99 protein-coding genes and 8 pseudogenes (1 of these 107 running past the window's edge) are annotated in these 115,343 nt (G+C 59.8%); 69 read left to right on the top strand and 38 right to left on the bottom strand.

The window, feature by feature from the left end; genetic code table 11:
• Nucleotides 1-209, bottom strand: the beginning of a protein-coding gene (locus HB376_RS20785) for an MFS transporter (RefSeq protein WP_213765554.1). 1,024 nt of this gene lie to the left of the window's left edge; only the first 209 of its 1,233 coding nucleotides appear in the window; it begins with the start codon at nt 207-209; the stop codon falls past the left edge of the window.
• Between the two features lie 332 nt (nt 210-541).
• Here HB376_RS20785 and HB376_RS20780 point away from each other — a divergent pair, with 332 nt between their 5' ends.
• A complete protein-coding gene (locus tag HB376_RS20780; protein ID WP_213765553.1) occupies nt 542-1,270 on the top strand; it encodes an FCD domain-containing protein in 729 nt (242 codons plus the stop codon).
• A 160-nt stretch (nt 1,271-1,430) separates the two neighbouring features.
• Here HB376_RS20780 and HB376_RS20775 read toward each other — a convergent pair whose 3' ends face one another.
• From HB376_RS20775 to HB376_RS20765, 3 genes are all read right to left on the bottom strand, one after another.
• Nucleotides 1,431-2,360: a creatininase family protein gene (locus HB376_RS20775; protein WP_213765552.1), complete on the bottom strand. Its 930-nt coding sequence runs from the start codon at nt 2,358-2,360 to the stop codon at nt 1,431-1,433.
• An 806-nt stretch (nt 2,361-3,166) separates the two neighbouring features.
• Nucleotides 3,167-3,451 (bottom strand): hypothetical protein, encoded by a 285-nt coding sequence (locus tag HB376_RS20770; protein WP_213765551.1) that lies wholly within the window; start codon nt 3,449-3,451, stop codon nt 3,167-3,169.
• 685 nt (nt 3,452-4,136) lie between these two features.
• Nucleotides 4,137-4,784: a peroxiredoxin-like family protein gene (locus HB376_RS20765; protein ID WP_213765550.1), complete on the bottom strand. Its 648-nt coding sequence runs from the start codon at nt 4,782-4,784 to the stop codon at nt 4,137-4,139.
• A gap of 95 nt (nt 4,785-4,879) precedes the next feature.
• Between HB376_RS20765 and poxB the strand changes: the two are divergent.
• From poxB to HB376_RS20730, 7 genes and pseudogenes are all read left to right on the top strand, one after another.
• A pseudogene (poxB, locus tag HB376_RS20760) lies at nt 4,880-6,433 on the top strand (ubiquinone-dependent pyruvate dehydrogenase); the annotation flags it as partial.
• A gap of 205 nt (nt 6,434-6,638) precedes the next feature.
• The gene (locus tag HB376_RS20755; RefSeq protein ID WP_346730537.1) at nt 6,639-7,457 is read left to right on the top strand and encodes a MipA/OmpV family protein; all 819 of its coding nucleotides are present in this window, start codon (nt 6,639-6,641) and stop codon (nt 7,455-7,457) included.
• Nucleotides 7,458-7,467: 10 nt separating this feature from the next.
• Nucleotides 7,468-8,145, top strand: a complete 678-nt coding sequence (locus tag HB376_RS20750; protein WP_213765548.1) for a response regulator transcription factor — start codon at nt 7,468-7,470, stop codon at nt 8,143-8,145.
• Nucleotides 8,146-8,170: 25 nt separating this feature from the next.
• Nucleotides 8,171-8,887 (top strand): response regulator transcription factor, encoded by a 717-nt coding sequence (locus HB376_RS20745; protein WP_213765547.1) that lies wholly within the window; start codon nt 8,171-8,173, stop codon nt 8,885-8,887.
• The gene (locus HB376_RS20740; RefSeq protein ID WP_213765546.1) at nt 8,880-10,241 is read left to right on the top strand and encodes an ATP-binding protein; all 1,362 of its coding nucleotides are present in this window, start codon (nt 8,880-8,882) and stop codon (nt 10,239-10,241) included. The genes HB376_RS20745 and HB376_RS20740 overlap by 8 nt, the downstream gene beginning before the upstream one ends.
• A gap of 2 nt (nt 10,242-10,243) precedes the next feature.
• Entirely contained in the window at nt 10,244-10,594 is a 351-nt protein-coding gene (locus HB376_RS20735; protein WP_213765545.1) for a hypothetical protein, read from the top strand.
• A gap of 459 nt (nt 10,595-11,053) precedes the next feature.
• Nucleotides 11,054-12,141 (top strand): annotated as a pseudogene (locus HB376_RS20730) (IS1182 family transposase); the annotation flags it as partial.
• 174 nt (nt 12,142-12,315) lie between these two features.
• Here the strand turns inward: HB376_RS20730 and HB376_RS20725 are convergent.
• Nucleotides 12,316-12,438, bottom strand: a pseudogene (locus tag HB376_RS20725) (sigma factor-like helix-turn-helix DNA-binding protein); the annotation flags it as partial.
• Nucleotides 12,439-12,637: 199 nt separating this feature from the next.
• Between HB376_RS20725 and HB376_RS20720 the strand changes: the two are divergent.
• The gene (locus tag HB376_RS20720; RefSeq protein WP_346730536.1) at nt 12,638-14,944 is read left to right on the top strand and encodes a PAS domain S-box protein; all 2,307 of its coding nucleotides are present in this window, start codon (nt 12,638-12,640) and stop codon (nt 14,942-14,944) included.
• Between the two features lie 95 nt (nt 14,945-15,039).
• Here HB376_RS20720 and HB376_RS41110 read toward each other — a convergent pair.
• From HB376_RS41110 to HB376_RS20705, 4 genes and pseudogenes are all read right to left on the bottom strand, one after another.
• Nucleotides 15,040-15,185, bottom strand: a pseudogene (locus HB376_RS41110) (LysR family transcriptional regulator); the annotation flags it as partial.
• Nucleotides 15,186-15,403: 218 nt separating this feature from the next.
• Nucleotides 15,404-16,963, bottom strand: a complete 1,560-nt coding sequence (locus tag HB376_RS20715; RefSeq protein WP_213765544.1) for an efflux transporter outer membrane subunit — start codon at nt 16,961-16,963, stop codon at nt 15,404-15,406.
• The gene (locus HB376_RS20710; protein ID WP_213765543.1) at nt 16,953-18,491 is read right to left on the bottom strand and encodes a DHA2 family efflux MFS transporter permease subunit; all 1,539 of its coding nucleotides are present in this window, start codon (nt 18,489-18,491) and stop codon (nt 16,953-16,955) included. The genes HB376_RS20715 and HB376_RS20710 overlap by 11 nt, the downstream gene beginning before the upstream one ends.
• 2 nt (nt 18,492-18,493) lie before the next feature.
• The gene (locus HB376_RS20705; RefSeq protein ID WP_213765542.1) at nt 18,494-19,621 is read right to left on the bottom strand and encodes an HlyD family secretion protein; all 1,128 of its coding nucleotides are present in this window, start codon (nt 19,619-19,621) and stop codon (nt 18,494-18,496) included.
• Nucleotides 19,622-19,732: 111 nt separating this feature from the next.
• Between HB376_RS20705 and HB376_RS20700 the strand changes: the two genes are divergently transcribed.
• From HB376_RS20700 to HB376_RS20675, 6 genes and pseudogenes are all read left to right on the top strand, one after another.
• Nucleotides 19,733-20,446, top strand: coding sequence for a TetR/AcrR family transcriptional regulator (locus tag HB376_RS20700; RefSeq protein ID WP_213765541.1), 714 nt, complete (start codon nt 19,733-19,735; stop codon nt 20,444-20,446).
• Between the two features lie 176 nt (nt 20,447-20,622).
• Entirely contained in the window at nt 20,623-20,862 is a 240-nt protein-coding gene (locus HB376_RS20695) for a hypothetical protein (RefSeq protein ID WP_213765540.1), read from the top strand.
• A 6-nt stretch (nt 20,863-20,868) separates the two neighbouring features.
• Nucleotides 20,869-20,960: pseudogene (locus HB376_RS41745) on the top strand (lipid A biosynthesis lauroyl acyltransferase); the annotation flags it as partial.
• Nucleotides 20,961-21,024: 64 nt separating this feature from the next.
• A pseudogene (locus tag HB376_RS20685) lies at nt 21,025-21,237 on the top strand (aspartate 1-decarboxylase); the annotation flags it as partial.
• Nucleotides 21,238-22,676: 1,439 nt separating this feature from the next.
• Nucleotides 22,677-22,919 carry a hypothetical protein gene (locus tag HB376_RS20680; RefSeq protein ID WP_213765539.1) on the top strand — a complete coding sequence of 81 codons (243 nt, stop codon included), beginning with the start codon at nt 22,677-22,679 and terminating at the stop codon, nt 22,917-22,919.
• A gap of 50 nt (nt 22,920-22,969) precedes the next feature.
• Nucleotides 22,970-23,161, top strand: coding sequence for a hypothetical protein (locus HB376_RS20675; protein WP_213765538.1), 192 nt, complete (start codon nt 22,970-22,972; stop codon nt 23,159-23,161).
• 103 nt (nt 23,162-23,264) lie between these two features.
• Here the strand turns inward: HB376_RS20675 and HB376_RS20670 are convergent, their stop codons facing one another.
• From HB376_RS20670 to HB376_RS41740, 4 genes are all read right to left on the bottom strand, one after another.
• On the bottom strand, nt 23,265-24,995 hold the full coding sequence (locus tag HB376_RS20670) for a M28 family peptidase (protein WP_213765537.1): 1,731 nt from the start codon (nt 24,993-24,995) through the stop codon (nt 23,265-23,267).
• A gap of 12 nt (nt 24,996-25,007) precedes the next feature.
• Complete coding sequence (locus tag HB376_RS20665) at nt 25,008-26,042, bottom strand: ABC transporter substrate-binding protein (RefSeq protein ID WP_213765536.1); 1,035 nt, start codon at nt 26,040-26,042, stop codon at nt 25,008-25,010.
• 113 nt (nt 26,043-26,155) lie between these two features.
• On the bottom strand, nt 26,156-26,980 hold the full coding sequence (locus HB376_RS20660) for an ABC transporter ATP-binding protein (protein ID WP_213765535.1): 825 nt from the start codon (nt 26,978-26,980) through the stop codon (nt 26,156-26,158).
• Nucleotides 26,977-27,864 (bottom strand): ABC transporter permease, encoded by an 888-nt coding sequence (locus tag HB376_RS41740; RefSeq protein WP_213765534.1) that lies wholly within the window; start codon nt 27,862-27,864, stop codon nt 26,977-26,979. Before HB376_RS41740 ends, HB376_RS20660 begins: the two co-directional genes overlap by 4 nt.
• A 424-nt stretch (nt 27,865-28,288) precedes the next feature.
• Between HB376_RS41740 and HB376_RS20650 the strand changes: the two genes are divergently transcribed.
• The 17 genes from HB376_RS20650 to HB376_RS20570 all read left to right on the top strand — a co-directional run bounded on the left by HB376_RS20650 (nt 28,289) and on the right by HB376_RS20570 (nt 48,201).
• Nucleotides 28,289-29,671, top strand: coding sequence for an aminotransferase class I/II-fold pyridoxal phosphate-dependent enzyme (locus HB376_RS20650; RefSeq protein ID WP_213765533.1), 1,383 nt, complete (start codon nt 28,289-28,291; stop codon nt 29,669-29,671).
• Nucleotides 29,672-29,676: 5 nt separating this feature from the next.
• Nucleotides 29,677-30,648: a 2-hydroxyacid dehydrogenase gene (locus HB376_RS20645; RefSeq protein ID WP_213765532.1), complete on the top strand. Its 972-nt coding sequence runs from the start codon at nt 29,677-29,679 to the stop codon at nt 30,646-30,648.
• A 46-nt stretch (nt 30,649-30,694) separates the two neighbouring features.
• Nucleotides 30,695-31,909, top strand: a complete 1,215-nt coding sequence (locus HB376_RS20640) for an alpha-hydroxy acid oxidase (protein WP_213765531.1) — start codon at nt 30,695-30,697, stop codon at nt 31,907-31,909.
• Nucleotides 31,910-32,111: 202 nt separating this feature from the next.
• Nucleotides 32,112-33,032, top strand: a complete 921-nt coding sequence (locus HB376_RS20635; RefSeq protein WP_213765530.1) for an ABC transporter permease — start codon at nt 32,112-32,114, stop codon at nt 33,030-33,032.
• Complete coding sequence (locus tag HB376_RS20630) at nt 33,022-33,834, top strand: ABC transporter permease (RefSeq protein ID WP_213765529.1); 813 nt, start codon at nt 33,022-33,024, stop codon at nt 33,832-33,834. The genes HB376_RS20635 and HB376_RS20630 overlap by 11 nt, the downstream gene beginning before the upstream one ends.
• On the top strand, nt 33,827-34,885 hold the full coding sequence (locus tag HB376_RS20625; RefSeq protein ID WP_213765528.1) for an ABC transporter ATP-binding protein: 1,059 nt from the start codon (nt 33,827-33,829) through the stop codon (nt 34,883-34,885). The genes HB376_RS20630 and HB376_RS20625 overlap by 8 nt, the downstream gene beginning before the upstream one ends.
• Complete coding sequence (locus tag HB376_RS20620; RefSeq protein ID WP_213765527.1) at nt 34,882-35,832, top strand: oligopeptide/dipeptide ABC transporter ATP-binding protein; 951 nt, start codon at nt 34,882-34,884, stop codon at nt 35,830-35,832. Before HB376_RS20625 ends, HB376_RS20620 begins: the two co-directional genes overlap by 4 nt.
• A 57-nt stretch (nt 35,833-35,889) precedes the next feature.
• Nucleotides 35,890-37,461 (top strand): ABC transporter substrate-binding protein, encoded by a 1,572-nt coding sequence (locus HB376_RS20615; RefSeq protein WP_213765526.1) that lies wholly within the window; start codon nt 35,890-35,892, stop codon nt 37,459-37,461.
• 4 nt (nt 37,462-37,465) lie between these two features.
• Nucleotides 37,466-39,187 carry a rhodanese-like domain-containing protein gene (locus HB376_RS20610; RefSeq protein ID WP_213765525.1) on the top strand — a complete coding sequence of 574 codons (1,722 nt, stop codon included), beginning with the start codon at nt 37,466-37,468 and terminating at the stop codon, nt 39,185-39,187.
• The gene (locus HB376_RS20605) at nt 39,184-40,614 is read left to right on the top strand and encodes a SidA/IucD/PvdA family monooxygenase (protein ID WP_213765524.1); all 1,431 of its coding nucleotides are present in this window, start codon (nt 39,184-39,186) and stop codon (nt 40,612-40,614) included. Before HB376_RS20610 ends, HB376_RS20605 begins: the two co-directional genes overlap by 4 nt.
• Before the next feature lie 38 nt (nt 40,615-40,652).
• Entirely contained in the window at nt 40,653-41,570 is a 918-nt protein-coding gene (locus HB376_RS20600; RefSeq protein WP_213765523.1) for a TauD/TfdA family dioxygenase, read from the top strand.
• On the top strand, nt 41,567-42,760 hold the full coding sequence (locus tag HB376_RS20595) for an acyl-CoA dehydrogenase family protein (protein ID WP_213765522.1): 1,194 nt from the start codon (nt 41,567-41,569) through the stop codon (nt 42,758-42,760). The genes HB376_RS20600 and HB376_RS20595 overlap by 4 nt, the downstream gene beginning before the upstream one ends.
• The gene (locus HB376_RS20590) at nt 42,750-43,628 is read left to right on the top strand and encodes a TauD/TfdA family dioxygenase (protein ID WP_213765521.1); all 879 of its coding nucleotides are present in this window, start codon (nt 42,750-42,752) and stop codon (nt 43,626-43,628) included. Before HB376_RS20595 ends, HB376_RS20590 begins: the two co-directional genes overlap by 11 nt.
• Nucleotides 43,629-43,650: 22 nt before the next feature.
• Nucleotides 43,651-44,418: a class II aldolase/adducin family protein gene (locus HB376_RS20585; RefSeq protein ID WP_213765520.1), complete on the top strand. Its 768-nt coding sequence runs from the start codon at nt 43,651-43,653 to the stop codon at nt 44,416-44,418.
• 265 nt (nt 44,419-44,683) lie between these two features.
• Nucleotides 44,684-45,892, top strand: a complete 1,209-nt coding sequence (locus HB376_RS20580) for a porin (protein ID WP_213765614.1) — start codon at nt 44,684-44,686, stop codon at nt 45,890-45,892.
• A 104-nt stretch (nt 45,893-45,996) separates the two neighbouring features.
• The gene (locus HB376_RS20575; RefSeq protein ID WP_213765519.1) at nt 45,997-46,923 is read left to right on the top strand and encodes an SMP-30/gluconolactonase/LRE family protein; all 927 of its coding nucleotides are present in this window, start codon (nt 45,997-45,999) and stop codon (nt 46,921-46,923) included.
• 237 nt (nt 46,924-47,160) lie between these two features.
• Nucleotides 47,161-48,201, top strand: a complete 1,041-nt coding sequence (locus HB376_RS20570) for an ABC transporter substrate-binding protein (RefSeq protein WP_213765518.1) — start codon at nt 47,161-47,163, stop codon at nt 48,199-48,201.
• Between the two features lie 42 nt (nt 48,202-48,243).
• Here the strand turns inward: HB376_RS20570 and HB376_RS20565 are convergent, their stop codons facing one another.
• Both HB376_RS20565 and HB376_RS20560 read right to left on the bottom strand, forming a co-directional pair.
• Nucleotides 48,244-49,242, bottom strand: a complete 999-nt coding sequence (locus HB376_RS20565) for an amidohydrolase family protein (protein WP_213765517.1) — start codon at nt 49,240-49,242, stop codon at nt 48,244-48,246.
• Nucleotides 49,243-49,370: 128 nt separating this feature from the next.
• Complete coding sequence (locus HB376_RS20560; protein ID WP_213765516.1) at nt 49,371-49,730, bottom strand: hypothetical protein; 360 nt, start codon at nt 49,728-49,730, stop codon at nt 49,371-49,373.
• On the opposite strand from HB376_RS20560, the gene HB376_RS20555 reads away from it, so the two are divergent.
• From HB376_RS20555 to HB376_RS20505, 11 genes are all read left to right on the top strand, one after another.
• Nucleotides 49,729-50,808, top strand: a complete 1,080-nt coding sequence (locus tag HB376_RS20555; protein ID WP_346730539.1) for a flavin reductase family protein — start codon at nt 49,729-49,731, stop codon at nt 50,806-50,808. The genes HB376_RS20560 and HB376_RS20555 overlap by 2 nt on opposite strands.
• 5 nt (nt 50,809-50,813) lie before the next feature.
• Nucleotides 50,814-51,107 carry a hypothetical protein gene (locus tag HB376_RS20550; protein WP_213765514.1) on the top strand — a complete coding sequence of 98 codons (294 nt, stop codon included), beginning with the start codon at nt 50,814-50,816 and terminating at the stop codon, nt 51,105-51,107.
• 33 nt (nt 51,108-51,140) lie between these two features.
• On the top strand, nt 51,141-51,617 hold the full coding sequence (locus HB376_RS20545; protein ID WP_213765513.1) for a hypothetical protein: 477 nt from the start codon (nt 51,141-51,143) through the stop codon (nt 51,615-51,617).
• 201 nt (nt 51,618-51,818) lie between these two features.
• Nucleotides 51,819-52,571 (top strand): response regulator, encoded by a 753-nt coding sequence (locus HB376_RS20540; protein ID WP_213765512.1) that lies wholly within the window; start codon nt 51,819-51,821, stop codon nt 52,569-52,571.
• Nucleotides 52,564-53,877 carry an ATP-binding protein gene (locus HB376_RS20535; protein ID WP_255631464.1) on the top strand — a complete coding sequence of 438 codons (1,314 nt, stop codon included), beginning with the start codon at nt 52,564-52,566 and terminating at the stop codon, nt 53,875-53,877. The genes HB376_RS20540 and HB376_RS20535 overlap by 8 nt, the downstream gene beginning before the upstream one ends.
• A gap of 270 nt (nt 53,878-54,147) precedes the next feature.
• On the top strand, nt 54,148-55,392 hold the full coding sequence (locus HB376_RS20530) for an efflux RND transporter periplasmic adaptor subunit (protein WP_213765511.1): 1,245 nt from the start codon (nt 54,148-54,150) through the stop codon (nt 55,390-55,392).
• A 12-nt stretch (nt 55,393-55,404) separates the two neighbouring features.
• The gene (locus HB376_RS20525; RefSeq protein ID WP_213765510.1) at nt 55,405-58,602 is read left to right on the top strand and encodes an efflux RND transporter permease subunit; all 3,198 of its coding nucleotides are present in this window, start codon (nt 55,405-55,407) and stop codon (nt 58,600-58,602) included.
• Entirely contained in the window at nt 58,599-60,038 is a 1,440-nt protein-coding gene (locus HB376_RS20520) for an efflux transporter outer membrane subunit (protein ID WP_213765509.1), read from the top strand. The genes HB376_RS20525 and HB376_RS20520 overlap by 4 nt, the downstream gene beginning before the upstream one ends.
• 338 nt (nt 60,039-60,376) lie before the next feature.
• On the top strand, nt 60,377-60,766 hold the full coding sequence (locus tag HB376_RS20515) for an RcnB family protein (protein ID WP_213765508.1): 390 nt from the start codon (nt 60,377-60,379) through the stop codon (nt 60,764-60,766).
• A gap of 226 nt (nt 60,767-60,992) precedes the next feature.
• Nucleotides 60,993-61,181, top strand: coding sequence for a DUF3732 domain-containing protein (locus HB376_RS20510; protein ID WP_346730535.1), 189 nt, complete (start codon nt 60,993-60,995; stop codon nt 61,179-61,181).
• A 19-nt stretch (nt 61,182-61,200) separates the two neighbouring features.
• Nucleotides 61,201-61,953 carry a hypothetical protein gene (locus tag HB376_RS20505; protein ID WP_213765507.1) on the top strand — a complete coding sequence of 251 codons (753 nt, stop codon included), beginning with the start codon at nt 61,201-61,203 and terminating at the stop codon, nt 61,951-61,953.
• On the opposite strand, the pseudogene HB376_RS41095 reads toward HB376_RS20505, so the two are convergent.
• From HB376_RS41095 to HB376_RS20485, 5 genes and pseudogenes are all read right to left on the bottom strand, one after another.
• Nucleotides 61,863-62,183 (bottom strand): annotated as a pseudogene (locus HB376_RS41095) (recombinase family protein); the annotation flags it as partial. The gene HB376_RS20505 and the pseudogene HB376_RS41095 overlap by 91 nt on opposite strands.
• 905 nt (nt 62,184-63,088) lie before the next feature.
• Entirely contained in the window at nt 63,089-64,384 is a 1,296-nt protein-coding gene (locus HB376_RS20500; protein WP_213765506.1) for a hypothetical protein, read from the bottom strand.
• Nucleotides 64,385-64,388: 4 nt separating this feature from the next.
• Nucleotides 64,389-65,366 carry a MoxR family ATPase gene (locus HB376_RS20495; RefSeq protein ID WP_213765505.1) on the bottom strand — a complete coding sequence of 326 codons (978 nt, stop codon included), beginning with the start codon at nt 65,364-65,366 and terminating at the stop codon, nt 64,389-64,391.
• A gap of 5 nt (nt 65,367-65,371) precedes the next feature.
• A complete protein-coding gene (locus HB376_RS20490; protein WP_213765504.1) occupies nt 65,372-66,154 on the bottom strand; it encodes a hypothetical protein in 783 nt (260 codons plus the stop codon).
• Nucleotides 66,155-66,348: 194 nt separating this feature from the next.
• Nucleotides 66,349-66,717 carry a hypothetical protein gene (locus tag HB376_RS20485; RefSeq protein ID WP_213765503.1) on the bottom strand — a complete coding sequence of 123 codons (369 nt, stop codon included), beginning with the start codon at nt 66,715-66,717 and terminating at the stop codon, nt 66,349-66,351.
• 151 nt (nt 66,718-66,868) lie between these two features.
• On the opposite strand from HB376_RS20485, the gene HB376_RS20480 reads away from it, so the two are divergent.
• Both HB376_RS20480 and HB376_RS20475 read left to right on the top strand, forming a co-directional pair.
• Nucleotides 66,869-68,398, top strand: coding sequence for a hypothetical protein (locus tag HB376_RS20480; RefSeq protein WP_213765502.1), 1,530 nt, complete (start codon nt 66,869-66,871; stop codon nt 68,396-68,398).
• Between the two features lie 393 nt (nt 68,399-68,791).
• Nucleotides 68,792-69,136, top strand: a complete 345-nt coding sequence (locus HB376_RS20475; protein ID WP_213765501.1) for a hypothetical protein — start codon at nt 68,792-68,794, stop codon at nt 69,134-69,136.
• 38 nt (nt 69,137-69,174) lie between these two features.
• Here HB376_RS20475 and HB376_RS20470 read toward each other — a convergent pair whose 3' ends face one another.
• The 5 genes from HB376_RS20470 to HB376_RS20455 form a co-directional block, all read right to left on the bottom strand.
• A complete protein-coding gene (locus HB376_RS20470) occupies nt 69,175-69,339 on the bottom strand; it encodes a hypothetical protein (protein ID WP_213765500.1) in 165 nt (54 codons plus the stop codon).
• A 273-nt stretch (nt 69,340-69,612) separates the two neighbouring features.
• Nucleotides 69,613-69,831, bottom strand: a complete 219-nt coding sequence (locus HB376_RS20465; RefSeq protein WP_213765499.1) for a hypothetical protein — start codon at nt 69,829-69,831, stop codon at nt 69,613-69,615.
• 51 nt (nt 69,832-69,882) lie between these two features.
• On the bottom strand, nt 69,883-70,251 hold the full coding sequence (locus HB376_RS41090; RefSeq protein WP_255631463.1) for a hypothetical protein: 369 nt from the start codon (nt 70,249-70,251) through the stop codon (nt 69,883-69,885).
• Nucleotides 70,252-70,321: 70 nt separating this feature from the next.
• On the bottom strand, nt 70,322-70,756 hold the full coding sequence (locus HB376_RS41085; RefSeq protein ID WP_255631462.1) for a hypothetical protein: 435 nt from the start codon (nt 70,754-70,756) through the stop codon (nt 70,322-70,324).
• A 161-nt stretch (nt 70,757-70,917) separates the two neighbouring features.
• Complete coding sequence (locus tag HB376_RS20455) at nt 70,918-71,976, bottom strand: DNA-binding protein (RefSeq protein ID WP_213765498.1); 1,059 nt, start codon at nt 71,974-71,976, stop codon at nt 70,918-70,920.
• A gap of 143 nt (nt 71,977-72,119) precedes the next feature.
• Here HB376_RS20455 and HB376_RS20450 point away from each other — a divergent pair, with 143 nt between their 5' ends.
• From HB376_RS20450 to HB376_RS20420, 7 genes are all read left to right on the top strand, one after another.
• Nucleotides 72,120-73,313 (top strand): tyrosine-type recombinase/integrase, encoded by a 1,194-nt coding sequence (locus HB376_RS20450; RefSeq protein ID WP_213765497.1) that lies wholly within the window; start codon nt 72,120-72,122, stop codon nt 73,311-73,313.
• Between the two features lie 624 nt (nt 73,314-73,937).
• Nucleotides 73,938-75,581: an ABC transporter substrate-binding protein gene (locus HB376_RS20445; RefSeq protein ID WP_213765496.1), complete on the top strand. Its 1,644-nt coding sequence runs from the start codon at nt 73,938-73,940 to the stop codon at nt 75,579-75,581.
• A gap of 207 nt (nt 75,582-75,788) precedes the next feature.
• Entirely contained in the window at nt 75,789-77,147 is a 1,359-nt protein-coding gene (locus HB376_RS20440; RefSeq protein WP_213765495.1) for an LLM class flavin-dependent oxidoreductase, read from the top strand.
• A 312-nt stretch (nt 77,148-77,459) separates the two neighbouring features.
• Nucleotides 77,460-77,753, top strand: a complete 294-nt coding sequence (locus tag HB376_RS20435; RefSeq protein WP_213765494.1) for a co-chaperone GroES — start codon at nt 77,460-77,462, stop codon at nt 77,751-77,753.
• A gap of 13 nt (nt 77,754-77,766) precedes the next feature.
• Nucleotides 77,767-79,407, top strand: a complete 1,641-nt coding sequence (gene groL / locus HB376_RS20430) for a chaperonin GroEL (RefSeq protein WP_213765493.1) — start codon at nt 77,767-77,769, stop codon at nt 79,405-79,407.
• A gap of 193 nt (nt 79,408-79,600) precedes the next feature.
• Nucleotides 79,601-80,548, top strand: coding sequence for a D-isomer specific 2-hydroxyacid dehydrogenase family protein (locus HB376_RS20425; RefSeq protein ID WP_213765492.1), 948 nt, complete (start codon nt 79,601-79,603; stop codon nt 80,546-80,548).
• 186 nt (nt 80,549-80,734) lie between these two features.
• Nucleotides 80,735-81,727, top strand: coding sequence for an aliphatic sulfonate ABC transporter substrate-binding protein (locus HB376_RS20420; protein WP_346730534.1), 993 nt, complete (start codon nt 80,735-80,737; stop codon nt 81,725-81,727).
• 9 nt (nt 81,728-81,736) lie between these two features.
• Here the strand turns inward: HB376_RS20420 and HB376_RS20415 are convergent, their stop codons facing one another.
• The 6 genes from HB376_RS20415 to HB376_RS20390 form a co-directional block, all read right to left on the bottom strand.
• Entirely contained in the window at nt 81,737-82,318 is a 582-nt protein-coding gene (locus HB376_RS20415; RefSeq protein ID WP_213765490.1) for a DUF4865 family protein, read from the bottom strand.
• A gap of 40 nt (nt 82,319-82,358) precedes the next feature.
• Complete coding sequence (locus tag HB376_RS20410) at nt 82,359-82,802, bottom strand: VOC family protein (RefSeq protein ID WP_213765489.1); 444 nt, start codon at nt 82,800-82,802, stop codon at nt 82,359-82,361.
• 70 nt (nt 82,803-82,872) lie between these two features.
• Nucleotides 82,873-83,214 carry a hypothetical protein gene (locus tag HB376_RS20405; RefSeq protein WP_213765488.1) on the bottom strand — a complete coding sequence of 114 codons (342 nt, stop codon included), beginning with the start codon at nt 83,212-83,214 and terminating at the stop codon, nt 82,873-82,875.
• 138 nt (nt 83,215-83,352) lie between these two features.
• Nucleotides 83,353-84,009, bottom strand: coding sequence for a methionine ABC transporter permease (locus tag HB376_RS20400; RefSeq protein ID WP_213765487.1), 657 nt, complete (start codon nt 84,007-84,009; stop codon nt 83,353-83,355).
• Nucleotides 83,990-85,165, bottom strand: coding sequence for an ATP-binding cassette domain-containing protein (locus HB376_RS20395; protein WP_213765486.1), 1,176 nt, complete (start codon nt 85,163-85,165; stop codon nt 83,990-83,992). The genes HB376_RS20400 and HB376_RS20395 overlap by 20 nt, the downstream gene beginning before the upstream one ends.
• A gap of 23 nt (nt 85,166-85,188) precedes the next feature.
• Nucleotides 85,189-86,001, bottom strand: a complete 813-nt coding sequence (locus HB376_RS20390; RefSeq protein WP_213765485.1) for a MetQ/NlpA family ABC transporter substrate-binding protein — start codon at nt 85,999-86,001, stop codon at nt 85,189-85,191.
• Between the two features lie 676 nt (nt 86,002-86,677).
• On the opposite strand from HB376_RS20390, the gene HB376_RS20385 reads away from it, so the two are divergent.
• From HB376_RS20385 to HB376_RS20325, 13 genes are all read left to right on the top strand, one after another.
• On the top strand, nt 86,678-87,985 hold the full coding sequence (locus HB376_RS20385; RefSeq protein WP_213765484.1) for an acyl-CoA dehydrogenase family protein: 1,308 nt from the start codon (nt 86,678-86,680) through the stop codon (nt 87,983-87,985).
• 341 nt (nt 87,986-88,326) lie between these two features.
• Nucleotides 88,327-90,855 (top strand): TonB-dependent receptor, encoded by a 2,529-nt coding sequence (locus tag HB376_RS20380; protein ID WP_213765483.1) that lies wholly within the window; start codon nt 88,327-88,329, stop codon nt 90,853-90,855.
• Between the two features lie 56 nt (nt 90,856-90,911).
• Entirely contained in the window at nt 90,912-92,039 is a 1,128-nt protein-coding gene (locus tag HB376_RS20375) for an LLM class flavin-dependent oxidoreductase (protein WP_213765482.1), read from the top strand.
• 52 nt (nt 92,040-92,091) lie between these two features.
• Nucleotides 92,092-93,126, top strand: coding sequence for an aldo/keto reductase (locus HB376_RS20370; protein ID WP_213765481.1), 1,035 nt, complete (start codon nt 92,092-92,094; stop codon nt 93,124-93,126).
• Nucleotides 93,127-93,321: 195 nt separating this feature from the next.
• Nucleotides 93,322-94,413 carry an ABC transporter substrate-binding protein gene (locus HB376_RS20365; protein ID WP_213765480.1) on the top strand — a complete coding sequence of 364 codons (1,092 nt, stop codon included), beginning with the start codon at nt 93,322-93,324 and terminating at the stop codon, nt 94,411-94,413.
• A 63-nt stretch (nt 94,414-94,476) separates the two neighbouring features.
• A complete protein-coding gene (locus HB376_RS20360; RefSeq protein ID WP_255631461.1) occupies nt 94,477-96,090 on the top strand; it encodes an ABC transporter substrate-binding protein in 1,614 nt (537 codons plus the stop codon).
• Between the two features lie 15 nt (nt 96,091-96,105).
• Complete coding sequence (locus HB376_RS20355) at nt 96,106-97,098, top strand: ABC transporter permease (RefSeq protein WP_213765479.1); 993 nt, start codon at nt 96,106-96,108, stop codon at nt 97,096-97,098.
• A 10-nt stretch (nt 97,099-97,108) separates the two neighbouring features.
• Nucleotides 97,109-98,164, top strand: coding sequence for an ABC transporter permease (locus tag HB376_RS20350; protein WP_213765478.1), 1,056 nt, complete (start codon nt 97,109-97,111; stop codon nt 98,162-98,164).
• Nucleotides 98,164-99,933, top strand: a complete 1,770-nt coding sequence (locus tag HB376_RS20345; RefSeq protein ID WP_213765611.1) for an ABC transporter ATP-binding protein — start codon at nt 98,164-98,166, stop codon at nt 99,931-99,933. The genes HB376_RS20350 and HB376_RS20345 overlap by 1 nt, the downstream gene beginning before the upstream one ends.
• Nucleotides 99,934-100,181: 248 nt before the next feature.
• Nucleotides 100,182-100,883: a TonB family protein gene (locus HB376_RS20340; RefSeq protein WP_213765477.1), complete on the top strand. Its 702-nt coding sequence runs from the start codon at nt 100,182-100,184 to the stop codon at nt 100,881-100,883.
• A 78-nt stretch (nt 100,884-100,961) separates the two neighbouring features.
• Entirely contained in the window at nt 100,962-101,765 is an 804-nt protein-coding gene (gene tolQ, locus HB376_RS20335) for a protein TolQ (protein ID WP_213765476.1), read from the top strand.
• Between the two features lie 2 nt (nt 101,766-101,767).
• Nucleotides 101,768-102,199, top strand: coding sequence for a protein TolR (tolR, locus tag HB376_RS20330; protein WP_213765475.1), 432 nt, complete (start codon nt 101,768-101,770; stop codon nt 102,197-102,199).
• Nucleotides 102,200-102,202: 3 nt separating this feature from the next.
• Nucleotides 102,203-103,819, top strand: a complete 1,617-nt coding sequence (locus HB376_RS20325; RefSeq protein ID WP_213765474.1) for an ABC transporter substrate-binding protein — start codon at nt 102,203-102,205, stop codon at nt 103,817-103,819.
• Between the two features lie 44 nt (nt 103,820-103,863).
• On the opposite strand, the gene HB376_RS20320 is transcribed toward HB376_RS20325, so the two are convergent.
• The 5 genes from HB376_RS20320 to HB376_RS20300 form a co-directional block, all read right to left on the bottom strand.
• Nucleotides 103,864-104,904, bottom strand: coding sequence for an ABC transporter substrate-binding protein (locus HB376_RS20320; RefSeq protein WP_213765473.1), 1,041 nt, complete (start codon nt 104,902-104,904; stop codon nt 103,864-103,866).
• Between the two features lie 58 nt (nt 104,905-104,962).
• Nucleotides 104,963-106,576: an ABC transporter substrate-binding protein gene (locus tag HB376_RS20315; protein WP_213765472.1), complete on the bottom strand. Its 1,614-nt coding sequence runs from the start codon at nt 106,574-106,576 to the stop codon at nt 104,963-104,965.
• A gap of 149 nt (nt 106,577-106,725) precedes the next feature.
• Nucleotides 106,726-107,949: a cupin domain-containing protein gene (locus HB376_RS20310; protein ID WP_213765471.1), complete on the bottom strand. Its 1,224-nt coding sequence runs from the start codon at nt 107,947-107,949 to the stop codon at nt 106,726-106,728.
• Nucleotides 107,942-108,343 (bottom strand): 2Fe-2S iron-sulfur cluster-binding protein, encoded by a 402-nt coding sequence (locus tag HB376_RS20305; protein WP_200908650.1) that lies wholly within the window; start codon nt 108,341-108,343, stop codon nt 107,942-107,944. Before HB376_RS20305 ends, HB376_RS20310 begins: the two co-directional genes overlap by 8 nt.
• Nucleotides 108,340-110,070, bottom strand: a complete 1,731-nt coding sequence (locus HB376_RS20300; RefSeq protein ID WP_213765470.1) for an FAD-dependent oxidoreductase — start codon at nt 110,068-110,070, stop codon at nt 108,340-108,342. The genes HB376_RS20305 and HB376_RS20300 overlap by 4 nt, the downstream gene beginning before the upstream one ends.
• Nucleotides 110,071-110,323: 253 nt before the next feature.
• Here HB376_RS20300 and HB376_RS20295 point away from each other — a divergent pair, with 253 nt between their 5' ends.
• Both HB376_RS20295 and HB376_RS20290 read left to right on the top strand, forming a co-directional pair.
• Entirely contained in the window at nt 110,324-111,451 is a 1,128-nt protein-coding gene (locus HB376_RS20295; RefSeq protein WP_213765469.1) for an LLM class flavin-dependent oxidoreductase, read from the top strand.
• A 261-nt stretch (nt 111,452-111,712) separates the two neighbouring features.
• Complete coding sequence (locus tag HB376_RS20290) at nt 111,713-112,852, top strand: rhodanese-like domain-containing protein (protein ID WP_213765468.1); 1,140 nt, start codon at nt 111,713-111,715, stop codon at nt 112,850-112,852.
• 57 nt (nt 112,853-112,909) lie between these two features.
• Here HB376_RS20290 and HB376_RS20285 read toward each other — a convergent pair whose 3' ends face one another.
• Nucleotides 112,910-113,125, bottom strand: a complete 216-nt coding sequence (locus HB376_RS20285; protein WP_047847573.1) for a molybdopterin-binding protein — start codon at nt 113,123-113,125, stop codon at nt 112,910-112,912.
• Between the two features lie 437 nt (nt 113,126-113,562).
• Between HB376_RS20285 and HB376_RS20280 the strand changes: the two genes are divergently transcribed.
• Complete coding sequence (locus tag HB376_RS20280) at nt 113,563-114,621, top strand: rhodanese-like domain-containing protein (protein ID WP_213765467.1); 1,059 nt, start codon at nt 113,563-113,565, stop codon at nt 114,619-114,621.
• Nucleotides 114,622-114,747: 126 nt separating this feature from the next.
• Here the strand turns inward: HB376_RS20280 and phaP are convergent, their stop codons facing one another.
• A complete protein-coding gene (gene phaP, locus HB376_RS20275; protein WP_213765466.1) occupies nt 114,748-115,275 on the bottom strand; it encodes a TIGR01841 family phasin in 528 nt (175 codons plus the stop codon).
• Between phaP and HB376_RS20270 the strand changes: the two are divergent.
• A pseudogene (locus HB376_RS20270) lies at nt 115,232-115,343 on the top strand (IS6 family transposase); the annotation flags it as partial. The gene phaP and the pseudogene HB376_RS20270 overlap by 44 nt on opposite strands.

The following is a 115,343-nucleotide window of genomic DNA, read 5'->3' as shown; positions in this document are numbered from 1 at the left end:
AAGGCCGTTGCGAACACGCCCAGGGCCGACAACGGCATCGCAAGTGCGGAGCTTACCGTCGGGGCCACGTTAGCCCAGGCGAGCCGGTCAACGAAAGTTATAACGAGCGCTAGCCACGCGAGAGCTAAGATCATCCAACGTGCGGCATGCTGCTCCTCATGCGTGCCACTTGAACCGGTAATTGTCGGGTTATCGACTTGGGATGACATTTATTCGTTCTCCGAAATATATACGATATAAACCAGTCGATTTGTCTTCGGTGGACGCCGCGAACGGGCCAACCGATAGTCGCGCTCGAAGACGAAAGTTCAAGCTCCCACGAGGCGACGGAAGGTCGTGCAATGCCATGACTACCGACGCATGGGCCCGGCTCGAAATCACCAGTAAAGTTTGATCCTTCTCTGCCGCGTTTGATGTATCATCGGTCGCATAATTTCCACTGTCAACGAAATTTGGAAATTACATTTACTTGCGAATACCTGTCGTTCATCGTTCGCGCGTCAATCGGGCGTGCGTGGGCGGCTGGTTTGGAGACAGAAACATGAGCGAACCGATGTACACCTGGGGCCCCGCTCTTCGTCACGAGCAATCCGGTGAACCTAAGACGATGACCGATGCGGTGGTCGCACGGCTTAGAAAGGACATCATCAGTGGCCGATTCAAGCCAGGGCAAAAAATCAAATCCAACGACCTACGCGAGCATTATTCGGTCGGCATCAGCCCGCTGCGTGAAGCGCTGTTCCAGCTTGTCAGCGAGGGCTTGGTCAGAGCGGACAGCCAGCGCGGCTTTCGCGTTGCGGAAATTTCCGTCGAGGAACTGCGGGACATCACCCAATGGCGCCTTCAACTCGAGGGCGAGGCCCTTCGCTTGGCGATCGAGCATGGCGACGTCGAATGGGAAACGAGTTGCTTATCCGCTTATCACCGGCTCGCCCGGGCAGAAACCGATACGGCTGGCGACGCGCAATCGCGGGCGGACAACTGGGAGGAAAGACACCTCCAATTTCATTTCGCGCTTTATTCCGCCTGCGGCTCCCCGTGGCTACTTCGGTTCTGCGAGATTCTGATCGAGCAAGGACAACGGTATCGGCGAAACTACGTGGTCTACACGGATATAGCCGCTCATATCTCCGACGAGCATCGTCAGATGATCGATGCCGTCATCGCCCGGCGAGCCGACGATGCTGTTGCATTACTTCACCTGCACATCAAAGGTGTCGAAAGCGTGGCCATGAGTCATTTCGGGGTCACCGAGGCTCCGCCTGCCTAGCGCTTTCAAAGTGAGACAGTCTTAACGGACGTCTTTGCGGACCTGCAGTGAGCCTAACCTTGGGCGTTGACGAGCGCACTGCGAAGTTCGATACGTTTCCTTACCGGAACTGATCGTGTTCTTCACAGCGATATAGGCCGCCAGCCAGTCGACGATGGGCCTAGCGGTCATCGGCGACAGCGGGCTTCAATGCTGACGATAGCCGCGCTTCAATTGCACCGGCCGCCCGTTGCGCTGCCTCTGCAAACAGTGCCTCGCCGTGCGCTTTGGTGCCGGCGGCCGGGTCTCCAAAATAACCTTGGGGCGTTTTGCGACGCGCATTGTCGAAACCCTTACGCCACTCCTCAAGATCAGAAAGACCAAGGTTGGTCGGTTTCAGTGTTCGTCGGATCTCTTCGTGAAGTAGACCGGGGCACGTGCAAAGCATCATCGACGTTTCGTCACAGCCCGCGTGGACATCGATGTATCGGCCATCCGGTGAATTTGTGTCCTCCGTACTTGCGTTCGGAGAGGGAAATCGCACACCGATCGCACGTTGAATTGTCAAAAGAGGGTCGTCCAGCTTTAGGCCCAGCCGCAGCGCAAGTGCGGGCTCCAATAAAAAGCTGATATCTAGCGACGTCCGATCAACTCCCGTCTTAATGCCGTTATAGATCGTCTGGTTATGACGGTGATCGCCATGACCGGTTACGCAAAAGACTTGTTTGAACCCGTCGCCCGCCAAGCTGGCAAACACGTCGGCCATCATTTCGACCATGATTTCCGGCCGCACCCGATAGGATGCTGGAAAACTTCCGGAAACGACGTTGACTCCCCAATAATAGGGCGGGACGATAAGCGCTTGGATACCCCGCTTTCCGAGCGCGGCTCGAACGTTGCGCAGGTGCATGGACGGTATGTACACGTCTGTGCCTGTGGGCATGTGCGGTCCATGCTGCTCAATCACACCAAATGCCCATAGAAGAATTGCCCCATCTCGCGCAGCATTCTCCACTTGATACCACGTCATTTCCGCAATGGTGTCTGCGAAAATATCAAAGGGTTCATCCCGCGATAGTGGCAACGACGCTTCCTTCAAATGCTGACTCATATAATTCTTCTCCTTTGAACTTGTTACTGCTTGATTGCGACTACTTCCGACTCCTTGCGCGGCACAAGCCTCTGACATAGGACAGCTTGCAGCAAAGCCAAGTAGACAGACGCAAAAAACGACCCCATGAAGTATTTAAAGCACACCAATAAAACCCGTGCCACCGACAACATTCAGGCCGACGAGTCCATCGCAGCGCGCCGACATGCCAAGCGCGGTACGTCCCCTTTCGCCCATGAAACATCTTGGATCGCGAGGACGTTGCCCTTCAATCACAATCGCGATATTACGATTTATCCGGCTTGATCCATGCACTGGCGATTGCTTACTGCGGGTTCTTGGCTGCTTCGTATTGCCGGCGGTGTCGTCGGCCCGGCTGGCCGCATGATGATCGGGCTCGGCGGGTCCCGGCACTGTGCCTACGCTGTGGTGCACGTCGCGTAGGCTCGACGAGGACCTGCAGAGGGCTGTTATCCAGCGATGCAGGCACGATGGGTATCTACGCGGGCCGGCGCATAGCCATGGGGGACATGCCGCCGATATTTGGCATCGCGGATGCCCGCCATGCTGACCCTTACGCTCCTCGGCGTGAGGCTCTCTGTCTGCATCAGCAAGGGCGACCTTCCGGAAAATCGTCCGGTGCTTATTGACGGCCTCCGGTGTCACGCTTTTGACGTCGGCACTACCCCATCTGCTTGTATGCATTACATAAGAACAGCCCTGCCGGATGGAGCAATCCACGGGATGACATCTGACTGCGCTGCAAAGCGCCCGGAGATAAAGCTAAAACTGAATAGGACAGATCGTCAGGGGCAAAGACTGAGAGCCCCCATGATGAAATTGTCTATTGGGCCCACGAACCGTGAACTATCATCGAGCGGCGCGACGAACTGAGCAACCTGCTTTCCATCACCGAGATACCCGAGTTGGGTAGTTTCGAAACCGCGTTCGAGCGATTTCGCGATTTCGCTCCATCGCTCGTCGCAAAGCGCGGGCAAATCTGCCAAACGTCGAAAAATTTGGGTCGCCTCGCGACGCCCCGGCACGTCAACCTTCGCCTTTGCACATGCAAAATTCTCACGAGAGTCCATTGCATGTCGGCTAGCGCACGCCGCTCTCAAGCCGGAATGTTGCCGTCGACACAGATATAGCCTCCTCACGCTTTGCACGTGCAAAGGACAGGGAAGAAATATCCAGTTCGGTTTGCCAGTTAACTTCAGCCACAGCCGCGCCGCGGTCGTCAATGGTACGACACAATCAACCATGAAAGGTGACGCCATATGACGACGCGCTCAATGCGGACTATGGGAGAGAAGTAGAAAACAAAGGTAATGGAAGTGAGCGCAGGATAGGCTACCGCCGGTTATGGGCACCATCTATCCTAGAAAATAGGCGCCTAAGGCGATCGTGATCGCGAGCGGCAATCTTCACGGAGAGCGGCAAGCAATCGCGGTCCTTGAAGACCGCGCCGATATAATCAGCTTCGGCAGAGCCGCCCTCGCAAGCCCTGATCTTCCCCGCAGCGTTGCAGCAGGTTCCTCATCGAAAGCGCTCGACTCCAAAGATGCTCGCGCCGACCGCGAATATCAAAGAGGAAGAACTATTGGGATGACCCGGAGGCAGTGTGTAGATCGCGCTTCCGCGAAGTGCGATCTACACACTGCCTCCCGTAGTGATCGTTGGGACCTCGATCCTCGTCCCCGCAGGCGTGGTACATTCGATTTCTCGATAGGGCTACGCGACATGCGCATCAGGGAAACTTCCGGTCCTTGCCACTCAAAGTTTCTTTGTGATGTCGAACACTTCTGAAGGCTCAGGACGATAACGATAATCCGGGTCCGCCTTCGCATCACGAATAACACCGCTGCCGTCGATGACGAAACGGGCTGGGATCGGAAGTTGCCATCCACTCGCATCATTCAAAGCCTGAATGTCCAACTTGAATACGTTGCGGTACACGTTCTTCAGGTCCTCAGGGAACGTGTAGACCAATCCAAAGGCCTTGCCGATCTCGTTATCCTTGTCCACGAGCAAATTGAATTTCAGCTTCTCGGCCGTCGCCTGCTTTTGGGTGCTGTCAGGGCTTTGCGGAGAAAGCACGACGAGCTCTATGCCAGCCTGCCGAAACTGCTCATACACTTCGTTAAGAGCACGTACCTCTGCCGCACAAAAAGGGCACCAGCTACCGCGCGTGAAGCTTACGACAAGCGGACCGTGCTTGATCAAGTCAACAGACGATATGTCCTCGCCGCGCCGGTTCTTCAGCATGAATGCCGGCGCTTTCGTGCCAGGTTTGAGGATCTGGTCAACCGCTCCGTTTTTGCGGAGGGATTCGATATGACTTTCCATAATGGCGCTAGCGCCGTCCGGAATAATTTTCACGAACTTGTCCCGTAGTGCGGCAAGCGTTTGTTCGAGTTGCATAAACAATCCCCCTTGTGGTTTCGTGTTGATGCGCGACGCGCTAATTGGTCTGCGCAAGCATCATCCGATTACACAGCAGCAAGCCCATCACTGGTGCCGCCGGCGCCGACGCGGCTACCACCGGACAACTGGCGGTATGCGCGGGAAGTTGCGGACCGGCCAACCTGCATCTGATCAACGGCCTTTTCGACTGTCACCGGAATCATGTGCCCGTGCTGGCCATCGCGGCGCACATTCCATCGACTGAAATCGGTTTGGGCTATTTCCAGGAAACCCATCCCACGGAGTTGTTCAAGGAATGCAGTCATTATGTTGAGCTCGTGACCAGCCGCGAGCAGTTCCCGCGAGTGCTTGAACGTGCAATGCGCACTGCGATCAATGAACGCGGCGTGGCAGTGATCGTGTTGCCCGGTGATGTCGCGCTGGGCGACGCATCCGCTGAATCGCCCGCCTGGGTCGATGTCCAGCCACCCACAGTCATTCCGGCCGCAACCGACCTGGACCGCCTCGCTGCATTGCTGAACGAATCGAGCGCGGTTACCTTGCTCTGCGGTAGTGGTTGCGCCAACGCGCACGATGAAGTCGTGGCGCTTGCCGACACACTCGGCGCGCCCGTGGTCCACGCATTGCGCGGCAAGCAATTTGTCGAGCACGACAATCCATTCGATGTCGGCATGACCGGTTTCATTGGGTTCAGTTCAGGCTATCACGCCATGATGTCGTGCGATACGCTGGTGATGCTGGGCACTGACTTTCCGTATCGAAATTTCTACCCGCCGAAAGCGAAGATCATCCAGGTCGATATTCGTGGGAGTGCGCTTGGCAAGCGCGCACCGCTTGCGCTTGGACTGGTGGGCGGCGTGCGCGAGACGCTTACTGCGCTGCTGCCCCGGCTTGAGAACAAGAGCGACCGTCGGTTCCTTGATACCGCGAAGAAGCACTACGCTGCAGCGCGCAAGGACCTCGACGAGTACGCCCGTCCTTCACCTCCGGGACGGCCGATTCACCCGCAATACCTCACGCGCCTGATCGACGAACTTGCGGACAAGGACGCTATTTTCACCGCTGATGTCGGCACGCCCACGCTTTGGGCGGCGCGCTATCTCACTATGAACGGCAAGCGGGCGCTCCACGGGTCGTTCAATCACGGCTCGATGGCAAACGCGATGCCGCAGGCACTCGGTGCGCAGGCGGCACAACCGGATCGTCAAGTCATTTCACTGTCAGGCGATGGCGGCTTGTCCATGCTACTCGGCGATCTGCTGAGCGCGCGTCAACTCGACCTGCCGATCAAGGTGGTCGTATTCAATAACAGCTCACTGGGCTTCGTCGCTATGGAAATGAAGGCGGGCGGTTACCTCGATACCGGGACTGACCTGAGCGCTACCAACTTCGCAGCCATTGCCGAAGGCGCTGGGATCTACAGCATTCGCGTGGAGCGTTCAGAGGATCTGCCGGACGCATTGGAACGCGGGTTTGCCCGCCCCGGGCCTGTTCTTATCGATGTAGTCACGGCGAAGCACGAGATTGCATTGCCTCCGAAGATCCAGTGGGCGCATGCGAAGGGCTTCAGCTTGTACATGTTACGGGCGGTGCTGAACGGCCGCGCGGATGAAGTTGTCGAGCTGGCGAATACGCATTTTCGCTGAATGCCTGTATAGGCGTTGCCGTATCCGCGCGGAGAAAGGCGTTGCCGCACTAGATGGATGCGCGCTGCGGGCGCTCTAGCGCTGCGCCGGTGCGGCTTCGTGTCATCAAATCCGAAATTTTCGGTAATACAAAAATCCGGTTGGCGAGTAAGTCAGTGAGCCTTAAAGTCGGGTCCGTCATCCCTTCTCTTTAAAGGCACAAGTGGTGAGAAAACTCTTTCGGCGTAGGAACCAACTTCTGCTCATCGTCGCATCGGGCATGCTGCATGGGGGGGCGGTTTGGGCAGCAGACGGCATCACACAAGATCCGTCCGACACAGACGACGAAGGTTTCACGGTCCTCAGCAATGCAACCAACGTTACGCATTGGGGCCTGGGCGCCGGTGTTGGCCTTGGGGAGTCTCCCTATAAGGGGTACGGGTCGAAGGTCACTCCCATTCCGCTGATCTACTTCGATGACAAGTGGGTACACGCGCTTGGCACGACGCTCGACTTGAAAATAGGCAAGTGGAGCAGCGTGCTGTTCACATTGCGCGCCCAATACTCGCTGGATGGATACACGGGTGCGGATGCGCCGATCCTGAATGGCATGCAGAACCGTAAGGGCGCATTCTGGCTCGGCCCGGCGCTTGCCTGGCACACAGGCTACGGAACGCTGTCAGGCGACGTCCTGACGGGCGGAAATAAGGGGCAGAAGGCAAATATAGGGTTTGCAAAGGCCCTGGAATACGGCAGTTTTTCGTTTGAACCGCATATAGGCGCCGAATGGCTCAGCAGCAAGTACGTCGACTACTACTATGGCGTGAGGTCGTCGGAAGTCAGAGCGGATCGGCCCGCTTATACGGGAAAAGCATCCTACAATGTGTCGGTTGGAGCCAAGCTGGACTATCGCTTCACGCGCAAGCAGCTAGTGACGTTCGACGTTGGCGTCAAGCACCTGAGCAGTGGGATCACAGATAGCCCGTTAGTTGGAAAGCGGTATATTCCCGAAGTCCGGCTCGCCTATATCTACGAATTCAAGTGAGCATCGCTTAATGTCGCGAGTCGCACTAATCGAGGATCATGCACGTCTGGCGGACATGGTCCGGCAAGCGTTGTCGGGCGCAGGAATCGAGACCGATATCTTTGGCACTTTATCGGAGGCCCACTATGGCATCAGCCAGGCGAACTACGCGGTCCTGATCATCGACCGTGGATTGCCCGACGGCGACGGGCTCGAGTTCCTGCGCAAGTTGCGCGAAGCCGGGCGGATGATGCCGTGCATGATGCTGACGGCGCGGGACGCGTTGCATGACCGTATCGACGGCTTGGAGACCGGCGCGGACGACTACGTGACCAAGCCGTTTGCGATGAGCGAGCTGGTCGCGCGGATTCGCACGCTGATGCGGCGGCCCCAGGAGCTCACTGCGCTCGTCCAGGCGTTTGCCGACATCTCCATCGATCCGGAGCAGCAAGCCATGCGATGCTGCGGGCAGTCGATCATGCTCGCCCCAGCCGAACTCCAGATTATGCTGACGTTGATGAAAGTAGCCGGCCGGACCGTGCGGCATTCGGCGCTCGAGCATGCAGCGTGGGGACTCGCGGGCGCGGTCACACCGAACGCACTGGAAGTCACCGTGCACAGGCTGCGCAAGAAGCTTTCCGCGATCGGCGCGACGACTCTTCTTGCCAACGTTCGCGGCGCGGGCTTCTTGCTGCAGGCGCCGACCTAAGGCGGACGTTTTTCAAGGAGATTCCATGAAGCGCCTGATTCTCGTAGTCGATGCCGACGCTGAGTGCCGCGACGTATTGCGCAACCGTTTTCACGCGGCGGGCTCCGACGTATCCGCTCTCGACAATACAGCGAAGATCGCGCATCGGCTGACACTGGAGCGGCCCGCATTGGCGCTCGTTGCAAGCGGCCCCCACATGGATGGCGGGCTGGCCGCGATCACGAGCCTGTGCAACTGCGACGACGGCTTGCCTGTCATCAGGCTCGGTGAAGAGGACGACGCCACGGAGCGCATCGTCGCGCTTGAATGGGGCGCGGACAATGTCGTGTCGAAGCCATTTAATGTCGATGAAGTGCTGGTTCGGATTCGCGATGTGCTGCGCCGCGTCGGGCATCGGCCGATTAAGGAACCGGCGCGCAAGCCGCCGTATCTGTTCGATGGTTTCAAGTTCGATTTCCTCGTCAGCAGTCTGACCTTCCAGGAACGGCCTGTCGCCCTCTGGAAGACCGAATATTCGCTCCTGAAATTCCTTGTTGCCGCGCCCGGCAAGGTGTTTTCGCTCCATGCGATCGCACAAGGCATCGATTCGCGCGCGCCTGACGAGAGCGTACGCACACGGGTTCGCAGGCTGCGATCGAGAATCAGGCGGGCAGCGGGCGCGCAGATACTCCCGATTCACAGCAAGGGATATGCGTTTTACCCTCGTGAGAACGCGCATTCGAAAGGCGTCGGGCGTGTTTAGGTACTGGATCCGCAGTCTTTCCGCGCAGTTATGGCTTACTAGCGTGACGGCGCTGGTGATCTGCCTCGGCGTCATCGCTGCAATCACCGTGTACACGTTCAATCATTCGCCTCCGCAGATGTTGCAGCGTCATGCCGACATCCGGGCCACGCAGCGCATCGTCGATGGATTGCGTTTCGACAGTCACGGCCAGCTAGTGGCTGTAACGCTCGATGAGCAAAGCGCCTGGCTGTTCAGCGTCGCGACGAACGACCTGATGTACCGCGTGCTCGACGAGCGCGGTCATTTGCTTCTGGCGTCTAGCAAAGCCGCCGGTGACGAACCGTGGGAAACCGGCAATCCCGCAGTGGATAGTCGTGAGGAGCACGAAGTGTCTATTGACGGGCGGCCTTTCGATCTGGCGACGCGGGAAACGCAGCGCGGCAACGCGCGTTTCATTATCCAGGTTGCAACAAGCAGTGCTTTCAACAAAGCAGTGCTGAGCTTGAAAGTCAAACCGATTCCCGGCATAGTCGGGTGGACGATTGTGCTCGCCACGATCGTTTTCGGACTGACGCTGACCTTTACCGTGCACCGGTTGCTTCGTCCGCTCAGGCTCGCGTCTCGCGCCGCTGCATCGATCACGCCGTCGAGTCTCACCATGCGTCTTTCTGACAAAGGCGTGCCGAGCGAGATCAAGCCGTTGATCACGGCGTTCAACGACGCATTGTCGAGGTTGGAGAACGGCTTCGTTGTCCAGCAGGCTTTTTTGGCATCGGCCGCTCACGAGTTGCAAACGCCATTGACGCTGATCCGGGGGCAAATCGAGTTGCAACCGGGCATTGAAAAGAAGGAACTGATCTATCGCGAGATCGACCTGATGGCGCGGCAAGTGCGCCAGTTGCTGCATCTGGCGGAAGTCAGCGAGTCGCAAAACTTCGCATTCGGCGACGTCAACCGCGCCGATGTAGCCGACGATGTAGTGAGCTACTTCGCCCGCAAGGCGAGCGCGGAGAGCGTGTCGCTCGAACTTGACGTGCCCATGGTTCCCGGAGTCATCAAGGCCGATCGAAGCGCGTTGTTCATTCTGCTGAAGAACCTGGTCGAGAACGCGATCAATGTCACGCCGGCTGGAGGCAGGGTGACGGTATCGGTGGACGAGGGTTCAATCAGGGTCAGCGATGAAGGTCGAGGCATCGACCCGGAACATCTGCCCTTCCTGTTCCAGCGCTTCTGGCGCGCGCCCGATGCCCCGCACGACGGCGCAGGGCTCGGACTCGCGATCTGCAAGGAGATCGCCGCCGCCCACGACTGGCATATCAACGTAAGGCGTTTGCCAGTCGGGACAGCTTTCAGCGTATTGTTTAACCCTTAAATATGGCAATCGCTACCGGAGTTTCCGCAGCGGTTTTCCATCCACGGATAGCGCTCGATCTGCTCAAGCAAAACCGTCTTGGTCTCCGGCATGAAGCGGAACATCTGCAGCAGGAAGATCATCCCGAGCACGAAAGCAAACGAACCCAATTGACGACGTGGCTCGCCTCGAATGAGCTGCGCGATGGACGATTGCAGGCGGTGCTGAGTCCGTCGATCATCGACAGTGTTCCCATCCACGCGCTGTGCCCCCCAACGCGCGATCTCGCGCCCAAGGTTCGGGTCGCTGTGGATGCACTGGCCGACGCATTCCTGCCCGTGGCCCCTTGGGATCAGGGCGTAATTTCAAAGTAGGCTCGAACCGGGCTGGTCGCTTTGCCGCTGTCGGGGGCCTAGACTTCCCGGCGCCCCCATATTTGCATACGTGATTTCGCCCGGCACGCCGAGCAACTGATGGCACCGATCGAGAACTTCGGACCAAGCGTCGCGAGCAATTAACAGTGAGGCCGGGCGGCGTGTCGGTGAACCGTCCTTCGTGATGTACAGGCGGCGAACCGCCAGCGTCCAGGACGGCACGCTTTGGCACAACCTGCCGCAGCAAGCCGGGGCGTAGCCCCACACAAGCCCCGCCCATTGCATCGATCCGTTGAACACGCCGAGCGAAGCAGTCGCACCAATGTCCATGCGGCAGTCTTGCCGAATGACGCTTCATGGCCGGCTTTTGCCTGTCAGCTATCGGCAGAAGTCGACCCAGAGTGTGTGAAAACGCATTGATCGCCTAAACTGAATCAACGCACTGAGACCCGGTGACTCATGAAGCGATTCGTTGAAGGCGATGACCGCAAGCAGGTCGCACTACTTCCCGAATGTGTCGATGACTACATCGGACAGGACAACCCGGTCAGGGTCATAGATGCCTTCGTCGACGAGTTGGACCTTGCGGATCTTGGTTTCAACGGTACCGCGCCAGCGATCACGGGCCGCCCCTCCTACCACCCGGGTGTGATGCTCAGGATCTATATCTACGGATACCTGAACCGGATACCTTCCAGCAGGCGTCTCGAGAGTGAATGTCAGCGTAACGTCGAGTTGATGTGGCTAACAGGACGTCTCGCTCCGGACTTCAAGACGATCGCCGACTTTCGCCGTGAGAGCGGCGCGGCCATTCGCAACGTATGCCGGCGTTTCGTCGAACTGTGTCGCGGGCTGAAACTGTTATCCAGTGACATGGTGGCCATCGACGGTAGCAAGTTCAAGGCGTCGAACAGTCGCGACAGGAACTACACCGCGAGCAAGATCGACAAGCGTCAGCAGCAGATCGAGGAAAGCGTGCGCGATATCTCGACCTGATTGAAACCGCAGACCGGACCAGTCCAACAGGTTTCGATGTGAAGACCGTTCGGCTGTACGAGAAGATCGCCCGCTTGCGCCAGCAGATGCGTGAGCTCGCACAGGTCAGGAAGCAGTTAGAAAAGCAACCGGACAAACAGCTGTCGATGACGGATCCCGACGCACGCTCCATGGCAACAAGCGGAAGAGGCTCCGGCATAGTGGGCTACAACGTCCAGGCAGCCGTAGACACGAAACATCACCTGATCGTTGAGCACGAGGTAACCAATGTCGGAAACGATCACGGACAACTCAGCAGAATGGCGCTGGCTGCGAAGGATGCGATGGGCAGATCGAAGCTGAAGGTTGTTGCTGATCGGGGTTACTTCAGCGGCCCGGAGATACGGGCATGCGATCTGAACGAGATCAGTGCGTACGTTCCCAAGCCACTCACCTCCGCATCGCGGAAGAAAGGTCTCTTCACCAAGGCCGACTTTGTCTACGAATCAAAAAACGATGTGTATCGATGCCCTGCAGACGAGCGCGCCATCCATCGATTTACGACCGTTGAGCATGACATGCCCGCATGGGCCTGCCTCATAGCAAAACGAGAGATGCGCCTCTCCTTTTCTCAACTGCCGAACTAGCTTTTCGATCGCCTCCGGTGTATTGGCGATCTCCCCGATATAACGAACTTCGCCTCTCCCCGCATCGGCCACAGAAACCGCAATCGTCGCCTTGTGAACATAGCGTTTGCGCGCGAGCAGCGTATTGATCGCGACACCGCTTTCTGCAGCCATGTCCTTAAAAGTCCAACCTTCCAACTCGTGCGCGATAAACACGTCGCGCTGTTGATGCGGCAACTGGTTCGTCGTCCACCAGCATCACCCTGATCATTTTCCGCCATCCATTGGTTCCAGCAACGTCCCGCAAGTTTCGATCCATATCCGAACAACTTCGGCGCTGTTAAAATCGACCGGTAGACGGGCAGTCGGATCAAGCCTGCGCAATAACGGCATGCCTGAGCGTACGGCTCGAAAATAGACACGCACGGACAGGCAGGTACCGATGACGACACACGAACCGGAAAACGCGCAATCCCACGCCGACGACTGGACCCGCCAATGGGTTACGTCGACTGCGGACTACTCGATTTTCCTGATCACGCCCGCAGGCAAGGTTGCCAGCTGGAACCCGGGCGGCACCGCCATAGAGGGATACCGGCCCGACGAAATCATGGGCGAGCATTTTTCCGTCCTCTACACCGAGGATGACCGCCGCAACCGGGTACCCGATGCGCTGATGGAAAGTGTCCGGCGACTGGGACGTCATGATACGGAAGGATGGCGCCGACGAATGGACGGCAGCACCTTCTGGGCAAGCGTGGTCACGACCGCCCTGCGCAGCCCGCAGGGTGAGTTCCTCGGAGCGGTTCAGGTGGTGCGCGATGTGAGCGAGAACCGCAGGGCACACGAGGCCGTGATTGAAAGCGAACGGCGCTTTCGGCTGCTGGTTCAAGGGGTGACGGACTACGCCATCTTCATGCTCTCCCCTGACGGCTATGTGACGAACTGGAACAACGGCGCCCGGCGCATCAAGGGTTACAGCGAGCAGGAGATCGTCGGCTCGCATTTTTCTCGCTTCTACACACCCGAGGACGTCGCTGCCGGTCTACCGCAACGCGGCCTGGAGACCGCGGTCCGCGAGGGCCGTTTCGAGGCGGAAGGCCGGCGGGTGCGCCACGATGGGACGACCTTCTGGGCGCACGTGGTGATCGACGCAATCCGCGAAGACGATGGAACGCTCGTCGGATTTGCGAAGATCACGAGGGACGTCACCGAGCGGCGTCAGGCCAATGAGCTCCTCGAACAGACTCAGGCGGCGCTGCTTCAGGCACAGAAAATGGAAGCGATCGGCAAGCTGACAGGCGGCGTCGCGCACGACTTCAACAACGTGCTCCAGGTGCTACGGGGTAATCTCGAGTTGCTGGAGAACCGGCATCGCCGGGATGTCTGGAGCGGGGAGCGACTCGCCCACGCCATCGATGCCGTTGAGCGCGGTGCCAAGCTCGCCTCACAGCTCCTCGCATTCGGTCGCCGGCAAGCTTTGCGTCCCGTCGTGGTCAATCTGGCGGCGATGGTGCGCGGGATGGACAGCATGCTCGCCCGCGCGCTGGGCGAAACGATCAGTGTGGAGACGGTCGTTGCTGCCGGCCTATGGAACACGCTGGCAGACACCCACCAGATGGAAAATGTGCTGTTGAACCTGGCCATCAACGCACGCGATGCGATGCCTACGGGCGGGCGCCTCACGCTTGAACTGGCCAACGCGATGCTCGACGACCGTTACGTGCGGCCCCTATCTGACGTTCCACCAGGCCAGTACGTGATGCTTGGTGTGACGGACACGGGGACGGGAATGACACCCGATGTTGTCGAGCGCGCCTTCGATCCGTTTTTTACTACTAAACCCGAGGGACAAGGCACGGGCCTCGGCCTGAGCATGGCATACGGCTTCGTCAAGCAGAGCGGCGGACACATCCGGATTTACAGCGAAGTGGGACATGGCACGACGGTCCGAATCTATCTGCCCAGATCCATGGAGGTCGCAGTAGAACCGCTAACGAGACACGACCACGCGGTGATGATAGGCGGCAAGGAGACGATCCTGGTCGTGGAGGATGACGCGAGAGTCCAGTCAACGGTCGTCGACATGCTGACAAACCTAGGTTATTCCGTTCTCAAAGCCGACGATGCGCAACAGGCGCTCACCGTGATCCGCAGCGGGGTTCACATCGACGTCCTGTTCACGGACGTGGTGATGCCTGGCACCCTACGCAGCCCTGAAATGGCCCGCCAGGCAGCGCTGCTGCTGCCGCACCTGAAGATTCTGTTCACCTCCGGTTACACGCAGAACGCGATCGTGCATGGAGGACGGCTGGATCCGGGCGTCGAACTTCTCAGCAAGCCCTATAGTCAGGAAGAACTGGCGTATAAGCTGCGTTACATCATTGGCACGCCGGGAGATACAGTCTCCACAGCCCCTGGCAGGTCGGACACAGCGCAAGCCGACGCTGCCCCGCGAATGGCAAGGGCGTTGCGTGTGCTCGTGGTCGAGGACGACGTGGCTTCTTTGGACGCGGTTTGTGAAATTCTCCAGATGCTGGGTCACGATGCGGCAAAGGCCGGGAATGCGACCCAGGCGATGGAGCGTCTACGCCATGACAGATTCGATGTGCTGCTGACCGATCTGAACCTGCCGGGCACCTCTGGAATCGAGCTCGCACAACAGGCCGTCGCAGCGCATCCCGATCTGCATGTGGTATTTGCGTCAGGAGATGAATTGCCAGACGACCTGCCGCTCGGCTTTCCATGAAGGGGCTGCGCAAGCCTTATGCGGTAGAACAACTTAACGATGCGCTTCAATGAAATTCACCGCCGGGTAAGGTGAGCACCTCGTTGCCATCGGAAAGCGATGCGGAGTTGGCCGAGAAAGGCCGCCGCCGCGGCCTGCACGCTGGCACGGGCTTAGCGAGCGCCGCGAAGACACGCGGGACATGTTCGAGAAGTAGCATGCCAGCACGGGTCGGTCGCGTATTGCGCGTGTTGCGAAGGAACGGCGGCGGATCGCCGCTGCACTTATTTTCTGGTCCGGCCGTCGGCCAGATCATCTCTTTGCGGCGATCGAACTTGAGAAAGCGTGGGTCAATGCCCATAGATACCCTATCGCGGGCCGACAACGTTGCGCAACATCGAGCGATCGCCGTTCTCCGATCGACGGAACTCGACCCCAAGCCATCGTATGCTTTGCACGCGAACTAGCGATGGCCCAGCTTCATTCCCGCCCGGCCGTGGACGCTGCCTCGCGACTGGCGTACGGCCCAGCCTCCGCATCCCACCCGCCACCGAGCGCCTTGTACAGCGCGACGAGGTTCGTCCATACCGTCGCCGTGCTGTCGACCCACTGCTGCTCGCTTGTCAGCAGAGCTTTTTGCGCCGTCAACACATCCAGGTAATTCGACAGACCACGGACATAGCGCTTGTTTGCGAGGTCCAACGCGCGTTTTGACGCTTGCACGCTTGCATCCAACCGGTCTCGGCGACGCTGTTCGGCGGTAAAGCCTGTCAGCGCGTCATCGACTTCCTGAAATGCCGAGAGCACCGTCTTGCGGTACGTGATCGCCGCCTCCTGCTGCTGTGCCTCCCTCAATGCGAGTGTGGAGCGCAGGCGACCGCCCTCGAAAATGGGAATCGAAAGGCTTGGCCCCGCACTATAGCTGCGCGCGCCCCAGCTACCGAGATTCGTGAATTGCGTTGCCTGAATAGCGAAGCTTCCCGACAGCGTGATCTTGGGGAAAAAATCCGCCTTCGCCGCGCCGATGTTCGCCGTCGCTGCATGAAGCTGCGCTTCCGCTTCGCGGATATCCGGCCTGCGCCTCGCGAGTTCCGATGACAGCCCGATCGGCACGCGTGGCGGCACCACGGGCGCGTCCGGCGTCGCCTTCAGCTTCGCCGCGAGCGCTTGCGGATACTCGCCAAGCAACACCCCAATGGCATTGATCAGCTTCGCCTCCTGCTGCTCTTCCTGCGGAATATCCGCGGCGTTCGATTCAGCCTGGCTTTGCGCATTGGCAACATCGAGATCAGTAGCGAGTCCATGTTTGGCGCGCTCGTTCGTCAACTGCACGGTGCGCTCGGCAAAGGCTAAGTTCTCGCGCGTGATGCGCAGCTTTTGCTGCGTTCCACGCAGATTGAGATAGTCGCGGGCGACTTCCGCAGCCGTCGAGACAATCACGTCGTGCTGCGCTTCATTTTGAGCATCGACGGTGGCGCTCGCATTTTCTGCCGTGCGCCTCACGCGGCCCCAGAGATCGAGTTCCCACGATGCATCGAAGCCATATTGATACAAGTTGAACGGCGGCAATGCGCTCGATGTGGCGCTTTGTGTCGGCACCCCGCCCTGCCGTCCGCCCAGCCCGTTGGTATCGGTTGCCGACGGCGAGCCACTGCCCCCGAGCAGGCCGATGACGCCATCGGCGCTCTCAAGCTCACGCGTGTACGACGCGTTGCCGTTCAGCGTAGGGAACTCGTCGGCTTTCGCTTGGCCGAACTGCGCCCGCGACTCGGCGAGCCGCGCCGCCGCGACCTTGAGATCGAGGTTGCTGTCCATCGCGCGTGTGACCAGCTCGGTCAGAAGCGGATCGCCGAAACTGTTCCACCACAGCGGATCAACGGGCTCAGGCACCGTGACCGAACGAACGGCATCGGTAGTGGTAGCAGCCGGTGCGTCAGGCCATTGCGCCGGCGTCTGCAAGGCAGGAAGCTGGAAGTCGGGGCCCATCGTGCAGGCTGACAAGAAGACTACGAACGGAATCCATCGATAATCAATGCGCATTGACCTGTGCCCCCTTCGGCAGCTTCGGCAATAAGAAACAAATAGGAGCTAGCACCAGCGAGATCACGCCCAGCATGATGAAGACGTCGAGGTAACTCATGACCGACGCCTGCTGCTCGACCGTCGAGGCGATCGATCCAAGCGAGCTGACAAAGCCGTTGTACGGCGTGATGTGCTCAGCGAGCCTCGCATGGTGAAACTGCTCCCGCCATGCGAGCTGTGTTGTCACCAGCGATACGCCGAAACTGCCGCCGAGATTGCGCGTCATGTTGATGAGCGCCGACGCATTGTTGTTCTCTTTCGGCGGGATGCCGATGAACTGCACGGTCGAAAGAGGAATGAAGAGGAACGGCAGCCAGATGACCTGATAAAGCCGCGACAACGATACATCCCAGAAGCCGATGTTCAGGTCGAGACCCGACGTATGAAGCAACGCGATTCCGGTCCCGACAAGCGACATCATGACGAGCCATTTTGGCTGGAAAATCCGCCCGGTCACAATGCCCGCTATCGGCATGATGAAGAGCGTGACGAGGCCGCCCAGACCGAGCGTCAAGCCGGCATTGGTTGCGTCGTAGCCAAGCAGCTCTTGCGTGAATTGCGGCAGCATCTGCGTCGTGCTGTTGATGATGAAACCGAACGCAAACATCACGCTGCAACTGATGGCGAACGCGCTCGACTTGAACAGCCGCAGATTCACGATCGGCTGTGCGGTGGTCAGTTCACGAATCACCAGCGCCACGAGCGCCATGCCCGAGATCACCGTGAACAGGCAAATGAAATTCGATGAAAACCCGTCCTCGCGTTCGAACTTGTCGAGCACGATCTGCAGGCAACCGAAACCAACCGCAACGAGGAAGAAACCCAGGTAGTCGATCCGCAGCCCTTTATCGAGCAGGGCACGCCGTTCCTGTTGCACCAGCTTGCTGTCACTCACGAACATCCACGTCAGCACCAGCGACACTATGCCAACGGGCAGGTTGATCAGGAACACCCAGTGCCACGAATAGTTCTCGGTGATCCAGCCACCCAGCATCGGTCCAATGGCGGGCGCCGTGACGACCGTGAAGCCGTACAACGCGAACGCCATCGCGCGTTTTTCGGGCGTGAACGTATCGGCGAAAATGCTTTGCTCAACGGGCGCCAGACCGCCGCCACCCAGGCCCTGGAGCACGCGAAAGACGATCATCATCGGCAGCGATGTCGCGAACCCGCATGCCACCGAACTGATCGTGAACAGCAAGACGCAGAGCATGTAGAAACGCTTGCGGCCAATCACGTTCGCGAGCCATCCGCTGATCGGCAGGACGATTGCGTTGCTCACGAGATAGCTGGTCGTGATGTACGTGCTCTGGTCGAGGCTCGCGCCCAGGCCGCCGGCAATATGCCGGAGCGCCACGTTCGCGATGGTGGTGTCGAGCACTTCCATGAAGGTCGCGATAGACACAATGACGGCGATCAGCCACGGGTTGAACGGCCCCGCCGCCGACCTTGGCAAGGCTGCGGGACCTGCATAGGTAGAGGCCATGGTTACCGCACCGTCACGCGCGGGCTGACCGAGAGGCCGGGCGCGAGCGGCAGGTGGCGCCAGTCGTCGCCGTCGAAGACGATCTTCACGGGCAGGCGCTGCACGACCTTCACATAGTTGCCCGTTGCGTTTTCCGCGGGCAAGCTGCTGAAAACGGAGCCGGTCCCACGCTGCAGGCTCTGTATGTGCGCATGCAGGACGTTGTCAGGATAGGCGTCGACGGTGACATCGACCCGTTGTCCCACGCTCATATGAACAAGCTGCGTTTCCTTGAAGTTGGCGGTGACCCACATTTCGTCGGGAACCACCGCGACCAAAGCCTGCCCAGGCGTGACGTAGTTGCCGAGGTTTACGGTGCGGCGCGTCACCTTCCCTGCTTGCGGCGCTAGCACTTCGGTGTAACTCAGTTGCAGCTTCGCGTTGTCGACATCGGCATGGCTCTGGCGCGCCGACGCCTGCGCGGCGTCGATCTTTGTTCGTTGCGACGCAACCTGGGCTTCGCCCGCCTGCACCGCCTGTTTCGCGCTATCGAGCTTGGCGAACGCGCTCTTGGTCGTCGCCTGGCTTTGTTCCAGTTGCTGGCGCGTGATGGCGGCAGGATCGGTTCCCGTGTACCGGGCGAGATCCTGTTTTGCCTGCGTCAGGTCGGCTTCCGCGACCCGCACTTGCGAAGTCTGCTGCGCGAGGCTGGCCGTCTGATACAGCAAGTCAGCGCGCGCCTGCGCGACTTGCGCGACAGCGTTCGCTTCCTGCGCTTCAGCTTGTTCGAGCTTCACTTCAAAGTCGCGCCGGTCGATCCGCAGCAGCGGCTGGTTCTTCTCGACGTGCTGGTTATCGGTGACCAGCAGTTCGACCACCCGCCCGCTCACCTGCGACGCAATCTGGCTCTGATTGCTGTCGATAAATGCGTCGTCCGTGCTTTCGTAGTGCCGGCTATGCAGCCAGTAGCCAACGCCCGCCGCGACGCAGAGCAGCAACACCGCGCCGCCGATCACCGTGTTCAGGCGCTTGCGCCCCGGGCTCGTCGGCTTGGACGTTTCCTGTTCTTGCCCGTTGGCTGCATCGGCCTGATCGCCATCGGCCTTGCTTTCGCCGGAGGGCGTGCTGTTTTCGCTTTCACTACCGGCCATTGCATTCTCCAAAATAATATTGAGATGCATTCTACAATAGAACGGAACGGTTCCGTTCTATTCAAAAAGCCTGCGATAATTCCCCCATGTGATTTCTTGCAAGGAACAGTGGTGAGCCGGATCCCGAAAAATCCTGATGCAGAGATGGCCTTCTGCCCGATCAGGTCGATGTTTTCGCGCAAGAAAGGCCGTCCGTCCAGCGCGATGGCGGGAGACGTCGAAGAGCGGATTCTCGATGCCGCCACGGCCATGTTCCTTCAATACGGCTTTGGCGGAGCGTCCCTCGAGCGCATCGCCGAGGCGGCAGGCGCTGGCAAGGCAACGCTCTACAGCCGGTACAACGGCAAGGAAGCGCTGTTTTCGGCCGTAGTCACACGAAACTGCGAGCGCAGCCTGCGTATCGTGTTTGACGCTCCGCAATCAGCGGCGCTTGCTCAACGGCTGGTATCGGTGACACAGACGCTCGTTACGCGATTGCTCAGCGACGAGGTGATTGGACTGATCAGAATGGTAGTTGCGGATGCGCCGCGGTTTCCATCGCTGGCGAAACTGACGAGCGACGCTGGCAGGTCGCGCGCAATAGAAGCGGTCGCGACGATGATCGCGGAACACTCCAGACGCCCCCTCGAGCCCCAGGCGCGCGCTGCAAGCAAGCGGCATTCGCTCACTCTCGCGACCCAACTTCTCGACGCGGTCATCTCGCCGATGCTCATGAGAGCCTTGATGGGCGAAAATCTGGATGATGTCCGCGGCGACATCCGCTCGCATGTGAAGCAAACGATTGCCATCTTTGTGGCGGCCAATGCACTGGACGCTTTCTTGTAAGCGACGCTGAGCGAACCGCATTGTCCTGCGCGCCTCGTTTCTTCAAACGCTTCGACCGTAAATGATCGGCGGCGATCCCAAGCCCATTCGCGAGGTGTTGCCAAGACTCCCGGTGCCTTACCGCCAAGCGGTGCAGCAGGCGTTGCAATCAGATTCTTCATTGTAGCGGCGCGGGTTTGAAAGCAGTCTTGCTCGCACTCGACACCAGCTCGCGCTTCTCACACGACCGTCTTGATCCAAACGGCTTTCGCATTGCTGAACTCGCGCAAACCGAAGTGCAACAGCTCACGGCCATAGCCACTTTTCTTCACCCGCCAGTGGGGATGCGCGGCGGTCAGGGAGAAGATCGCCATGTCACCATGGTGTCGCGCAATGCCTTATCCGCGCGATTCATCACGCAGATCGGTGCGCGCTAACGGAGTAAGATGAACGCATTCCTCGAAAAGCAGATATTGCGCTTTCCCGACCAATATTATTGGGTACATAGGCGATTCAAACATCGTCCTGTGGATAGCCAGCGGTCTATTGAAGACCTGGAGACATCACCGTGAAATTTTCGATATGCGTGACAGCGGGTCGCAATCAAGGGCGAGCGCGGCAGCGGGATGATTTCGCTGAATGGCTCGACGGCGCGCCGGGCGCAACTCGGCGATCTCGTGATCATCGCCGCGTTCGCGCAGGTCGACGAGGCGGAGCTGAAGGCGGGATGGAAGCCGGACCTCGTGTTTGTCGATGAAAAGAATCTCATCAAAGGCAGTCGTGACCACGTTCCGACCCAGAACTGGACTTGAGTGCTGCAGCGACGTGGGGTCAGCACATCCGCGCCCTGCCTCAAGTCGGATCCATAGCTTTCGCCCAGCGAAAACGGTTGCTCGAATTGCGTGGAATACCCGAATTGGTTGTTTCGGGTAACAACGAGGCCGCGAGCGAGTGTGGTCCAACAGCGTAGCAACGCTGATCTGGTTCTGGTATCGCGCGGCGACGCGACCCAACCAGCTTGCGAGGTTCCGGTAATCATATACGCAAGCGCATCAAAGTGGACTGGATCCTGATGTATTTGAAGCGTAACGTCGTGCCGTCACGAAGCTTCACCGGAACGTCCCAGTCGGCATGAACACCGGCGGCCATCTTGCACATATTCACCTGCGGGTGAATAGCGTTTCTCATGCGCCGAAACGCTAGGGTCACCGGTCCGACGCTTCGTCACGCACTATGCATAGTCGTCATGCTCGCAGTTACTGCAACGTTATCGATGAGGCGCGCTCACGGAGAAAGTAGAAAACGCCCGTACGCTGCGTCGTGCTTTGCGATCTGAACCTCATCGCTGTAGAGCGGACGCCCACCTATTATTGACGTGCGTCATCGCGCTCGTCTCCAGTACGCGGAAATCACGGTGACCGCATTAAATCAGACATAGGTTCCTCTGGGATAGATGCCACTTACGAGCGCCCCTATTCGGGGATGTTGGGCGGCGTTTAATACTTGATCGGTCGTAAGTTGTGCGGATGCAACTAGAGCCGCCAAATACACGCGTGCAACGGCTTATCGGTCTTGGGTATCTGAATTCTGGAGCGCACCATAACCCGCTGCGCTGGCGCCTCGGCTTAAGTCGTCGCATGTACTACAACTCGATAAATGATACCCATCTGTCCACTAGCAATATCATCGCCAGGGGTCATGACAAGCGGTTCACGTACTACGCAGCCCGAGCGCACGCACAACTGACTGCTCCGTAACGACCGACTAGAGGACCGGCACAATTTGCAGTGCAGTGGAATTCAGTCATATTCGCATTGGGTGCCGATGACTTTGAATGTTTCAAGGCCCACGTCGAAGCACTCCACGAAGAGCAGACGAAACAAATTGTTACATATTACATAGGTAATAACCCTATTTAACGGTTTTGCTGATGTAATCTGATTTCAATCTTTCCGGCAATCAAGACGGGAGTTAGTTCGAGCATCAGCCAAAAGTAATTAGTAATCTTAATAAATTAGCGAAAGATGGATGGCCGACGATAAATTTCAGTATCGATCGATCCAATGAAAGAAGGTGACGACGTTTTCGCTAAGTAACTTGGCCGAAACAAGCATGGATTGTTGGAGCCCTCTAAGTCTTGCTGAACGAAGCCAAGAGCACTGCTACAGCCTGCAGATTATCGAATTTTCAATCCGCCGCACTTGTCCGCTCTTTACCCGGACAGACGCCCGCTTATTAACGGAGAAACCTCATGACGGCCAGCGAACTGATTGAGCACCTTAAAAACGTGATGATGGCGCTTGGCGATCCGAAGGTTGTACTTGCGAGCGACCACCAGAGCGGGTTTGACGGCCTGAATTCGGTCGGATTAGCCGTGGTGCAGGAGCGGCCCCAAATAAATGTAGCTGTACACGACAAACGTTCACTTCTCGGCGCATCGAGTGTCGACACTCATCTTACGGTAGTCGTTCTCAGCGTCGACGTTGGGCCGTAGCCTAGAGCTTTTCGACTGTCAGCTTGAACCAATGAAACCGAGAAGCCACCATGCGCCAACTGAGCGGGATCGTTGAAAAGCTCCGCGAACGGGCGGGCAATACGGTGGTGGTTGGTAGCGGTGAGATGAACGAGGAATATCGGCTGCTCGACGAACTGTGCGAAGCCGCAGATCGTATCGAGGAGCTTGAGAATAAGCTTGCCGACTGGATGAAGAATCAACGGGTATCCGAGCGCGCCTAGACCACCGTGCACTCAGCCCGACACCCTTATAACAGGACCGGTCAACCAACGATCGTGCAATCGCGCCTAGCAAAATGTCCGGCGGCTCGCCTCGAACCAACTGTCACGTCGACAGAACGATTTCACTCTGAATGAGTTCAGTCGCGTCACTTAATGCCTGACCAATCCGGTTGGCCTTGCGACGCAAGGCAACCTTAGCCATCTTGTAGTCGTCCTCGTTCAGTTGATCGAGTGACAGTGCAGCCTGCAACCCGGGAAGAAGCCGGCTTTGCCGGCTGATGTCGTATTCGTAGTCACTGAGCGCGTGATGCAGAACCGGGTTCAACGCCTTTGCGACGCGCAACAGTAGTGTGTTTCGCATCCCTGAGGCGGCGTCCCCGCTAGCGATCGGACAACACTCGAGCGCCCTCGCAACATCTAAAAACGTCTCGGACAAGTCACGGAGCCGCACGAGCTCAGCCAACTGCGGAGCCGCTTCCGCATACTCTCTCAGGCTCGCCAGGAAATCATGCGCCACGACGACAAGGTTCAACGGAAGAACCTGCGGATTGATTAACCCGGAAAGCAGATTCCAATGCAGCAATGTGTCGACCGACAACACATCGGCGCCCGCACACCCGGGTAGGTCGTCCGCGGTATGCCACCACCATCCCATGCCGCTGCCTGGAATCTGTTCGGGGTTCGAAGGCGGCAGGTAGGATGAGATCTGAACGCCCGGCAAGCCGATCCCACTGAAGCTTTGATCACCGTTGCGTCCGCAACGACTGTTTTCAACATACTTGTCGCGTCGCCGCAGCCAGCCTTTGAAAGCGCGATCTTCCGCCGATGGCTCGCCCACCGTCGCGCGCAGGACATCGGTTGCATAGGCCGACAATTCGCCCGTCGTGTTCTGCAATACCTTGGTCGTCGCCCCACGCGTGCCCAGGTTATCGACGTTGATATAAGCGATCGCGTTGCGGCGCAGTTCGCTCCAGTGATGATCGGCGTACCATGCGGAGCCGGCATAGCCGCCCTGTTCGTGTCCCGTCCACCAGCAAAATCGAACACCGTAGCGAGGCCGCTTACCCGCGGCCAGTAACCGCGCGAGTTCGATCATGAGGGCGTTGCCTGTCGCGTTGTCTGTCGCGCCAGGCCCCCAGCTGCAAAAGTGTCCACCGACCAGAACGAAGTATGGCTCCTCTCCGGCGATCTCCGCGACCGGCATCTGCACCTTGCGCCACGCCGCATGTATCGGCGCGGACAACGCCACCGTGGCGCGTGAACGGGCCAGCTTGCGCAGCAACGCGCCGTCCTGCGCATTGACCTGAACGGCCGGCAGCGGCGCAAAGCGAGCCGTGTCGGCCTCGCCGGTCGGAGGGCCCCATAGCGGAGAGATCTGCCAGTTGTGCCGTTGTGAGCCCGTCGATATACCAACGATTGCGATCGCACCAGCTTCGAATGCCTTTACGCACGCATCATAGTGAGTCAACCCGTCGATCAACGCAATCCGGCCGCGAGGCGCGTCCCCGGCGCTCACATCCGCGAGCTGTCCCACCAACGCCCCGGATCCCGTGCTCTTGGCAAATGACACACCAGCGGCTGCGATGTGAATCGATTCCGGCGCGTCGACCGTAATGCCCGCTTCCTCCGGCCAATGGATGAATGCGTCAAATTCGATAATTTCATTGGCAACGCCCAAGGCGCCAAGCCTGTCCGCGATATATTGCGCGGTCGCGGCCTCTGCCGTCGACCCGGCGAGCCGCGTCCCGAACGATGCGATATCGGCCACCGTTGCCATCAGGCCGTCGGCCGAAATTCCGACCGACGCCGGGTCCACCGCGACAGAAGAAGTCATGAGCACAACGCCTTACGGATAAGAGGATTTGAGATTCGCGAAGAAGTTGGTCTGCTTCACCGTCTCATCGATTACCTTCGCATACCGGTTGTCCAGCAGGGCGGCTGCATCGACTCGTTGCCTGATCAAACCAGTTTTAAGCGCGAAATCTGAGAGTTGCTGCGAATACGAGGCGATCTCGCCCGGCGCGATCGGCACCAGACGCGTGTACCGATAGACCTGTGCGGCCTGCGCGGTACTGAGATGGAGACCCTCGACAAGTGCTGCCTGCTGCTCCTTTGGATGTAGCACCAGCCAGTTCTGGTAGAGAACCAGTCGGCGAACGAAATCCTCGATCGCCCGGCCTTTCAGCGGATCGTCAATGGCCCGGCTGTTCGCCTGGAACCCTGTATAGATCGTCAGACCGTAATCCTGTGCCGAACCGATAATCCTGGCACCGTGCTGCACGGCCCCCGCGACGTTGTCGGTGACATTGAAGAGAAGGTCGACCTGACCGGTTTCGAGCGCCAGCGACTGGTTGGTCGAGTCGAGATTGACAATCTGCACGTCTTCTTTCGACCAACCGAGCTTGTTCAGCACCACATACGCAAATAGATTGAGTGACGAGCCGGGGATGATGCCCCAGCGCTTCCCCTTTGCCTGTTTGATGTCGGTGATCCCCGACGCCTTCGAGGCGGCAATCACAAAGCGGTCAAGGGCGACGGTTTTGTCGAGCCCCGTGACGAGCACCGTCCTATACGGCGCCGTTTTGATCGTCCACGGCGGGGACGCGGCGGCCGCGCCCTGCGTGAGCGTCCATTGCGACAGGTTATTGGCAATGTCAACATTGCCCGACGCCAGCGCCGTCAGCGTTGCTGCGGGGCTCTGGAATGTCGCATATTTGATCCGATACGGCGTGTCATCAAAGAGATGGGATGCGATGAAACCGAACTGCGTATCTGAGCCCTGCTGCCCAACCGTGATCGTCACGCCGTTCAGATCGGCGGCGGCTCTCGCGCAACCAGGAAATACCAGTCCAAGTATCGCGGGGGCGACCAGTGCGGCCATCGTGAACCAACGCCGGGAGAAATCAAGGCGGTTTTTATTCTTCGATAGCATAACTTAGTTATATTAAATATATGAACGATACAACCAACGTGTCACGTCGTTCGACTCGGGCACTACGCTTCGGAAACGCCCAGGTGCCCAAGCAGAAGGCTGCGCATGTCGCGGAACATCGCCGAGCTTCGATCCCTTGGGCGATCCGCCTCCAGAGCTATGTCCACCGCCAGCTCGCCGTGCTTGAGTACCAGCACGCGATCCGCGAGCACGATGGCTTCCTCGACATCGTGGGTGATGAACAGCACACCTGGACGATGCTCGGCCCATAGCCTGAGCACGAGGTTCTGCATCTTGATGCGGGTGAGCGCGTCGAGAGCGGCAAACGGTTCGTCGAGCAGCAACAGATCCGGAGCACGAACCAGCGCGCGAGCCAGCGCTACACGTTGCGCTTCGCCTCCGGACAGGTTTTTCGGCCATGCGTTCGTACGTTGCTCTAGCCCGACCTCGGCCAGTGCAGCGTGGACATCGACCCGACTCAGTTCGTCCCTGGACAGCCCGAAAGCGACATTGCTGTGTACCCGTCGAAACGGCATCAGGCGAGGTTCCTGGAAAACCACGGACCGGTTTTGTGCGACCTCCAACGTGCCTGCCGTGGCGAGCTCAAGTGAGCTCAATATCCTCAACAACGTCGTCTTTCCCGAACCCGATGCACCCAGCAACACAACGAACTCGCCACGCTGCAAGCGCAGATTGATGTCTTTGAGCACCATGCGATCGCCAAACCCCTTTTGCACATTGCTCAGCGATATCACATCCGTACCGCCGACGTCGGCTCCTACTTCTGCCGATTCAATGCCAATGCCATCGCCACGCGCCGTCACGACAGGCGGGGTGACGACGACGTCTCCAGCACGCGCAAGCAATTTCGTAGCCGCTTGTGTCATTGCGCGCCCCTTGCAAGCCATGGCATTGAAAAGCGCTCCACGGCCCGCATGAAAATATCGACCAGAATTCCCAACACCGCATACACAACGATGCCCACCATGATCAGATCGATACGCAGCGCGTTAGACGCCAGGTAAATGATGTGCCCGATTCCAGCGTTGCTGTTGACCTGCTCGGCGACGATGAGTGCCAGCAGTGACGTGCTCATCGCATAGCGCACGCCGACGAGAATAGTCGGAAGCGCTGCAGGCAGGATGATCTGCAACACAATGCGCAGTCGGCTGATGTTGAACGTCTGGCCCACCTCTACAAGCTTGTGATCGACCAGCCTGACGGCAGCATACGTATTGATGTACACGGGAAACACGCATGCGAGGCTGATTAATACCAGCTTCAACGTCTCGCCGATGCCGAACCACACGAGAAACAACGGCACCACGGCGATGAACGGGATCACTCGCACGATCTGCAGTGTGGAATCGAACAATTCCTCGGACAGCTTCAGTAGCCCGTTGGTCAGGCCGAACGTGAGCCCAATGACGAGCCCGAGCGCCAAGCCCGCACCGGCCCGAGCGAGCGACGCTGGGATGGCCGATTGAATGTCCCCGCTATGCCAAAGCTCCTGAAAGCCGGCTAGTACATCGAGTGGAGAGGGTAGCTGAAAGCCCGTGTGACCGGCCAGCGACGACGTGAATTGCCAGACGATGATGATCAGTAGAGGCAGCAGCACGCGAAGGACAGGCCGCAAGGCACCGAGCCACGCCACCGCTAACGCCGCGCCGTCATCAACAGGCAACTTGCACAGTGCGACCGGCGACCTCCCGAATTCTTCGGCCTGACTCACGATCGATACCTTGTCAACGATATGCAGGCGACCACGCACAAGACCATCTCCACCTCTCACTGAATAAGATGCCCGATTGAAGCGACACCGACTTGAGACACCCACCGCCAACGAGGGTCACGGCGAAAAGGAGAGACAATTATGAATGTCGCCCACAAATCATTACAAACATTCTTTTTGTATTAGATAAGCATGCTTCCTTTATAAGTAAATCGTGAAGAAATATATATGCCATTGACCGGTATGGTGTCATCCACCAGTCCTCGCGCACGTGGCAGCCACGGATATGTACCGAATTAATTCCACCGCGACGTGATTTATGTAACAATTCCGGCCGTGGCGCAGCTTGCGCCCTGGCGGTTGGGCGGATGACCACCGATGCAGCGCGTGTCGCTTATGCAGTGATGGTCTCCGGTTTCGCCGCCCGCTAATCCAGGCAAATTCCAGGTGAAAGGGAGACGGCTTGAAACAGGTAATTGACGCGCAGTGGCTCGCGAGCCGGGTCGACTCACCCCGAACCGAGGGGATCGTCGCCAGCTTGTCCCGGCTGATCTCGTCGGGCAATCTGGACCCGGGTGCACAGTTGCCAACCGTGCGCGATCTCGCGCAAAAGATGCGCGTGAGTCCAAGCACGGTGATGAATGCGTGGCAGAAATTGCGGGCCCATGGATTGATCGAAACGCATCGACGCGGTGGCACGGTGGTTCGGCATGACGTGGCCGCGCCACTGTCGAACTCCCCCACGATGACGGGCAGAGCCGCGCCGCGCGATACGGCCAGTTGGTCGACGACCGATTTCTCACGCGGCACCGCGGACCCGGCACTTCAACCGGATCTCGGCCGCGCACTGGCCGCCGGACTACGCGTTGGTAATCTGCACGAGGCCGAGCGGGAGGAAATGATCGATGCGCTGGTCGAGGCGGTTGCGTCAACCTGGCCCGTGAGTCCGCAGGCATGGACCACTGCAGGCGGCGGCACCGAAGGCATGCTGCTCGCGTTGCAGGCCGCGACGCGTCCCGGCGACAAGGTAGCCATCGAGAACCCGACCAGTCCGCGGTTACTAGGCGTGCTGTCGACGCTTGAACTGGTGCCGGTAGCGGTGGACTGTGACGACGCAGGGCCTTTGCCGGACGCGTTGAGTGATGCGCTGCGTCAGGGTCCGACTGCATTCGTCTATCAGCTTCGTGCGCATATGCCCACCGGGCACGCGCTCAGCGAAAAGCGGCGTGACGAACTGGCTGCGATCCTGGAGAAGCATCCGGACATCAACGTGCTCGAAGACGACCACCTGGGCTCAGTGACCAGTACACCGGCGCACAGTATGGCCCTTCGTTTGCCGGCGCGTTGTCTGCTCGTACGCGCGTATTGCCGTGCATTTGGCGTCGACCTGAGAACCTCCGTGATTGGCGGCTCGCGCGCGTTGATCGACCGTATCGACGAATATCGCAACAACCGCGTTGCGATGACGAGCCGGATTCTCCAGGGAGCGCTCGCATTCCTGCTGACCGACCCAGAGTCGGTCGCCACCCTCGAGCACGCGAGGCAGTGCTATGCGAATCGCCGCCATCTTCTCGCCTCCAGCCTTCGCGCGCTCGGACTGGACGTGCCGGAAGGCTCCGGCCTGATCGTCTGGGTACGGGTTCCGAACGAGAGCAAGGCAATCGTCAGCCTCGCCACGCATGGCGTGATTGTCGCGGGCGGCGCGCAATGCTTCGTGGACAGGCGCAACGACCCCCACATCCGTATCTCGATCAGCCGGCTTCCTGACGACGCTTCGACGATTGAGCGTTTCGCACAAACGGTCGCCGCCGCGATCAGCGGTCCATCCCGCCAAGAATATGACTGATCTGCATGCACCCTCACCTGCTGGTTCTAATCCCGCTCACCGTCGGTAGCCGCGAGACGTTGTCAGGGTCGTTCGAACTGGTCGACGCCTCCGACACAAAGACCCGGGCGCAGGTATTACGGCGTCATGCGCAGCTCATCCGTCTCGTATTGACGAATGGCGCGATTGGACTGGATGCGAACGAAATTCGCGCGTTGCCGAAGCTTGAACTGATTGGCACGATCGGCACCGGATATGAGCGCATTGCATGCGATGCCGCCCGTGACGCGGGCGTCGCGATCGTCAACGGAACTGGCACCAACGATGACTGCGTCGCCGATCACGCGTTCGCGCTGCTGCTCTCGCTGGTACGCGCCATTCCCCGTTTCGACAAAGCGTGCCGCGACGGCATCTGGCGCGAAGCGCAGCCTATGCGCCCCACTTTTTCCGGTAAGCGCCTTGGCATCGTCGGCCTCGGGCGCATTGGCCGCAAAGTCGCCGCGCGCGCCATCGGCTTCGATCTCGAGATTGGCTACCACAATCGACAGCCTGCAGCCGACGCGAGCTACGCTTACTTTGCGTCAGCGGCATCGCTCGCCACCTGGGCCGACTATCTGGTGGTCTCGACACCTGGCGGCCCGCGCACGCATCACCTTATCGATTGTGCGGTGCTCGACGCGCTCGGACCTGGTGGTTATCTCGTCAATGTCGCGCGCGGCACCGTCGTCGATACGGGAGCGCTCGCGAACGCGCTCGCCGGCAGCCGTATTGCTGGCGCCGGCCTCGACGTCTTCGAGGACGAGCCATCGATCCCGCCGCCGCTGGCGCAGTCGCCACAGGTCGTCCTGACGCCGCATGTGGCCGGCATATCGCCGGAAACGCTGACGGCCGCAATCGATTTGTTCGTCGAAAACGCGCGGCGTCATTTTGCAGGACAGCCACTGCTGACGCCAGTTCCTGGGTGCGGCGCGCCGGCCGGCCCGCGCATACCGGCGTGACGACGAAGACGCCGTGCCAGGGCAGACGCGCGACCGGCAGCAGCCCATGAGGCGTCGACGCCCGCCCGCGGCCTCGCTCCAGCGCTACCTCAACGTATCCGACATACGCGTCGGCGCTAAAAAGCGCCTGCCCCGCGCCATCTTCGAGTTCATTGACAGGGGTACCGAGGACGACATCGCAGTAGCCCACAACCGCCAGGCCTTCGATCAGCTAAAACTGCGGCATCGCGCATTCGTCGATGTGTCGGAACGCACGTTCGCCACCACACTCTTTGAGGCGCCGCTCGCGATGCCTGTGGCGATCGCGCCCACCGGCTTTGCCGGACTCTGCTGGTACGACGGCGAGATCGAACTGGCGCGGGCGGCCGCCGGCGCGAACATCCCTTTCACGCTCGCCACCGGTTCGATCGCGTCGATCGAGCGTGTGGCCGACGCGGTGGGTGGGCTGGCCGGTGCACGGCTGTGGTTCCAGCTCAATGTATGGCACCAGCGCGCCCTGTCGCACCAACTCGTCGAGCGCGCGGCACGCACGGGCTTTGAGACCCTGATCGTGACGGTCGATACACCTGTGAGCGCAAACCGCGAATACAACGTACGCAACGGCTTCCAGCAGCCGTTTGCGGCTTCGCCTCGCTTCGTGCTGGATCTGCTCGGCCATCCCCGATGGTGCGCCGGCGTACTGCTGCCGTACTTGCTCAGGGCCGGGATGCCCCGCAATGCGCACCACCCCGCCGCCAACGACGCCAACGACGCCAACGGACTCGGGAGCCCCGTCGATCGCGAAGCGGCGATGCGATGCGACTCGCTGGGCTGGGACGACCTCAAGACGATTCGCCGGCTGTGGCACGGCCCCCTGCTGATCAAAGGCGTCAATCGTCGGGATGATGCGATTCGCGCAATCGCCTGTGGCGTCGACGGCGTCGTGGTGTCTAACCACGGCGGCCGCAACATGGACAGCGCCGCAGCCGCTATCGACCTGCTGCCGGAAATCGTCGACGCGGTGGGGACGCGCGCTACCGTGATCGTCGACAGCGGCGTGCGCCGCGGCTCCGACATCGTCAAGGCGCTGGCGCTGGGCGCGCAACTCGTGCTGATCGGCCGGGCGGCGCTGTACGGCACTGCACTCGGTGGCTCCGATGGCGCAACACGCGTATTGGAAATCCTGCGCCGGGAACTGGACAGGACGATGGCCTACACCGGCTGCCGCAATGTCTCGGACATCGATACCGACATCCTCTATCGCAACGTCAACAACACGTAAAGGCATGGTTGGTGGCTGCGCGGCAAAAGTGTGATAATTTTCAGTACAAAACATAACAATATGAATATTATGATTCAATATATTGATATCAAATCCACACTATTTAACTAATACAAAGATAGTGTTTGTACCGAATCATCGGCGCTTTCATACTGCAAGCCTTAGTGTGGCGATCCGCCGCTAACCGATCGATTCCGGATAGATGAAAAAATACCTCGCTCACCGACTGGTAGCCGCCCTGGCCACGATCTGGCTGATGTCAGTGATCGTGTTCGTCGGCGTGCGCTTCATCGGTGACCCCGTGCATTTGCTGCTGCCACCTGAGGCGACGGTCCAGGACCGGGCGGTCCTGAGCCGCGAACTCGGCCTGTCTGAGCCGCTCCCGTTGCAATACGTATCGTATGCTTCCCATCTGCTACGCGGTGACGTCGGCCGCTCCTTCGTGACCGGGCAGCCCGCCTTCGAAGTGCTGAGCGCGCGCGCCGTGCCGAGCGCACTGCTCGCCGGCACGGCATTGCTGATCAGTCTCGTCATCGGCGTTCCGGCGGGAATTGCGGCTGCCACCCGACATGATACCGTCGCGACTCGTATTTCGAATATCGTCGCGGGCTTCGGACTCGCCGCGCCGTCGTTCTTCATCGCGCTGTTGCTGATTCGCTGGCTCGCGGTCGATCTTCAACTGCTCCCAACGAGCGGCTACGGCACCGCGCGACACCTCGTGATTCCAGCCCTGTCGCTAAGCCTTTACACCAGTGCTGCGTTGTTCAGGCTCACGCAGGCGGCAATGACCGACGTGCTGCAGACCGAATTCATCCGTTTTGCCCGAATCAAGGGGATATCCCGACGCTCGGTGATCTACCGCCATGCGCTGAAGAACTGTTCGCTAGTCATCCTGACCTTCTCCGCATCGCAGTTCGGCATGCTTCTGACCGGCGCTGTTTCCGTGGAAGTGATCTTCGGCTGGCCGGGCATTGGCGGCGCAATGGTCGACGCGATTTCGCAGTTCGACTACACAGTCATCCAGGCAGCGGCGCTGCTGGTACTGGGCCTTTTCGTGCTGATCAATCTTGTGCTCGACATCGCCTATGGTTGGCTCGACCCGAGGATCCGCCTTGCGAGTTGACCGATACATCGGCCCGTTGACGCTGTTCGTGATCGTCGCGAGCGCTACGTGTGCACCGGCGCTTGGGCACGTCAGTGCGAACGCGATCAACCTCGGTGCCGCACTGCTGCCGCCGTCGCACGAGCACTGGCTCGGCACCGATCAACTCGGCCGTGATACTTTCGCGAGGGTGCTCGCGGGCGGCCGTGTGTCGCTGTTCATCGTATTCGCAGCTGTGCTGGTTGGGGGCGGCTCCGGCTGCCTGCTGGGCACCCTCGCGGGCTATCGGCGCGGATGGATTGACACGTTGATCATGCAAGCGGCTGATTTGCAATACAGCCTGCCACCGGTGATCGTCGCGCTGGTTGCCGCATTGACGCTCGGTACCGGTGCGACGAACCTGATACTGGCGATCGCGCTGGCAACGTGGCCGCGTTTCGCGCGGATCGTGCGTGCCGAAACATTACATCTGCGCGAGCGCGATTTCGTTCTGCTCGCCGAACTGGCCGGCGTATCGACGGCACGCATCCTGATTCGCCATCTATTGCCAAACATGGCCACCACGTTGATTGTACTGGTCACCGTGGACGTCGGTCTGGTGATTACGCTCGAAGCAACGCTGAGCTTCCTCGGCCTTGGCATCCAGCCGCCAGATCCATCATGGGGAACCATGATTGCCGACGGCCGCGCCTACCTCAGTCAAGCGTGGTGGTTATCGATAGCGCCCGGCTGCGCACTGGTGCTCACCATCGTGGGCGCGAACGCGACAGGCAACCTGCTCAGCTCGCGTAAACATGCGAGTCTGGGGACGACCCATGTTTAGCCTCGACGTGTCCACACCGTTCGATGCCACGCTCGTGGATCCGCCGCCGGCTTCCCGTTTGCGCACACTCGACGTCCGCGATCTGAGCGTCGAGATCAGCACGCCCTCCGGCACCATCCGGCCGGTCGACGGCGTTAGCTTCTCGGTCGAGGCGGGGCGCACCCTCGCTCTCGTCGGCGAGTCGGGATCAGGCAAATCGCTGACCTGTCTATCGCTGCTGAGGGTGCTGCCCGCCGGCGCGCGCATTGTATCGGGCAGCGCTCACTTCGAAGAGCGAGATATGTTCCAGTTGTCCGATGACGACATGCAGACGCTGCGCGGTCGTCGTATCGGTACCGTGCTGCAAGATCCTCACGCCGCGCTCGATCCCCTGTTCCCGATCGGTGAGCAGATTCGAGAGATCATCGCGTTCCAGCGGCGCTGCGGGCGCGCCGAAAGCCGGCGCAAAAGCATCGAGGCAATGCGCGAAGTACACATTCCAGCGCCCGAGCAACGCTTCGGCACGTATCCACATCAATTCAGTGGCGGCATGCGACAGCGCGCGGCAATCGCGATGGCGATTGCCTGTGGACCGTCGCTGCTGATCGCCGACGAGCCCACCACCGCGCTCGACGTCACGATCCGCCAACAGGTGTTGCGCCTGCTCGCACAACTTCAGTCGCGCAACGGCATGGCGATGGTGTTCGTCACGCACGATCTGCATCTAGTGCGCTACTTCTGTGACGACGTCGCCGTCATGTACGCGGGCCGCATCGTCGAGCAAGGGCCGGTCGAGCGCGTGTTCGCGGCACCGGCGCATCCGTACACCGCATCGCTGATCGAGGCGATACCCCGCTTGACGCAGCGACGCGCGAGGCTGACGGCGATCGATGGTCAGCCGCCGTCGTTTCACGCACTGCCCGCCGGCTGCCGGTTCGCACCGCGTTGCCCGCTCGCCGATGCGCGTTGCACGAACCATTATCCGGAATGGACGGCCTTCGAGCAGCGCACGCGGGCAGCCGCATGCTGGCGGGCGCCCGAATTGCTCGACGCAACAGTGAGCATCGAATGACGACACCCTTCATCCAGTTGCGCGATGTGACCAAGGTCTACCGCATCGGCGCGGGTCTGGTGCGCCGTGGTCAGCCGCTGCGCGCGCTCGCCGGCGTATCGCTGGACGTTACGACCGGCACCACATACGGGCTGGTCGGTGAATCGGGCTCGGGCAAGAGCACCGTCGCGCGCATCGTGATGGGAGCGGACAGTGCCTCCAGCGGGCACACACAGGTGGCCGGACGTGCACTGGCGGGCTCGGGAGCGAGGCAGAAATGGCTGCGCGACCTGCTGCAGCCCGTGCTGCAGGACCCGTCCGCTGCGCTTGACCCGACCATGCAGGTGCAGGATCTGATAGGCGAGCCGCTCCACGCACGTCGCGACTGGTCAGCGCCACGCATCGCTTTGCGCATCGGCGAGCTGTTGACCCAGGTCGGACTGTCTTCGGAGTTTGCAAAACGGCATCCCGCAGAACTGAGCGGAGGCCAGAAGCAGCGGGTGGCGATCGCTCGTGCGTTGGCACCCTCTCCGCAATGTCTGGTGCTCGACGAGCCGGTGTCGGCGCTTGACGTGTCGGTGCAAGCGCAGGTACTGAACCTACTGCGTGACATCCAGCAACACAACCGCCTGACGTATCTGCTGATCTCGCACGATCTCGGCGTAATCGCACACATGAGCGATCACATTGGCGTGATGTACCTCGGCCAGATACGGGAACAGGCATCGGTCGACGACCTCGTCACATCGGCGCGACATCCCTACACGCGCGCACTGATCGCCGCGGCCGACCCGCGTCGGGGCGACGCCATAGCGCCGCTATCAGGCGACGTACCGTCGCCGCTTGCGCCACCGCCTGGGTGCGCGTTTCACCCGCGTTGTCCGCATGCAGCCGAACGCTGCCGCAACGATGCACCTGTGCTGCGGGAGGTCGCACGTGAGCACTGGGTAGCGTGTCATTTCGCATGATGTCCCTGGTTGTCCCTGTTAACGCCATTCCGACCTCGTCCAAGGATTCGATCTGTTATGGGTATTCGGCAAGTCTCCCTGCATAACCAACGCCGGCGTCGGCTGCTCAAGGCAGCCGCTGGCGGTATCGCTGCGCTTGGTGGATTACCCGCCGAGGCCGGCGAGCCCGCCGCACCGGCGATCGACCGTGACACGATCGTCATCGGTCTCAATGCGGGATTCGCAAACCTGGATGGTGTTGTCGCGGGCACCGGCGATTCCGACCGCTACACGCTCTCGGTGTTCGATCGCCTCTATGCGTTCGACCGTTCCGGCAATCTCGCGCCGAGCCTCGCCACTTCTGTCGAGGTAGCAGCCGACGGGCTCGCATATGTCTACCGGTTGCGACCAGGGGTCAAGTTTCACGATGGCGGCACACTAGGTGCCGCAGACGTAAAGTTCACCATGGAGTTCGCCCTTGACCCGGACACACGTAGCGCACGGCGGCCGTACTTTGCGCCTTATGTCGACGGCATCGACGTAATCGATCCTCTGACGGTGCGGTTCAGGCTCAAGGCGCATGACGGCGCGTTCCAGAACAAGCTCGCCGGCTATCTCCCGATCATTCCACATCGCTACGGTTCCGGGCAGCCCGCAGTCCAGTTCTTCGCCCGCAGCCCGATTGCAAGCGGACCGTATCGGGTCAAGTCGCTGGCGCAGGACGGCAGCCAACTCGAACTCGAACGCTTCGACGATTACTGGGGCGAAAAACCTGCCATCAAACGGATCGTGTTCCGAGCAATCAAGGACGACAGCAACCGGATCAACGCGCTGCTCGCGGGCGAGGTCGACCTGGTTGAAGGTGTTCCAGCGCAAGACTTCGCGCGCCTGAACGCGAACCGCGCATTCACCGCGATCACGAACCCGGTTGCCGCGCCGCTTTTCGTGCGGCCTTACACCACCGACCCCGCGCTGCCGACGCACCATCGCGAAGTGCGCCAGGCGCTGAACTATGCGATCGACAAGGACGCGTTCGTCAAGACGGTATTGCAGGGCATCGGTGAGCCGCTTGCCAGCGGCATCTCGCGCCACTACCCGTATGGCGCGGACCGCTCGCTGCAGCCGTATCCGTACGATCCGGCGAAGGCGCGCGCGCTACTCGCCCAGGCCGGGTTTCCGCGCGGCTTCCAGACAAAGCTGATGATCTCGTCGCAGTTTCCGCGCGAAATCTCCGAAGCCGTCGCCGCCTATTGGGCACAGGTTGGCGTGCAGGCCCAGATCCAGGTTGTCGACTATGCAACCTGGATCCTGTGGAACGACACACGCCGCACGCGGCCGATGACTGTGCAGATGGTGGCCAATGCCATCTACGATCCGGCCCATCCGGTGGGCGGCCTGTACGTGCGCTCGGGCACCTGGTCCGACTACAGCAACCCGGAAGTCGAGTCGTTGTTTGAAGAGGCCTCGCAAACCGTCGGTAACGTGGCACGCGGGCGCCTGTTCGAGCGCATAGACCGGATTCTTCATGACGATGCAGCGGCAGTCTATCTGTCCGAAATTCACCGGATTTACGGGCACAAGCAGGCGCTCACGTGGCGCCCGACGGAAGGCACGGCGGCGCTGAATTTCGTCGATGCCCACTGGAGCTGAAGCCATGACCCAAACACCTGATTTCACAGTCAGCACGCACGATCACCCCAGCGACGCGGCAACACCGTTCGCCCGCATCAACGGTGAGCGGCTACGCGCGCGTCTGGCGCAAGCAGCCGCTGTGCAAGGCACCGAACTCGCTGTGATCGATGTGCGCGAGACGCTGGCGTTCTCGGCAGCCCATCTGATCTTTTCCAGCAACCTGTCGCACAACCGGCTCGAGCTGGAAGCTGTGGCGCGGTTACCTCGCAGGGACGTGCCGATCGTCATTGTCGATGCCGACGAAACGCTCGCTACCGGTGCGGCCGCCCGGCTCGGCGCGCTCGGTTATACCGACATTGCGCTGCTCGCTGGCGGCGTGCAGCAGTGGCAGCGAGACGGCCGGCCCGTCTACGAAGGTTTCAACGTACGCAGCAAGGCGTTCGCCGAGTGTGTCGAGCATGCGAAGCAAACACCGTCGGTCGATTTCGACTCGTTGTCCAACGACCCAACCGCCCGGCGCATCATCCTGGACAGCCGCACGCATGACGAATATCGAAACGCCACCGTGCCGGGTGCGATCCATGTGCCAGGCGCGGACCTGGTACGCGTAGTGCGCGATCTTGTGCCGGATAACGAAACAACCATCGTGGTCGCCTGCGGCGGTCGTACGCGCAGCATCATCGGTGCGCAATCGCTGATTGACGCTGGTGTGCCCAATCCAGTGTATGCGTTGCGCAATGGCACTGGCGGCATGCGGGTGCGCGGCCACGCGCTCGAACACGGCGCCAGCCGCCATGCGCGCGCTCCGTCGGCTACGGCGTTGTCGTGGGCGAGTGCCGCGGCCGCGCACGCGATCCCCTCAGCCGGACGCATCGACGTGCAACGGCACGACGCGTGGCGCGGCGACCCCGCGCGCACGCTGTACACGCTCGACCTGCGCGACGCGGTGTCGTTCGGCGAGGCCCACCTGCCCGGGTCCATCAATATTGCCGGCGGGCAACTGATCCAGGAGATCGACCTCCATGCACCCGTGATAGGCGCGCGCATCGTGCTTGTCGACGACGATGATCTCGTGCGTGCCCGTATGACCGCACATTGGCTCGCCGGTCTCGGCGGCTTTGAAGTGGCACTGCTTCGTTATTCCGATGTCGCCGTTACACCTGCCGCCAGCGGTACCGTCACATTGACGTTCGACATCCCGGCGCACGCCAGCATGACGGCCGCCGAACTCGCGCGCGAACTAGCAACCCACCCCGCAGACGTGACGATTCTGGACCTGTCCCGCAGCACAGCGTATCGCACGGCGCATCTGCCTGGCGCGCGTTGGCTGTTGCGCGAGGACCTGCAGAGCGCGCTGGCCACAATCGAGCCGACGCAAACGTTGATCGTTACGTCCGAAGACGGCGGCCTCGCTGCACTCGCATGGCGCGAATGGAACGAACGGCATGAATCGCCGGACACAAATACGCGCGGCGGTGACACTCGCTCGGGGACCACCCCACAAGTGCGGGTGCTGGCCGGCGGCAACCGCGCGTGGGTCAGCGCGGATCTTCCTGTCGAACGCGACACCCCGATTCCCGTCAACCCGTTCCCGGATGTGTGGATCGGCCCTCAAGCCCGCGGCGGCGACGTGCTTGCGCATGTGCGCGCCTATCTCGACTGGGAAATCGACCTCGTGCGGCAGGTCGAACACGATCCCGATTTCAATGCCCTCACGCAGATGAAGAGAATAAACCATCAATGACCCCCCTTTCACACCTTAACGCCCGCGTCAGCGAGGAGCTGAGGCTGCTTGGCAGCGAACCGGAAAACTGGATACCCGATGTTGCCCACGCCGATCACGACGTGCTGATCGTTGGCGGCGGCCAGAGCGGCGTCGCTATCGCATTCGCGTTGCGCCGCGCCGGCGTGCGGCGCACCAGCGTCATCGAGTCACAACGGCCTGCACGCACCGGCAGTTGGCGCGCGAAGGCGCGCATGCTCAACCTAAGAACCGCGAAAGCCAATCTGGGCCCCGACCTCGGGATTCCGTCGCTCACATTTCAGGCCTGGTATGAAGCCACCGCCGGCCGCCTCGCCTACGACGAACTCGCGCGCATTCCGACAACGGCATGGGCCGACTATCTGGACTGGCTGAGGGAGATTACCGAAGTGGACGTGCGCCACGGGACGCGTCTCGTGCGTATCGAGCGCGATGGCCAGCGCCTGCGCGTACATCTCGAGAGGGACGGACAGCCGGTGACGGAGACCTGCCGCAGGATCGTGCTCGCTACCGGCATCGCCGGTAGCGGTGAACCGTTCGTTCCGCCAGTCCTCGCTAAACTTCCAGCTCATACGATCGCCCATACGGACGACCCGATCGACTTTGCTGCGCTGCGCGGCAGGACCGTGGCCATCGTTGGCGCAGCGTCCGCTGCCTTCGATGCGGCGGGCACCGCGCTCGAGGCCGGCGCGAAGAATGTCCACCTGTTTTGCCGGGCGGCGCGGCTCGCCCCTTCGTCGAATATGGCGACGCTGAACTATCCGGGCGCGCAGGAAAATTTCTATCACCTGCCGGACGCGGTTCGCTGGAAATTGGCGTGGCATTTTCGCGAGCGTTCTCCCGGGCCGACGCCGGAGGTAGTGGCGCGCGCCACGCGGTTCGACAACTTCCACCTACACCTGGGAAGTACCGATCTGAGCGCTCAGTGGCGCGACGACGCCGTCGAAATCCTTACGCAAGGCGCCACCGTTCGCGCCGACAAGGTCGTCGCAGGTACCGGATATCGAACCGACGTGAGCCTGCGTCAGGAACTCGCAGCAATCTTGCCCTTGATCGCGCTGTGGCGCGATCGATATCCGGCGCTGGCCGATGAGCAGGACCGTCCGACCGCGCTGTCGCCCTATCTCGGCCCGGGCTACCAGTTCCTGGAGCGCACACCGGGCGCGGAGCCGTGGGTGCGCCAGATCTACTGCTTCAATTTCGCGGCAATCGCCAGCTTCGGTCGCCACGTCGGTGATGTCGGCAGTATCCGGGCGGGCGTGCCACGGCTTGTGCGCCATATCGTGCGCGACTTGTTTCTGGGCGACATCGACCAGCACGTCCAACGGTTGACTGCCAGTGTCGACGACGAATTGTCGTATGCGGCCTATGCGCATTCGGTGGTCGCGCCAGAGTCGTCAGATACCTGACCAGCCGTCCTGTTCCCTCACTTGAACCGATATCTATCATGCCTCAGATCATTGAACATCCGACCTCTAGCAACGAATTCCGAGCGCCGCTCGACATCGAGCCGTTGACCGTTCGCACCGGCGCGGTCATCCACGGCGTCACGCTCGGCGGCGAGCTGCCCGAGCCCGCGATCGCATCCATCCGTCAGGCATTGTTGCGCTACAAGGTGATCTTCTTTCGCGGACAGGTTCACCTGGACGAAGCGTCGCACGAAGCGTTCACCGCACGCCTGGGCACCCTGCTGCCGCATCCGGCACGCGACCCGCTCGCAGGCACGCGTGCGACGCTCAACCTCGATAGCCGCGATACGCGCTCGAGTACGTGGCACACCGACCTGACTTTTCTGAACGCCTACCCTCAACTCTCGGTACTGCGCGGCGTAAAGATTCCGCCATTGGGGGGCGATACGCTTTGGGCCAACACTGCAACGGCCTATGAGAATCTTCCTGCGTTATTCAAGGAATTCGTGGATCAGTTATGGGCACTTCACAGTAACGTATTCGACTACAGCGCACTGATTCCTGCGGGATCGGCCAAGGCTGACGCATTCCATCAGCAGCTCTCGCGACGAGAAGTCGTCGAAACCGAGCATCCTGTGGTCAGCGTCCATCCAGAGACTGGCGAGCGTACGCTCTTGCTCGGGCATTTTGTCAAACGCATCGTCGGGTTCAACAGTGCGGACTCCGCACACCTGCTCGCCATCCTCAACAACCACGCCACTGCCGATGAAAATATCGTCCGCTGGCGTTGGACCCAGGGCGATGTGGCGATCTGGGACAACCGCGCAACCCTGCACAAGGCAGTCGACGATTATGGCCAGGCGGAACGCATCGTACGCCGGGTTACCGTGGCTGGAACACCAGCTACGTCAACCGACGGGCGCGTGAGCATCACCCGGAGTTCGGCGGCGGCATGAACCTCTCCTTGACTAATGAGCAGCAACAGCTGAGCGATCTGGCTGGCACGCTCGCCCGTGAGGCTTTTGCGTCACGCGCGGCCAGCCTGGACACAGATGCGGCCTTACCGGTGGAGAATCTCGCCGATCTGCGCTCAGCAGGACTTCTGACGCTCGTCATCGGCAAGGATCTGGGCGGCCATGGCAGCGGCATCGAAAGCGACGATCCACTGCTCTATCTGCTCGCTCTCGAGCAGATCGCGCAGGTCTGCCTGCCAACCAGTCACTGCTTGCAGGTGCATTGCCATGCCGCGCACTTCATGGACCGGCTCGGTACGAGCGCCCAGCGTCGCGACATACTGGGCGATGTAGTCAGCCACGGAGCCTTGATGACGACGCTAAGTAGCGAGCCGGGGCGTACCGCGCGAGGATCTCGCAACGAATCGGTTGCCCAGGTGACTGATACAGGCTGGACGCTCACCGGCGTAAAAAATTACGCGACGCTGGCTGGTGCATCTACCTGGCTGTTGGTACTCGCCGATGCGGGTGTTACTGATCTGACCAGTACGCGCTCGCCAGTGGCCGTGACCGACGGTGAACGGATCGCGCTCGTCGTGAAGGCCGATGCTCCGGGCGTGTCGTTCGTTGAGCAGTCGTGGAACGCTCCCGGTATGCGCTCCGCGGTCAGTCCAACCGTCCGGTTCGATCAATGCCAGATTGCATGGAATCAGATGATCGGCAAGCCGAATGCACACCTCGACAGCAACTGGTCGGTCAAGGCAGACCTCGGCTTTGCCGCCCAATACGTCGGGGCCGCGCAGGGGCTGCTGGACTCGGTGCTTCTGGCAGTCAACCGGCGCTCGACCGCGACCGATCCCCATGCTCAGCGACACGTCGGGCGCCTACATTTCGCGATCGACGGAGCACGGGCGTTATACCGCAAGGCCGCATGGCTGTGGACCCTTGATGATAAGCACGCGGCCGGGCTCGCATCCATTGGCGCCAAGCATCAGGCGATTGAAGCTGCTAACCAGGTACTCGATATCGCAGCCCGGGTAGTCGGGCCCACGGCATTCTCCAGAGGGTCGACACTTGAGCGCCAATTTCGCGACCTCCGTTTCCTGACCATGCGCGAGCATCCTGATCAGGCCGCCACTACGGTGGGAAAAGCCTTGCTCGAAGCCGCAAGCGGAATCTCCCATGCACACTGATAACGCCCAGCTCCACGTGAGTGCACCCGCTGTTACAGAATCGCTCAGGGTGAGGCGACTGCAACCGCGCATGGGTGCGGAGATATCCGGTCTAGACCTGAGCACGCCCCTTGCGCCGGCCAATCGGGACGAGATACGTGCTCTTCTGTTGCGTCACAAGGTACTGGTTTTTCGCGATCAGCCGATAACCCGGCAACAACACCTGGCATTCGCGCGCGCGTTTGGAGACATCTATTTGCATCCGACGACCGCGAAACCGGACGGGGCCGAGCCCGGCATTGACCTGATCTCCGCAGTAGAAGCACGGCAACGAGTCAAGAATCTGAGATTCGGCGCGTGGCATACCGACACGAGCTGGGACATACGCCCTGCGCTTGGCGGCATTCTACGAGCGATACATATACCCGAGGTGGGTGGCGATACGATCTGGGTCGATTGCGCCGCCGTCTACGCCGGACTTGAACCTGATCTGAAACAGACGATCGATTCATTGCATCTCGTACACGACCACCATAGTGCACTTCAAAAAGTCGGTCGACATCAGCCTGTCGTCGCGCACCCGCTGGTCCGAACCCATCCTGAAACAGGTGAGCTTCTGCTTTATGTGAATTTCCTTCAGAACCCCTCGGTCCTCGGTTGGGATCGAGTGGACAGCGACGCGCTCATCGAACGCCTCCGTCGCGAAATCACACGTCCCGAGTATCAGGTCCGCGTCAAATGGGAAAAGGGGTCCGTCGCGTTCTGGGATAACCGCGCTACGCTGCACTACGCCGTTCAGGATTACGGCGACTTCCCACGTGTCATGGAACGCGTGCTCGTGGCTAGTGATGACGTTCCGCATCGCGTCCGGGCACCTTCAATTGCGTGAAAAACGGCACTGAGGATCAATCATGCAAACCCATCGCCCATCGGACGATTTTCCAGCCGAAGAATGGCAGGCTCGCTGTGATCTGGCCGCGGCCTATCGTCTGGCGGCCGCCAACGGCTGGCATGACATGTTCGGCACACATTTTTCGCTGCGTGTACCGGGAACGACCGACCAGTATCTCGTGAATCCCGCCGGCTACTTTTTTGAAGAAATCACGGCATCGTCACTCGTCAGGATCGATACGCACGGCAGGGTCTTAAGCGAGAGCCGGTATGGTGTCAATCCCGCTGCCGACCACATTCACGGTTCGATATTTGCAGCTCGCCCGGAAGTCGGAGCCATCATGCACTTACATTCCGTGGCAGGTACAGGTGTGTCAATCCAGAAGGCCGGACTGCTGCCGATTTCGCAAAGCGCCGTCATCCTTTCGAGCCATGTGCGCTACTACGACTATGGTGGGGCGGATCTCGACGATGCTGAATGCCGGAAGCTCGTCGATGCACTCAACAATGGAAGTGTGTTGTTCATGCGCAATCACGGCACGCTGACTGCGGGGCATACGATCGGCGAGGCATTTGCGCTGATGACGCGCCTTGAGCGCGCCTGCCATATCCAGCTTGCGGCCCAGCTCGCCGACGACGTCACAGAAATACCGCTGATGTTACGTGAAGATCTAACGAAGCTGGGTACCCGTATCTATTCTGCGGACAGCTGGTCGCCGGCTGCTTCGCTCGAGTGGGCCGCCTTCCGCCGGAAAGCTGACAGAGACTATCCAGATTACGCGACCTGATCGATTGCAGTGAGACATGGCCGCCTGCCGAGTCAACTCAGACGGCCATGTCAACAGCGATGACTCGTTCTAGGGATCAGAACAGTCAGTGAGTACGACACTTCGATCGAAAATTAATCTCTTACGCAAATTCTATACTTAGTATTCCTATTTTTTAGATATCTGAATATTGGTTTTCCAGCACCGCGCAAGCGGTGTTAGCGAATACCTAAAGATGAAATCGACCGATCACTTATTTAATCCGTCAACCACAACAGCTACTCTCATGAAAAATAGAAAACTGAAACCTCTTCTTCTCGCAAGCTCTCTTGGCGCGTCGATGCTAGCGGGCACTGCGCACGCACAAAGCACCGTAACCTTGTACGGTGTCGTTGAGGAAGAGTTGGAGTATGTGAACAATAGCTCGGCGCTTGGTCAGACTTCCGGAGGCAAGCCGCTGCTAAAGATGACAACGTCTAGTTGGAGAGCCAGTCGGTTCGGCCTGAAAGGTAGCGAAGACATCGGTGACGGCACCAGCGTCATATTTGATCTGCAAGCGGGTTTCAATCCAAACAATGGCGCGGCTTCGACCACCGGACTGCTGTTTAATCGATACGCCTATGTTGGGATAACCAATCCGCACTACGGTACCGTCACGCTCGGTCGTCAGTACACGCCATACCTGCTGCTCGCCACGCAGGATATGCCGCCTATTTGGCTTACAGGCGCATTTGGTGCGCACCCCGGTGATATCGATGCGCAAGACGCCTCCTGGCGCGTCAACAACGAAATCGTCTACGTATCTCCGACTTTCGCAGGCGCCACGCTTGGTGCGTCTTATAGCGTTCCCGGTGTTGCAGGCAGCGAAATGCTGGGCGCAACATGGAGTCTTGCACTTCGATACGTGAACGGCCCCTACAGTGCATCCGCAGGCGTTTTACGCGTCAATAATCCCACCCACGGTGGCGGCACTTGGAGCGGCGACACATCAACCCAGCCGGTCGTCTCTGCAATTAATAACGGTTACCAAACGGCCGCTGGACAACAACGAGTGAACGTAGCAGTCGGCTATACGTTCAGCAATAAAGTGGACGTATCTGCATCGTATTCCAACGCACAATACATCCCTGGCGGAAATTCAAATTTCTTAAATACGGCAATTTTCAATACGTTCGGTGCGGTAGTTCACTGGAGCGTGACCCCATTCACCAATGTGGCATTGGGTTACAGCCTGGTAAATACGACCAAGGCAAATGGAATCACGAGCGCTGCTCACTACCAGCAACTCACCGCATCTCAATGGTATCTGCTGAGCAAACGTACCACCTTGTTCGCTGTGCAAGCTGTTCAAAGAGCTTCTGGCAAGACGCTGGGGACAAACGGTGCCGGCAACATCATCAACGCGACGGCCGCGATCGGGGATGGGTTCAACAGCAATCCCTCGTCGACACCCACTCAGGTAGGATTTACGATCGGCATCTCACACTCATTCTAGTCAATGCATTCGATCCGAAAATTGGATCAAGGGCGACACTTAAGCGTCGCCCTTGATTGACCGGTTCCCTGCTCTTGCGTCAGATTTCGTCACGGAAAAAAGCGATGTTTTTTCAAGCACCTCAATGTATCGACGCTGAGACTTTCGTCGCGTTGCCAGAATCTCTCCGAACGGGTGGACAACACTCGCTCTGGAATCGAGCACGACCAGGCCATGCCTTTACGTCGTTTCTTGAAGGTCCGTCCTTTGATCTAGACGGCAACCTCTGGTGTGTAGACGTGGTCAACGGACGCATATACAAAGTGACGCCCGACGGCACGATCACTGTTGCTCTGGAATATAAAGGTTGGCCGAACGGACTAAAGATTCATCCAGACGGTCGGATATTCGTCACCGATAGCATGAACGGCGTCATGTGCATCGATCCGGTATCCGCAAAAGTCGAACCCTTTTTGAGCGATGCAAACGGCGAGCCTTTTAAGGGCGTCAATGATCTATTTTTCGCACAGAACGGAGATCTATATTTCACTGACCAGGGAGCAACTGGACTGCACGACCCAACGGGGCGGGTTTTTCGCTATACAGCAGCCGGCACGCTGACTTGCGTGCTGAACAACTTGCCAAGCCCAAACGGACTCGTGATGGACCTCAACGAGGACGCGTTGTATCTGGCGGTGACGCGCGGCAATGCCATCTGGCGAGTTGGCATTGCCGCGGATGGCACCGCAGCCCGGGTCGGGCTCTTCATCCAGATGTCCGCAGGCGTGGGGCCGGACGGCCTCGCCCTTGACGCGGAAGGCCGGCTGTACGTCGCGCACCCCGGCCTTGGCACTGTCTGGGGCTTCGAGCGAACGGGCGAGCCTTTTGTCCGAATTCGCACGCCGCAAGGCCTTCAGCCCACCAATCTCGCATTTGGAGGCCCGGACAACCGCGTACTGATGATCACCGAAGCCGTCAGTGGGAGCCTCTGTCAAGTCCGTTTGCCTGTCGCAGGAAAACCGATGTATTCGCATCTCAAATGCGTGACATAGCCGGCCCTCAAGTACTCAAGAAAAGCGCATGCGGCGATATGAGAGAAGCGCAGATCAAAGCGCTTCGTCATGTAGGGGTCAATATCCGGCGGAACACTAACGGGCCACATCGGGACGCTCTCGGCGATTCACAACATCCGCAAGAGCCTTCCCGGCAATTTCGGTGCTTCAACATTGAGGTTCAATAGATCGATGACAATAGACTTTCAACGACGTAACTGGTGCGTGCGCGCCGCAATGGCACCGATGCTGTATACCCTGTCCCACGTGGCAACCGCCGCGCCTCCCACCCCAGGTCAAGCGGTGCCGGACTTGAGCCAGGTCACAATCACGGTAGGACAGCAAGGCGGCGATACCCAGTTCGGTTTCCTCGCGTCCGGTTTATTCGATCAGACGCCGTACCAGATCAAATGGGCCACATTCCAAAGCCCGACCGCAACTGTCAATGCACTAGCGAGCGGCCACGTTGATATTGCCAACGGCCTGTCGCAATGGACGGCGATCCAGTCTGCCTCGGCTGCCACACCGCCGTGGACACCGGGCACCGCGCCATATAAGACCGTACTCGTCACCGGTCCCGACGGCAGCGTCGCACTTGACCGTTTCGTCATGGTCGCGTCGAGGGCGTCTGGTATCACGAATATTCTGCAAAGCAAGGGCAAACGCTGGGGCATCATTCTAGGCTCCTCCCTGAATCTGTTCGCCTACGTGGTACTGCACAAACTGGGCTGGTCGAAAGAAGACGTGCAGATTGTCAATCTCGACTCGACCAACCAGGTTCTTGCCCTGGAGACCGGACGGGTGGATGTTTCCTTCACGGTCACCGATAACCTCCCCGCCGCCATCCAGCAAGGTGCCCGGGTGTTGGGTACCGCGCATGATTACGGACTGACCGTCTTCACCGGATTCGTTGCCAATACGGACTCACTCGACGATCCACTGAAGGGCAAGGCAATCGAGGACTTCGTGCGCCGCCTGGTTCTTTACCAGAACTGGCTGGTACTGCATCCGAAGGAAGCGCAGGACGCCCTGGTTCGCGGGTTGCACCTGACGCCTGCGCAAGCCGCACTGGTCTGGAACTACACTCGCCTCATTCCCGAGGCGCCGGCGAATATCGTCAATTCCTCACAACAACTGACAGACTTTGCGTTTAGCACTGCACTGATCAGGCAACGCGTGGAGGCGGCCGCCCTGCTCGACAACCGCTTCGCCGAGGTTATCCGACAGGCGGTCGATACCAGCAACTTCGCCGCCAATCTGAAGGCATCGTACAGGTAGGCGACTGACGTCACTGGCGGCACGCCGTCCGGGCATGATAGGTCAGCCGTCAAGGCGGATCCGATAGGCTCGCAGCGCTGTGCCGGAGAATAGGTCGCGCCGCTCCTTGTCGCCATAGCCGGCGGCAAGACGCTTGAACGCGTTCCATAGTGTCGCGTACGAACAGGACAGACCGTCGACCGGAAAATTACTCTCGAACATACATCTGGCGGGACCAAACGCCTGGATGCACGTTTCAATATAGGGCTGCCACGCCTTGGCGAGCGCTACCGACCCAGGAAGAACTGGTTGATGCTCGAATCCAAATCCTCCCAGCTTCATGCCCAGGCCGCCCAGCTTGACAAGAACATTGGGCTCACGTGCCAGGGTCTGGATCCCCGCGGACCAGACCGCAAAGACCGCATCGCGTTTCCCGGCATAAGCGCCGATTCCGACCGGGCCGCCGGTGTGGTTCAGGATGATGGTTGTATCTGGAAAAGCGCGTGCCAGATTCGTCACGTCGTCGAGCTGCGTATGACATACCCAGGCGTCGAAGCTCAACTGGAGCGGCGCGAGCTCCGCAAAGCCTTCGCGAAACCAACGATCGAGCAGTAACCCGGGGGGTTTGATCCGAAGAACCTCGGCGACTTCGGGGCTTGTATCGGATGGTGCCGTATGGCGAATGCCCCGAAAACGACCCTCTGCCGCCGCGATATGCGCATGGAGGACCTCGCGGACGGCCGCACCGACCCTGAAGTCGGCAAATCCGACGATGCCGGCACACAGTCCAGGCATCGCCAACGATTCGCAGATGTCTTTCGCCGTCAAACTGGCGATGTGTTCTGTTTCCCCGACAGGCTGCAGGAGCGATGGCCCTCCCTCGCGATACGCCTGACTGCACTCGACATGCACAGTAGCCGCAACGCGATGACCGCTACCCAAATCCCGAGCGAATTCCTGTACCCGGTAAACCGGATGAGGTGCGCCCCATAAATGATGATGAGGATCGACGATGAGCAGGTCCTGATCAAGAATTGCCTCTACCGATGAGCCCTTTGCCATTGCTTTCCTCCCGTTTCGTTGTTTGATGATACGGTGCCGTGGCGCAAACTTCGTCTACTCAAGCCGACGATCCCGAATTGGCCGGCGGGCTGATCATCGCCAGACCACAAGCAAACCCGCGCCTTAAGTCAAACGTCACCGCCGTTGCTGCTGGACTTGATTGATACTTCTGGCCCGCTCGACCGGCGTGGGGAATTTGCTTTGGTGTCAGCCTCCAGGTTCAAGCAGTTGGCGCTGCGATCCATTGTCCCAGGGATCTTGGAGTCCGAAGCCGCTTCCCCGAAACCGCTACCGAATTGCTCGACATCACCGATCTTGATCAGCCAGTCGTGGTACTCCGCGCCGCTGTGACCGCGAACCGACATTTCCTCAAGCGTCACTGTGGCCTTCACGCCGTTCGGTGTTGCCAGCGAGTAGAGCTGGAAAGCGTAGCGGCCGACCCGCAGGTGCTCGCTCCGACCTATCGGTCGCGATTGAGTCAAAGGCATTCGACGATCGTCAACTCCCAGAACGTTCGAAGCGACTATTCGTCGGGTCGAGGAAGTCACGGCCGACGTCAGTATTGTCTACCTGACATCGCCGGTCGACTGGCATTACATCCCGGGCCAGTACATCGATATTGTGCTGCCTGATAGCGGAAGGAAGAGCTTCTCCCTTGCCAGCGCAACGCCGAAGGATGGCCATCTGGAACTCCATGTTCGGCACGTTAAAGGCGGGCGCTTCACCGACAAATCGCTAAAGCGGATAGCACCCGGCACGACGCTTCAATTGGCCAGACCTTATGGGCGTTTCTCCTGGACTACCGAGACCGCGAACCAAATCCTGATGCTCGCGTCGGGGACCGGTTATGCACCGCTCAAAGCTTTGCTCGAACACAAGCTCGCTAGTGGCCTCGATGTGCCGATAACGTTGTATTGGCGCGCCAGGGATGTCGATGATATTTACGCATGGCACGAACTCTCCGAATGGGCAGAACGGCACGACCTGTTCGAATTCGTTGCCGTTCTGAGCGATGAAGTCGGGCATGAGGAGCTCGGAACTAACGGAGGTGGATCGACCGGTCACCTCACCGCCCTCGCCGCTCGGCTGAATAAAGACTTCGACGCCTTGCATGACGTTTCCGCCTACGTCTGCGGCAGTCGCGGCTTTGTTGAACAGATCAAGGACTATCTTCAAACAAAGCATTTGCCCGCAGACAGGTTTCATTTCGATCCATTCGAGCCAGCGTCTCACCGCTCAGCCAGACCGATCCGGGCGCGCATCACCGATCGAGACAGTGTCGGGCGCGATCTACTCTGCACGGCCGAAGCAGATGTCACGCTGTTACCGACATTACGTCGCTCCGGCTATTCCATGCAGTCGGTATGCGGCGGCAAAGGTATCTGTGGGACCTGCGTCGTCAAATTCGACGCCAAGACAAACCGCAGCTTGGTGATGCCATCTCGCGACGAAAATGAGATTCTCGATATGGTAGCGATGGCTACCAGTGGATGCCGATTGGCCTGCCAATCAGCATCACCGACTGTCCCGAATATTTTGAATTGCAACTTATCTAATCAAGGATGAAATCGATGAAAACACTGCAGGATTACGAACAGGTCGGCTCAGCCTTTTCCGTCGAAAGCATGCTGATGGTCAGAACCAAAACCCGCGATGTGATCCACGCGATAGCTGCCCGCGTGCATTCCGGTATGGAAGAAGAGGAAGCCGTTTCCATAGCCAAGGAAATACTGACGACTCACGGGATGCGTAGAGGATGGCACGAAGTCTATGAGCGGTTCGGAACAAATACCGTTAAGACTTTCGGTGCGCCCTCATTCGCGGGGATGGTATTGGGCGAGAACGATATTTTTTTATCGACATAGGCCCCGTCTACGAAAAGTGGGAAGGCGATGGCGGTGAGAACCTTCGTGCTCGGAAACGATCCCGCAATGACCCAATGCGCGCTGGACTCAAAGCACTTGTTCGCTAAAGTCAAGGAGCAGTGGCAAGCGCAAGGGCTGACCGGACGCGCACTATATGACTATGCGGCCGCCGAAGCCGACCGGATGGGGTGGGAACTAAACCTGGATATCTCTGGCCTTCGACTGGCCGATTTTCCCCATGCCGCGCATTATGATGGTCCGCTCTCCGAAGTCGACTTCCCTCCTTCGCCATTGGCGTGGGTGCTCGAAATCCACATTCGCGATAAGCAGCGGCGATTTGCGCGCCCCGATCGATCTCGTGGCCAATCGACGAAATTTCGAGCTTCCGACGCAATCGGCGCGCACGAAACGTGCAGCGCCGTCCGAGCGTTCCTCCGGAAAAAAGGCTTGGTAAGCATTACCGAGGCCAGCGACAGCCGAGCACATAAGCTGCTGGTCAAGGCAGCCTAAAGTTAGCACCGGCAATCGTGTGTCGAATGGCGCAACGCAGAGTCCGTGAATCCCGATTCAAGAGCAACGGCCTGCAAGCGACAGGCATCGAAGCATTGAAAGAATCGCTAAGACGCCGTAACACGATCCTGGCGGGCATCGTTTATAGTCGCTTCGATTGCAGCTTACAAAGCTCTTCAAGGGCTCATCCAGGCTCAAGCCATGTCCAACAGCGAAACCCGAATCCTTCTAGTCGACGACGACGCTGCACTGCGCGACTTGCTGCAGGCTTTTTTTGATGAGCGCGGCCTCTCAGTCACGTTCCGCGAAGACGCACGCGACCTGAATCAGGTGGTGATGCGCGAACGCCCTTCAATCATCGTGCTCGACCTGATGATGCCCGGCATCGACGGCCTGACGGCGCTCACCCGGCTGCGCGCAGATAATGACGGTACCCCGGTCATTATGCTGACGGCGCGTGCGGACGACATCGACCGCGTGGTTGGTCTGGAAATGGGCGCGGACGACTACCTCGGCAAGCCCTTCATGCCACGCGAGCTGCTTGCGCGGATCAACGCGGTGTTGCGCCGCCAAGGCATGAGCCGGCCCCCAAGCCCGACCAGTCAATGGTCGGAACCAGCGCGTTTCGGGCGCTTCGAACTCGACAACGACCGCCGCACGCTCACGCGCGACGGCGAGCCGCAGCGCCTCACGAACAGCGAGTTACGCCTGCTCAACGTGCTCGTGCGCCACCCGATGGAAACGCTCTCGCGTTCGCGGCTGCTCACCCTCTGGTACGGCACGCACGCGGACGTGACGGAGCGCGGTATCGACGTCCCGATCTGGCGCCTGCGTCAACTGATTGAAGAGGACCCCTCGCAGCCGCGCATCATCCAGACCATGCGCGGTATCGGTTATATGTTCGTGCCGCCGCGAGCCTCCGGCGATGCACCCGATGCCGAACGCGATGCATAAGCTGCTACGCCCCCTCAACACGATCTTCGGCCGGCTCGCGCTGCTGTCGGTAGGCCTGCTCGTCATGATGCAACTGACGTGGATGGTGATCGTGGATCGTGAGCGCGGCATCATCGAGGCGGATCACGTCAGCCGGCTGGTGCGGCTGGTGCTGGATCCGGCAGCGAGTGCTGCCGACGGCTCAAGCGAGCGTCTCGCCGCCGTGCTCGGCCTGCGTTTCGCCGATGCCGGGCCACAGTCCGCGCCGCTCGGTTGTCCACCGCCCTGCGCCGATACACACGGCCTGTTCGAGAACGTCCTGCGTGCGGACCTGCCGCCGCAGAGCCGCGTGGTATTCGACCACACCGAGGACCTCATGTGGGTGCGTTATGGCCCATCGTCGCGATGGCTTCTGATCCCAGCCGTCGTACCTCCCGTGAGCCGCTTGCTGAGCGCGAGTGCGCTCATGCTGTTCCTCGCCATTGCTATCGCACTGCTCGGCGCATGGCAAATACAGAAACCTATATTGAGGCTCGCACGGGCAGCACGTGAGTTCAGGTTGGGACATCGTCCGCCGATGGTCTTGTCCAACGGTCCGTCGGAGGTCAAAGGGCTGATTGGTGACTTCAACGAAATGGCCCGTGAATTAAGCGACGCCGAACAGGAACGCGCGATCATGCTGGCCGGCGTCGCGCATGACCTGCGTGCACCGATCACGCGCATCCAGGTCCGCGCGAACCTTGTGTCGGACAGCACCGCGCGCAACGGCTTTTTTCACGACACTGAATCGCTTGCGCAGATCGTCACGCAATTCCTCGACTTCGCCCGCGACACCGAAACAGACGCGCACGCCCCGTGGATTTCAGTCAATGCGTTCTGCCGTTCGCACTATGCGGAAGCTGAAGCAAACGTTGATGTCGACGGCCACGACGTGCTCGCACGAGACCCGCTCTTCTTACTCGACCTGCAGGCGAGCGACGACTTCCGCCTGCCTGCCGTCGAACTGGACCGGATACTCTCAAACCTCGTGGAAAACGCCTTCACCTATGGTGCGCCTCCGCTTTGCATCGCAACGTCACGTCACAACGGGTGTGATCGCCTGAGTGTGCGCGATCATGGCAAGGGCATGCCCGAAGCCCATTTCGCCCGTGCGCTCAGACCCTTCATACGGATCGATCCCGCTCGCGGCGGCGACGCGCATTGCGGCCTGGGACTGACGATCGTGCGGCGCCTCACGCGTCGATATGGCGGCGACCTGTCCATGCACAATGCCGACGGCGGCGGCCTCGCCGTCGTGCTCGACTTCCCCTTGCGCGTTCGCGCCTGACGCCGTTGCCGCGCATGCATGGTCGCGCGCTCGCAGCAATGTTACATCATGTAATCAGTCACTAAGCCATCGTAAGACGCTGCTCGTTAAGCTCGTGTCATCCCTTGCCGCTGGCATGGCGTTGCGCGGTTTTCTCCGAGCCCCGGTGGTCGGGTCGAGCGCCTCTCGAGGCAACCCTCCTCCGCTTTTCCTCGCGTTTTTCGAAAGACCTGCGCATCGATGTCTGCCCGGCGGCCCTTTGTCGAACCTTGATCGAAGGACGCTCACCGCATGACCAGAATAATCCATCAGGTTTCCGTAGTTCCTACCGGGGCCACACGATTGCTACGCACGCGTGTACTCGTGGCCGTCGCCGCTTCAGTGGCCGCATTTTCGCTCGCCGCTTGCGGCGACGGCGGCTCGCAGCGTCCGCCACAGGGCGTGCCAGAAGTCGGCGTTGAAACCATCGCCCCGCATCCAATCGTCGCCAGCACCGAACTGTCCGGCCGCCTGTCCGCCGTACGCGTGGCCGATGTCAGGCCTCAGGTGCAAGGCATCGTCATGAAGCGGCTCTTCACTGAAGGCTCGATGGTCGCAGCGGGTGTGGTGCTTTATCAGATCGATCCGGCGAGTTACCAGGCGAGTTATGACCAGGCCGTCGGGACGCTCGTGAAGGCACAAGCCACGGCCGACGCCGCGCAAACCAAAGCGACGCGTTACTCGGACTTGTCGAAGATAGACGGCGTGAGCAAGCAGGACTACGACGACGCCATCTCGTCGCTGCAGGAAGCTAAGGCCGACGTGGTCGCCGATCGCGCGTCATTGAAAACCGCCGCGATCAACCTGGGTTACACGAAGATCGTAGCGCCGATCACCGGGCGTATCGGCAAGTCGAGCGTGACTGAGGGCGCGCTTGTCACAGCCGAGCAGACCACGGCGCTCGCCACCGTTCAAGCGACCAGCGAGATGTACCTCGATGTCACCCGTTCATCGGTCGACTGGCTGCGGCTGCAAAAGGAATTCGCGAGCGGCCAGTTGCAGCAGGCGGGCAGCGACGGCGCGGTCGCGCATCTCGTGATGGAAGACGGCAGTGACTATCCGCATGCCGGCAGGCTGCTGTTCTCCGATATAACCGTCGACGCCACCACAGGTTCGGTCACGCTGCGTAGCGTGTTCCCGAATCCCGAGGGCGCGCTGCTGCCGGGCATGTTCGTCCGGGCACGGCTCGAAGAAGGCGTGAACCAGCAGGCGATCACGGTGCCGCAACTGGCGGTGTCGCGTGCATCGGACGGCTCCGCTAGCGTGCTGACCGTCGACGCCGACAGCAAGGTCACGCAAACGGCGGTGACCGCCAACAGCGCTAACGGCGCGGACTGGGTCATCACGAGCGGCTTGAAAGCTGGCGACCGGGTGATCGTGTCGGGATCGCAGAAAGCGCGCACCGGCGCACTCGTCAAAGCGGTCGAAAACCCTTCCCCTTCCGATTCGAATTCCGACGCCCCCGCTGCAGCGGCCGCGTCGGCAACCCGCGGTTAAAGCGAGAACCTCATGGCAGGCTTTTTCATCAACCGACCGATTCTCGCGTGGGTCATCGCCATCGTCATCATGATGGTCGGTGCGGCGTCCATCCGCACACTACCGGTCGAGCAATATCCGAGCGTCGCGCCGGTGTCCGTGCAGATCACGGCGACCTATCCCGGCGCTTCCGCCGAAACCGTGGCGACCACGGTCACGCAGGTGATCGAACAGAAACTGAGCGGCATCGACAACCTGCTGTACATGTCCTCCACCAGCAGTAACGCGGGAACAGCGACCATCACGCTGACCTTCCAGCAGGGCACCAACGCTGACATCGCACAGGTGCAGGTGCAGAACAAGGTGGAGCAGGCCAGCTCGTCATTGCCGCAGACAGTGCAGAACCAGGGCGTGCAGGTCGCCAAGGCGGCCAACGCGTTCCTGATGATCGTGTCGCTTTCGTCCTCGGACGGCAGCATGAATTCCATCGATCTCGGCAACGTGATCGCCACGCAGATCGAAGACCCGCTTACGCAGATCGACGGTGTGGGTGACGTGACGCTGTTCGGCGCGCAGCACGCCATGCGCGTGTGGCTCGACCCGGTCAAGCTGCAGGCGGTGGGTCTGACCGCAAGCGATGTCACCACTGCAATCACCAACCAGAACGTGCAGTTATCGGTCGGCCAGATCGGGGGTTCACCCTCGACGAAGACACAAGCCATCAACGCCACCATCTCCGCGTCGAGTCTGCTCACCACACCCGCTGAGTTCGGCTCGATCCTGCTGCGGGTGAACACCGACGGCTCGAAGGTGCTGCTAAGCGATGTGGCGCGCGTGGAAGTAGGCGGCGACGACTACAGCACGGACTCGCGGCTGAACGGCAAGCCGGCCGCGTCGCTCGCGGTCAAGCTCGCAAGCGGCGCGAACGCAATGAGTGTCGCGAAAGCGGTGCGTGCGAAGCTCGACCAGTTGACCCCGCAGTTGCCTCGCAGCGTGGTGGTTGACTATCCGTACGACACCACGCCGTTCGTGCGTATCTCGATTGAAGAGGTGGTGAAGACGCTGATCGAAGCGGTGATGCTGGTGTTCGTCGTGATGTATGTGTTCCTCCAGAACCTGCGCGCAACGCTGATCCCGACCATCGTGGTGCCGGTAGCGCTGCTCGGTACGTTCGCGGTAATGTCGGCGGTAGGCTTCTCCATCAACGTGCTTTCCATGTTCGGGCTCGTGCTTGCCATCGGCTTACTAGTGGACGACGCAATCGTGGTCGTGGAGAACGTCGAGCGCTTGATCGCGGAGGAAAAACTGTCACCGCTGGAGGCGACGCGTAAAGCGATGAAGCAGATCACCGGCGCGCTTGTCGGCATCACGACCGTGCTGATCGCCGTGTTCATTCCGATGGCCTTCTTCTCCGGTTCCACCGGCGCGATCTACCGGCAGTTCTCGATCACTATCGTGGCAGCCATGCTGCTCTCCGTGTTCCTCGCGCTCACGCTCACGCCCGCGTTATGCGCGACACTGCTCAAGCGCTCGGACGTGGAGCATCACGAGAAACGCGGCGTCCTCGGCTGGTTCAACCGCGTGCTTGCACGCGGCACTGACCGCTACTCTACGGGCGTATCGCGCGTGGTCGGCAAGCCCATGCGTTATCTCGTGATCTATGCGCTGATCGCGGGCGTGGTTGTGCTGCTATTCACGAAACTGCCATCGTCTTATCTTCCCGAAGAGGACCAGGGAATCATCATTACGTCAATCTCGACGCCGGTCGGCACGCCTTCCGCGAAAACACTCGGGACCGTGAAGCAGGTCGAGGCCTATTATCTCGGCTTGCCGCAGGTGGACAAGATCATCACGCTCACGGGATTCAGCTTCAATGGCTCGGGCCAGAACAATGCGCTCGCGTTCGTCAAGCTCAAGGACTGGAGCACGCGCCGTGGCAAGGACGGACAGGCGTCGTCGATCATCCTGCACGCCAACATGTATTTCGCAACTGCCGCCCGCGACGCGCAGATCTTCGCGCTCAATCCGCCGGCGATCCAGGAACTCGGTACGCAAAGCGGGATCGATTTCGAACTCGAAGATCGCGCGGGACAAGGCCACGACAAGCTGATGGCCGCACGCCGCGAGTTGATGGCGCTGGCCGCGAACAGCAGCATGCTCTCGGGCATGCGTCCTGGCGGTCTCGACGATACCCCGCAGTTCCACGTCGATATCGATCGTGAGAAGGCCAGCGCGCTCGGGCTTTCCGTCGCCGATGTGAACGACACGCTGGGGACGGCGTTCGGCTCGACCTACGTGAACAATTACGTCGATACGGGCCGCATTCAGAAGGTGTATGTGCAAGCCGATGCGCCCTATCGGATGATGCCGTCGGACATCGGACGCTGGTACGTGAAGGCGAGCACATCAAGTACATCAAGTACATCGAGTACATCAAGCAGCACCAGCAGCACGACGACGAGCACCACGAATTACGACGGTCAGATGGTGCCTTTCTCGGCATTCGCCACCGGCAAGTGGACTTTTGGGCCGCCGCAGATTGAGCGCTTCAACCGCACGCTCGCGATGGAAATCACCGCACAGACCGGCGCTAACGCAAGCACGGGCCAGGCGATGGATGCAGTCGAAGCGCTCGTGAAAAAACTGCCCGCCGGCTTTGGCATCGACTGGACCGGGCAGTCCTATCAGGAGCGCCTCGCCGGCTCGCAAGCGATCTATCTGTATGCAATCTCGCTGATCGTGGTGTTCCTGTGTCTCGCGGGTCTTTACGAGAGCTGGTCCATTCCTATCGCGGTGATTCTGGTGGTGCCGCTCGGCGTGCTGGGAGCCGTGCTTGGCGCGCATCTTCGCGGGCTTCCCGACGACATCTACTTCAAGGTCGGTCTGCTAGCAACCATCGGTCTGTCGACCAAGAACGCGATCCTGATTGTCGAATTCGCGAAGGACTTGCAAGCGCAAGGCCGCAGCCTGATCGACGCCACGCTTGAAGCGGCGCGCCTGCGCTTGCGGCCGATCCTGATGACTTCGCTCGCGTTCGTATTCGGCGTGCTGCCGCTTGTGATCAGCACGGGCGCGGGATCGGCGAGCCGTCACGCGATTGGCACGGGAGTGATGGGCGGCATGATCGCCGCCACTGTGCTCGCGATCTTTTTCGTTCCGGTGTTCTTCGTCGTCGTGCGGCGTTTGTTTGGCGAGCACGGCCACACCACGCATAGCGAAGGTGAACAATGATGAGACTCAAACTGGGTGTTCGCCTGCTGTCGCTGGCGCTTGCGAGTATCGCAACACTCACCGGCTGCACACTCGATCCGCACTACGAGCGGCCTGCCGCGCCGGTAGCGGCAGCCTATCCGCAAGGCGACAGTTACGAAAGCACGACAGCCGTGCAGAAGACCGCCGCGGATACGTCAAAGACGCTAGCCGTCGATACCCAATGGCGCACCTTCTTTCGCGATCCGCGTCTGCAACGGCTGATCCAGATCGCTCTCGACAACAACCGTGATCTGCGCGTCGCGGCGTTGAACGTGGCGGAATACGAGGCGCAATATCGCATTACGCGTGCGGCGCTTGCACCATCGATATCCGCGAGCGGCAGCGTGACACGCGAACGCACGTTAGGCACAACCAGCGTATCGAACGATCTCAACATTGGCACCACTTCGTGGGAGATCGACTTCTTCGGACGTCTGCGCAGTCTCAAACGGCAAGCGCTGGAGAACTATCTCTCGACCGAGGCATCGCGTCAAAGCACACGGATCAGCCTGATCGCAACAGTGGCGACGGACTACCTGACCTTGCTCTCGGACGAGCGTTTGCTAAAGATCACGCAGGACACGGTTGCCGCCGACCAGACCACCTACGACGTCACGAAGCGCATACAGGAACTGGGCAATTCCTCGCTGCTCGATGTGCGGCAGGCGCAGAACACGCTCGCCAGCGCGCAGGCGAGCCTGGCGTCATATAGACGGGCTGTGGCTCAGGACCGCAACAACCTGGTCGCGGTGCTCGGTGCACCGATTCCGGACAACCTGCCGCCCGCGTTCGACCAGGCCTCCAACACGTCGATGTTCGCCGATATCGGCGCAGGCCTGCCTTCGACCTTGCTCACGCGCCGCCCGGATATCGTGGAAGCCGAGCATGCCTTGAAGGCGGCCAACGCGAACGTTGGCGTAGCGCGTGCGGCGTTTTTCCCGAAGATCGAACTGACCGCGACGGCGGGGACGTCGAGTTCAACGCTGTCAGGTCTCTTCAAGGCAGGAACGGGTGCGTGGGCGTTCGCGCCGACCGTGTCCCTGCCGATCTTCGACTACGGCAGCAACAAGGCGTCACTGGACGTTGCGAAGATCGAAAAGAACATCGAGATTGCCGACTACGAAAGCACGATCCAGACCGCGTTCAAGGAAGTATCGAATGCGTTGACGGCGCATGCAACGTACATCGATCAGGTGATCGCGGACCGTGATTATGTGACTTCCGCGCAGAGCTATTACACGCTTGCGCAGGCCCGGTACAAGGCTGGCACGGACAGCTTCCTGACGTTTCTCGATGCGCAACGCACGCTCTATACCGCGCAGCAGCAGTTGGCTTCCGATAGCCTGTCGCAGCAGACCAGCCTCGTTACGCTGTACAAAGCACTGGGAGGTGGTGTGGAGCAAGGAGGCGAGTAACGTCCTAAGCCTTGATGCGTTCTTCCAGCGCTTGAGCGCCATCAACTTGACGCTGCGGAAGTTCCGTTAGAACACGATGGCTGCGGATAGGACGACATGGGCGGATGTGAAGCATCACTATCGTTCTGCAGTGTTACAGATGTGCAAATAGTGCAACGCATGCGTCCGATCGCCACTAGTTCTTGCAGCAGTAAGGCCCGGCCATCGGGAGATTCCAGCCAGTTCGGCATTCGCGAGGCTGTGGAAACCATCGAAATTATTAGCGTATGTAAGCTGCTGTAAGCCCTTCGCTCGACAGGATGCTGTTCAATGTGATTTTGTCCTTCTGGAGCCGTTAAATGTCCACAATATTCGCGAATAAGCCCGCTGTCATAACGCTGCTGGTTTCGCTGCTGACGCTTAAGACAGTCCCGGGCGTTGCACAGGAAGGTCCAGACGGACCGGAGAACCATGGCAGTCCCAACGGCCAACCGGAGCGTCACGTGCAGCGCGGACCGGACGCTGGCGCGCAGGGTCATGACCAGCCGGTTCCACATCGCGACTGGCATCGCGGTGACCGCCTGCCAGGAGACTATCGAGACCGGCGCTACGTGGTCGATAACTGGCGGGATGAAGGGTTGCAACCACCGCCGGGAGGCTATCAATGGGTCAGCCTGAACGGCGGTTATGTACTGGTCGCAATCGCGACGGGCGTTATCGCTAACATCATCCTCGCCCCACACCGCTGATTCATAGTGCATGGAGACGGCTACGATCATAGCCCGCTGTCCCGTGATCTGAAGGTTCGTGGGTGCTTCAGGTCGTCAGGTCTGCGGAGCAATCAAGGTGTTTACGGCAGACCGTCGATCATCGTCTTTTCTCGACAACGATATCCGATGCGACCAAACGGCACTGTCAAAACAGGCAGATTGATTTACAGAATTGTTGCCTGCGCGACCAGAATAGCCAACGGCAGTGCGTCGGCTATTCGAGCTGTTACTAAAGTTCACGCAAAAGGATGTCCCAGGCTTTCAACTCATCGTGACCGAACACGCCAACCTCCGAGATCAATGGTTCCAGGACACTTTGGTTGAGCAGTCTTGGACCAAGCCGCCAGCGCTCGTGCCGGAAGACTGGCCTCTGCTACCACAGTCATTGTCGTGACGAGAAGAACAGGAACAACATGAACAGCAAGATTCTGAACTCGGTCATTGGCGCCGTTTCTTCTGTTCTTGCAGAGTACTACTACAGCCATTCCGCGCTGAACTCACTCTTCATGGAGAGTGGAGCGCCGGGTGACGTGCCCGAAGGAAACTGCGAAACGAAATGTAGCCTTTGGCTTAGGCGCTGCAACGATGATGTCTGTGTTGATCCTATGCAAGTGCTTGGCCAAGTTATTCAGAGGTTCATGGATCTGGAACCCAATGACTGGAACCAGAAAATTGGCCCCGGACAAGAGCGCATCAGAGCCAGCTTTGCCAAGAACCAGTTGACTTACCAGATGAATGGTTTCATCACCTTAGCAGGAGCGAGTCCGGCGGCGAAGTCACTCGCGGACTATTTCAAGGCTGGTGACTTCTCGTCTATCGAAGCAGAGTTCGACCGAGCCATCTCTCAAGTTGATCGCGATCCGCATGCCGCCATTACTGCGGCGAGCGCCATCATTGAAGCACTGTGCAAGACGTACATTGAGATGCACGGACTGGAAATACCATCGAAGCAAACGATCGGCCCGCTCTGGAAGAGCGGGCAACAGCATCTAGGTCTCAACGTCGATCCTACGTTGCAGGACGATCAGAAGCGGATACTGCAGGGGCTTGCGTCTATCGTGGATGGCGTCGGCGCTTACCGGACATCTGTCCCAATTCCGAACTGCCCTGCCGTCGCCCGGATGCTAGCGCCGTTCTCGGCGCGCCATGCTTTGATCGCAGCATAATCGTAAGACCGCGCGCGTCCCGTGTACTTCCCTGCGGCCTTCGCAATTGCCACACCGGGCCGCTGCATCTCCGCCCGATTCGTGTAGTCGACTTCTCCCTGCGCGGCCATGAACGCCAGCACAGCGTCCCGCATAGCTTTTTGAATCGGGTCTTCCTCTCGTCCATCGAACCACATGCCGTTGAGCGTACATTCAACGCGCACGCCTTGTTCCATGAGTCTGCGCGTTGTTCATAAAGCTCCAGTGTCCTGTCTTCGCACAAAAAGTGCGGTTCCCTGTGGAACAAATCCGACTGGACGCCGAAATGGAGTTCGAACATCAGCTAGGGGAAGCTTTCCTTCCGGGACATTGGCGGTCTGCTCTCCGATAACCCGCCTTCCGATTTCCAATCCTGCATGGCTGACATCTGCAAAGGGTGCACGACCCGCATTCCCTCGGGATCGACACGTTGTCACGGCGCGCGGAGACAAGCTTTTCTATTACCCGCAACGATGCCGGACTGGACCTCGCCAACGGCAATCGTTTCAAAGTCGCCGTAGTGCATCCCGGCAAGCTCATATTGGAAGGAGATGGCCGGTGTATCGAGTTGCCAGCGAACGAACCCGCCCACGTCGATCTTGCATGCACGACCACTGTTCACAGCGCGCAGGGTTTAACGTCAAACCGCGTTCTGATTGAGACTCAGACCACCCGCCGAACTACGGCGAAGGACGTTTATCACGTCGCTATATCTCGTGCGCGCCTTGAGGCACGCGTCTACACGAACGATCGAAGCAAGCTCCCAGGCACCATTGCGCGCGAGAATCGGAAGTACGCGCCGTTGGATCTTGTTCGTGAGGATATGGCACGCTCTCGCGTCGATCAAAAGCGAGTCACTGATGCTCACAATCGAACTGGCAAGCGTCGCGAGCGAACAGCACCGAGCTTAGGCACAACAAAGAAGCCCAAATGGACATTGCTCGCGGAATTCCGCAGGGCCGGGCCATTGAGGAATTCCAGCGTGAGTCGCCTTTGGGCGCAAACGGAGGGTCCATTCCGCGGCGGGAACTTGCGCGGCGCACATCAATGGATGGGCACCCCATCGCGCTGACGCGCATTGGACTGATGCGGTCCGCGGCGCGTAACCGGCTTCCAGTCACCCGAGCGCTTCAAGAAACGCGGGAGTATTGGCTGCGTTAGGCCCCGCATGAATCAACGCAATCAACCCGGACGTCGAAGCGCTGGCCACGTAGAAGCCAGAGCGCACAAGACTTTTTTCCCGATCAGTCCATAAGGCCTTTGGGTAAAGGTCGAGGAAAATGCGTGTTTCCCACATGCTGAAGACATCGATGACGTGTCGAAGGGGTTTTCCCGTCAGCGGGTGTATGAATTCATCTGGCGTGGCGGCTACCATAAACGTCACATAGCGGGAACGCGCAGCGATCGTAGAGAGGCGTATCTCCATTTCGTAGGAATCCTCGCTGTGGATGACCCGTGGATCACCTACGAAGTAATAGCGAGACATTCGAACGCCTCTCGCCTCCAGTTGATCGATCAGGATGTCGGCCAACGCGGCGAGGTGATCGAACTCGTTTTTCTTTTCTACAAGAAAAATGTATTCTGGTGAGATGTTCTCCGTGTTCCAGACGGGCGTTATGAGGCCACCTTGGTTCGCGGTAGCTTCCGCCGTCGCCATGACGTCGAGCGTGAGGGTTGTCCCCGCGGTGGGACGTGCGAGCGCTCGCGCTACCGCTTCCATGTCGTGTCCCGAGTAGAGATTAGCGGCATCGACGGGCACGGCGCGTTGGTTTGCGTCCAGAGGTATGGTGCCGGCGTGACTGAACCACAGCGCGCGGTTCCGCAAACGTAGAAGTAGCCAGATTACGCACGGCACGAGGGGTGTGAAAGCCAGGATCGGCCTTTGCGCGGACCAGGACACCGACGCCTGTGCGACGACGAGGGCGCTCGCTGGCAGCGGAGCAAACGTGGCTTGCACCGTTTGGACGGACTCGATCATCTGGGGAATCGGGGACGTGTCCGGCGTCTTTCTTTGAACGAGCAGCCATGCCGCGACGCACGCCAGCGTCAACAGCACGAGCGCAAGGCTCAATCGGTTATTCGTGGTCACGCGCTTCGCTGGTGAACGGACCTTGCACGTAAACTCGGAATTTGGCTCGTCGCGATCGAACCACATTCGATATACGCGCATGAAGTCATCCTGCCTCGTGCCAGCGAGCACCAGTGCTAGCCGCTGTCCGAGCCTGACGACGCCGACATTGTCGTGCTCGGCGGCAAGCAGGACAATCTGCGCCATTGCAAACTGGCAAGGAGTCAAATCGAAGCCGCTCAGCCTGAGTTGCGCCAGAAACGCGTCAAGCCGTTGTGAGGAAGGAAACGGGTCTGCTAACGTTTCGGCGTCGACCGTTTCGACGTGAGGCGCGCGTTGGACCATCGGGTCAGTCTCCCTGGCCGGCCTGCGCCCATTGAATCTGGTCGAAGTCGACATGCTGATCGTCGCTACCCTTGAGAAGCGTCAGTCTCGCGAGGGGATGCCAGCCGGTCGGGCTCCGGAGATCGGTGATGCCCCGCTCTTGCGCCACCAGCACGAATGCGAGCAATTCCGCCGTGCCGGGCTTTTTGCGCAGGGATTGCCGATGCAGATATTGGTAGAGGTGCACTGAGTCGACGACCAGGCTGGACGTTGCCGCCAGACCTGTCACACGGCTCGCGATGATTTTTCTCAGATTGACCTCGCTGGGAAACTTGAGTTCGAAGTAGACGCATCGCCGCAGAAAGGCATCGGGCAGCGACCGCTCCGAATTGCTGGTGATGACCACGGCGGGACGCATCTTCTTTTCCGCGGTAACTGTTCGGTTCAACTCGGCGATATAAAACTTCATGTTTTCCACTTCGACCAACAGGTCGTTGGGCACGTCTCTGGGCGCCTTGTCGATTTCATCGATCAGCACGACGGAGCGCCGCTTTTCGGGATGTTCCTCCGGTGCAATGAGATCCGCCACGGCTTCGGGCTCGTTGGCGAGCAGGATCGCAGTGCCGAGACCATGAAACGTGATGAAGCGATGCGGGTCGATGTTCGATCCCTTTTCTGAGGCTGCGTGGAAGCGCGCGAGCGTGTCGAAGCGATAGAACAGATCGCGCGCGGTCGTGGTGGACTTGACGTCCAGCCGGATCGCTTCCTTGAGGCCGAGCTTCCACGCGACGAACGCGCCGACTTCGCTTTTTCCGCAGCCAGGCGCACCGGTGAGCAGCAGGGGCATGCCGAGATAGATCGATGTATTGATTGCGTCGATCAAGGCGTCGTCCGCGAGATAGCCTTCCGGGCCGGTTATGTCGCCGACAGCGGGCCTGGGCAAGCTGCGCCAGCGGTCGACGCGACTGCCGCTGTTGTCCTTGGAGAGCCGCCAATCATCCATGAAGCTCACTCCCGATGCGCGTTCAGCTGGCTGTGTGGGTGAATTGTTCCGCCAATGATCGGGCGCAGCCGTTTGGACAAGTCGTCGAAACGCCATTCGTTGATTCTGTCGAAAATGTCTTCCGCGTCCAGCATGACGCCCGCCGCGCATTCCTCTCCGAGATTTTCGCGCACCACGCTCGTCCAGGTCAGCACTTCATGCCTTTTGATGAGACCCAAGGGCGGAAGCACAAATATCGGACAGTTGTTTGACGTGTATTTTTCCGCGATGCGCGTATGGAGGTCAGGCTCGGGCGATCCGGCCTCCGCCGTCGCTCTTATGCACAGAAACGCGACGACCAAGCGACCAGCGGGCGGCCGGGGCCACTCGGTCGCGAAGTACTCGAGCCATCGATATACGAGCGCTTCGCCTGCCTTGCTGATCTCGGGCTCGTCGATGCTATGGCTGAAGCAGATGCTTTTGCCCAGATCTTTCACGCGATCATTGAAGGAAAGAAGGCTGCAGGATCCGTTGATGCCCAGATTGGGTCGAATTGTTGCGATCAGCGCATTGAGATCCGACGAGCCCGAGGGCCATTCCAGAGGGCCCATGAACTGCCAGCCGGTATCCGTGTCGAACTTTTTGAGGTCGATGATCCCGCAGCGGTACGCGAAGAGATCCGGCTTGTCCTTTGGCGTTCCGCGCACGACGACGAGCAGCCGGCCATCGCCGCCGGACTGCGTGCAACTGCCGAGCCGTTCGTTCAGCGCCCGCCATTGCTCGCCCCGGTTCAGCATCATGACGGTCAAGTTCAACCGTTCGGGCATCAGTTGTTCAACCGATCCGGACCCGCAGAAAATGTAGTTAAGCTGCATATTGTCCGCGTTGTTCACCGTCCCGACAGGCTGAAGGAACTGCTGCTGGAGGATCGAAGGCTTTGCGGAACTCGACTGGGATTGCGGTCCACCCCACGCGTTCTGTCGGCGCCCGAGAAACTGGCCGATCATTTGAGACAGGTGATTGCCCATTTCCCGATCTCAGACAGAGTGGTGGCGAAGGCCACAGCGCCGGATGCCGCACCCGCCGCGCCTTTGAGCATCTCGCCCGCATTCGACAGATACGTATTGATGCGGTCCTTTTTCGGCTCTGGCTTCTGCAGTTCCGCCGTGGCGTCGGATATCGACTGAGTGACCTTGAGCCGATCAACTTCAGGCACACTCTCCAAAAGGGCAATCTCGCTTTGCAGAGAAGTCAGCATCTTGCTCAAATCGGATGAAGTGCTTCCCGGCGACAGCACCATTTGACCATTCATGTAAATCGTGTCGGCGGTGTTGACCTGATTTACCGTTTGGAAATACTGTGTGATTTGCATCGTGGCCTCCCTGCTCTGGCGGGTTTGATAAAAATGCTAGCATCGATATGAGACAAAGCAAGCCATTATCGATACGAGACAACGCAAGCCGTTGTTTCTGCATGGGGTCAACGGGCTCTGGCATGCAAAAGGAAGCCCTGATATGGCTGACTTGTGCGATGAAATCAGGACGCAACTCGGCGCCTTGTGCTATCAATGGCTCTGCGCGTGCGCCATTTATCCCGGGTTGAAAATTGCTCTGACGATTCATCTGGGCAACGTGCTTGCCCGTGAAGCGGCTCGGCCGACGCCGAATGAAGCCGAGATTCGGGCGCTTTGCAGTCTGGAGTGGTTTCGAACCGGACGCATTCCGACGGAAATCCGAGGGCGTCTGATATCGGATTTACTTCCGGCATTCAGGATGCCTGTTCGTCGTGCCATAGAGCGATATCTGTTCGAGGCCATCGAGTCGGACGGGGTCGGGGCGAGGCGCTATTCGATCGTCCACTACAGCCGGCCGCCGTCGGGCTGGAGCGCTACGGTACGCGAATTCATCCATGCCCTAGTGGAACGAAGCGCGGTCACGGACGCCATATTCATTAAATACATGGTGCGCTCGCGGCGCTCTTTTGGAATGTTCTCGATCGAGGGCAAACGCGCCCGCGTGCTTGGCGCGAGATTTGCCGGAAGCCTTGACCTTCCCATCGGTTTGGCTTTTCTTTTCTCGCTGATTCTTTGCGCCATCGTGTGGCTTTATTTTCCGCCGCCGGCGCCACCGGGCGCGTATATCGGGCAGGTGATCGATTTCCGATGGACTTATTCATTCGCTACCCCCCATGAGCGGCGATGGACTTATCTGGGAAACGGAGTTTGGCAGGAATACTACGCGGCCGATCCTGTCACCCGTTTTGCCACGATCGGTCATTTCACTGTGAATGGTTGCGCGGGAACGTTTCTGCAGAAGAGCGACAATTTGCTTCAGGCCTTCGTGCCAGATAAAGGGTGCCCGAATATGTCGGTCGTCTTCAAGACGAGTCCCGGTGGGCCTTGGGAATTGCTGGGCGTCATGAGCCACATGCAATATGCACTCGGTTGGCGGGGCGCGTCACGAGCGACCACGCCGGTCGGCTATCCGCAACCTGCATCGCAAGCAACTAGGGCTCCCGTCTTGAGCAATATCGAGCAAGATTCGATGCAATATCAAAAGGAGATCGCACAGCAGAGATCCGCACTTAGCAGCGCCCAAGACAAACTGCGCCAGCTTCTGGCGAGCGCGCAGACGGGTAAGGTTTCGCAGACCGAAATCTCGAATGCGATCACCGCAGTTCACACCGCGGAATTTGGACTCAAGACGTCCACGCAGAACCTTGCAATCAGCCGCGCATCCGGAGCGGACGAGAAGGCGGGACTGGCGATACAGCTTTCCGAGGATCAGGTCGGATTGCGTAAATCAGAGCTGCAGCGCACGCAGGACGACTACGCCCACGCCGTGGAAACCCGAAAAGCGATGAGACATCGCAGGCGGAGATTGCGCGGGCGCGCGACGCCGTGCTTAAGGCACGAAGCGCGGTGGACGCCGCCGAGCGCGAACTTGCCGCTCTCAGTTCCAACGCACCCAAAAGCACCCCTCAGCAGGCAGAGCTGGCATCGGGAGCAGCGAATAACGCGCCGCGGCAGGCGAACAAGACCGTGCAAAAGCTAATCCAGGCGAACTGCGGCGCGACGGGTGGAAAAGCGTGCAGCGGTTTTCCCACCGTCGATGCTTGCATCGAGCCTGATTCCGGAATGCAGTTCATCACCGATACTGCGGAAATTCAGGGGAAAACCGTCATCGGCGATGGAAATGTCTGGACTACTTCGAAGGATTCCCACGAGATCTGCGCCCGGGCGGATGCGTCCGTTACGGCCGATGGAAGGTCTAGCCGCGCATCTGCTTCAATATCCGCATTGGAGACGCCGCTGAAGTAGCCGAATTTCAATGGCGCCCAAGGGCATGCTTCGAAGTTGGCGGTCGTAGTGCTGCGCGGCTTATCACAGTAATACCCGGTCCGAACCCTCATCTTGGAACCGCTTGCGCCCTGGCTGAGGCCTATCGATGATCGCTGCCCAGCTTCTCTCGATCATCTTGACGTTCGTGGTCGCCGGCGGCGCTCGCTTCGGCCCGTACTTTCGAGAGAAAGGCAAAAACCGCGCGATGACCGAAGACATTCAGCGCTTGACGCGTGCTGTTGAAGACATCAAGGCCGAAAACGCTCGGGAACTAGCGGATCTGGCTCACCAAAATAGCCTTCTAATCGAGCAGACGAAGTCACGGCAACTATTGCGCGTTGCCGCAATTGACAGACGACTACAGGCGCACCAAGAGGCGTTCACTCGCTGGCGCCGTATGATGGGCGAAGCGCTATCCGAAAACGTGGGGCCGCTTATTGTCGAGTGGTGAAATTGTCCGTTTTGTCACCAACAGAATAGCAGGCCGCCTTATCGCGACAAAACCGTCCCACGACCATACGCAAAGTCACCGCCGTCAGCTTCGCGCTGCCGTGCTGCTCGATGGACGCTCAGGTGCCACGCGAGCGTGGCCGAGCCGTTGCGCAGCGCAAGCTGCACCAGGTCATCGAGCATCGTGCCCAGAAACCGCTCCATCGCCTCGGGGCTCGCAGCGTGAGGCGCGTGGCGTGGTTCCGTAGTACCGACGCGCAATGAGGGCGGGCCCGATGCGTTGCACGAACGCGCGCAGCGCCGCGAAGTCGGTACGTGTATAGATGCGCGGCGGCGGCAATTCCAGTTGCTGGACCTGATTGACGATGACGCTCTCCTCTTGCTCGCGCAGTGTTAAAGCAAATGATTACGCCAAAACCGGGGCTCAATCGTTGTTATCCTCTATTTAGTCATTGCACGTTGGTCTGCTAATAACAATTAGTAAACCAAATCATCTTGTCGTGAGACAAGTTCAGGTGTGGGGCGGTTTTGTGCGTCGCGGGTGCGAAGTGTGTCGCGCTCGAACGCAGACAAGCCTTCGCCGAGACAGTCCAGGGACAGGAGTGCTGTCATGCGTCCTTGGCAGTGGGCGGCAATCGCCTGATCGACCTTGCGCGTGACGCGTGCGATCTCTTGCACTCTGAAACGCTGCGACAAGTCATTCACGCCTTCTGACGCGTTTCGGTAGGGGTAGTTCGGCAACCACGGTCAGCGCGTTTTCAGATAGGCGGCGTACAGCCCGGCATGCAGATCACGCAGCGCCTTCCGCCGCTCGACCAAGTCATGCTGGCTACCCCGTCGCTCGAGGTCAAGGATCTGCAGCAGCAGACGCGTTGCCCGTTCTGGAGAGGTGTGGCGCGACGGTTGTGCTTCGCGAATCCGCGACGCCAAGGCTCCCTTTTCGACGAGTACCCATGCGGGGAACCACGCCAGATCAGCGGTCTGGCCTGCACCCTCGAACTGCGCGTCGAATTTCCTGAGTAGCGCGTCCAGCGTGGGATCACGGAGCTCAGCAACAAGAGACGCGAAGCGCCCGGGAGACAGCCAGGCCAGTTCCGTCAGCAACGGCCAAGCCACTCCCAGTCCATCTGAGCAATAGCGCGCGCGTGCCATCCACATCAATGGGGTTGGAATGCGCCGCCAGGACTCAATCTGCTCGATGGCTTCGGTAGCTGCCGCCCAGTCGCCGGCGCGCAGCCATAGGGGGCGCCGCGTGATTGTCACTGTCATCCGCGCGAAAAGCCAACGGCGTTGCCCGCTGAGCTAGTGCGCGCCAGCAAGGAATTAGCCACGCGCGTCCATCAGACTCGCCAAACAAGCGCAATGCAGCAGGGCTGACCTCGTCGATCAAAGCCCGGCGCGTCTCGTCAAGGGTTCGAGGATCCGTGAAATATGCAGTCGCGTCGCGCTCGAGCTCACCGACCAACATGGTGAGCGCGATGAGGGTGTCGTCCTCAGGATATTCATCTGCCATTCTTTGCCATGCCTGTCGGGCGCTGGACGCATGGCGGCGTTGCAGGGCTTCCAGCACATCGTTGCGGAGCATGACGTCACGGCTATCGGCGAAGATGTCGAGCTGCATGGTGGCGAGACTCAGAAAAGTGGGTCGCTCAGATCCGTCAGATTAGCCCATTTGACGGCGCTGTTGAACCGGCCGTGTTTGCATTTTTCGGGTTGATTCGCCATACGCGTCGAATAGGAATTGCGAATCGGACCCCAACGTCGAATACCGACCCGAGGCAATCAAGATTGTCGTGTTCGCGGCGATTTGCCCACCGGGCTACTGCTCTTGCGCGGGCCTGGTGTCGGCTTAGCGGTGGGCTTCGCTGCCCGCTTTGCCGTCGGCACCTTCTGCTTGGCAGCGGCCTGCGTCAGCGACAACGCGAGTTGGTCTCGTTGATCACGTGCCTGCGCCGCTTCATCGACATAACGCGCGTTGGCGGTGCGCAGCGCATCCAGATTACCCTCCAGAACACCGACCTGCTGACGCAGGTCGCCGACTTGAGCCTGCAGTTTCTGCACCTCATCCCGTTGCCGGGTACTGCCCTGCTCCGCTTTCCGGTTGGCCGCGTCCAGCTCCTTCTGCAAGCGTGCGGCCGCTTGCCGCTCGCGATCGATTTCCAGCAGCGCCCGGGTCTCGGCGGCTTTGAGGCGCTCCTGCGCCAGCGTGCCGTCGGCACGCAGCTTGTCCAGTTCAGAAGCGAAATCATGCCGCGCGGTTTCGAGCGCCCGCTGCAACTGCTGCTCGCCCTGTTGCGCCAGTCGTACCTGCTCCTGCAGCGTCGACGCCGTGGCGACGGCGATCGCCAGCGCCTGGTCCAGTTCTGTTATGTGGATCTGCGCGCCGTCCAGCGCGGCCGCACTGCCCGTCAGTTCCTGACGGACCTGGTCACGTTCGGCCTCCGCCTGAGCCTGCCGAGCTTGCGCGTCCGCGGCCAAGCGTTGCACCTCGAGCTGCGCGGCGGCCAGTTGTTCTTGCGCCATATCGACCGCCCGCGTCCAGAGCACCGCGGCCAGCTCGCCGGTTGCGAATTGCAGCTCTGCCGGCAAGTCCGGGTGCTCGATGCGCACCCGGCTCTTTTCACGCAAGGTGGCCCAAAAGCGCGTTAGCGCCTCGGCCGGCGCGCTCATGCTGCCTTTCTTCACCAGTTGATACAGCCGGTTCGCGGTGGGCGTGACGCCGTGCCTAAAAAACAGCAGCACGCAGACCTCGCGATACAGCTCCTGCGTGCGCGGGAACTGCGTCCGCAACTGCTCGATTTCCGCGTGCAGTTGCGCCTCGAGGGGGGCTGAATCATCCATGGCGAGCTTTTCCGGGAAATCAAGACGTTGATAATATAACGTATAATGTTAATTATCTCGATATCAAAACCATAAATTAGACATTATGACTATAATGTCGAGTAAAATAACGCATTGTGTGAATTGACTACGTCTTCGTTGCTATGCCGCTTCCTGAGCTCCTCCGCGTATCCAACGCCGCCCTCGTGCCGATCGAGAACTTGTATCTCCCACCAGAACTCGACGGTAGCCTCGGCACGAACCGCGCGCTCGGCACCCGGCCTCAAATTGCTGCCCAAAACGACGTCGACGCCATCCGGGCGTGGCTCGCGCGATTCGTCGACACAAAGGCGACCTTCGACACCTATCGCAAGGAGTCCGAACGCCTACTGCTGTGGTCGACCACCGAATTGAAGAAACCCCTCTCCTCGCTCACGCACGAAGACCTACTCGTCTACCGGCGCTTTCTGGCCGACCCGCAACCCGCGCAGCGTTGGGTCATGACCGGTCGCAAAGTGGCTCGCGCGGATCCGCACTGGCGGCCGTTCGCGGGACCGCTCTCCCCCGCGAGCGAGCGTCAGGCAATTGTGATTCTGAATACGCTCTTCGCCTGGCTGGTCAACGCGGGCTACCTGGCCGGCAATCCCCTGTCATTGTCTCGTCAACGCGCACGCAAGGCCAAGCCCCGCGTGACGCGCTTCCTCGAGGACGACCTGTGGCAGGCCGTCAAAACCTCGATCGACGCGATGCCCCGTGTCACCGCCCGCGAGCAGGAACACTACGCGCGGGTGCGTTGGCTGATCTCGCTGCTATATCTGATGGGGCTGCGCATCTCGGAAGTCGTGAGCAATCCGATGGGCGGCTTTTTTAGACGGCGCGATCGCGAGGGCCAAGACCGATGGTGGCTGACGATTACCGGCAAGGGCGACAAGGAACGCTTGCTGCCGGCGACGACAGAACTGATGGCCGAACTGGCACGCTATCGCCGTCACTATGGTCTTGCGACCTTGCCCTACAGTGGCGAACCAACCCCGTTGCTCTTGCCTATCGGTGGCATACACCAGGCCATGACACGCGGCGCCGTGCACTTGATCATTAAACAGGTGTTCGACAATGCTATTGTGCACTTGCAATTGACCGGCGAAGCGCACGAGCGCGCATCAGAACGATTGCGGCAGGCATCTGCCCATTGGCTACGGCACACGACAGGCTCTCGCATGATGGATGGCCAAGTCGATCTGCGATACGTCCGGGACAACCTGGGGCATGTATCGATCTCAACCACGAGTCAGTACTTGCATGCGGACGACGATGATCGACATCGCGCAACAGAAGCCGGGCTGAGACTCAACTGGTAGAGATTTATAGGGGCCGGTCGCCGACTACCGGCGATTGGCAGAAGTCGACCCATTCCGGACGCCGCACCAGATGCCATTTCAACGGCAGATTTCAAGGTGCAGCGGTCACTCATGCATTCCGTTGGCCGGTACCTGAGCAGCACAATAATGTAGTCGCCGGCTCGCGGCATCGCTCTATCGATTTCAGCTTTGCATATGTGCCCTGCTGCAAAGATGGGTGGCAAGCGTGCACCGCTCGAACCGGCCGACCGATCTGCGGTCGATGATAAAGATTCCTTCATTACTTCGTTGAGACCGGCGGCTTGAGCCCGTACGCTAACTCGGACCCTGGGACTGCGTGTACACGGCCCTGAGGCACGATGCTCTCGCGTGGCGTCACATATGGCGCAGTAGCATCAGGATGCAGCGTTCGCGCATCAATAAACACTGTTTGACGGGCAACGCCCCTGACCAATTGCGTTTTTCAGCCGGAACCGGTCCAGACCTCATCGGCTGAAAAAGCATGGGCCGAGGCGTCGAACTTGCGTTGCCAGATCTGAAATCGGAAAAGGATTTCTCGAAAGAACCTCTGCCGTCGCCGCTAATAAACCCCAACAACGCTATCACTTATCTCGAGAACGAACGATGATTCAGCGCAAACCCTTTCAGTTCAGCCGCCGCACTACCCTGCTCAGTCTGGCGAGTGCCGCAGCCGGTGTTGCATTGACGCCGCTGACATCGCTGGCAGCTAGCGCGGCCGGCTGGTCGGCCGCGCCGGAGGTTGCACCGAGACGGGGTGGTCGGATCACATTGCTGGTCAATCCCGAGCCGAATGCGCTGATCAACTTCGCAACCACCGCCGGCGCCGAGCAGAAAATCAGTCCGAAGGTAACCGAGGGGTTGTTGAGCTACGATTTCGATGTTCGTCCGCAAGCGCAACTGGCGACGCAATGGACCATCAGCACGGATGGCCGCGAATACGTCTTCAAGCTTCGTCCAAATGTACGGTGGCACGACAGCAAGCCGTTCACATCGAAGGATGTGGCCACGTCAATAGGATTGCTCAAGCAGTACCATTCAAGAGGACGCTCGACCTTCGCAAACGTGATCGAAGTTGCAACGCCCGATGCTCACACGGCCGTATTGCGATTATCAAAACCGGCGCCCTACCTCATCTACGCGCTGGCTGCGTCCGAGTCGCCCATCTTGCCCGCTCATCTGTACGACGGCAGTGACCCGCTAAGCAATCCTCATAATATCAATCCCATAGGGACCGGACCATTCATTTTCAAAAGCTGGGCGCGCGGCAGTCACGCCGTCTTCGCCCGTAATCCTGACTACTGGGATGCGCCAAAGCCATACATCGACGAGTTGGTGGTGCGCTTCATGAGCGATCCAGCCGCACGCGCTGTTGCGCTGGAAACGGGTGAACTGGATCTCGCCGGGGAGAATCCGGTCCCGTTGACCGACATTGCTCGGCTACAGGCGTTGCCGCACCTGGCTCTCGAAACCCGTGGCTACAGCTATGACGCGGCGCTGACGCAACTGCAGTTCAACCTCGACAATCGTTACCTTGCCAATCCGAAAGTGAGGCAAGCGATCGCCCATACTATTGATCGGCAAGCAATCCTGCGCTCAGTCTGGTACGGCTACGGGATCATCTCGCCGTCACCGATCAGCCCGCTGCTCACCCAGTTCTATGATCCGGCCGCGAAAGCGTTGCCGTACGACCTTGCGAGCGCCCAACAGTTACTGGACCAAGCGGGTTTCCCACGTCAGTCCAACGGTTTCCGCTTCAAGCTGAATCTTGACTACAACCCCTATGATCCGACCTTCGCCCGCTTGGCCGAGTATCTACGGCAAACATTGCGACGCGCGGGCATTGAGGCAACCGTACGCTCACAGGATTTCGGCAGTTATGTGAAGCGTATTTATACCGATCGTGACTTTGATCTCGACGCGAATTTTTTGGGCAACACCTTCGATCCGACGGTCGGCGTGCAACGTCTCTACTGGTCGCACAACTTCAAGGCAGGCGTGCCGTTTTCGAACGCAACACACTATCAAAGCCCGGAGGTCGATCGGTTGCTGGAGACCGCGGCGGTAGAAAACGATCCGCATAAAAGAGTGGATTACTTCAGGCAGTTTCAACAGATCGTAGGACGTGATTTGCCGATCATCGACCTCGTGACGCTGAAGCAGGTGACTATCTACAACAAACGCGTACACAACCATACGCTCACCGCCGACGGCCTGAGCGGCAACCTTGCGGATGTGTTTGTAGCGTGACGATGGGACTTGCCGGGTCTTGGTCAACGACTCGGCGCCGCCTCCCTACATGGCTCGGCGTGTATGGCCCGTCTATCGAGCTTTTAACGCCATCCATTAGCTGTTGCGCAGAATATGCAAAGCAAAAATCGTTGATTGTTGAAAACGTGCCAACGCCCAAGAATATGCATCCACTCATCCGCACGACCCAACGACGTGGAGCAAACAATGAGCAAGGCCAAGCGGCAAATCAAGCTAGGTGCTTTCCTGATGGAGACCGGGCACCATATTGCTGCCTGGCGTCATCCTGATACCCATCTGACCGGCGGGCTCGATTTCTCGCACTACGCTCACCTCGCCCAGATCGCCGAGCGTGCGAAATTCGATGCGGTATTTTTCGCGGACAGCGTAGGCATCCGCGACACGAATCTCACCTCGCTCTCGCGCACGGCCCGCGCCGACCACTTCGAACCGCTGACCCTGCTGGCCGCCTTGTCGGTGGTCACGAAAAACATCGGCTTGATTGCGACCGTTTCCACCACGTTCAATGAACCGTTCAACGTCGCCCGCAAGTTCGCCTCTCTCGACCACTTGAGCGGCGGCCGCTCGGGGTGGAATCTGGTCACATCAAGCAGCGAAACGGAAGCGCTGAACTTCGGTTTCGAGCAACACCCGGCGCACGCAGTTCGCTATGAGCGCGCACGCGAGTTCTACGACGTCGTCGCGGGCCTCTGGGACAGTTGGGAGGACGACGCTTTCATCCGCGACCGTGACAGCGGCGTCTATTTCGATGCCGACAAGCTCCATACGCTGGACCATCGCGGCAAGCATTTCAAAGTGCGCGGCCCGCTCAACGTCGCCCGCTCGCCGCAGGGTTGGCCAGTCGTCGTGCAAGCCGGGGCATCGGATGCCGGCCGCGAGCTTGCCGCGCAAACCGCGGAGGTGATCTTCGTTGCGCACCAGACTCTCGACGAAGCCAAGGCGTTCTATCAGGACGTAAAGGGACGTCTCGCCAAATACGGCCGGCAACCTGACGATCTGAAGATCATGCCGGGTATCTTCCCGGTCATCGGCAGGACCCACGACGAGGCGCACGCCAAGTTCGACGCGCTACAGGACCTTATTCATCCCGATGTTGGCCTCGCGTTGCTGTCGAAAATGACTGGTGGCGTGGATTTGTCGAAGTATCCCATCGACGGGTCGTTGCCCGACCTGCCGGAAACGAATGGCGGCAAGAGCCGGCAGCAATTGCTGTTCGATCTAGCGCGCCGCGAGAACCTGAGCATTCGCGACCTGTATTTGCGCATAGCGGGAGCTCGCGGACACCAACAGGTCGTGGGCACGCCGGAGAGTATTGCCGATCAATTGCAGCAATGGTTCGAGGAAGAAGGTGCGGACGGTTTCAATATCATGTCGCCATGGTTGCCAGGCGGCCCGACCGAGTTCGCCGAGCTGGTGGTGCCGGAATTACAGCGGCGCGGACTGTTTCGCACCGAGTATGAAGGCACGACGCTGCGCGAGAACCTGGGCCTTTCACGTCCGGAGAATCGCTACGCTCAGGCTGGTCGGAAACGCGCGGCGAGTTGACCCGTCTTCGAAGGACGCCTGCCGGTGGATGCGATGGAAGAGCAATCACCACCGGGTGTCGATCGGAAACCCGACCAGTACTACTGAGCATATCCGCAACGGCGTGCGTGGACGGAGCTTCCTAGACGCGCTCCGAACGCCCCTGTTTGAGCGATGCTCACAAGCCCATGATTCGTCGCACGCCAAATGCCAAACGCCGATAACGTTTCACGTATTCGTTATTGGATCGAGCCACCGCGCATTCTTATACTCGATTCCTGTTAGCACCCATCTTCGAGGAGTGCTAGTCATTCACCATAATGGAATTCAACCATGAGCCTACGTCCGCTACACGACCGCGTAATTATCAAGCGTCTCGACCAGGAAACAAAAACCGCTTCGGGCATTGTGATTCCCGAAAGCGCTGCTGAAAAACCGGACCAGGGCGAAGTCATTGCCGTCGGCCCCGGCAAGCGTGATAGCGATGGCAAGCGCATTGCACCCGACCTGAAGGTCGGCGAACGCGTGCTCTTCGGCAAGTACTCGGGCCAGCAAGTCAAGGTCGACGGCAACGAACTGCTCGTACTGCGCGAAGAAGATATTGTCGCCGTAGTCACCCAACAATAACGGAGCTTCAGAAATGGCAGCCAAAGAAATTGTCTTTAGCGACACCGCGCGTTCGAAGCTGGTTGAAGGCGTCAACATCCTCGCCAATGCAGTGAAAGTAACGCTTGGGCCCAAAGGCCGCAACGTCGTGCTGGAGCGCAGCTTCGGCTCCCCGATCGTGACGAAGGACGGCGTATCGGTCGCGAAGGAAATCGAGCTGGCCGACAAGCTGCAAAACATCGGTGCGCAACTGGTGAAGGAAGTCGCGTCGCGTACCAGCGACGACGCTGGCGACGGCACCACCACGGCCACCGTGCTGGCACAAGCGATCGTAAGAGAAGGGCTGAAATACGTGGCTGCGGGTCTCAATCCGCTGGACTTGAAGCGCGGCATCGACAAGGCAGTCATCGCCGCTGTTGAAGAACTAAAAAAGATCAGCAAGCCCACCACGACCAGCAAGGAAATCGCGCAAGTCGCGACCATCTCGGCGAATGGCGAGGAATCGATCGGTCAGCGGATCGCCGAAGCGATCGACCGTGTGGGCAAGGAAGGCGTGATTACGGTCGAGGACGGCAAGTCGCTCGACGACGAACTCGATGTGGTTGAAGGGCTGCAGTTCGATCGCGGTTACCTGTCGCCCTATTTCATCAACGATCAGGACAAGCAGGTCGCCGTCCTGGATGATCCGTTTGTGCTGCTGCACGACAAGAAGGTATCGAATATTCGCGATCTGCTGCCGGTGCTGGAACTGGTGGCGAAGGCGGGACGACCGCTGCTGATCATCGCGGAAGACGTCGAGGGCGAAGCGCTCGCGACGCTGGTCGTGAACAACATCCGCGGCATTTTGAAGACGGTGGCGGTTAAAGCGCCGGGCTTTGGCGACCGTCGCAAGGCACTGCTCGAAGACATTGCGATCCTGACCGGCGGCCAGGTGATCGCTGAAGAAACCGGTCTTACGCTGGAAAAGGCGACGTTGGCGGAGTTGGGGCAGGCCAAGCGCATTGAAGTGGGCAAGGAAAATACCATCGTTATCGACGGTGCCGGGGACACGAAGAATATCCAGGCACGCGTCAAGCAGATCCGCGTCCAGATCGAAGAGGCGAGCTCCGACTACGACCGCGAAAAGCTACAGGAGCGCGTAGCGAAACTCGCGGGCGGCGTGGCGGTGATCAAGGTGGGCGGTGCGACCGAGATCGAGGTCAAGGAGAAGAAGGACCGCGTTGACGATGCATTGCACGCGACGCGCGCGGCAGTCGAAGAAGGCATTGTGCCGGGCGGCGGCGTTGCGTTGATTCGCGTCAAGCAAGCGATCAGCGGCCTGAAAGGCGCTAACGCAGACCAGGACGCGGGCGTCAAAATCGTGCTGCGCGCATTGGAAGAACCGCTGCGCCAGATCGTCACGAATGCGGGCGAAGAAGCCAGCGTGGTCGTCGCGCGAGTCGCCGAGGGCACAGGCAACTTTGGCTATAACGCACAGACCGGCGAATACGGTGATCTGGTTGAATCGGGCGTGCTCGATCCGACCAAGGTTACGCGCACTGCGCTGCAGAACGCGGCATCGATTGCGGGCCTGCTGCTCACGACCGATGCAACAATCACCGAAGCGCCGAAGAATGCGGCTCCGGCCGCACCTGGAGGTGGACCGGGCGCTGGCGGACCGGGCTTCGATTTCTGAGCCTTCACCTGTAGTCACCGTGATACATAAGCACGTCGGCGCGTCCAGTTTTAGACGCGCCGACGTGTACTCCGGGATCACGATACCGCGGCTTGCCAGCTCTACGCTTTCTTATTCTTCTATTCACCCACTACTGACTAATCTTCTCTCTCTGCATGCTTGGTCGGCCCGTCACTTTCCGTTCTAAAAATCCATGGTCACCGTAGCCAGCCAGCTCGCCGAGCCATTCAATGATGCAGTGCGCGCGCTGCTGCCTGATGTACGGGTAATAGGCATACCGCGCGGCGTGCCGGCCGATCTGCCTGAGCAAACGTCGATCTTGATCGCTACCCCGATCATCATACGAGGTGCGCTGGCACCGCAACATGCGCCTTCCGGATGGCCCCTCGGGCTACGCTGGGTGCAGCTCGGTTCTTCAGGGATCGACTTCTATCCGCGTTGGTTCTTCGATGGACTACCCGTTACCACTGCGCGGGGCACCTCCTCCACTGCGATTGCTGAATTCGCGTTAGCCGCAATCTTTGCCCACGCGAAGCGCCTGCCCGACATCTGGATTCACGACGCGCAGCAATGGGCCCTGACACCGCTCGCAACGGTGCAAGGCAGCACGGTTGGCATATTCGGCTTCGGCTCTATTGGTCAGGCTCTTGCGCAGAAAGCGCTCGCACTCGGTGCCCACGTCATTGCTGTGCGGCGGCAAGGTTCTACCGCGCCGGACCTGCTCGGTGTCACGCTCGTTGCCGGTATCGCCGAACTGGTGCGGGAAGCGGACCATCTCGTACTCGCGGCGCCGGCCACCGCGACAACCCGACATATTGTTAACCGCGAGTTGCTTGCTCAGGCAAAGCCGCGACTACACGTGATCAATGTTGCACGCGGCTCATTAATCGACAACGAAGCGTTACTCGAGGCGCTTGCCGATGGTCGCGTTGGTTCAGCTTCGCTTGACGTTACCGAGCCGGAGCCGCTACCGGCTGGGCATCCGTTCTATACGCATCTGCGCGTCCGCCTGTCGCCCCATACGTCGGCGATTGGTCCACACAATGCGGCTGAATTGGCAGCCAAGTTCGTCCATAATTTCAGCGCCTTTACTCACGGTACAACGCTTGAAGATCTCGTCGATATCCACCGGGGTTACTAGAACCTGTCCCCGACTGCGCGGCCATCATCTCTGGATCTTTCAACCTCAACTTAACAAAATACCCCGAGTCGCCCTTATTCGGTCCAGTCATAACCTTCGATCAAACACACTTCCACTACACATCATCGCGATCAGTCTCAACAGCCGGGCTGATGCATGAACCACGGACCAGGACATTCCGACATCGTGCGCCAAGTTCTTCGTTTTTCCTTCGCGCTCGCCCTGCTTATTTTGGTAGCGCGACTCGCCATCGGTGCTCCCAGCTACCCTGAGGTCATTCGCATTGGCTATCAAAAAGGTAATAGCCTGGTGATTCTGAAAGCGAACGGCGAGCTGGAGAAGACACTGGCGCCGCTGCATGTCAAGGTGGAATGGCATGAGTTCGCTTACGGGCCGCCGATGATCGAGGCGCTAGCCGCCGGCGATATCGATCTCGGTTTCGTCGGCGCTACACCACCCGTCTTCGCTCAGGCGGGCGGCGCACCGAATCTCGTGTATGTGGGTTACGCGGCACCTTATGGAACCAACTACGGCGTTGTCGTGCCGGCCAAGTCGGAAGCACGCACGTTCGCCGATCTGAAGGGACAACGGATCGCTGTGGCTAAGGGTTCCGCGGGCGAATATCTACTGCTGAAGGCGTTGGAGAACGCAGGATTGACCCCCGCCGATGTCCGTATCACGTACTTGCAATACAGTGAGGCGCGCGCAGCAATTGAACGCGGCGACGTTGCCGCCTGGGTCGTGCCGGACCCGCGTCTGGCCGACGTTGAAACGAACGCCGGCATGCGTGCGATCACGACTGCGGCGAACCTTCCCGCGCAATACAGCTTCTATGTCTCTCCACAGGCATTCGCCCAAAAGTATCCGGCAGTCCTTCGCAGCGTGCTGGAACTCGTCGACGCCACCGAGCATCACGCCCAAACGCATATCGATGAAACGGCAGCGTTTCTGGAGAAAGATACGCGCGTCCCAGCGGCTGTCTGGCAGATAGCGTTGAAACGGAACCCGTGGGGCGTGAGTGCGCCGCTTACGCCCGAAGTCATTGCTGCGCAGCAGGAAGTGGCGGACACCTTCGCACGCTATCACTTGATTCCCCGGCCCGTTCATGTGGCAGACGCTGTCGTGCGAATTCCATCATCGGTTCCCCGCCCGGGCTTCGGCTGGGCTTCGTCAAGATAGAGCGCAGTGCTAAGCGGCGTTCGCAAAGGGAAGCGTATCGAGAAGCGGCTTGGCGAGGTGCAGGACCTCGTAGCTCGTGCCCGCTTCGCTTGCCGCCGGTTCATGCTCCAACAACACGATGCGCGTGAATGTCCAGTTCTGGGTGTCCACACCCACTGCGGTCGCGACAGTTGTGGATTGCTCAGCGACTTCACGGTTCCGCTCGACTTCGCTTGCGAACACGGCCGACAAGTCTGCGTCCAGAGGAATAGCCAGGTCCTCCCTGACGACGAATCGAGCATGGTGTGCGTGACCCTTGCGTGCGTCGAGCGCAAACCGCGTTTGAATGTCCGCCCGCCCGAAAGCATCGGTCACGACCTTGTAGCGACCGCTTACCAGGAAATCACGGAATGCATCATCCTGGCGCCACAGATACAGCGACGAATAACTATTCGCGATGGCCCCATAGCGCCCGCTTTCGCGCAGTAGAAAAGCCTTGAAGTAAAGCTCCGGAATGGTGTTCCAGAGCGGGCCCCGTTCCTTCGCCCGGGTGCGGATCAATCCGGTATCGTAATTGGCCGGCAAGCGATGGGAGTAGTGCGCGATGATCATGGCTAACGCTCCTTTTGGTGTGTCGGACTTGAACGCTTGATCACGTGCCGCGCTGGCCGAGGCTCGCCGAGAATCGCACAAGATAGCCGTCCGGATCTTGCACCAGGAACTGATGCACGCCCGATTCAATTCCACCCGTGCGATACCACTTTTGCTCGGGCGCGAGAAATAGAGGCCAGTCGACACGCTCCAACGCTTCGAGAATCGGTGCAAGCGTCTTTACGCTGACCTGGAAGTTCAACCCTCGTCCGAACGGTGCCTCCAGCACAGCCGTTATCCAGTTACGCCCACGCCCTCGCTCCTCCAGCATGATTTGCGCGCCATCGTGGTCCAGATAGGCGAAGCCCTCATCCAGGCGGTCATAAACAACCTCGAAGCCGCATAGATCACGCCAGAACCGCAAGCTGGTGTTTATATCCGTAACCAGCAATTCGGGCACCAGTTTGGCCGGTGTGAACGATGATTGCAAAGTACTCGGGCTCATTGATGTAAGGCGTCCACGTGCGCGCTGCTGCGGAAAATACTCGACGGCGACGTCACGCCTTTTTATAAAACTAAACTCTTCGTGTCAATAGCGCGAGATCCCGCACGCTTGCCAATGAGGCACCATAGCCGCTGAGAACGCCCGTCACACGACGCGTAACCGGAAAAGTCGCGGTACTCCTGGAGGGTTCAGCGGGATTGTCGCCTTGTACCGGCAGTTCAGTTTTTACCCGGCGAAATGCTATTTTTCCATCCACCTTGTTGATCACTTTTACGAACCCCTCTTGTGCAAGTGCACAAAGAGTGTCCCGTAAGATCGCGGTAGTAACGTCGAAATGTTGCGCCAAATACGTTGGATTGTAATCGCGGCCAATCTGCATGCGGTTGAGAAGGGTAACCTGCGTGAGCTTCATTGAGGATCCTTTAACTAAGACGGGTTCCTAACGATAGTAGTAGCGCCCCAAACCCGCTCCAAGCGACTTATGAACCTATCTATTCCCTGATTCATTCAATGTAAGCCTTCGCATGCTGCACTCGACAGAACCCTTCGCTCAACGCTTATGGTCAGTGCGACGTGCAAGCCATTCGCCGGCGAACTGCACAATAGAGACCAGTGCGATAAGGATCACGATCACCATGAACATGACTTGCGTCTCGTATCGTTCGTAGCCGTATCGAATTGCCATGTCGCCCAGGCCACCCCCGCCCACGGCTCCCGCCATGGCAGAGGTATCGATCATGGCAATGGCAGTCACTGTTATCCCGCCCAGAATGCTGGGAAGCGCTTCAGGCAGTAACACGTGCCGCACGATATGCCAGCGCCGGCATCCCATTGCTCGCGCGGCTTCAATCAAACCCGGCTCCACGCTGTTCAGACTGACCTGCACGATGCGTGCAAAAAACGGTATGAGATTCGCGCTAAGCGGCACGATGGCTGCCCACGTCCCAAGCGTCGTCCCTACAATGAAGCGGGTCACCGGCAACAGCGCGACCAGTAAAATAATAAAGGGGATGGCCCGAAACATATTGATGACGATCGACAACGTCTTGTTCAAACGCGGCTTTGGATAAAGCCCGTCGACAGCGGTTGCATTCAGTACAACAGCAATGATCAGACCTGCCACGATCGCGATCGCCATCGACACACTCACCATGAGCAGCGTCTGAAGGAGCGCGTGAATGTATCGGTCAAGTAATGGCGTGGACATAACCTAACACCTCTATGTGAGCAGCCGGCAGCGTCTTGCGCGCCTGTTCTTCATTCCACCCTTGCACGGGAACTGATATCAGCAGGTTTCCCTGCGCATGGCCACGAAGGCGATCCAGTCCGCCATGCAACAAGTTCGCGCCTTGACCCAGCGCAGCCAAGGCTGCGAACGGGACGCCACCGGGAAGTCCATTCCCCGGAAACCGGACCTTGAGAATGGTTTCGCCTGGCTGTCCGCGCAGATCCGCCACAAGCCTGTTGGCCAGATCCAGCGGCAGATCGTGCAGCAGTGGTCGCAACAATGCCCGGGTCGCATCCGCTTGTGGATTGCCGAAGACCTCCCAGACCTCTCCTCGCTCCACGACCTGCCCACCATCCAGGACCAGCACCTTATGGCAAATTTCCCGAATGACCGACATATCGTGCGTGATCAGCACGATGGTCAGGCCGAGCTTGCGGTTGATGTCCCGTAGCAGATCGAGAATGGATTGCGTGGTCTCCGGGTCGAGTGCTGAAGTAGCCTCGTCGCAGAGCAGGATCTCGGGATTGTGAACAAGCGCTCGGGCAATGCCCACTCGCTGCTTTTGGCCGCCCGATAGTTTGGCCGGGTAAATGTCCGCCTTATCACGCAGCCCTACGAGTTCGAGCAGCGCGTCAACTCGCTCTTGCACGATTTTCGGTTTCACCCCGGCAACACGCAAAGGCAGGCCGACGTTCTCCCTGACGGTCTTCGCGGAAAGCAGGTTGAAGTGCTGGAAGATCATGCCAATGCGCTGGCGCAGCGCAACGAGTGCATCCTCATCGAGCGTACCCACATCGATATTATCGACACGCACCCGCCCGGAACTGGGCGATTCGAGCATGTTTATCGCACGCAGCAGCGTCGACTTACCTGCCCCGCTACGGCCAATAATGCCGAAGATTTCGCCGCGTTCTACATTGAACGAGACGTCCCTGAGCGCCGTGACCGTCCCTTTGCGTCCTGAGTAATGTTTCTGCAAATTCTCAAACGCAATATGAACGTCCAGCGTCTTAGCGTCCGGCAGCGGGCCGCTAACCACGCGGCGAACAGAGTCATGAACATCGTTAATAGATGAACCTCGAACAGGAATTTGGCTTAAGCCGGGGACATACGAAATGGCGGGTTCAAAAGACATGCGCGCTGCTCAAAGGCATGCCGTCAGAACGCGGGAATGACTGAGCCGTTGAAATGCGTCTCAATGTAGGTCCGCACTTCCGGCGACTGATAGGCTTTGACCAGGTTCTTGACCCACGGCGCGTTCTTGTCCTGTTCGCGGACCGCGATGACGTTGACGTACGGATTGTGGTCCTTCCTCTCGACCGCAATACCGTCGCGAGTGGCAAACAGGCCCGCTTCAGAAGCGAAGTTATTGACGATCGCCGCGGCATCGACGTCCGGGAGCGAACGTACTTGCACAATATCCGAGGCTTCTACAAATTTAAGGTTCTTGGGGTTTGACGTGACGTCCTGCAACGTGGCCGTTCCCGTGAACGGATCAAAGCCGTCGCGCAGCGTAATCAGTTTGTGATCGCGCAGAATGACCAGCGCGCGCGTCTGATTGCTAGGGTCGCTTGGAATACTGACCGTTGCGCCTTCCGGCAAGGTCTCCAGTGATTTGTACTTCTTCGAGTAAAACGCAATTGGCGAGATGTACGTGTTCCCCACGGGCACGATCTTGTAGCCCCGCTGCTTTACCTGATCTCGCAAGAACGGGATGTGCTGGAAAGAATTTGCATTCAGATCGCCGTTGTTAAGTGCTTCGTTAGGGCTAGCTGTTCCCGTAATAACGATGGACTCCACTGGCAAGTGGTTCTTCTTCGCTACCTGGGTCACGATCTCCCAAATCTGTTCGTCGACACCCCCGCGCACACCCACTTTCAAAGGCGCTGAGTCGGCTGCGAACGCTGCGCCATGGGAAACCATCAACGTAGCAACAACAGTAGCGATCAAGCGTAAGCCTCGGCGAACCATAGTGACTCTCTCTTTAACGTTGAAAATAGTGTGGGGCGATTATAGGGACGGGGTTTACAAAGGTCTAAGAATTGTTCATTGAATGCTAATCACCGTTTAGCGCTAGCTTTTTGAAGCCCGGTAAGCGGTTCGGTAGTTGGCACATTGGATGTCTCCGCCTGTTTCTATCGAACACGTCCAACCTTGTCGTGTCCAACATGAATAAATTTGTATACCTAACTAGTACGATCGATAAAATACGAATGTTTTCGTTAAGCTTTCAAGCGCGCCCACCCTGCGTCGAAACCGCATGTTCAGCGCCGCTCATCGACGCCACGTCACCTTCATCGATGCACCCACGAAACAAGCAGAGGTGCAAAGACTATGCAGTCGCAACTGATAATTGCCCGATCATTCCTGTGTAAAGAAAATTCCAATAGCTTCGTTGCGACCTTACAAGCGCGATGCTTCAATCTGTCGCTCGAAGCGCCAAGGGTTCACTGAAGCAAGCACACGCTGCTCTTACGTCGCTTAACCTGCTGGATCACGTCTCGGACTGCGTCGGACTGACAGACCAAGAGCGGCTAAAGAGCGGGCTAGATCAGCCAGCAACGCGCGCGAGTGACTGCACTCTGTCCATACCCGCTTCCCTGGTGTCTCCAGACATTCCCAACCCCAATGCAAGGAAAGCGAGACAATGTCCGTCCAGCTTCTGCAAGACTCGTCCGCCGGCAAATCAACACTCGACCAGGCTGAAATAGGGCCCAACCCAGAGCCCAACCCAGAGCCCAATCTGCAGACCGGTCCGACTCGCCGCAGCCGTGAGGCGATCCTCGCCGACCTTCCTTCCATCGCAGAAGAGATCGCCAAAGGCGCGGTTGCTCGCGAGCTCGGCCGGGAGTTGCCGTTCGAAATTTTTCGCACTCTGCGCCAGACCGGGCTGACATGGCTGCGCGTGCCAAAACACTTAGGCGGCCCCGGCGGCACCCTTGCTGATCAGGTAGAGGTCATCTGCAGCCTGGCCGCGGCGGATTCAAACGTGGCGCACGCGTTGCGCAGTCATTTCGGCTTCCTTGAGTCCATTGCCGTCGATCCCGACGCGCCGGTCAGCCGGAAGTACGTAAAGGAAGTGCTGGCCGGAAAGCTCTTCGGCGGCGCACATATGGAAATCAATACGCCGCGGCCGAACATGCTGCGCACCAAGCTTGTGAAGCAAGGTGACCGATACATCCTGACGGGCAAGAAATACTACGCAACGGGTGCGGCTTTCTGCGACTACACCAGTTTCACCGCGCTCGACGAAGAAGGCCGCGTGACCGGTGCGCTGGTTCCTGCCAACCGCAAGGGTGTGCAGATCCTCGACGACTGGGACGGCATGGGCCAGCGACTCACCGCAAGCGGCGGCGTGGATCTCGATGACGTGGAAGTGTTCCCCGACGAGATCACCTCTCGACTCGACGGTAACCCGTTCGTGCGGCGGCACAATGCCACGCGCGCGCAACTGCATCTGGTCGCGTGCATTGCCGGCATCGTGCGCAATGTCTTCACCGATGCAGTCGGGTACGCCCAGAAGCAGGCGCGCTCGGCCAAGCACAGCCACTCCGAAACGGCGCGAGGCGATCATTTTGTGCAGCAGGTGATTGGTGACATAGCCGCGGCCTCCCATGCGATCAACGTGATCATTGCCGACGTAGCGCGAACGCTCGACGCTGCAGCGACTGGCATTGTCACGGGCGCGCCGAATCTCGATGAGCTCGTCATGGCGAGTGCGCTCGCGAACTCGAAGGCGCAGATCGTGGTCGGCAAGCTAGCCATTCGCGCAGCCGAAAAGCTCTTCGATACGGGCGGTGGATCGGCCACTTCACGCAAGTATGACTTCGACCGCCACTGGCGAAATATCCGCACGATCCTCAATCACAATCCGTTGCTTCTGAAGGGCCGGGTGATAGGCGATTACTACCTGAACGGCGAGCGGGCCGATTTCGACGAAGGCCGTGTGTTTTGACACCGTGCGTAGCTGCTGCGTCATGCTGTGTAATGGAAATCGCCACTGATGCGGACAATCATGACGCACTTGCTTATCCGCAAGGAATCGGAAACTGAAACAATACGACACAACGAAATAAGAAATAGTTCGTTAGGAATGGAAAGTAAGTTTGATATCGTACGGATGCACTTCGGTAAATGACTTTCCCACCAGTTCAGTTTCCGCCTCTCAGCGCCAGAGGAACGGGCGATGTTGCGCGCCAATTTTCCGGCTTGATTGAGAACGCACTGTTAATTCCATTTAATCGCACGCCCCCGCTATTACTTGAGCGAAGCCCCAGGCGTGCATCAAGGATCACTATGTCTCGGCCCAATAGACGAAACGCTCGTATCTCGAAGCGCAATACGCCGCGGCTGGCCGCCATTTCGGTGGCCCTCGGAAGTTTGTATGGCGCCGGTGCATGGGCGCAATCAGCGGCAACCGGCAATGACGTGGCAAAGGTTCAGGACGTTGTGGTCACCACTGGCTCGCGTGGCGACACCAAGACGGTCGCCGACAGTCTAGCGCCCATCACGGTCGTGACCGACGCGGAGCTGGCCAAGACCGGCAAACAGAATCTGCGTGACGCACTCGCGTCGCTCGATCCTACTTACGCAAACGTGCCCGGTTTCAAGGGCCAGCAGGGCATTGGCGTGAACACCGCGAGTCTGCGCGGACTGAGCGGTAACGAAGTCCTGGTGCTTGTGAACGGCAAGCGGCGGCATTCGTCGGCGGTGACCATCGCGGGCATCGGCGGAACGGGAACCGATCTCGACCTGATACCTGTGAGTGCAATCGACCACATCGAAATCCTTAAAGATGGCGCCGCCGCGCAGTACGGGTCGGACGCCATTGCGGGCGTGATTAATATCATTCTCAAATCCGACTCGAGCGGCGGCAGCCTTAGCACCTCATATGGACAAAACGCCAATGCGAACGTAGGCGGTCTCGGGCAGAACGGGAAAACCGGGGACTTTTCGCTAAATCAGGGTATTGCGCTTCCGCACGGCGGCTCGTTGAATCTAAGCGCCGCGGTGATCACGCAGAAGGACACGAACGTGGCGGGGCCCGTCCCGAACAACACGAACATATACCCTCTGCTGCCTAACGGGTCTCCCGATCCGCGCGAAACGACCAATTCCCGTTATCGGCAGATAATGGGTCAACCGAATACGCAGGCGCAAAATTTCTCTTATAACTTTAATCTGCCGATTAACGATGCCATTCAGGTTTATTCGAATGCAACATACAGCCACCGGTTCTCACAAGGTTTCGGAACGTACCGGTCGGCTAGCTCTTCGCAGAACAACCTCGCGTTTTATCCTGAAGGCTTCCTGCCGCAATTCGCGGTGCAGGACAACGACTATCAGGTGGTCGCGGGGGTCAAGGGAACCAACCTGCTAGGTTGGGACTGGGACCTGAGCACGTCGTATGGCCGCGACGATGCACGGGTCGAGGACAACAACGCGTTGAGCCCTTCGTTTGGAGCCGCGAGTGCCACCAACTTCTATCTGGGTAGCCTGATTGCGAGTGAGTGGACGACCAACCTCGACTTGACCCGCAAGGTGAACACCGGTTTGTTCGACAAGCCGTTGCAAGTGTCCTTCGGTTTCGAGCATCGGTACGATGAGTTCCAGCAGACCGTTGGCGACTATCAATCGTACGCACAGGGCGGCTACGTGCCGGCAACGGGTCCGTTTGCAGGCCAGCCAATCTCCCCGGGCTCGGCTGGCATGGGCGGCTTCTCGCCGTCCGCAGCGGGGTCCTATGGACGCACCAATGACGCTGCTTATATCGACTTGGCGCAAGCGTTGACGAACAAGTGGACGGTCGACCTTGCGGGGCGTTTCGAACACTATGACCAGGGTGTCGGTAACGTAGCAAGCGGCAAGCTCTCTACCCGTTATGAATTCTCCCCGGCAATAGCAGTTCGCGGCACGGTCAGTAACGGCTTTTCCGCACCTTCGTTGCAAGACTCCTACTTCACGAACATCAGTTCCAGCTATAACCGCGACGTTTTTACCGGCGCATGGATTCAGCAGATCAGCAAGCTCGTCCCCGCGTCGAACCCTGCCGCACAGGCACTGGGCGCCACGCAACTCAAGCCGGAGAAATCGACCAGCTTCAGCGTAGGTTTCGTGCTCAAGCCGATCGAGCGGCTGAATGTTTCCGTCGATGCATACCAGATCGTGATCGAGAACCGCATTGTCCAGTCGACGGCCTTGCAAGGTAGCGCCGTACAGGCACTGCTCACGGCCGCGGGACAAAGTCCGAACCAGACGGTTTCGTATTTTGCCAATGCAGGCACCACCGTGACGCAAGGCGTTGACGTGATCGCCGATTACTTCACGCCGTTAGGCAAATACGGCGATGTGAAGTGGACCTTCATGAGCACTCAGCAGAACCAGCAAATACGGAGTCTGAACAATCCATCCGTATTGAGCGCGAACGGTATTCAGCTAATTGGACGTGATGCTCAAGGGCGCCTGACAGTGGCGAATCCGAAGAACGTCACATCGTTGTCCGGTGACTGGACTTACGGCAAGTTCGGCGTCTTTGTGAAAGAGACCCGCTATTCCAGCGTGGTCGGGCTCAATGCGATTGCCGCTAATCGTGATGAATATGTGCCGGCGGCCTTCATCACGGACCTGAATCTAAGTTACTGGCTCACGAAGAAATCCAGGCTTTCGATTGGCGCGAACAACCTGTTCAACAAGAAGCCGCCGAACCTCCCCGCCGCGGCCATCCAGTATTTTGGTTTCCCGGTTTCCACGCCGAATCCAAGCTGGTTTTCGCCCTATGGCGTGAATGGGGGGTTCTATTACGCACGTCTTGATGTTGTCTGGTGATCCCGCCCAGACCGCGTGAAAACGGCTTCATGCTGCTCGGCGATTAAGGAGTTTTGATGACATACGAAACGGTTTCTCCAGCTGACATTCCCGGCAGTCCGCTTGCCAACGCGCTCAAGCAGCCCTTGATGCTGGGGGTCTTCCTGAATCTGCAGGACATCCGGTTGTCGACGTTCCCGACCACCTCCACCTGGACTTTCGATTACAACGCGGAGGTGGTGCGCAAGGCAGACGATCTTGGCTTCGAACTGGCGTTCAGCCGAACGCAATGGCTGCCAAAAGGCGGCTATGACGGCGACGCCTCGCTTGATGCGTTCGTCGCACTCGGCGCAATGGCCGCGATCACAAAAAATATCCTGCTGATCTCGACCATCCACGTGCTCTATGGCCCGATACATCCGCTGCATCTGGCCAAGTACGGCGCCACGCTCGACCACATCTCCAAGGGCCGCTGGGGTATCAACATTGTCACCGGGCATCGTGCCGTCGAGCATGAGATGTTCGGCTGGGATCGCATCGAACACGACACGCGTTATGAGCTTGCCAGCGAGCTATTCGATGTCGTCCAGCGGCTGTGGACCGATACCGAAAACTTCTCGTTCGAAGGCAAGTCGCCCTGGAAAGTACATAACGGCTACATCACACCGAAACCGCTCTTCGGACGTCCGGTGCTGGTGAACGCGACCGGCTCCGAAGCGGGTATCGCGTTCGCTGCGAAATATTCGGACATCGTGTTCATTACGAGTCCCGGTGGCGCGCATATCGATAGCGCGCTGGAAACCCTCCCCGCGCATATCGCCAACATCAAGGCGCAAGCAGCACGCGTGGGCCGCACCGTGCGCACCGTGATCAATCCCGTCATCGTGAGCCGCGACACCGAGCGCGAAACGATTGAGTATGCCAATGCGATATCCCGCAACGCCATCAAGGGAGCATTCGCCGGTTATGACAGCGACGCGCATGCATGGCGCGGCCGCGGGGATGCATCGCACAAACAGGGACTTGGACTTGGCGGCAACATCGAGATCATCGGGACGCCCGAGCAAGTGGTCGAGCAACTCGTCGCGCTGAAGAAGACGGGGATCGACGGCGTACAGCTCGGTTTCTACGACTTTCTCCCCGAACTCGGCTATTTCGGCGATCGCATTCTGCCCTTGCTCAAGCAAGCCGGTCTCCGGCTCTGATCTGAATTTGATTCAACGCATCTCCATTCACTTACACCAGAGAGAGAACCCAATGACAACGCATCGCAACTTTTATAGAAACCTCGGCCGTAGCGGCGTCAAGGTGTCACCGCTGGTCCTCGGCACCATGATGTTCGGCGGGCAGACTGACGAGCCAACCGCGCGCCGCATCACGGAAAAAGCCTTCGAACAAGGCGTCAATTTCATCGATACCGCCGACGGCTACGCGGGCGGCGCCTCTGAGGAGGTCGTCGGCCGGCTGATCGCGGACCGCCGTTATAGCTGGGTGCTGGCCACGAAGATTGCCAGCCCGCGCGGTGATGGTCCGAACGATCGCGGCGCATCACGCAAGTACATCATCGAGGCCGTGGACCGTAGCCTGAAGCGTCTCGGCGGCGGTTATATCGACTTGCTGTACCTCCATCGCGAAGACCACGACACGCCTGTCGCGGAAACGATCCGCGCACTTGACGACCTGATTCGCGCGGGCAAGATCCGTCACTACGGGTTGTCGAATCATCGCGCGTGGAAGCTTGCCGAATTCAGCCGTACCGCCGACGCACTCGGCGTCGACCGGCCCATCGCTTCGCAGCCGCTCTACAACCTTGCAAACCGGCAAGTTGAAATCGAGCAGCTTGAAGCGGCTGATTATTATGGACTTGGCGTTGTGCCTTACAGCCCGCTTGCGCGTGGCGTGCTCACAGCAAAGTACCAGCCTGACCAGACACCCGAAGCCGGCACGCGGGCCGGCCGGCAGGACAAGCGCCTCCAACAAACAGAATGGCGTCCCGAATCGCTGACGCTTGCGCAGCAGGTCAAGCGTCATGCCGAAGAGCGCGGCATCACACCGGGTCAATTCGCGCTCGCGTGGGTGCTGAACAACAAGCTGATCACGGCGGCCATTACCGGGCCGCGCACTGAAGCGCAATGGGACGACTATTTGCCTGCGCTCGAGTATCGCTTTACTGCGGAGGACGAAGCGTTCGTGGATTCTCTCGTGACGCCGGGCCATGCGTCCACACCGGGCTTCAACGATCCGGGCCACCCGTTCTTTGGCCGTCAGCCGAGGACGTCCCTTAACACGTGAGGCCGCACGAAAGGCCGTACATGAAACCGTATTCCGATGACTTCGGATATCAGCATCCGCCTCATATATTTACGACGAATGCTTCGTATGCGACGTCATCGCGACTCTCTAAGATCAAAAGCTGTACTGCTTCGCAAAGGTCACGGAGCGAAGCGTTGCCCACTTCGCTCGAACCCTACTTTCCCTGGATGCGCCATGACCCAATCGACCGAGAACACGCCCGTCAAACGTCTCTGGTACACGCGTTGCCCCGCTCCCACACCGTTTGGCATCGCCATCCAGCAAGGTTGGCTGCAGGATGAGTTTCGCAACGATGGTATCGACATCCAGGCGTTGCAGGATTCCAGCGACCCGGTGATCCGGCAATCGCACTTCACGCATTCGCAAGCGCATTCGTTTCGCCAGGGCGGCAACATTCCCGCGCTCTGGGCGCGGGCGCAAGGTGCGGACACGCGCGTGATCGGGCTCTCGTGGGTAGACGAATTCCAGGGACTGGTCGCATTGCCTTCAACCGGTATTGAAGGACCGGCCGACCTGCGCGGACTACGCTTCGGCCTGCCGCGCAACACTCGCGCGAAGGTGGTCGACTTTCATCGCGCAACGGCGCTGCGCGGCTTCGTCACACTGCTCGGCGCTGTGGGCCTCACGCTTGACGACGTGAAACTGGTCGATCTTCCGACCGCGCCGCGTGGTCTCGCCGATGAACCCGCCGTACTCGATAGCGGCGCAGCGCGATTGCTCGCGACCGAACGTGGGCAGGAATTCAGCTTCGAAGCGCTTGCGCTGGTACGCGATGAAGTCGACGCGGTCTTCGTGAAGGGCGCGAGCGGACTGGAAGCGGCGAATCTGATTGGCGCCCGCGCGATCGTCGATCTCAGCGACCAGCCGGACCGCCTCGCCCATGCAAATAACGGCACACCGCGGCCGTTGACGGTCGATGCCGGGTTGTTGCGCGAACGCCCCGACCTGGTTGCACGCGTGCTGTCGCGAGCCATTCAGGCGGGCGAATGGGCAAGCGCGCATCCACAGGATGCAACCGCTTATGTCGCGCGCGAAACCCGCTCGGCCGAGCATTGGGCGAAACATGCTTACGGTTCGCAACTGGCGACGCAACTACAGATTGGCCTCGATCGCAACGCGATAGCGGCGCTCGATCACTTCAAGCGGTTTCTGTTCAAGCACGAATTTATTGCACAAGACTTCGATATAGCAAGCTGGATCGATCCCGTGCCGCTCGCGGCGGCTCGCGCGCTGCTGGCGGAACGACATCTCGCGGTCCCGGCGTAATAACCAGCGTAATAACTCGGCCTGATAACCCCGGCCCCACTTTCACGCACCAGGATTTCATCGATGAGATTTGCGTTGCCGCCGCGGCGGTTCATTATCGCCTGCATGGTTGCCAGCACCGCCTTGCTAATCGCGGGCTCGTCCCCAGGTGCAACCGCTGCCGACGTTTCGCAGCCGGTACGCGGCGGCACGCTCAATTTCGTGGTCGACCCCGAGCCGCCTACCCTCGTCGACCTGACCAACACGGCCGTGCCGACCCTCAAGGTCAGCACGAAGGTCACCGAGGGGCTCCTGACCTATGACTTTGCCCTGCACCCCGGGCCTCAACTCGCGACGTCCTGGTCGATCAGTCCGGACGGCCTGCAGTACACGTTCCACCTGCGCCATGGAGTGAAGTGGCACGACGGACAGGACTTTACGTCAGCCGACGTTGCTTACTCCATCGAACTGCTCAAGCGTGTGCATCCGCGCGGCAAGAGCACCTTTGCGAACGTGATGGAAGTCAGGACACCCGATGCGTTCACCGCCGTGCTTGTGCTGTCGAAGCCTTCGCCTTTCCTCATCAAGGCGTTTTCAGCGAGCGAATCGCCGATCGTGCCCAAACATGTCTATGAGGGAACCGACCCGTTTTCGAACCAGAACAACAACGCGCCCATCGGCACGGGGCCGTTCAGGTTCGTGAAATGGGTGCGTGGCAGCTACATCGAATATGAGCGGAATCCGGACTACTGGGACAAACCGAAGCCTTATCTCGACAAGATAATCGTCAAGCTGATTCCAGACGCGCCGGCACGCTCGATCGCGTTCGAGACGGGTTCCGTCGACCTGGGCGGCAATACGCCGATACCGCTTTCCGACATCGCCCGGCTCAAGCAGAATCCGAAGCTCGGCATTGAAACGCGCGGCTATGAGTTCGAAGCCGGCGTGGTGCGGGTGGAGTTCAACCTAAGCAACCAGTACCTGAAAGTGCCCGCTGTACGCCAGGCGATTGCGCGGGCGATCGACCGCAATGTGATCGCGAAGACGATCTACTACGGCTATGCGAGTGTGCTAAGCAGTCCGATTATTCCTGAAGGCCCGTATCACGATCCGACACTCACCCCCTACCCCTTCGATGTAGCCAAGGCCAACGCGCTGCTCGATGCCGCAGGACTTCCCCGCAACAGCGACGGCGTGCGTTTCAGTGTCATTGTCGATCCGTTGCCAATCAGCGATATCCCGCAGCGCACGGCTGCCTACCTGCGTTCGGCGCTCGCGAAGATCGGCGTCTCGGTGACGATTCGCAACCAGGACCTGCCGTCCTACCTCAGGCGCGTCTATTCGGACCATGACTTCGATATCGCGGTCAACGGCATGAGCAATCTCTTCGATCCGACCGTCGGAGTCCAACGTCTTTACTGGTCGCAAAGCATCCGCAAAGGTGTGCCGTTCACGAACGCGTCCGGCTACAGCAATCCGGAGGTTGACCGCTTGCTCGAGCAAGCGGCGGTCGAGCCCAACGAGGCTAAGCGCAAACAACTGTTCGGGCAGTTCCAGCAGATCGTGGGGCGTGATCTCCCCGATGTGAACCTGGTCGAGCAACAACAGGTGACCATTTACAACAGGCGCGTGCACAACCACACCACGTCGCCCGACGGCCTTGATTCGAATTTCTCCGACGTGTACCTGAGTCCCTGAACCGGAACCGATCGCATGCATTCCTCTAACTTGAAACGCGTGGCGCTGCGTTTGCGCCGCACTGGAGCGCAAGCCGTACCGACGGTGATAGCAGTCGTGGTGCTCAATTTCGCGCTGCTGCAGCTGGTGCCTGGTGACGCCGCCGATGTGCTGGCAGGCGAATCGGGCTCGGCCACCGCCGAGACCATGGCGATGATGCGTCACCACTTCGGCCTCGACCTGACCCTGTGGCAACAGTTGCTTGCATACTTGAAGCATCTTTCGCACTTCAGCTTGGGATTTTCGCCGCGCTTCAATACGCCGGTCATGACGTTGATCATGGCCCGCCTGCCGAATACGCTGATCCTCATGGTGAGTGCGCTGGTGTTCGCCATCGTGGCCGGCATTATCATCGGCGTGGCGATGGCAACCTGGGCCGGCAAGTGGCCCGATCGCGTGCTGTCGTTTCTTGCGCTAGTGCTTTATTCCATGCCCGGCTTCTGGCTCGCGCTCATGGCAATCGTGCTGTTCTCGGTCAAGCTCGGATGGCTGCCGAGCGGTGGGGACATGACGCTCGGTGTGAATCTCAACGGCTGGGACTGGTTCGTGGATCGCGCCAGTCACGCCGTGCTGCCCGCGCTCGCGCTGGCAAGCTTCTTCGTCGCGATCTACGCCCGCCTCACCCGCGTCGCCATGCTCGAAGTCCAACGCCAGGACTATGTGCGCACCGCGCAGGCCAAGGGCCTGCATCCGCTTTTCGTGACCGTGCGCCACGTGCTGCGCAACGCCCTGTTGCCGATCACCACCGTGGCCAGCATGCACCTGGGTAATCTGCTCGGCGGCGCCGCCGTGATAGAGACCGTCTTTAGCTGGCCCGGACTCGGGCGCCTCGCGCTCGAAGCCGTACAAGGCCGCGACTACAACGTGCTGCTTGGCGTGTTGTTGCTGTCGTCCATGCTCGTGATCGTGGCCAACGTACTCGTTGATCTGCTGCACGCCTGGCTCGACCCGCGCATCGCGCTTCGTTAAAAAGTCCCCTATGTCATCTAATCACTCGCCTCTCGATTCGCCGCTCGAACACGCCGATAGTGCTCCGGTCCAGCCGGGTGCCAACCGGCACTTGCGCGACTCCGCTGTAAAGCATGAGCGCAGTAGTTGGCGCAGCCAGTTCACCACCCTGTGGCTTGGACGATTTGGTCGCTTCGGGCGCTTTGGCCGCGGGCCGAGCGACGTTTCGCCGGAACATTCGGAAGCGCGCCGCTGGCCTGCGCTCAAAGCGCTCGCGCGCAATCCTTCTGTCGTGAGCGGCGCCGCGTTGCTGCTTGCGCTGCTTCTCATTGCACTGTTCGCCGGCAGGCTCCTTCCCGGCGATCCGCTCGATATCGTCGGGCAACCTTTGCTCGCTCCGGGACAGGACCCGCAATACTGGTTAGGCACGGACTCCCTCGGCCGCGACGTGCTCGCGGAACTCGCGCATGGCAGCCGCGCGTCGCTCGCCATCGGCGTGACGGCCGCGCTGATCGGCGTGGTGATCGGCACGCTGGTCGGCGCGCTCGCCGGATACTTCGGTGGCTGGGTCGACGACATCCTCATGCGCGTGACCGAACTATTCCAGACCACGCCGTCGTTCCTGTTCGTGATCGTGATCGTGTCGATCGGACATCCCTCCATGACAGTCATTTCGCTTGCGATCGGCGTCACCTCGTGGCCCACCATCACGCGCCTCGTCCGGGCGGAATTCCGCTCACTCGTGCAGAGCGACTTCGTGATGGCTGCCCGCAGCCTGGGCTTCGGCCACGCCCGCATCATCTGGCGCGAGATACTGCCGAACGCGCTGCCGCCCATCATCGTGACGACCTCTGTCATGGTGGCCACCGCCATTCTCATGGAGTCCGCGCTGTCGTTCCTGGGCATGGGCGACCCGAACGTGGTGAGCTGGGGCAGCATGATTGGCGACGGCCGCGAAATGCTACGCACTGCGTGGTACCTGACCGCCTTGCCGGGAGGCGCGCTCGTGCTGACGGTGCTCGCGCTGAACCTGCTCGGCGACGGCCTCAACGACGCCCTCAACCCGCGCCTCGCCGAGCGTTCATGATGAAACCAATACTGGAAGTTGATCGGCTCGCGGTGCACTTCGGCGCGCAGCATGCAGTGAACAACCTGAGCTTCATAGTGCACGAGAACGAAATGCTCGCGCTCGTCGGTGAATCGGGTTGCGGCAAGTCCACTACCGCGCTCGCGATCATGCAGTTGTTGCCATCCAGCGCCACGCTCGAAGGCAGGATCGATTTCGAGGGTCGTGACTTGGTCGGTCTGTCAAAGACGACCATGCGCTCGATCCGCGGCAACGCGATCTCGATGATTTTTCAGGAGCCGATGACCTGCCTGAATCCGGTGATGACGGTAGGAAACCAGATTGTGGAAGTGCTGCGCCGGCACGAGCCGCTATCAGCCGATGCCGCCTGGAAGCGCGCGACCGAATTGCTCGATCTGGTGAGGCTGCCGGAACCCGCCAAACGTGCGCACGATTATCCGCACAGTTTGTCGGGCGGCCAGCGCCAGCGCGTGATGATTGCGATGGCCGTGGCATGCCGGCCGCGCTTGCTGATTGCCGACGAACCCACGACCGCGCTCGATGTCACCATCCAGGCGCAGATCCTGCAACTGCTCGATTCGCTACGCCGCGACTTGTCGATGGCCGTGCTGCTCATTACGCATGATCTCGGCGTGGTCGGCCAGTATGCGAACCGCGTCGCGGTAATGTATAGCGGCGAAGCCGTGGAGGACGGCGCGACCCAGCGCATCTTCACGCAACCGCGTCACCCGTACACCAAGGGATTGCTGGGGGCGTCGCTCACGCTCGACCAGGATCTGCACTATCGCACGCGCCGTCTCACCGAGATTCGCACGCACATCGACACGGACACCGGCCTGCGCGACTTCTCGCTCAGCGATGAACGCATTGCGAGCGCGCCGAATATCGTCTTCACGCGCAGTCCGTATGTTCGCGCGCCGGCAGCGGACAACCGGGCACCGCTGCTCGCCGTGCGCGACCTCGTCACGCGTTACGACAAGGGCAATGTGGTTGACGGCGTGTCGTTCGATGTCGGTCACGACGAAACGGTCGGTCTGGTCGGTGAGTCGGGATGCGGAAAGTCCACGCTGTCCCGGACCATCCTGCGGCTGATCCAGTCGACGAGCGGCACCATCAGCCTCGACGGCCAGGACATTACGCATCTGGGCGGCAGCAAGCTGCGCGCAATTCGCCCGAAGATCCAGATGATCTTCCAGGACCCGTACGCGTCATTGAATCCGCGCCAGCGCGTGCTGGATATTCTCGATGCCGCGCTAATCGTCCATGGTGTTGCTGACAAACATGAAAGGCGCCGGCGCATAGCGGACATCACGGATCGCGTGGGGCTCGCGTCAAAATCGCTGCAGCGTTTCGCGCACGAGTTTTCGGGCGGCCAGCGGCAGAGGATCGGGATTGCGCGCGCCCTGGTGCTGCAGCCGAAGCTCGTGATCTGCGATGAACCAGTTTCCGCGCTCGACGTCTCCATCCGCGCGCAAGTGCTGAACTTGCTTGTTGAGTTGAAGCAATCGCTCGGGCTCTCCTACCTGTTCATCTCGCACGATCTTTCCGTGGTTCGCTATATAGCCGATCGCGTGCTGGTGATGAACACCGGCAAGATTGTGGAATCCGGCGACCACGAAAGCATCTGGTCCCGTCCCGCGCATGCTTATACGCGCAGCCTGATCGACGCTGTTCCCAAGCCGGCGTTCAGCAGACACAGGCAGGACAATACCGCGCCACGACAAGACGACGTGGACCTGCCGTTCTCGTTTTACCGCTTCGCTGTGTGACCCGCATGATTGTCGATCACTCTGCTCATGCGGCACCCCATCCACATATCTGCACGATGAGAAACTTCATCAAGAATTGATGTTTCGTGATCCTATATTTTATTGCTAAGGTTGAAGTCGCAAATAGAAATACCGTCCACCACTGATCCATCCGATCCAACTCACGGACGTGCCCGCAACGCACGTCATAGCCGATGAACGCCATAGTCCTTTCCCATCCAAGCGATCTGCTCGTCGCGTCGTCACAAATGAGTGATCGATGGTGGGCGCGTCCCGGCGTGGTCGTCTCGATCGCGCTGCATGTAGCCGCCGCGGTCGCGCTGATCGCATTGTCGGGGCATAAAGACGAGCCCAAGCCCGTTGACCATGCGATCCAGTTGGTGCTGGCGCCGCCTGATCCGCCCAAGGTGATCGTTCCACCGCCGCCTCCTCCTCCGCCCAAGGCGCCGCCGGTGAAGCTTCAGCCGCCGGCGCCCGCGCCGGTGCATCGCGCCGCGCCCGTAGCGAGACGCCTTACCGTGCCGACCACCGCGGAGAAAGCTGAGGTCGCAGCGCCGCCAACTCCGCCCGTCGATACCACGGCCAAGCCGACCACGGAACCTGTAGCGCCGCCCGCGCCACCAGCACGTCCGGTCCCGCACAACATCGGCATGGAGGGCATTCCGACCGATTACGTGAACCAGGTCTACGCACGGATCAACGGCAGCGCAGCCGGCCACTATCCGCGCGCCGCAAAGATGCGCCATCTGGAAGGCCGGATTGGCTACAAGCTCACGCTCAGTCCCGAGGGCAAGCTCCTCAAGCTCGACCTGCAGTCGTCGGGAGAAAGCGTGCTCGACGACGCAGCCGAGGAAGCGATCCGGGCCGCAGCACCCTTTCCGCATCTGCCCGACCTGGGCGGCTCGTCGTACCAGCTTACCGGCGCAATCGTCTACAAGTTCGGCGACTGACTTTATCGGCGACTAACCCATCGACTACTGACTTCGGCGTTGCCGTACCACTCTTTCTTAATTTACGGAGTTGCAAACATGAACGCAGCAAATCTCTCGGCGCACTTGTCGCCGTGGCATCTCTTCATCAACGCGGACGTCGTGGTCAAGGCCATCATGGTGTTTCTCGCGCTGGCATCGGTCAGTAGCTGGGCGGTTATCGCTGAAAAAATCTCGCGGTTTCGCAGCCTGCGCCGGCGCGCCGGCGTCTGGCTCGATCTGCTCGGTAGCGGCCGTTCGCTCGTCAAGCTCTCGGCCTCGGTGCAGAAGCACCCTGCAGACCCGTTTTCGCGCATCTACGCCGCTGTGCTGGGCGAGTGGCGGCAAACCCACGACCAGAACCTGCAAGCCACTCACCGGGGCGCTGATGGCCTCAAGGAACGCATCAACCGGGTAGCGGGGATTGCCACGAACATCGAAATCGGCAAGCTGCAGCGCGGATTGTCCATTCTCGCCACGGTCGGTTCGGTATCGCCGTTCGTGGGCCTCTTCGGCACGGTGTGGGGCATCATGAATTCGTTCCAGGGGATTGCCGCGTCGAACAATACGAGTCTGTCCGTCGTGGCGCCGGGGATTGCCGAAGCGTTGTTTGCCACGGCACTCGGGCTTGTCGCGGCCATTCCTGCCGTGATCGCGTACAACCGTGCGTCGGGAGACCTGAACGATTACGCCAGCACCCTGAGCACGCTGACCGGGATTGTGGAAGTGCAGTTGTCGCGTCAGGTCGACGCGGGCGACGCCACCGTCGATGCCGCCGATGGCGACAACCGGTCCAGGCAGCAGGACAAGGGCGTGCAAGCAAGCGGCGCAGATGTTCGATCGATTGCGACTCAGGGAGCCTGATCATGGCCGTCAAGCTGTCGAACAATCGTGGGGGAGTAGGCGGCGTGCCACCGGTCAGCGAGATCAACGTGACACCGCTCGTCGACGTGATGCTGGTGTTGCTGATCGTCTTCATGGTTGCCGCGCCTCTCATGGCATCCGGCGTGAAGGTCGACCTGCCCACCAGCAACGCGAAGCCCTTGAGCGAGGAGAAACCGCCCATCGCGGTCAGCCTGAACGCGGCGGGCAAACTGTATGTCGACAAGACCGAGGTCACGAACGCCTCGCTGGTCGGCGCGCTCACCAGCGCCACGGAAGGCGACAAGACGCGCCGCATCAATATCCGTGGTGACAAGGGGCTGGCCTATGGCAAGGTGATCGAGGCAATGGGCGAGATCAACGACGCGGGATTCTCCAAGATTGCTTTGGTATCCGAACCGCCTCAAACCCCTTAAGCGATGCCGTCGACACGTCGCGACTTCATCCGCCGGGCGCTGCTTTCAGGCGCCGCTCTTTCCTCTGAATTGACTAGCCGGCTCACCACAGCGGCCACCTTGCCCGCGGTATCGAAACGTGGCGGTACGCTGCTGGTAGCCCAGTATCCGGAGCCGCCCACCCTCACCAGCGCTTGGACAACAGCGGGTCCCGCGCAGTCCATTTCCGGCAAGATCTTCGACGGCCTGCTGACTTACGGTCCCGGCATGACACCGCGGCCACAACTGGCCACGCGCTGGGAAGTGAGCAGCGATGGACTGACGGTGACCTTCCACTTGCGCTCCGGCGTGTCATGGCACGACGGGAAGCCTTTCACGTCCGCCGATGTCGCTTTCTCGCTGATGCAAATCTGGAAGAAGTATCACGGCCGCGGACGCTCCACCTTCGCGAATGTCATTGCCGCCGATTCACCCGATCCCCTCACCTCCATATGGCGCCTGTCAAAACCCGCGCCTTACATCTTGAGCGCGTTGTCGTCGGTTGAATCCCAGGTCGTGCCGCAGCATCTCTATGCCAACCGCGATGTTCTCTCGAATCCCTATAACAACGCGCCGGTGGGAACCGGACCGTTTCGCTTCGTGCGCTGGACGCAAGGCAGCGAAATCGTACTCGATCGTAATCCTGACTACTGGGACACGGGAAAGCCTTTTCTCGACGGTGTCGTGTTCCGAATTCTTCCGGAAGCCAACGCGGTGGCCGCCGCACTCGAGACGGGAGCCGTGCATATGGCACCGAGCGGCACGATACCGCAAAGCGCCATAGGACGCCTTGGCCGCGAGCCGTCGCTCAAGGTGACCGAACATGCCGCGAATTACTCGGTTGGCTTGACGGTGCTCGAATTCAATCTCGACCGCCCGTTATTTCGCGACCCGCGCGTGCGCCAGGCATTCGCTCACTGCATCGATCGCGAGTTCATTCTCAAGAATATCTTTTACGGCTACGGCGAAGTGTCGAACTCGCCGATACCTCCCGGCATGCCCGCGTTCCATGCGGCCGACGTACCGCTGTATCAGTACGACCTGAAGCGCGCTGAGGCTTTGCTCGACGCGGCTGGTTTCAAGCGTGGAACGGATGGCATACGCATGGCGTTCCAGAACGATCCCTTGCCAATCGGCACTTCAATACTCTCGGCGCAATTCATTCGTGCGACGCTTGCAAAGATAGGCGTGCGCATGTCGATTCGCTCAAGCGATTATGGCGAGTTCGTCAATCGCGTCTACAAGCGGCGTGATTTCGATACCACGCTTAATGGTGCAACGGCCGGCCCGGATCCTGCAATCGGAACACAGCGCTTCTACTGGTCGGCCGATTTTCAACCGGGCGTGGCGTTTTCCAACGGTGCGCATTATCACAACCCGGAAGTTGACCGCCTGCTGGAAGCGGCGCAAGTGGAAGTGGACCCGGGCAAGCGCCGGGCGCTCTACGCTTCGTTCCAGTCGCTCGTGCAAACCGACCTGCCGCGTATCCCGCTCATCTCTCCGGACACCGTGTTGTTGACAAACAGGCGCGTCAACGACGTACTCGTTTCTGCTGAGGGAATCTACGGCAACCTCGCTTCCACAACGCTTGCCCCGGCCTGAATTCGCCGGGGCAATACCGCCTCTAGACGATCCTTCTCTTTCGATCAGGCGGCTCTCGAAAATTCAATCTCTTCTGCGAGTTGCCGGGCCAGCTCGAGCGGCTCACGCAAGATCCACTCGTCGTAGGCGAAATCGGCCTGAAGGAAACCTTCGCGCAGAAGGAACGCCTTCTGCTGGCGCAATCCTTCCACGTAGAGGTCCGAGAGCAAGGGCGTGAACTGCCTATGCAAGTTTGGACCAAAGCCTCGCCGCACTGCCTGCGTCGTACTCCCGGTTTCTGATGCAATAGCCGTGACCACCTCTTCGGGATGATCGGCCGCCCACTGCGCGGTGCGCAGCAACACGGCGAGATAGCGCGCGACCACGTCCGGATGTTTAAGTGCGAGGGTTCGGTCGACAGTGATGGGGCGCGGCGTGCCCGCGTTGACACGCACCAGCGGGTCGGGGTTGGCGTTGATGTCGAAGATCGGCCGCAAGCAGTGCTCCGCGATCAGCGTCGCGCTGACCGCTCCTTTCGCGTAGATCGCATCCACGGTACCGTCGAGAAGTGCAGCAGCAACCACGTGAGGCCGGCGCGGCGCGTTCGCGTCCTGCTCACGCAAGTCGAAGCCGCCCGCCGCCACATCCACGAATTCCACTTGCTCGCGCGTGAGCTCAGCGAGTTCGAGCGCAGTGAGAAGTCCGCGTAAATCCTGCGCGCGGCTGACATCCACAATAGGCGTCGCGTGCAGCGGCAAGCCAAGGCGTCGTCCCTTCAGTCCTGCCAGATCGCGGATATCGCTGTCTTCGCGCACGAGGATCAGTTGTTCCTCATCCACCCACGTAATGCCAACCACCGCCGTGTCACGGCCGTTGGCCCTCGCCCATATTGGCGGGACGTTGCCGCCCTCACGAAACATTCCAGCATGTGTGTGATCGAAATGCGAATTGCGCAGGGCCTGGTCGTCGGCCGCCCGGATCGATTTGAGCGCAATGCCGACTCTTTCGAATTCACGATGCAGCCAGCGAAAATGCTGGGCAATACCCGATGTGGTTGGCACCGGGCAGCGCGTGTACCACAGCTCTGAGACTGAATCCTGACTCATGGTCTAGTCCTTTGATTGATGGCGTTGCAGGAGCAACGCACGGTGTCCCGCGGATACTTCAAGTGTATTTTTTATCGAGCGCGATGTTCGCGAAATTCGCGTACAACGCCTGGTTGCCGCCGAAATTAAGCACCTCGCGCCGGGCGAGCGTAACAACGTGGGGCGAGATCAACGGGATTCGCGCGACATCGGTTTGCACCTGTTGCTGGAAGCGGTTGTAAATCGCCCGCCGTTTAGCAGGATCGATCTCCGCCTGGCCGCTCTCGAGCAATTGGTCAACTTCCGCGTTGTGATAGTCGGCGGCGTTCGAAAACGCCACGCCCGGCTTGAAGTTCTTCGACCAGTAGAAACGCTGCGTGCCAATAGCCGGGTCCGGACCCGCGTTGGCGGAATAGATGATCGTGTCGAAATCGCGCCGGGTGTAGACGCGATTCACAAACTCACCGAAATCCGATGAGCGAATAGTCAGCCGCACGCCGATCTTCTGCAGATTGCTGCGAAGATGCTGGGCGATGGGCGCAAGTGGACCGGTCGGTGCGGGATCGTTGGTGAGCGTGAGCCGGATGCCCTGTGCGTCGCGCTTGAGTCCGGCCGCTTCGAGCAGCGCCTCGGCCTTCGCGAGATCGAGTGGATAGGTCGGCACGTCGGCGGTGAAGAATGCGGGGAAGGCCTTCGGAATCGGTGCTTCGACCTTGTCCGCATAACCCAGCCAGATGTTCTTCACAATGAAGTCGCGGTCGAACGCATGTGCAAAAGCCTGGCGCACGCGAGGATCGCGAAACTGCGGACGATCGAGATTGAATTCGAACGCGGAGGTACCGGTGATATAGGTGGACGGATAGTCGTTGACCACAATTTGCGGATTGCGCGACAAGCGCACGATGTCGGTCAGCGCGACGCCGTAGTTGTCGCTCAGGTGGACTTCGCCGGTTTCGAGCGCACTCGCCCCGCCGCTGCGATCCGCGATGAATCGAAACAGCACTTTATCAACATACGGCCGCGGCGAATCCCAGTAGTCCGGATTGCGTTCGAGCAGGACATAGTTGCCCTGCTCCCACTTCACGAACTTGAATGGCCCATTGCCAATTGGCGCGTTGTTCAGCGGATTCGACAGCACGTCTCGTCCGGCATAAAGATGCTGCGGCAGGATCTGCGCTTCCACTGACGACATCAGCGCGCTCAGAAGGTAAGGCGCCGGCTTGCTGAGCCGAAGGGTTGCTGTCAGCACGTCGGGCGTATCCACGGCGACGACATTGGCAAACGTCGTACGGCCGCGGCTATGATATTTCTTCCATATCTCCAGCACGGAATAAGCAACGTCCTTCGACGTAAACGGCTGGCCGTCGTGCCACCGTACGCCGCGCCGCAGATGGAACGTCAGCGACAGCCCATCGCTGGCTGCTTCCCAATGAGTGGCGAGCTGGGGCTGGGGATTGAAGTGCTCGTCGAAGGTGAGCAAGCCGTCGAATATTTTGCCCGAGACAAGCTGCGCTGTGCCCGCGGAAGTAATCGCGCTCGTCAGGCCGCTGGTGGCCTCAGGTCCAGAACCAACGACTAATGTTCCGCCACGTGGCAGTGTCTGCGCTGCCCGGGCGCTTAAGGGCAATGCAAGGTCGGTTGCCATGCCGGCGAGCGCGGCAACTCTAAGAAAACTTCTGCGGCTGAGAGCCATGATAGGGAGTTCCGGGAAAAGTCCTGTTCCCGTCGATGGTACTGAGACCCCGTGCCGCGATGAACCAATTAATTAGGTTATCTATATGATTTTCGCATCCGTCTTGTGCCCCAATGCGATAACGCTGCGCTAGCAGACACCGGCGCAGTTCACGCTGCGGGAAAGACAAGAAGGCGAAGGTACTGCGCATGCACGAGCAGGCCGAGCAACTGGCGAAGATCCGCACTGCGATGCGAGGGAAACGCGCGCTCAACATCCTCCAGGTTGAACCCCGACTCGCTCGCGGCAAGCCATTCGATAACCGGCTCGAGCAACGCCGGCGCAACCGTTTCGAGCGTGGTCCGCGTCACCCAGTCGCGATCCCAGGCGCTCACGGTCAGTGTCATTGCGACGCGGTTCAGCGGCCTGGTCTCAGCGCGCGAAGTCAGGATGCGCCGGAAACGTGATGTCTGATTGATCGTTGCCACCCGTTCATCGATAGAACGCGGCATGAGATCGGTAGCGCGGAGACGGTTCAAGTTGTCCGGCAACGCGGCAAGTAATCCGGCAGCAGTTTCCAGGGTTGCGGCCGCACCCGCATGACCATCGCGCGAACCGTACAGCGGTGAACGCCATGCCGGTTGCTGCAGCAACAGTCCTTGTAACTGCTGCTGCAGCGTTTCCAGCAAGGAAGGCGGCCGGAGGACGATGCTGATCGAATACGAGTCTTCCGTCGCTTCGGTGCGGTGCCACGTGCCGCGCGGCAGAAACAGCACGGACCCGGGGGTCATCGTGATCGCCTCGAACGTCGCCCGCGATGCATCCGGAAACGCATCGCGGGTTTGTGCGTACATGTCTTCGGAGGCGGCCATACCCGGACCGAATTGCGAGCCGTACGGTTGGGGGATCTCGTCCATCGGTGCGACGTAGAACGTCTTGCTGCCTTCCATTTGCACCGAGATCACTTCTTCCGCGTCGTAGTGACAGGCGACACCGTCATCGTGCGGGGATGAGAAAGCCGTCAAGCGAGCGCTTCCTTGCGCGATACCCAATTCCGTTTCCAGCTCGCGCAGGAAAGCATGGCCGACTGTTGCACAGGGCGCGATGTCGCGTAGATAAACCGTCAACCCTAGCTGGCGCAGATTGGCGGCGTTCGCGTTTGCATCGAAGACTTGAGGGAAGCGCAGGCCACGCCCGAATGCAACCGGCCCGCGATATACGCTCGACAGCGCAGCGAAGCTGGCGAGTGGCGGCTGCTTCAGTACGTCCGGCAGGCGATCGAGCGTGCCGTGCGTGGCGGCCGCCCGGTCGGGCACGATGCCCCTTCGAAAGTCCTCCACCAGCCGCGATGACAGGAGGCGCTCAAGATGCCGCGTGACGCTCGCATCAGGCATCGCGTTCACCGGCCAAAGGTGTGACGGCATCCATGCGCGCGCGCCGAACCAGGCTCAGTTCTATCACTGTATCGCGAAGCAGCAATTTGCTCCTTGCCGGCTCGATCAGGATACCGTCGCGCATCGGCGTTGTGCACGCTGTGGTCACCACGCCGTCGATTCGCATCGCACACACGTTGCACAAGCCGCGCCGGCACGACAACGAAAACGCTAGCGCTGGATCAACGGCGCGCTGCAAATACTGCAGGGCGCTTGATACGCTCACGCCCGACCAGTCGCTCGCGCCGATGCCGGCCTCCTCGGGACTCGGGAGGTTGTAGGTGCTAGGGGTATCGTCGCCGGGCGTTCGGTGGAGATGGATGACCATTGTCATCGATGCAAGGTTCGCTTTCATGTCGGCGCGAGAAATGGAAATTCGACCGGCTCCACGCGATGAAGCAACGCGTGCGAACCCGCTTGCCGCGAGATCAGGCCATGCGCAAGCGTAGTCGTAGCCGTTTGCTCTTTCTGATCGTGCCGGCGATGTGCGCCGAGCGATTCTGGGCGTGCAAGCGCGGAAAGCAGCGCGCTTTCAATCACAGGCAGCGCGGACATGCATTCGAGCGCATCGCTCCAGTCGCGGTTCCAGCCGGCATCGCGATTGCGGCATGCGAGCCGTGAAATATCGTCGTGCGAAATGGTGCGTACCTCATCCAGTGCCTTCGCAAGTCCCGCTCCATCACGCACCGCTCCGAGCGCGCCGTCGACCAGTTGACCGAGACGCCGCTTCATATCGAAGGGTGCGATACCGTCCTGGCGCTCGAACGGCGCTTTGATCCGCGCCTGCACGGCGCGCCATTGTTCATGCGCGACGAGGTTCACCGGCTCTTGAGACCCGCCAAGCGCAAGCGCGGCGGCTGAGCGTCCCGCGGCCTTGCCCTGCACCAGCACTTGCGCACCCGCGTTGCCGGACAATCGATTGCCGCCGTGCACACCACCGGTGGCCTCGCCGCACGCGTACAGGTTTGGAACGCCAGTAGAGCCGTCCACATCGACACGAATTCCGCCCAGCGAAAAATGCGCGGCGGGCGCAACTTCAATTGCATGACCGGCGCGAATGCGTTCGACAAGCGGTGTCATGTCGAAGCCCTCCCAGCGCCAGTCGGCGGCGAACGAGCGCGACCACGTCGGGAAGTTATCGACTATGTCGCGCGGCAGATGTGCCCATGACAGATACACGCCGCCGTTCGGACTGCCACGTCCCTCGAACACCTCGGCGGCACTTGCGGCAGCAACAACGTCTCTTGTGGCGAGCTCCATGCGCTCGGGGTCCCAGCGCGCCATGAAACGCTCGCCATAGCGGTTGAGCAGCCACGCGCGCACGCCGCTCTGCGGCCCGAGGATCCAGGGAAATTGCAAGCCGCGCCACATGTCCGGGGCAACGAGGCAGCATGGGAGAAACTGCAGCATCTCCATCTCGATCAGATCGGCGCCCGCTGCAAACGCCATGGCGTGACCGTCGCCCGACAGCTCCTCGGGCGCCGTGCGCAAGCTCCAGTTGGACGTCGCGCCACCCGTCGCAATTACGATCGCGCGTCCGTGCAACGCCTCGACCACGCCGGTTCGCCGATCAAGACCCGCCACGCCAATCACGGCGCCGTCGCGCGTCAGGAGATCGGTCGACTGAAAGTCCTCTCGAAAGCGTACGCCCGCGTGCAATGCGGCCGTGGTAACCACGCGCTGCATCGATGGTCCGGGAATCCGCACACCGCGCCCGCTGCTGTGTCCCGGTGCATGCTTCGTAGCACTGACCTTTGCGCCATCTGTGATCAGGCGGCGCAGTTCGTCTCCCACGCCCGCAACCATCGCCGCTACGAGCCTCTGGTCGCTCAGGAAAGAGCCGGAGCGGATGGTGTCGGCGAAAAATATTTCGTCGGTATCGTCGGGATTGGCGTCGAAACCAAGCTCGATGGCCGTGCGCCCGGACACGGATACGCCGCCGCCCGATGTGATGGTCGCGCCGCTGCGCCCTACCAGGCTCTTGTTCACGACAAGCACGTTGGCGCCTGCCGCGCGCGCATGCCACGCGGCGACCAGTCCCGCCGCGCCGCTGCCTATCACGATGACGTCCCAAGGATCCATACCGGGGTTTCCGCTGTGCTGAGTGATGTGCTGAATGAGATATTCGATGAAGTGCTGAATGATGCAAGCCCAAACGCCGACCGTGGTTAGTAGAGCATTTTGCGAAGTTCAAGCAAAGCAAGCAATCCAGATATCTAAATCACGGGCAAAGCAGAATGAGTTCATAACCAATCCGCTTAATCTTCGTTGGCCGTGTCCATCGCGGGCGTCACACTATCCGGCATCTCCCGTTGGCGGCCTTGCCGCGTCCACCATGACCTACGAAACGACCTCTCCTGCAGAAATTCGAGGCAGCCCACTCGCGAAGGCCTTCGAGCAACCGCTGATGCTCGGCGTCTTTCTCGACTTGCAGGATATCAAGCGCTCGACCCTGCCGCGCACCTCCACCTGGACCTTCGATTACAACGCGGAGGTGGTGCGCAAAGCCGACGATCTTGGCTTCGAACTCGCGTTCAGCCGCACGCAATGGCTGCCAAAAGGCGGCTATGACGGCGAAGCCTCGCTTGATGCTTTCGTCGCGCTCGGCGCCATGGCCGCGATCACCAAGAACATCCTGCTGATCTCGACCATCCACGTGCTCTATGGCCCGATACATCCGCTGCATCTGGCCAAATACGGCGCTACGCTCGATCATATTTCCAAGGGCCGCTGGGGTATCAACATCGTCACCGGGCATCGTGCCGTCGAGCATGAGATGTTCGGCTGGGATCGCATCGAACACGACACGCGTTATGAGCTTGCCAGCGAGCTATTCGATGTCGTCCAGCGGCTGTGGACCGATACCGAAAACTTCTCGTTCGAAGGCAAGTCGCCCTGGAAAGTACATAACGGCTACATCACACCGAAACCGCTCTTCGGACGTCCGGTGCTGGTGAACGCGACCGGCTCCGAAGCGGGTATCGCGTTCGCTGCGAAATATTCGGACATCGTGTTCATTACGAGTCCCGGTGGCGCGCATATCGATAGCGCGCTGGAAACCCTCCCCGCGCATATCGCCAACATCAAGGCGCAAGCAGCACGCGTGGGCCGTACCGTACGCACCGTGATCAATCCCGTCATCGTGAGCCGGGACACCGAACGCGAAGCGATGGAATATGCCGACGCTATCGTGGCCAATACGGTATCAAGCGGCGATAGAAACTATGACAGCGATGCGCACGCATGGCGCGGCCGCAAGGATGCATCGCAGAAACAGGGGCGTGGCATTGGTGGCAACATCGAGATCGTGGGGACTCCCGAGCAGGTGGTCGAACAGCTCGTTGCGCTGAAAAAAGCAGGCATAGACGGTGTACAACTCGGCTTCTTCGATTTCCTCCCCGACCTCACGTACTTTGGCGAACGCATTCTGCCTTTATTGAAGCAGGCGGGACTGCGTCTGTAGCATTCGCTTCGATCAGGCCGGCGCCATGGGCGCTTATATGCAACGTGAAAGCCTCTCACCCGATTGCAGGTTCAATGCTAACGATCCCGCAATCGCTTCGTTGAATCTGTCGCCCTTTCGCTCGTACGCTATGTCGGTTCCCTGGCATCGCCCTACCGGGACTTTCGCTGCATGCTCGTGCAACGGGCATCGTATCCGGCGCGACAGCACCCGCCGATCGCGTCTCAACATCAGTCAAGACTACTTAGCAGGAGCATCGACATGAGCATTCGCAACATTCATCGCGCGACACTACAGAAATGGCTGACAGAAAGCGGCCTCGGCAGCGGCGAAGAACTCGCGCTGCTGGATCTGAGGTCGGTGGAAGCGTTCGCAAAAGGACACCCGCTCTTTGCGACCAATCTGCCGGTGGAAAACCTGCAACGCGATGCGCTGCGCTTCGTACCACGCAAGTCGGTGCGGCTCGTGCTCGTCGACAACGGTGACAACACGGCCGCGCAAGGCGCGGCGACACTCGAACGGCTTGGCTACACCGACATCAACGTACTCACCGGCGGCATTCCGGCGTGGACGGCGGACGGTCTCAACGGACTGCCCACCTTCGATATCCCTGGCATCATTTTTTCCGAAAGCGTGCGCGACCTGCGCGGTACACCGTCCATTGAAGCCGCGCAACTCAAGACACTGTATGACGCGAAAGAAGACGTCATTGTGATCGACACCCGAACCCGGGACGAGTTCGCGCGTGGGCACGTCCCGGGCGCGGTCAACGCGCCGGGCGAAGAGATCCTCTATCGCTTCCTCGATCAGGTTCCCAACCCGGACACATTCGTTGTGGTGTCATGCGCGGGTCTTCCACGCGCGATCATCGGCGCCCAGACTCTCATCGATGCGCAGGTGCCGAACCGCGTAGCGTTCCTCGAAGACGGTACCGCGGGGTGGACTCGTGCGGCGCTTGAACTGGCTACCGGCGGCGAGCAGCGCACGCCCGCCAGTACCGCAGCAGCCGGCTTTGGCGTGAAACACGCGCTCGCACTGGCGGCACGTGCGGACGTCAGCACACTGAGCCAACAGGGCGTCGAGGAATGGCTTGCGGACACTGAGAAACGCACGACCTACCTGCTCGACATCCGCTCGGCCGAGGAATACGCAGCCGGTCATGTGCCAGGCTCCATCTCGGCGCCGGGAGGTCAGTTGCTGGCGGTATCTCATCGCACGGTAGCGACGCGCGGTGCGCGCCTTGTGCTGATAGATGACGACGGTACCCGCGCCGTCACGACCGCCTACTGGCTACGCCAGCGCGGATGGGAAGTCCATTTGCTGGAAAATGCATTGGGCGAGGTATTGCGCGAAGTGAGCACGACGTCCGCCGCGCAGACGCCCGAACTGCTGAACTCCTGAGCGACGATCAGCCCGGCTAGCCGCGATCATCGGGCAAACCGGGATCGCGGCTTGAGTTTAAAGCCGCGCGATAGACACCTCAGTCGCTTTAACGAGCGCGACCACTTCACTGCCGACCTGAAGATCGAGTTCATCGACGGAACGGGTGGTGATCACGGACGTCACAATGCCGAACGGCGTTTGCACGTCGATCTCCGATACGACCGAGCCACGGATGATCTCCTTGACGTGCCCCCTGAACTGGTTGCGAATATTGATTGCGGTGATGCCCATCGCCATGCTCCTTCGTTAAATGAGTGACGCCGCGCCCGTTAGGCACGAAAAAGATTGAGCCGGCCCGTGAATCCACGCACGCGACGGCAGGAATATCAAAAACAGTCTAGCGATCACGTCAGACCAGCAATCCTAGCAACCAAGGGGCTGAGAACGAAACGATCAATGCTGATATCCAATACACGAACAGCGCTGAAAACCACCGCCGCGACGTATATGCATAGTGCGATTGCTTGGTTGTGGCTGAGAACCCGCAGTCGTATGGTGGCTCGCTGTGCGAGAAAACACGCGCGGTATTGGCTTATGCCGCTAACGGTGGTCATATTCCAATCGGCAATTTTTTATCCATCAGGAATCCGAATGTTTTAGGACCGAACGTTCCGCCCAACGACTACGCCCGATGACAGTGACATTCTCTTTACCTACAATATCTGACGATGCCTTATCGGGAAATTGATGCCACGGCTTTGGGTGTGTTGCTGCGCAGCTCACGTGAACTCGCGGTCCTGGATTTGCGCCCGGCGCAGGAATTCGGCAACGGCGCGCCGCTCCACGGAGCCAATGTGCCTGCCGCCGAGCTGTCGAGCCGCGTGCGCGAGCTTGTCCCGAATCGGCATACTCCAATCGCACTTCTCGATGCCGACGGCGGGCTGATCGCGCAATCGGCATCCGAGCTTCTCGAACTGGCCTATACCAACGTGCAGGGACTCGCAGGCGGATTGAACGGCAACGAGCGCCTGCCCGTAGTGCCCATTCGCATTGCAGGGCCCCGACTGATATCGGGCGAGGTCGAAAGAAGTTTTCGTACGCCGGTGACAACCGCCGGTGAACTCGCCGCGCTCAGGCGTAACGGTGCCTCCGTGATCGTGCTTGATACCCGCTCGGTAGCGGAATATGAGCGCGAGCACATTCCAGGCTCGTTCCCGGCTCCGGGCGGCGAAATACTGCCGCGCTTCAATGCATTGGTTGACTCTCCAGAGACGCATGTAATCGTCACTTGTGCCGGACGTTCCCGCGCAGTGCTGGGCGCTCAAAGCCTGATTCTTGCTGGCGTGGCGAACCCCGTGTCGACACTCGACTTCGGGACGCTCGGCTGGGTTGACGCGGGCTACCCGCTCAATCACGGGCCAGAACAACCTCTGCAAGCCATCCGGTCCGTCGATCTGGACTTCGCAAGACAGGCACTTGCCTCGTTTGCGGAAAGCGTCCCTGCTATCGACGCAGATGAATTACAGACCTGGCTTGCAGATGCATCACGAACAACTTACGCACTGGACGTGCGCTTGCCCGAAGATTACGAGCGGGCACATCTGCCGGGATCAGTAAGTGCTCCTGCCGGTCAGCTGGGTATCAGCCTGGGCAAGTGGGTCGCCGTTCAGGGAGGACGCCTTGTTCTCATCGACGCCGACCCGGGCGTGCGGGCGCTGACCGTCGGCCGCTGGTTCGCGCGAATCGGCTGGGAGGTCAGCATTCTCAAGCATGATTTCGTGAACTGATTTCGCGGACAGCTCAAGGGAACCTGCGAGGGCCTGCGGGGTTCCGTCAAGGCCCTTCCCGGCCGACCAGAACTAACGCTCTGGTGGCCGGTGCAGCGGCGCAGTGACGGCCGCCGCGCATCGCTGTCAGACTGCCTTGGCGGCTCGCGATGTGTGCGTAGCCGTTTCCTTCGCGGCCTTCGAGGCGGCAGCCGTCGCTGCATCAAAACTGCTTTCAGCAAGTTCGACGGCCTGCCTCGTTGCCTTGTGGACCGTGTCGTAGGTGGTGTTGGCAGCGGTAATTGTCGACTTCAGCAGGGCCACCGCAGTCTCCGAACCAGCCGGCGCGTTCTCTGTCAGATTGTCGATGAAGGTCTGCGCGCTATGGCTGTATTCGGCAAACTGCGCTTCCGCGACTTTCAGGAATTCCGACTGGGTGCCAGTCAGGATTTCAACCACATGACGGCTATATGCCTGGGCCTTTTCAGCGGCCGGTTGCGTCAGGCTGCTTTGGAGCTTCAGCAGATCCTGAGGGTCTTTCCCGGACAGTGTCTTCTGCGCGCTTTCCGGTTTTGTCGCGTTAAGGCGGGAGAGGTAGTATTCGAGTCTGACAGTATGCTTTGGCTGACCAATGAAGAAGACCAAAACCCCGCGAAAGACGCTTGCTGTGGGCATCGCCTGAGTGCTAAAGCGCCTTCACTATCCGCTCGATGTGATGGTGCAGTGCGTGCGGTGGTACGTCC

This window comes from Caballeronia sp. dw_19, from assembly GCF_018449515.1.
In the GTDB taxonomy this organism is placed as follows: domain Bacteria; phylum Pseudomonadota; class Gammaproteobacteria; order Burkholderiales; family Burkholderiaceae; genus Caballeronia.
The sequence above is the reverse complement of the archived record's forward strand: the minus strand, read 5'-3'. Positions and strand labels throughout refer to the sequence as shown.

Bases quoted from the DNA above. Each gene is read 5' to 3' on its own strand.
- HB376_RS20780 (WP_213765553.1), top strand. From the start codon at position 542: ATGAGCGAACCGATGTACACCTGGGGCCCCGCTCTTCGTCACGAGCAA.
- HB376_RS20775 (WP_213765552.1), bottom strand. From the start codon at position 2,360: ATGAGTCAGCATTTGAAGGAAGCGTCGTTGCCACTATCGCGGGATGAA.
- HB376_RS20770 (WP_213765551.1), bottom strand. From the start codon at position 3,451: ATGGACTCTCGTGAGAATTTTGCATGTGCAAAGGCGAAGGTTGACGTG.
- HB376_RS20765 (WP_213765550.1), bottom strand. From the start codon at position 4,784: ATGCAACTCGAACAAACGCTTGCCGCACTACGGGACAAGTTCGTGAAA.
- HB376_RS20750 (WP_213765548.1), top strand. From the start codon at position 7,468: ATGTCGCGAGTCGCACTAATCGAGGATCATGCACGTCTGGCGGACATG.
- HB376_RS20745 (WP_213765547.1), top strand. From the start codon at position 8,171: ATGAAGCGCCTGATTCTCGTAGTCGATGCCGACGCTGAGTGCCGCGAC.
- HB376_RS20735 (WP_213765545.1), top strand. From the start codon at position 10,244: ATGGCAATCGCTACCGGAGTTTCCGCAGCGGTTTTCCATCCACGGATA.
- HB376_RS20720 (WP_346730536.1), top strand. From the start codon at position 12,638: ATGACGACACACGAACCGGAAAACGCGCAATCCCACGCCGACGACTGG.
- HB376_RS20715 (WP_213765544.1), bottom strand. From the start codon at position 16,963: ATGCGCATTGATTATCGATGGATTCCGTTCGTAGTCTTCTTGTCAGCC.
- HB376_RS20710 (WP_213765543.1), bottom strand. From the start codon at position 18,491: ATGGCCTCTACCTATGCAGGTCCCGCAGCCTTGCCAAGGTCGGCGGCG.
- HB376_RS20705 (WP_213765542.1), bottom strand. From the start codon at position 19,621: ATGGCCGGTAGTGAAAGCGAAAACAGCACGCCCTCCGGCGAAAGCAAG.
- HB376_RS20680 (WP_213765539.1), top strand. From the start codon at position 22,677: ATGACGGCCAGCGAACTGATTGAGCACCTTAAAAACGTGATGATGGCG.
- HB376_RS20675 (WP_213765538.1), top strand. From the start codon at position 22,970: ATGCGCCAACTGAGCGGGATCGTTGAAAAGCTCCGCGAACGGGCGGGC.
- HB376_RS20670 (WP_213765537.1), bottom strand. From the start codon at position 24,995: ATGACTTCTTCTGTCGCGGTGGACCCGGCGTCGGTCGGAATTTCGGCC.
- HB376_RS20665 (WP_213765536.1), bottom strand. From the start codon at position 26,042: ATGGCCGCACTGGTCGCCCCCGCGATACTTGGACTGGTATTTCCTGGT.
- HB376_RS20660 (WP_213765535.1), bottom strand. From the start codon at position 26,980: ATGACACAAGCGGCTACGAAATTGCTTGCGCGTGCTGGAGACGTCGTC.
- HB376_RS20645 (WP_213765532.1), top strand. From the start codon at position 29,677: ATGCACCCTCACCTGCTGGTTCTAATCCCGCTCACCGTCGGTAGCCGC.
- HB376_RS20640 (WP_213765531.1), top strand. From the start codon at position 30,695: ATGAGGCGTCGACGCCCGCCCGCGGCCTCGCTCCAGCGCTACCTCAAC.
- HB376_RS20635 (WP_213765530.1), top strand. From the start codon at position 32,112: ATGAAAAAATACCTCGCTCACCGACTGGTAGCCGCCCTGGCCACGATC.
- HB376_RS20625 (WP_213765528.1), top strand. From the start codon at position 33,827: ATGTTTAGCCTCGACGTGTCCACACCGTTCGATGCCACGCTCGTGGAT.
- HB376_RS20620 (WP_213765527.1), top strand. From the start codon at position 34,882: ATGACGACACCCTTCATCCAGTTGCGCGATGTGACCAAGGTCTACCGC.
- HB376_RS20615 (WP_213765526.1), top strand. From the start codon at position 35,890: ATGGGTATTCGGCAAGTCTCCCTGCATAACCAACGCCGGCGTCGGCTG.
- HB376_RS20610 (WP_213765525.1), top strand. From the start codon at position 37,466: ATGACCCAAACACCTGATTTCACAGTCAGCACGCACGATCACCCCAGC.
- HB376_RS20605 (WP_213765524.1), top strand. From the start codon at position 39,184: ATGACCCCCCTTTCACACCTTAACGCCCGCGTCAGCGAGGAGCTGAGG.
- HB376_RS20600 (WP_213765523.1), top strand. From the start codon at position 40,653: ATGCCTCAGATCATTGAACATCCGACCTCTAGCAACGAATTCCGAGCG.
- HB376_RS20595 (WP_213765522.1), top strand. From the start codon at position 41,567: ATGAACCTCTCCTTGACTAATGAGCAGCAACAGCTGAGCGATCTGGCT.
- HB376_RS20590 (WP_213765521.1), top strand. From the start codon at position 42,750: ATGCACACTGATAACGCCCAGCTCCACGTGAGTGCACCCGCTGTTACA.
- HB376_RS20585 (WP_213765520.1), top strand. From the start codon at position 43,651: ATGCAAACCCATCGCCCATCGGACGATTTTCCAGCCGAAGAATGGCAG.
- HB376_RS20580 (WP_213765614.1), top strand. From the start codon at position 44,684: ATGAAAAATAGAAAACTGAAACCTCTTCTTCTCGCAAGCTCTCTTGGC.
- HB376_RS20575 (WP_213765519.1), top strand. From the start codon at position 45,997: ATGTTTTTTCAAGCACCTCAATGTATCGACGCTGAGACTTTCGTCGCG.
- HB376_RS20570 (WP_213765518.1), top strand. From the start codon at position 47,161: ATGGCACCGATGCTGTATACCCTGTCCCACGTGGCAACCGCCGCGCCT.
- HB376_RS20565 (WP_213765517.1), bottom strand. From the start codon at position 49,242: ATGGCAAAGGGCTCATCGGTAGAGGCAATTCTTGATCAGGACCTGCTC.
- HB376_RS20560 (WP_213765516.1), bottom strand. From the start codon at position 49,730: ATGCCTTTGACTCAATCGCGACCGATAGGTCGGAGCGAGCACCTGCGG.
- HB376_RS20550 (WP_213765514.1), top strand. From the start codon at position 50,814: ATGAAAACACTGCAGGATTACGAACAGGTCGGCTCAGCCTTTTCCGTC.
- HB376_RS20540 (WP_213765512.1), top strand. From the start codon at position 51,819: ATGTCCAACAGCGAAACCCGAATCCTTCTAGTCGACGACGACGCTGCA.
- HB376_RS20535 (WP_255631464.1), top strand. From the start codon at position 52,564: ATGCATAAGCTGCTACGCCCCCTCAACACGATCTTCGGCCGGCTCGCG.
- HB376_RS20530 (WP_213765511.1), top strand. From the start codon at position 54,148: ATGACCAGAATAATCCATCAGGTTTCCGTAGTTCCTACCGGGGCCACA.
- HB376_RS20525 (WP_213765510.1), top strand. From the start codon at position 55,405: ATGGCAGGCTTTTTCATCAACCGACCGATTCTCGCGTGGGTCATCGCC.
- HB376_RS20520 (WP_213765509.1), top strand. From the start codon at position 58,599: ATGATGAGACTCAAACTGGGTGTTCGCCTGCTGTCGCTGGCGCTTGCG.
- HB376_RS20515 (WP_213765508.1), top strand. From the start codon at position 60,377: ATGTCCACAATATTCGCGAATAAGCCCGCTGTCATAACGCTGCTGGTT.
- HB376_RS20505 (WP_213765507.1), top strand. From the start codon at position 61,201: ATGAACAGCAAGATTCTGAACTCGGTCATTGGCGCCGTTTCTTCTGTT.
- HB376_RS20500 (WP_213765506.1), bottom strand. From the start codon at position 64,384: ATGGTCCAACGCGCGCCTCACGTCGAAACGGTCGACGCCGAAACGTTA.
- HB376_RS20495 (WP_213765505.1), bottom strand. From the start codon at position 65,366: ATGGATGATTGGCGGCTCTCCAAGGACAACAGCGGCAGTCGCGTCGAC.
- HB376_RS20485 (WP_213765503.1), bottom strand. From the start codon at position 66,717: ATGCAAATCACACAGTATTTCCAAACGGTAAATCAGGTCAACACCGCC.
- HB376_RS20475 (WP_213765501.1), top strand. From the start codon at position 68,792: ATGATCGCTGCCCAGCTTCTCTCGATCATCTTGACGTTCGTGGTCGCC.
- HB376_RS20470 (WP_213765500.1), bottom strand. From the start codon at position 69,339: ATGGAGCGGTTTCTGGGCACGATGCTCGATGACCTGGTGCAGCTTGCG.
- HB376_RS41085 (WP_255631462.1), bottom strand. From the start codon at position 70,756: ATGCAGCTCGACATCTTCGCCGATAGCCGTGACGTCATGCTCCGCAAC.
- HB376_RS20455 (WP_213765498.1), bottom strand. From the start codon at position 71,976: ATGGATGATTCAGCCCCCCTCGAGGCGCAACTGCACGCGGAAATCGAG.
- HB376_RS20450 (WP_213765497.1), top strand. From the start codon at position 72,120: ATGCCGCTTCCTGAGCTCCTCCGCGTATCCAACGCCGCCCTCGTGCCG.
- HB376_RS20445 (WP_213765496.1), top strand. From the start codon at position 73,938: ATGATTCAGCGCAAACCCTTTCAGTTCAGCCGCCGCACTACCCTGCTC.
- HB376_RS20440 (WP_213765495.1), top strand. From the start codon at position 75,789: ATGAGCAAGGCCAAGCGGCAAATCAAGCTAGGTGCTTTCCTGATGGAG.
- HB376_RS20435 (WP_213765494.1), top strand. From the start codon at position 77,460: ATGAGCCTACGTCCGCTACACGACCGCGTAATTATCAAGCGTCTCGAC.
- groL (WP_213765493.1), top strand. From the start codon at position 77,767: ATGGCAGCCAAAGAAATTGTCTTTAGCGACACCGCGCGTTCGAAGCTG.
- HB376_RS20425 (WP_213765492.1), top strand. From the start codon at position 79,601: ATGGTCACCGTAGCCAGCCAGCTCGCCGAGCCATTCAATGATGCAGTG.
- HB376_RS20415 (WP_213765490.1), bottom strand. From the start codon at position 82,318: ATGATCATCGCGCACTACTCCCATCGCTTGCCGGCCAATTACGATACC.
- HB376_RS20410 (WP_213765489.1), bottom strand. From the start codon at position 82,802: ATGAGCCCGAGTACTTTGCAATCATCGTTCACACCGGCCAAACTGGTG.
- HB376_RS20405 (WP_213765488.1), bottom strand. From the start codon at position 83,214: ATGAAGCTCACGCAGGTTACCCTTCTCAACCGCATGCAGATTGGCCGC.
- HB376_RS20400 (WP_213765487.1), bottom strand. From the start codon at position 84,009: ATGTCCACGCCATTACTTGACCGATACATTCACGCGCTCCTTCAGACG.
- HB376_RS20395 (WP_213765486.1), bottom strand. From the start codon at position 85,165: ATGTCTTTTGAACCCGCCATTTCGTATGTCCCCGGCTTAAGCCAAATT.
- HB376_RS20390 (WP_213765485.1), bottom strand. From the start codon at position 86,001: ATGGTTCGCCGAGGCTTACGCTTGATCGCTACTGTTGTTGCTACGTTG.
- HB376_RS20385 (WP_213765484.1), top strand. From the start codon at position 86,678: ATGTCCGTCCAGCTTCTGCAAGACTCGTCCGCCGGCAAATCAACACTC.
- HB376_RS20380 (WP_213765483.1), top strand. From the start codon at position 88,327: ATGTCTCGGCCCAATAGACGAAACGCTCGTATCTCGAAGCGCAATACG.
- HB376_RS20375 (WP_213765482.1), top strand. From the start codon at position 90,912: ATGACATACGAAACGGTTTCTCCAGCTGACATTCCCGGCAGTCCGCTT.
- HB376_RS20370 (WP_213765481.1), top strand. From the start codon at position 92,092: ATGACAACGCATCGCAACTTTTATAGAAACCTCGGCCGTAGCGGCGTC.
- HB376_RS20365 (WP_213765480.1), top strand. From the start codon at position 93,322: ATGACCCAATCGACCGAGAACACGCCCGTCAAACGTCTCTGGTACACG.
- HB376_RS20360 (WP_255631461.1), top strand. From the start codon at position 94,477: ATGAGATTTGCGTTGCCGCCGCGGCGGTTCATTATCGCCTGCATGGTT.
- HB376_RS20355 (WP_213765479.1), top strand. From the start codon at position 96,106: ATGCATTCCTCTAACTTGAAACGCGTGGCGCTGCGTTTGCGCCGCACT.
- HB376_RS20350 (WP_213765478.1), top strand. From the start codon at position 97,109: ATGTCATCTAATCACTCGCCTCTCGATTCGCCGCTCGAACACGCCGAT.
- HB376_RS20345 (WP_213765611.1), top strand. From the start codon at position 98,164: ATGAAACCAATACTGGAAGTTGATCGGCTCGCGGTGCACTTCGGCGCG.
- HB376_RS20340 (WP_213765477.1), top strand. From the start codon at position 100,182: ATGAGTGATCGATGGTGGGCGCGTCCCGGCGTGGTCGTCTCGATCGCG.
- tolQ (WP_213765476.1), top strand. From the start codon at position 100,962: ATGAACGCAGCAAATCTCTCGGCGCACTTGTCGCCGTGGCATCTCTTC.
- tolR (WP_213765475.1), top strand. From the start codon at position 101,768: ATGGCCGTCAAGCTGTCGAACAATCGTGGGGGAGTAGGCGGCGTGCCA.
- HB376_RS20325 (WP_213765474.1), top strand. From the start codon at position 102,203: ATGCCGTCGACACGTCGCGACTTCATCCGCCGGGCGCTGCTTTCAGGC.
- HB376_RS20320 (WP_213765473.1), bottom strand. From the start codon at position 104,904: ATGAGTCAGGATTCAGTCTCAGAGCTGTGGTACACGCGCTGCCCGGTG.
- HB376_RS20315 (WP_213765472.1), bottom strand. From the start codon at position 106,576: ATGGCTCTCAGCCGCAGAAGTTTTCTTAGAGTTGCCGCGCTCGCCGGC.
- HB376_RS20310 (WP_213765471.1), bottom strand. From the start codon at position 107,949: ATGCCTGATGCGAGCGTCACGCGGCATCTTGAGCGCCTCCTGTCATCG.
- HB376_RS20305 (WP_200908650.1), bottom strand. From the start codon at position 108,343: ATGAAAGCGAACCTTGCATCGATGACAATGGTCATCCATCTCCACCGA.
- HB376_RS20300 (WP_213765470.1), bottom strand. From the start codon at position 110,070: ATGGATCCTTGGGACGTCATCGTGATAGGCAGCGGCGCGGCGGGACTG.
- HB376_RS20295 (WP_213765469.1), top strand. From the start codon at position 110,324: ATGACCTACGAAACGACCTCTCCTGCAGAAATTCGAGGCAGCCCACTC.
- HB376_RS20290 (WP_213765468.1), top strand. From the start codon at position 111,713: ATGAGCATTCGCAACATTCATCGCGCGACACTACAGAAATGGCTGACA.
- HB376_RS20285 (WP_047847573.1), bottom strand. From the start codon at position 113,125: ATGGGCATCACCGCAATCAATATTCGCAACCAGTTCAGGGGGCACGTC.
- HB376_RS20280 (WP_213765467.1), top strand. From the start codon at position 113,563: ATGCCTTATCGGGAAATTGATGCCACGGCTTTGGGTGTGTTGCTGCGC.
- phaP (WP_213765466.1), bottom strand. From the start codon at position 115,275: ATGCCCACAGCAAGCGTCTTTCGCGGGGTTTTGGTCTTCTTCATTGGT.